The following is a 114,395-nucleotide window of genomic DNA, read 5'->3' as shown; positions in this document are numbered from 1 at the left end:
ACCTACCAAGCTGTGGAGCATCTGGATAGACCGAACGGACAAATTGGTCAAGCTGACAACCGATAATCACGCTCTGCCCAAGAATTGTCCATTTGTCCTCCGGTGTTTCAGGGGCTGGTGAATCTGGTAAGGGTGGCAGATCAGAACCCGACCAGATGAAGGCGTCGATGATACCGAACGACTTCAATTTTTGCACAAGAGCTTTCGCATGATCCATTTCTTGAAAAGCGCCGGCTTGAACACGGTAATAGGTGAGGCCGTCAATATCTAAAGTCGTGATAAATGATGGAAATCCGGCAGCGGTAAGCAGGTTCACCCGTTCCTCGGCATTTTTCCTTTCTCTGAACGATCCGGCAATGACCCGGTACAGATCATCTTCACGCACAGGGGATTCGGATTTGTCGGTTCCGGCAAGGATATACGCGTCTGCAATCCCTATCCGCTTTAATTGTTCTACCTGTGATTTGGCATTTGTTTCCTTAGAGAAGGCTCCTGTTTGAACACGGTAATAGACACTGCCTGAGACGGAGGCAGGCACGATAAAAGCAGCGACACCGTTTTGAGATAGGAATTCGGTTCTTTGTTCTGCGTTTTCTCTGCTTTGGAAAGATCCAGCCATCACTTTGTATAACGTGGAGCTCACTGGCGATGCGGCGCTGGAAAGCTTCGGCAGCTGTAGAGCTTTGGCTGTTCCTTCCGCGATAGCTCTGGATATGTCGTTGATGAATGTGGAGTTTCTCAGCAGGGCCAGGTCGTCGGGGTGATCGACAAATAATAGTTCGAGTAAAAGGGAACTCATATGTGTTTCGCGGGTGACGAACAAGTTGGCTTGTTTCATGCCGCGGTTGTTCACTCTGTATTTTGAAGCCGTTTGATAAATCGTGTTATGGATGATGGACTGGTAAGCTTGAGTATTCGGAGCAAGAGCCCCGTTATAGATATAACTTTCAAAGCCGCTTCCACCGGCGGCATTATTGTGGATCGATAGGAAGAAGTCAGCGTCGATAGCATTAGCGGCTGCTGTCCGCCTGCTCAAGGAAACCGTTATATCGGATGTTCTCGTCATCACAATTTCAGCTTCATAATGCTCCGTAAGATAACGCTGGACGTTGAGGGCAATGGATAGGTTAAAGGTCTTTTCCTGATACCCTCGGTAAACGGCACCTGGATCTGTACCTCCGTGCCCCGGGTCAATGACAATGGTTTTCATATCAATCTTTCTCCTCTCAAGAATCTCTTTTAGTATATGAGTTTTCTTAGATACTTGTATGGATGAAGCGGCAAAATCACCTTGTCAAACACATGCTTTAGCTGAATACGGCTTGTATTGTATAATAATAGAATGACGTGAAAAGGAGGAGACTCATGGATCCACTGGATATTGTAGGGAACTTACATAGAATAAAGCCTGTCTTTCAACCGATTGTCAGTGCAATTAATCACGATGTGATCGGATATGAGGTGCTGGCCCGTTATAAAGAGAATCAAACGTGGGAGAGTCTTGGTCCCTTTTTCCATGATACGGACGTGCCGGAGGAATTCAAAGTGGAGGTCGATCAAGTCGTCCTCACTCAAGCGGTCCAAACGATGATGGATAACAGGAAAGAAGGTCTGCTGTTTATTAACCGCAATGCTAAGCAGCTGATGGTGAACAATGGGGATGATCTCCTGCAGTCGCTCCTTCAATTCAAGGACCAGGGGTTTGACCTGAGTCGTATTGTCATTGAAGTGACTGAACATGATTTTGATGAAGACTTTGAAACCCTGAACCACCTTCTGCTGTATTTTAAAACGTACGGTATTCAGATTGCCGTGGATCATGTTGGAGCAAAGAGCTCGAATATCGACCGGATCAGGCTTTTGGAACCCCATATTTTAAAAATTGATACAGGGATCATTCGCAGACAGGATGGGGATGCTTTTCAGGATATCATGTACTCGTTATCTATGCTCGCCCATCGGATCGGGGCGGCTCTTTTATTTGAGAATATCGAGGATGATTTTCAATTGTATTTTGCCTGGAAGCACGGCAGCAGGTTCTATCAGGGATATTACCTTGCCCTTCCATCCTTCGACCCTGTCGGTAAAGGGGCGCTGTCGGTGGATATCAAAGAACGGATGAGCGGCTTTGTACAGCGGGAAAAACGCCTGTTGGAAAATCGCCAGCAGTATGTGAAACATTGGGAAGCAAAGGTGAGGCAGCTCCTGGCCAGGTGGGAAGGACCAAAGAAATCAGATGCGTTTATTGATGGTGTGACGGAGAAGTTTCACAATGAAAGCTTCCGTATGTTCATTTGCCATATGGATGGTCAGCAGGTATCCTCCAACTTCCGTAAAAAAGAAGACGAGTGGTTTGTGGAAACGGATAAAAAAGGATCCAACTGGGCTTTCCGTCCATATTTTCTGGAAAATGTGATGAAAATGAGGGAGTCGCACGCTGGTCTACTTTCGGACCTTTACTCTGATATAGAAACGAAAGAAATGGTCCGCACATTCAGTTTTCCATTAACCGACCAGCATTTTCTTTTCATTGATTTGAGATACGCCTATTTGTATGATCATGAATGTCTGCTTGCCTGAAGAGCGGCACATTCAACTTCTCGCAGGAAGGCCTGGGGGACCATCGATGACATGGGCCCTCAGGCTTGTTTTGTTTACAGAAAGAGAATGTGATGAAAGGGTCTATGATGGCGGCTATGGAATAAAGTAAGGCAAGGAGGGACAGCTGATGAAAGTGAGAGCACTGGAAGATGTTGTTGGATCCAACAGGGAAGTGGATGGAGGGAACTGGATCAGCCGGCGTTTACTTGTTGCTGAAGACCATATGGGTTATTCTGTCCACGATACTTTGATCAGGGCGGGGACGGAAACGAAAATGTGGTATAAGCATCACCTCGAATCGGTCTACTGCATAGAAGGGGAAGGTGAGGTCGTGACAGCTTCTGATCAAAGGATCTGGCCCATTCGCAAAAACACCTTATACGCATTGGATCAGCATGATGAACACGTGCTGCGTGCCTTCACAGATATGCGGATGGTCTGTGTGTTTAATCCACCTCTACAAGGGCAGGAAAAACACGACGCAGATGGTACGTATCCCGTAGATTCGAAACAAGGAAACCCACCTTTGATGTAAGGGGTTTTTCCCTCTCTGTATTTTTTTGGTAAAATAACAAAAAAGGCAGGAAGGGAGCATGTTATGGAAAAAGCGTTGGATGAAGAAAGTCTGAATCAAATTTCCATTCGAATGAAAAGCCGGAAATCCATGTGGTACAACTTTCTGATTATGGCTTTTCTGGTAGGGGTCTCTCAGCTTTTTTTTGAATCGGTGACTGGAATCATTTATCTTGCGGCCATGCTCTTTTTCGGGCTGTTTTTATATGAAACCTTAATGGCTCGTAAAACGAATGAACAATTATGGCAGATTTGGGAAGAGCGTTGGCTGGAACGGCCGTTTTTATATAGTCTGCGCTCATCATTTTCCCAATCGGCTCAAGTGTGGCTTCCGGCTATTATCACTACGGACTTTTCCTGGGTTATGGCAGCTGTTCTTTCCGTGTTTAGTCTGGGGGTCGGTTTTTATTCCGGGTTTCAAAGGTGGAGGGCCAAAAATTATTATTACCGGATCGCTGCGGGCAAGGGGCAGCCGTCGGTTTCATAGATGTATGAAAACGAGGAAGAATGGGAAGGGCCTTCTTCCTCGTTTTTATTTTTAATCAGATGAATGTGAATCTTTTTTCAAAGAGGTTAACAGTTTGGTATTCTATTATTGAGAAAGGGGAGAGGAAATCTTGGATCCTATACATATCGACGTTCCCTATGTTCTGCATACCAAACGCCTTTGTCTACGGAGGCCGGAGGCTGGAGACGGCCCGGCGATTAATGAAGCTGTCCACCGGTCGGAACAGGAATTGAAGCCGTGGCTACCTTTTGTTCAGGAGATGCCTTCGGTTGAAGATACAGAAAGCAATGTCAGGCAGGCCCATGCAGATTTTATGGAAAGAAAAAAACTCCGGTATCTTGTTTTTCGCAAGGAAAATGGAGAGTTTGTTGGGTCGACTGGACTTCATAATATTGACTGGGATATTCCGAAGTTCGAAATCGGGTACTGGATCGACACCAAATGGAGCGGACATGGGTATATGCAGGAAGCCGTCCGTGAAATAACGCGGCTTGCTCTTTATGATCTCGGTGGAGCGCGTGTAGAAATCAGATGTGAAAGGGAAAATGAAAAAAGCAGGCAGGTTCCAGAAAAACTTGGCTACCATTTTGAAGGAATGTTACGTAATGATGACTGGTCCGTGGATGGGAAACATCTGACAGATACATGTGTCTACGCAAAAATAAAGGAACGGAGGCAGAAACATGTATGATGTGACCATTGTCGGTGCTGGTGTAGCGGGAACATTTATGGCCTACACCCTTGTCCAGAAACACCCCGGTCTTCAAGTGAAAGTCGTAGACGTAGGAAAACCGTTGAAAGAGAGAGCCTGTGCACAGGGGCATGGACAACCTTGCACGTGCTCTGGAGCCTGCGATCAGTACATAGGCTTTGGCGGTCTTGGGAAGTCAGAAGGGAAATTCAATTTTACCAATGCCTTTGGAGGAGAGCTTCCACGAAAAATCGGCGAGCAGGAAACCGACCGCCTTATGAAAGAAGTAGACCGCATTCTAACCGGTTATGGAGGAGACCGAGTGGACACGTATTCAACGGATAACGAGCATGTGAAAAGAAGGGCTGCATGTGGTGACTTGACCGTTTTAACGACGGAGGTACGCCATCTTGGTACTTCCCTGGCGAAGGAGGTATTTCAAAACCTTTATAAACATTTGGTAAATAAGCTGTCCTTTTCTTTTAACAGCCGTGTCAAGTCCATTACACGGCTGGGTCAAGGTTTCCGCCTCGTTACAGATTGTCAGCAGTTTTTAAGTCGGAAAGTTGTGCTTGCGACAGGAAACAGTGGTCGTGAGTGGTTCGCGCGGATAACGGAACCGCTTGGTATCGAACCGAGGGATACGCGACTGGACCTGGGTATACGGGTGGAAATGCGGGGCGGCCAGCTGGATGCTCTCCTAAGGGAAACATTTGAAACGAAACTTTTGAAAAAAACGACACGTTTTACGGCTTACACATACTGTATGAATCCCAATGGCAGGATTATTCAGAAGCATCAGCATGGGCTTGTCATGCCTGATGGCCAGAATTTACGTGAACAGGGTATGCCGGGAGACAATTTGAATTTCACTCTGTTTGTCCCGCGTTACTTTCCGAGTCAAAAGCAGGCGGTGGAAGAAGCTTCACGTGTAATCGGTGGAATCAATCGTTCGAGGGGAAGAATTGTTGTCCAGCGCCTCGAAGATTTGAAAAGGGGAAAGGGGACGACTTCTCTTCATACAAACCCCGTGATCCCTTCCCTTTCCGCTGAAGAAGGGTCGCTGATAGAGGAAGTGCCACATATTTATATAGAGGCTCTCATCGAGTTCCTGACCTCTCTTGAAGCAGCGATAGGTGAACCGGTGGATCCAGACACACTGCTTTATGGTCTTGATGCTAAATTTTACGAACCAGTTATTCCAACCAACAGGAATTTCGAAACAGACGTCCCGGGACTGTTTCTGGTTGGAGACTGCTCATCCGTCACTCATTCCTTGTCCCAGGCAGCGGCTAGTGGGATTTATGTAGGAGAGGTAATAGGAGGATAACGGAAGCGGCCGTTTTTCTCAGGCTGTAGAAAGAACGTGTCTTCTCGGGGAGCTTCCCTTTTATGTGGGAATTCACGTTCCGCTTACTGGTGGATGCCTGATGCGGGAACGGCCTCAACTGACTTGGGCAGGAATCACAAACCGTTGTATTGAGCAGTTTCACTTGGAAATCTTCATCCATACTAGGGAATAAGAAAATTGAAAATGGTTAACCGCATCAGCGGTTAACCATTTTCAATCTTGGTCATCGCTTCCTCGACTTGAGCGGCATCCATGACGTTCATTAATCGGATGGATTCCCCGGGTTTTAAGGCATGTTCCGCTGTTATGGAGATGGCTTCTGCTTTGTTGGTCAAGTTGAAGTCATCGAGGGTTACCGGCAGGTCCATTTCCTGATAATAAGGAGTGAGTGCTTCAATTTCGTCAAAGCGGCCTTCCAGAGCAAGCTGGACGAGAATACCATAAGCCACTTTTTCACCGTGAAGAAAATGGTGGGTTTCAGGTACTTTGGTTAAGCCGTTATGGATCGAATGGGCTCCGGCGATTCTTCCATAACTATCCCCGTACCCACCTACCATACCTCCAGCCATGATAATGGTTTCCGCGACTCTCATAAAGGCAGGTATGACAGCTTGCTGACGAACGGCTTCCACAGCTTCTCTGCCATCTTGTATGAGAACATCCCTGCATAATCTGGCCGCGTGCAGCGCAATGTCTACCGAGATCGGCTTGGAGGCGAGAGACCTCGTAAGAACATCCGCTTCATACCATTTGGCGAGCGTATCGCCGATGCCGGCCCTGAGATAAGGTTCCGGGGCACGAACGAGCAGATCAGGCTCTACAAGCAGCATCCATGTACTACGTGGATAAATAATGTACTCCTCAAAATTTCCTTCATCATCGTAAAACACACTGAGCGGCGTCCAAGGTGCGCAGTTTGAGGCTAGTGTTGGGATGAGCACGGCTGGAATATCCAATTGATCGGCACAGGCTTTTCCGAGATCAAGGACCTTTCCGCCTCCGATGCTGATCAAGACATCACAGCCCCGCAGGGCTTCACTGAGGCGCATGACCTCTTTGTGGGAGCACTCCCCAGCATAGGCTTCCAATTGGACCGGCATCGTCAGCTTTGGAAAATAGGGCTGTGCAGCCTTCCACGACTGCTCACCGTGAATGATTCCTGCTTTTGAAAAGGCCTGGTTTTCCAGCATTTCTGGAAGATCCCTTAGAATTCCAGGCTCAGCTTTATAAATCGCAGGTGCTCCTTGTACAGTTACGTTTTTCATGGTTGATCACCTCTGGAAATGATATAGCCATCATTATCCAGATGACAGAATAATATGTCAATAACAAAACCGGGAGCAGGCCTCCCGGTTTTGTGAGTTAACGGTTTCGGAATTCATGAAGAATGTTCAGACCTGTGGTTACGGCCTGACTCATGGCAGAGCCCCCGCCATAAGCAGCTGATACACCCATCGTTTCAAGAATTTCCCTGTCCGAACAATCTGCTTCCACGCACTGATCCATATGGTAGGCCATACTGGCTTCATCTCCATCTTTCACACTGATAGCAAGAGCCATTAAGTGCTTGGTGCCCTTGCTCAGTTCTCCGTCTTCAAAGAACGAGCCGGTAAAGTGATTGTATTCTTTTGTGGCCTCCGGCAGGTGTTCGGTCAGGGTTTCAATGCCATTTCTATACTCTTTGAGCAGGTCTTCTCCTTGCTTGTTCATTCTTTCACTCTCCCTTTTCTTTGTTATTCCTTTTATTCCTTACTCCTCCAGACCTTTAAACAGCGTAATAGGCTTCCCGGCATATCCGTCTTTATTGATGAAATGTTGAGAAAATTGTTTACAAATGCAGAATGATGCGTTAAAGTTGTAAATCATAAACGAATAGCAACAACTAATTCTTATCAAGAGTGACTGAGGGAAAGGCCCGTAGACGTCACAGCAACCTTCCATGTGGAGTGGTGCTAAATCCGCCGGAATGATGATTTCCGGGAGATAAGAGTTTGGCTGATAGTTATGCGAAACTCTCTTCTTGATAAGGAAGAGAGTTTTTTTATTAGGTAAAGGAGGATTGTTATGATTTCCATCCAGGAGCTCAGTAAAATTTACACATCCAAGAAAAAACAGGTGATCGGGGTGGACAAGGTTTCTCTTGATATTCAGGAAGGGGAAATCTATGGAATCGTCGGATACAGTGGAGCTGGCAAAAGTACACTGCTCCGATGCATGAACATATTGGAACGCCCGACATCAGGAAAGGTTTATATCGATGACATCGATCTTCTTTCTCTGTCCAAAAAGGACCTTAGAAAAGCACGACAGTCCATCGGCATGATCTTCCAGGGGTTCCACCTTGCTATGGGGAAGACGGTTTTGGAAAACGTGGCCTTTGCATTGAAGGCGGCCGGTAAACCAAAACAGGAACGCAATGATCGTGCCAGGCGTCTGCTGGAACTTGTAGGTCTTAGCGATAAAGCCGATCAGTACCCCGCTCAATTGAGTGGAGGGCAGAAGCAGCGGGTCAGTATTGCCCGGGCACTGGCCAACGATCCTAAAGTGCTGCTGTGCGATGAAGCAACTTCCGCACTCGATCCGAACACGACACAGTCAATCCTGAAACTATTAAAAAAAATCAACCGGGAACTTGGACTGACCATTGTATTGATTACACACGAAATGGAAGTGGTGAAAGAAATCTGCGACCGTTGTGCGGTCATGGAAGAAGGAAAAGTGGTAGAACAGGGGGCGGCCTATGAAATTTTTGCCTCCCCTCAAAATGCTTTGACAAAGCGGTTTATTCGAACAGTGATCGACTTCCATGTTCCGGAAGAACTGCTGAAAAAAAGCCGCGGCACCATTGTTCAGATGAAGTTTACCGGCGGACAGGCCGGGGATACGGTTGTGTCGGATCTGCTTCAGAACTATAAAATCAAGGGAAACATCCTGCATGGAAATGTGGATTACATACAGGAAAAAGCCCTCGGCACATTTGTCATGGAATTAACCGGTGACCCGCAGGAAGTCGGGAGAGCCGTGGAAAGTCTGAAAACGATACTGGATGAAGTGGAGGTGCTGAATCATGATCGATCAGCTGATCAACCTGTGGCCCGAGCTGAATAAATCATTTATGGAGACATTGATCATGGTGGGAATCGGACTTGGCGTAGCCGTTATCGCCGGTCTGCCTCTTGGACTGCTACTTTTTGTAACCGACCGTGATTTATTTTTGGAAAACAAGTGGATCAAAGGAGCTGTGGGCATTTTTGTAAACCTTGTCCGTTCCATTCCATTCATTATCCTGCTTGTGTTCTTATTCCCATTTACTAATTTTCTATTAGGTACGACAACAGGACCGATTGCCGCCTCCGTTGCTTTATCGGCAGCTGCGATCCCTTTTTATGCAAGAATTGTCGAATCATCCGCCAGGGATATCGATAAAGGGGTCATTGAAGCAGCTATCGCCTGTGGAGCTTCACCGTGGCTGATTATTAAAGATATTATTTTCCCTGAAATCAAGCCTGGGTTGATCAGCGGCTTAACCATAACAGCGATCAGTTTAATTGGTTATTCCGCCATGGCCGGGGCTATCGGCGGGGGAGGGATCGGTGACCTCGCCATCCGGTACGGCTATTACCGTTATGATAATTTCGTCATGTTTACAACGGTTATTGTGTTGATCGTCCTTGTTCAGGTAGTCCAGTACGCAGGGGATTTCCTGGCAAAAACAGTGAAAAAGAGTTAATCCAAGACGAAACGAAGTTCAGGAGGAAATTAAAATGAAAAAAATCGTAACCTTGTTTGCAGCCTTAACAATCATTACTTTTTTGTCTGCCTGTGGTGGCGGAGAAGAAAATGCAGATGCAGAAGAGAAGAAAACCATCCGCTTTGGAGCTACATCCGGTCCTTACAGTGATATGGTCACCGAAGCGATTGCCCCGCTGCTGGAGGAAAAAGGATATGAAGTTACCAATAAAGAGTTTACAGATTATGTGCAGCCTAACAAAGCGTTAGCCAATGGTGATCTGGATGCCAACCTGTTCCAGCACAAAATCTATTTAGAGTCCTTTGCCGAAGAACACAACCTGGATCTGTCCGAGGTCATTATTGTTCCTACAGCTCCTATGGGGATTTATTCCAGTGAGTATAAGGATATTGAAAGTGTTGAAACAGGCAGTACGATGGGGATTCCCAATGACCCCACAAACCTGGCGCGTGCTCTGATCATTCTCGAAGATGAAGGTCTTGTTACTTTGAAAGAAGATGTGGACCCTCTTCGAGCGTCCCTGAATGATATTGTAGAAAACCCTAAAGAAATCCAATTCGTTGAAGTAGAAGCCGGCCAGCTGCCACGACTGGTGGATAGTGAAGATCTTTCCATGGTCCCTGGTAACTATGCGCTTGCTGCCGAGATGGACTTGTTGAGTGCTCTCGCCCTCGAGGATATGCCGGATGATTACAGAAACCGGGTAGCCGTGAAGACTGAAGATCTGGATGCCCAGTTTGCCAAGGATATTAAGGAAGTTGTGGAATCGGAAGAGTTCGAACAGATCATTGATGAGAAGTTTGAAGGCTTTGGAAAGCCCCAATGGATGAAAGAAGAAGAATAACATTTGAGCCGTCTTCCTTTGGAAGGCGGCTTTTTTGAGTGGAGGTTTATGCAGGTGAAGAAGGAACGATGGTATTTGACCGGGATGATCTGACCTGTCGGACAGAACCGGAGGAATTTTTCAACCATCGGTCTTATGATGAAACTATAGCAGGCGCGTGATTTTTCCTGCTATTCTGAAACTTATCTCTTTATGATACGTAAGAAGGGTCATAAAGGACGAAGAAGGGGTGGAGAGCAAATGGCGGTTGTAATCAAAGTTGACAGATTGACCAAAAGCTTCGGAAAAGTGCAGGCTGTCAAAGGGGTCTCATTCAGCGTCAAAAAGGGAGAAATTTTTGGAATCATTGGACCCAATGGCGCGGGCAAGACAACGACGCTGGAAATGATTGAAGGCATTTTAAAGCCTGACAGTGGAACCATTGATGTATTAGGACTTACGCCGAATAAGGAACTTCAACAATTGAATCAGCGGATCGGTGTTCAGTTTCAGGCGACATCCATCCAAAAGAAAATGAAAGTGAAAGAAGCCCTGGATTTATTTGCTGCCTTTTATCCAGGGAAAGTAATGAAACAACAGCTTGTGGAGATGCTGGGCCTGGAGGAGAAAATGAATGTCCGTTTCGAAGATTTGTCAGGAGGATGGAAGCAGCGGGTGACCCTGGCACTGGCTACCCTCCATCAGCCGGAAATCATTTTTCTTGATGAACCGAGTATGGGGCTGGACCCCCACGCCAGAAGGGAAATGTGGACGTTGATCCGCCGGTTGAGAGAGAAGGGAAGCACTATTGTGTTGACAACTCATTATATGGAAGAGGCTGAACAGCTCTGTGACCGGGTGGCAATGATTTACAGTGGTGAACTGAAAGCAATGGACCGACCCTCCGCTCTACTTGAACAGAGTGGTGCCATGCTGATCACATTCCAAAGCGATGACTTTCCTTATGTAAAGCTTCCAACTATGCCGGGGGTGGTCAAAGTTGAAAAAGAAGAGGATACGTTTAAAGTGTACAGTGACGATCTGCAGCTCACCAGTTATCATCTCTTCACCTATGGTCATCAAGAGAATCTATCCTTAAATCATTTCCAATTTACTAAAGGAACGTTGGAGGATCTGTTTGTCCAGTACTTGGAGAAGGAGGAAGCCAAATGAATGTCGTGTGGAAGCTTGCACAGCTGGAAACGAAAATGTTTTTCCGCGACCGTCTCAGTGTATTCTGGACCTTTTTATTTCCAGTCGTCATGATCTGGCTGTTTGGATCCATGTTTGGAGACAATGCTGAAGGAAACTTTTCATTTGCTGCATTATTTGTACCCTCCTGGATCGGGGTGAATATCGTGACTACTTCCTTTTTTACCTTGGGAACCGTCCTGGCCGGCTACAGGGAGACCGGAGTCCTGCGCAGATATCAATCCACCCCTTTACAACCATGGAAGATTCTGGCTGCTCATACGGTTCAAGGGACGGTGATTTTTCTTTGTTCTGCTCTGCTTCTTCTTGTATTTGGAATGCTGCTGTACGACCTGGAACTTCCTCTTTATATAGGAAGCACACTAGCTGCTCTTTTTCTAAGTATCGCTGCCTTTTTCCCTTTTGCTCTTTTTATCACATCTTTGGCTAAAAATACACAATCTGCGGCTGCGATCAGTTCATTGTTTTTGAATGTGATGATCTTCTTGTCAGGAGCTACTTTTCCCCTGGAAATGATGCCGGAAGTCCTCCAATATACAGCCAGAATCCTTCCACTTTATTATGTGATCGAACTTCTGCGTGGGACGTGGAACGAAGCGCCAATTATGGAATATGGACTGGAGTCAATGGTTTTGATCGGCATCGCCGTAGTATCCACGATACTAGCCGCTAGATTTTTCCGCTGGAGTGGTCAATAAGGATCCTTTTTGTAGAATCTTGCGCAGCATCTTGAATCATCCGTTGAGCATCATCTTGACAATAGAAGGAATACGAAAAACCCCGTTCAGTGGGAAAGGTCTCCCTCACTGGACGGGGTTTTTCATCAGTATCCACTAGAACGGATTGGTGGCCCATTGAAGGGACTGTTTGATGAAGATTCTCGGGTGTAGTTTCAATTGAGCCGTCATATATTCGGCGATATCCTCCGGCTGCATGTATTTTTCCTTATCCTGCTCTTCCAAGTCCTCTCCGAAAGCAAGTTCTGTAGCCACAAGGCTCGGATTTAGTGTGAAGACGCGGATGTTGCTGCGGCGCACTTCCTGCATCAGTGCTTCTGTCATTCCCTGGACAGCAAATTTTGAGGCACTGTAGGAAGTGGATCCAGCTGTTCCTTTAAGTCCATTGCTTGAAGAAACATTGATGATGTCCCCATGATTTTTGCTAATCATATGAGGGAGGACTGCTCTTGTTATATGGTATGTGCCGAACACATTGACTTCAAATGTCCGTTTCCAATCTTCGGGATCGATGTCGAGAAAGTCTCCGTAAAGACCAATACCGGCATTATTAATGAGAATATCGGCGGGGCCGATCTCATCTCTTAATTGCTGCACAGCCTGCTCTACATCCTCCAGTCCGGAAATGTCCACAGAGACCGCAGCCGCTTGTACTCCAAAAGCTCTTGCTTCATCTGCTGTTTTGTTTAACTCGTCTTCTGTGCGGGCCATTAACCCAACGTGAACGCCCTCAGCGGCAAGTTTAAGTGCGGCAGCTTTACCGATGCCGCGTCCAGCTCCTGTGATATAGGCGGTTTTTCCTTTGATTTCTTGTCCCATTCTGCTCATCCTTTCTTACAGTCTCTATTTAAAGTGTAAACGGTAGAACGAAAGGATTCAAAAGATGTTACTCCATATTGAAGTTTTGTGTGCCAAAGTCTTTTATACTTACATCCGCTTGGACATCAATGTCCATCTGAGTGAAAATTTCATCCCACTCCTCTTTATGTTTTTTCCAGTAGTCGGGCTGATGGATGCGGGCCCATTGGGAAAGGTGGGCAAAATCTGTTTTTAGTTCCTTTTGGGCTATTTGAAGAATGACATCAACCTTATCCTCGATATCCTTGTCCGCAGCCTTTTTGATTTCCTTTTCCCACCCGGTTTTAAAAACGTTGCGGTCGACACCCCAGTCTTCTCCAAGGGAAGTGGTCACCTCTACATCGACCCTCATGGAGAGGTTTCCGTCAGAGAGGGAAACATCAAACTTGGAATTGGCTCCCTTAATCTCGAGAACAACCGGTCCGTCTGTTATGTCTTTTTCGCTTAAGTAAAGGTATCCGCCTTCCACATTGTTATGAAGGTACCGGATGCCCTCCATTTTTTCAAGAGGGATCCAGCCGATGTATTGGGAAGTTTCACCTGAAATGACGCCGGCTCCGTAGGATTTGATGTTTCCATTAATCATAGCCATTCCAGGTATAATAAAGCTCTTTCTTTCTGAAATATACTGGGACATATCTCCGATTGTTAAGTTTTTAGGGTTGGTATTATTCTTATGATAGTTCTCGCTTAATTCCTTAATCTGTATGGATGGAAACAGCTCTTTTTCAGGCTGGGCGTTGAATATCTTCTGAACGGGATCCATCGTAATGAATACAGGAACAGTTCTACGGAATTCGTGATCACGGATGTAAAGATCAATCAGTTGATTGAGCGGTTCTTTTTCGAGCAGTTTGGTTGAAAATAAAATCGATTTTAAATGGGTATAGTTGGGCGGACGGTTACTCTCCAAAGAGTTCTCACGTATCATTTCAAACAGCGTTGTTCCGGTCGATTCAAGGTTCTGATAGGGGCTGTCCTGCTGAGAACTATCCTGCTGTGTAGGAATCTGCCCCGGTTTTACATATTGGTTGATCATTAGCAGCTGTTCCTCTTCGGATACGTCCAATGCAAGTCCTGTAACAATACCGACATCTTCAATTTCTTTAATATCCCAACAGCCTGATAAAAGGACGGCGGAACAAACCAGGCAGAAAAAATATTTAAGTGTCATGTGTCTGCCTCCTCATCAAGGATATGAGCAGCATAAGTGCGGGAAATCCAATAACCGCAACAGCACCGATCCATTGGATATGTGAGGAATAATCCAGCACTTCCGTAAGCCCTTCCGGATAAAGAGCCACGATGAAAATCAGAAGACCTGCGCCAGCCATACACCACCAGCCCGGCTTGGTTACCTTTCCGATCCCAAGAATCATGCCATAAGTGTAAGTCGTAAATGAAGTGAACACAGTGATCAGCCAGCCGAAAATAAATATCAATTCAAATCGTTCAAAGAAAAAGCCTTGAAATTCAATGCTCTTTGCCATTTCAATCGTAGGAAATGTGATTTCCTTCAGTTCTGCTATGCCTAGAACTCCAATAGTTAAGACGTGAAAGATCACATAGATCACAGCTGTCACAATGATACTGATCCATACAGATAGTGCCAGATTTCTTGTCTTTTTCTTTTTGATAAGGGGGGAGAAAATCATCAGGAATTCAATGCCGATAAACGAAAAAAACGTAATTTTCGATTGTGTGACCGTTGTCAGCAGATTGCTCTGCAGAACAGGCCTTATGTTCTGGACATCTACATCCTTGATGCTCAGCAGAGCAAGAATCAGAAACATAAACATCATGACAGGAAAGTACAATTGGAAAAACCGAACGACATCTCCCGGCCCGTTACTGATTAAATAAAGACTGACCAGCAGAAATGAGCCGATAATGACGTATAAAGGAGTGGTATCCAGCAGGTAATTTTTAATAATCGCTGTGGTCACTCTTAAAATATAAGAGGCTACAATCAGACAGTAAAAAATGAAAAAGAGGTTGATCAGCGTTCCGATCCATCTGCCTGCGATCTTTTTTGACATATCAAAGAAAGTGAGACCTGGATAACGGGTGACTAGTAAAACATACAAAGTGGCGATCAGGCACATAAGAAAAGCACCGATGATGATACTGATCCATAAGTCCGGGGCATTCACAGCGTTGGCCAGGTCTCGCGGCATCAATATGATTCCTACACCAATCATCGCCGATATAAAGATGACGATCAGCTGGATGGAGGTCAATTGTCTTAAATCACTCATCCGAACCACCTTCTTTATCAAATCGTAACCGGATCAATGTGTCTTTCCATCTGCTTGGGTAATAAGGAGCAAAGGGCTCCAGGTATGGGACTGTAAAACTGTTTAACCGGATTAAATGGATACTCAAAATAAAGACAGCGAGGATTAAGCCGTAAATGCCGAGCATGGCAGCAGCAAACAGCATGACGAAACTCACCGCCCTTAACGCAAGGCTGAGGCTGTAGTCTACAATGGTAAAGGAGCAAATGGCAGCAAAAGCGACAACGATGATCATCAATGGACTGACGATTCCAGCTGTTACAGCTGCCTCACCTATTACTATGGCTCCTACGATGCTGACAGCGGGCCCGATAGGCTTAGGCAGCCGGATACCGGCTTCCCTGAGGATTTCAATGGTCATCTGCATAATAAAAGCTTCCATAAAAGAGGGGATCGGCACGCCTTCCCTCGTTTTGGATATGGAAATAGCCAGATCTGTAGGAATTAATCCATGATGAAAGGAAATCAGCGAAATATAGATAGAGGGAAGCATAACAGCAAGAAATGCGGCAGCAAACCGCATCAGACGAATGAGAGAAGCAGGAATCCATTTGAAGTTATAATCATCTGATGTCTGAAAAAGTGAATTCAATGTTACAGGAGCTAACAGGACGGAAGGAGATCCTTCCACGAAAATGGCTACTTTCCCCTCAGCCAAAGCGTTGGCTACTTTAGCAGGTCGTTCGGTTTCCTGTAGCTCAGGAAATAAAGAGAACGTATTCTTTTCCAGACTTTGTTCGACAACCCCTCCATCAGGGAGGTAATCTTCCTTAACTGCCTTTATGCGCTTTCTGACTTCTTCCAACAATTTTTCGTTGGCTTCATCCTCCACATAAGCAATGGTGACATGTGTGAAGGCTTTTAAACCGAGAGAAAGGTGTTCGAACTTTAAATGCGTAGATCTCAAATGAACCCGGAGGAGCTTGATATTTTCCTCCAGTGATTCAATAAACCCATCCCTGGCACCCCGGAGAGTCATTTCAGATACGGGCTCTGATACAGCGCGGTAATGGAATCCGCACGTTTCAACAGCATATACGGTCTCATTCTCAAGCATTAGTGTATATCCATTGAGAAGATGACTATCCATATCCTTTGTTTTAAATAGAATTGTCAAAGGTTCCGCAGAAAATGCATGGTCTACGGTTTTGTCTTCCGGGTTGTTCCACTCAAGCAGCGGAGCAAGAATGGAATCCTGGATCTTGGTCATATCTGTAATAGAGGGCATATACAAGACATAAATGTTGTGGGAATCAAATGGGATGGTTTTGACCGTAACACAGTCATCGTTTTTCTTCTGGGACAGGAACTCCTTAACATTCAACGGAAAGCCCTCCATAAGATTCTTGGAATTTTTATTAGTATGAGCCAATCATGTGGGATTACCCTGAAAAGCGGAAGAGACTTCTAAATGGAAGAAACTGCTTCATTATCTGCAGAAAAATAACAAAGGATAAGAAGGAAAGGAGGGTGGAACATGGGAAAAAAAGCGAAAAATAAAAGCAAGAAGGATTTAAATGCGCTTCGAAGAGAAAAAGGGGAAACGAACGGTACGGGAAAACAGGATCCATATCGATGAAAAAAGCCTGCTCCTTCTTAAGGAGCAGGCTTTTCATTACTTGTTGTTCTCTTCGATCTGCTCGTTCAATTCTGTGAAACGGTTTTTGATCACAGAAGTATCGGCGAACAAATCATGGATACCCTGGTGGCGTTTTGTGAAGGCCACGACAAGATACGGAATTCCTCCAAGGGCCATGCTGATATAACGTCCGATGCACTCCCGGAAGATAACCTGACTATTACTCATCCTGCTGCGTGTCAGGGACACAACGGATAGACCGAACACCATCTTTCCAAGCGATGCCTGGAAAAACTTTGTCATCAGAATGAAGTACAGGAAGAAAATCAGGGACGTCATGATATTTTCTGCACTGAACAAAGGGATCCACACCTGCGCATCCTCCAGGTTAACGAGGCGCAGCAGCGGTTTTGTTACGATGGAATTCACACTCCAGATGACGAGAAGGTCGATGAGATAGGCAAAAAAGCGGGGGATAAATCCCGCAAAGATGACTCTCTGAATATCATCCTTCTGCTGAAGGACTAAAGTGGATAATGGGTGATTGGGTTGTTCAAATTCTGTCGTTTCCATCTTTACTCCTCCTTATTCTGTGTACATATACATCAATGTCGGTCCTTGACGCTCACTGATCAACTGTTCAATATAACGGATTTCACTGTCAGGCATCAAGCTCTGCGCCATTGGAAAATCAAAGAAAGAGGTAATGTTATTTTTGTATTCGAACACCTGTGGGTTTCCACCTATTTCCTCTTTTAAAGCTGCAAGGGTATCTTCGCGGAAGCCGATCTGGTCAACAAGTCCGTTTTCAGCTGCCTGCTTACCGGAATAAATTCTTCCATCAGCCAGTTCCTTCACACGGCTTTCCGACATATCTCTTCCTTCAGAAATGACGTCAACGAACTGTTGATAGGATTCATCAACCAAGGTCTGGAGGATTTCTCTGTCAGCCTCCGTCATTTCTTTAGTAGGACTCATAATATCCTTGAACTCGCCACTCTTGATCGTGTTGAATTTGACGCCATACTCATTAGCGAGCTCCTGATAATTCACACTCTGCATAATGACACCAAGGGAGCCGGTGAACGTGTCGTTGGAAGCATAAATTTGATCAGCGGGCGCTGAAACGTAATACCCGCCGGAAGCGGCCGTGTTCCCCATGGACACGTAGATCATTTTGTCTTCTTCTTTAATCTCCATCAGTTTATCATGGATTTCTGCACTCTCATAAACACCGCCGCCCGGCGAGTTCACATATAAGTGCACTCCTTTAATGGTTGGATCATTTTTGATCTGTTCGAGTTTTTTCATGAAACGGTCATGCTGGTAGCCTCCACCGCTGAATGGATTGGTGTTGGAGCTTGGGCTGTCCATAATCGCTCCTTCAAGGTTGATTTCTACAATGCGGCTGGATCCAGACCCTTGCTCCACCACTTTTTCTTCCAGCTTTTCACTGGAGGAGAAAAGGGACATGGCCCCGTTTTTTTCTTCGTCTTCCTGTGATAAAAATGCTCCAGCCGCCTGGACGGCAATCGCTACAATCAGCAGGGCACCGGCAATGACTGCCGCGGTAATTCTTTTTGTCATATGTACTCTCCTTTCAATCTCTTCCATAGTATACATGTTCATCGAATTTCTATCGACAATTACTATACGGATGGGGGGAGGAGTTGGTTTCAAAATTTCCTTATGAACCAAAATTTAGGTCATGACATTAAAATTCAATAACATCATGAAAAATTTTGTACGTGAAAGGCAGACTTGTTTTAGAATAAAGGCTGTAACTGAATGTCGCAGTAAAGGAGTCGTCCACGTGAAAATCAACAAGGTATTCGAACTGTTAAACATAGACCCCCAGCCCTTTACAAAGCTTGGGTTGGAAAAAGACATAACAGGAATCACAGATGATTCAAGACAGGTGAGTCCTGGTCAAATATTTACAGCGGTAGAAGGTCATGAAGCAGATGGCCATGATTATATATTGGAAGCCTGCCGTAATGGAGCCGCACTCATTGTAGGAAGCAAAAAGCCGGAAAATATTCCCGTACCATTTCTCTACGTCGAACATCCGAGAAGAGCGCTGGGGATACTGGCAGCTGCTTTTTATCAATATCCAGCACGTGACAAAAGGATTATAGGAGTGACAGGGACCAATGGAAAAACGACCATTACACACCTGCTTCATCATCTTCTGGAATCCAGCGGTTTTTCCTGCGGACGCTTTGGAACAGTAGGAAATTATATGAATGGGAAATCCGTGGAAGGGTTCCAGACGACCCCCGGCGTGGTGGACCTTCATAAATGGTTGTATGAAAGCAGGGACGATGTGATCGTGATGGAAGTCTCCTCTCATGGGCTTGACCAGCATCGCCTGGAGGGGGTGTCTTTTGATATTACGATATTCACCAATCTTCAGCAGGATCACTTGGATTACCATCCATCAATGGAAGAATATTTTAAGGCGAAGTCCAAACTCTTTTTTATGATGAAGGAGAGGGGACAGGCCATCATCCATGTGGATGACCCATGGGGGGACAGACTCTCCAACCTGCTAAGAGACGAAGGACTTGCGGTCACCTCAATAGGTGGAAATGATGCTTGTGATATCAAGATCGATGAGGTCAGTGACGAAGGGATCCGCTTCCTTGAAGGTGGAAAACCTTCTTATTATCCAACCCCGATTGCAGGTGTCTACAACAGCTATAATACGCTGCAGGCTTGTACAGCTGCTGCTTATTTAGGAGTTTCAAAAGGGACCATGGTCGATGCTTTAGAATCGTTCCCAGGTATTCCTGGTCGCTTTGAGCAGTATTCCATGCCGAATGGTGCTCATGTGATTATCGACTATGCTCATACAGCAGACAGTATTCGTCACATCCTCCAAACCGCTGCTCGGCAGTTTGACGGGAATATAACTCATGTGTTCGGATTTAGAGGGAATCGGGATGAGTCCAAGCGGCCGTCTATGCTGCAAGCTTCAGCAGAATGGAGCGACGGCTATATCCTGACCCTTGACGATTTGAACGCGGTTTCTCATGAGGATATGACGGCCGCCCTCTCCAAACTTCATGAAGAAGAAGGCCGGGCTCACGGGCGGATCATTCCTGATAGAACCTCAGCCATAAAAACGGCCGTCGAGGCTGGCAGGGAAGGAGATGTCATTGTAATCACCGGCAAAGGTCATGAAACCTACCAGCAGTCCTATCAACGTCCGTTTTCTTCGGACCGTGAGACAGTCGTAAACTTGCGTAACGAAATGAAGACAGATGTCCATCAGTATCAATAAAAGGGTAATCCTGAAAACGTCCAGCAACCGCTGGACGTTTTCTTATTTATGGTTTCTCTTAGGGCTGGATGTCCCCGGGGAACGGTTAATTTTTTTCCATTTCAGACCATTGGCAATGATTCCGATCACACCCGTAATGATAAAAATCCATGCCACCCATACCGCCATATCTTCCAGCTGGCTTGTTAACATCTGGCTTGCTCCCGCAAAAGTCAGAAAAAAACTTGCGATCAAAGCAATCCCTGTTTTTAATTGTTCATTCATGAGCGGATTCACTCCTTTTTGGAACTTCTCATCCATCCTATCATATTCCGGCGGTCGTCAAAGAACGAGTCTCTGCACAGGGAGGTGCATTGAAAATAGTGGCGCTCCCTATCTTTCCAGACGTTTTTGCTTTAAACTGTCATAAGAAAATGATTAAAATGTAGGTGTATAGGATGAATTATATAATTGTTGGAGCTGGGATACTGGGAGCTTCCACAGCTTATCATTTAGCTTCAAAAGGAGAAAAAGTGGCGATTGTAGACCGTGGGGAAGGTGGACAGGCTACACGGAATGCAGCTGGAATCATCTGTCCGTGGCTGACGAACCGGACGAGTAAGGACTGGTACCAGCTCGCTGTCAACGGCGCCGGATATTACCCTGAACTGGTGGAACAGCTCAAGGAAGCCGGTATTTCTGAACCGGGATATAAAAGAGTGGGCGCCCTCAATATATTCGATACAGAAGAAAAGCTTGACCGGAAAGCCGCTTATGCAGAAATGCGGAAAATGGAAACGCCCGAAATGGGGGAGATTTCGAAGCTGTCTCCAAAAGAAACAAGAGAGATGTTTCCACCTCTTGCGGAACATTACCGCTCTCTTCACCTGTCGGGGGCGGGCAGAGTAAACGGCAGCCGTGTCACCGAATCCCTCTTGAAAGCGGCCGAGCGGAAAGGAGCAGAAGTTATCCATGGGAACGCCTCTTTGCGTACGTATAAAGGGGAAATCCAAGGTGTCGACATTGATGGTGTGCCGCAGCATGCCGATCAAATCATCCTTACGAATGGATCCTGGATGCGGCAATTGTTTGCGCCTTCTGCCCTGAGCCCCCGGGTCACCTTCGAGAAAGCGCAGATCATCCACCTTCATCTGACCGGGCAGGCAACGGAGCACTGGCCGGTCCTCCTGCCGCCTTTCAGCCACTATATGCTTGGTTTTGAAGAAGGGAAACTTGTTGTTGGAGCCACGAAAGAAAAGATTCAGGAGCATGATTCACGAGTTACAGCCGGTGGGATTCATCAATTGCTGGAAAAAGCTCTTCGTACAGCTCCGGGGTTGAAGGAGGCTGCCTACGTAAAAACGAAGGTAGGGTTCAGACCTTTTACCCCTGGATCACTCCCTGTCTTCGGCCGCCTGCCTAATCAGCCGCATATCCTTGCTGCTAACGGTCTTGGGGCGTCCGGCCTGACGAGTGGTCCTTTTGTCGGGGCACAGCTGGCTGCTCTTGCAGCAGGAGAGGATACGTCCATGGACATCAGTCCTTACACAATCGACCGGTTATTTAAGTGATAAACGACTGTTTTGTATATTGTAAGGTCCGTGCATCACTTCTATTTCTGCCATGTCAAAAGTTTGTCTTTAAAGAAAAGTATGTGGTATTCATGAAGTACATCACTGTTCAGTGGTGTGCTTTTCTTTACTTCAAAGACTCTTCAGGAAAACGAATATTCCAATCACAAAAGGCATCAATCTCCCATCACTTCAGCGTTTCATGTATGTAAAAGACCTGCTTTGATTTTTCTTTTTCTGCTGTCAGATCTTTTTAAAAAATGAAAGAGAAAGAGGGAATGTCAGCACAATAACTGTATTATTATATGTTTTTCTTGCGGTTCAGAGAGTTTGTCAGCATATCGTTCTAACAAATGGGGTTGCGTTAGCTTTTGCGAATATAGTCAGCCCCTGCCTCTGTGATTTGTGTGCCTGCCCGGCCGCGTTTAATCGTAACAAATCCACGTTCCTTTAACTCTGTCAACACTCTGCGAACCTGCTGTTCAGATAAGGGGATGGATTCTTCGGCGGAGAGTTTCTCAAGGATTTTTTTACGGCTCGCATTGATCAACGCTTCATTCAATGACAAGACAACCGACAAAACTTTCTTGTTCAAATGATCATCCATCAGACTTGTCGTTTCGTGTTTAGTATTCTTCTTCGGCCTTTGGAAAAAATCTGCATCAGGAAGGTCATCAATCGTAATGGTATCCCCTTCTGACACGGTAAGAAGATAGGAAATTGTATTTTTTAATTCGCGGATGTTTCCGAACCATTCATAGCTCATCAATTCTCCAAGCAATCCTTTGCCCAGCGCTTTATTGGGCGTATAGTTTTCCAATAAGAATTGTTCCACAAGTGCAGGAATATCTGTTTTTCGTTCTCTAAGTGGAGGAACGGATACGTATAGAACTTTAAGTCTATGGTAAAGGTCTTCTCTAAATTTCCCCTGATCGATGAGCTCAAGTAAATCCTTATTCGTAGCGGCGATGACCCTAATGTTAATGGGGATGGTCTTAGATCCTCCAATCTTACGGATCTCCATCTCCTGGATCACGCGTAATAAACGAGCTTGGAGCTTCAAGCTGATATCTCCGATTTCATCAAGGAAAATTGTTCCGCCATCCGCTTGTTCAAACAACCCTTTTTTACCGCCTTTTTTACCGCCTTTTTTAGCTCCTGTAAAAGCTCCTTCTTCATACCCGAACAGTTCACTTTCCAATAAGTCTTCTGGTAATGCGCTGAAGTTTACCGCGAGGAAGGGTTCATTACGGCGGTCGGACTCAGGGTGAATCGCATGGGCGAACAGTTCTTTTCCGGTTCCGCTCTCCCCATGTATTAAAACAGGGAGAGGAGTCTTCGCAAGTTTAATTCCGATGTTTTTCGCTTTTTGTATCGCTCGGCTGTTTCCGATAATATGTTTGAATGTGTATTTTGCGATATATCCCGTTTTCAACAATTGTTTCCGGGCCGCTTTTTCCATTGTGATGGTTTCATCAGAGTTTTTGAAAATGAAGATCACATTGTCGCTTTCTTCCCATTGGATTCGGTAGATCATAAGGTTATAGCCGTTTAAAGGAAAATACAGTCCTTCTTCCTGAGGGGAGGTCATAAATTTAAGGAGCTTAGGTTCCTTGAATAATTGGTGGACCGGTTTTCCCATAGCATGTACTTTCGCTAGACCACTGTATTTTTCAATGAAAGGATTGAACACTGTAACCTTTTGATCGGAGTCAATTGCCATAACTCCATCGTTCACCCCATCGACCACCTGCTGAAGGTGTTGGTTTAAGAGCTCCGTTTGTTTGTTCATTTCTGAAAGTTTTTTGCTTAAATCAATGATTTTTCCTGTGTACCGGTTTGAAATCATTCCCCCGAGCTTTTCCTTTAAGTGGAAGTGATCGAGAATTTCAATCAATGTCGTAATATCGATAAGGCGTACACCGATATCAATGATTTTGTCTACCGAAGGAGGGGCGAGTGTAACCTCGCCTGGGGTAATGGCGGTTGAGATGTCATATGTATTCTTTTGTCCTGGATAATAAGCGGTATAGGAAAGATGGTTCATACCCATCTTTTTTAATGTGTCGATCGTTTCTTCTGCCATTTCAAATGTGTCATTGACACAAAGAACGGAGGTTCCTTCTTCTAGTTCCAATAATCGTTCAATGTGTTGGTAATTAATCGTGCGTATGGCTGTTTTTTGATGTGATCCAGGAGCAATGAAAGGTGAGGCTTCCTTTTCAATTAAATAAGAAGAAAAGATGATTAAATCGTCACGGATTTGATCGAGGACTTGTTCATCCACGGCATAACTCTCAATGTGAATGAATTCTCCTAAAATATCTTCCAATTGCTGGTGGAGTGCCATTTTTGTTTCTTTTGTTCCCGTTAACAAGGTTATTTGATTTTTCATCCTATCATTCCTTTATTGGTCTTTATTGGGTTATATTATAACACCCAATTCAAACCGGTTTTAGATTTGCGGCCTTATGCCAGGTGGAATTTTCAGAATTTACCTTTGGCATGAAACTTGCATGTGTAATGGTAGGTGGATCAAGAAGGGGGAAAACGCATGGATAAGAAGCGGAAAAAGAAGTTCGAGATGCCTCATACGTACATCATCATCTTTTTCGTTGTCCTATTTGCAGCTTTATTAACCTATATAATACCTGCTGGGACATTTGAAACAAAAGAGGTGACGTATGACAATTCAGGCACAGAAGAATCAAGGACAGTTCTCGTACCCGATAGCTTTTCAGTGGCTGAAGAAAGTACTCAGCAGGGGACAAGCTTGTTCGAGCCTTTTGGAGGAGCCGGTCTTTTAAATTATGTATTTGAGGGGTTAGTTTCAGGGGATAAGTGGGGATCTGCTGTGGGAGTCGTCGCGTTTATCCTGATTATCGGCGGTGCCTTTGGGATCATTATGAAAACACGGGCTGTTGAGGAAGGGATTTTGTCGGTCATTGATCGAACGAAGGGGAAAGAAGTATTGATTATTCCGATCATGTTCTTTTTGTTTTCCCTGGGTGGCGCTGTCTTCGGTATGGGAGAAGAAGCCATCGCTTTCGCTATGATTCTGGTGCCGCTCGTGGTGGCGCTTGGCTATGATGCCATTACAGGAATCATGATTACTTATGTAGCCACGCAAATTGGATTTGCGACATCCTGGATGAACCCATTTGGTGTGGCCATTGCTCAAGGAGTGTCAGATGTACCTGTTTTATCAGGGACCCCGTTCCGGTTTACCATGTGGCTGGTCTTTACGGCCATTGGTACTTACTATACATGGAAATATGCCAGTTCTGTGAAAAAAGATCCGACCCGATCACTAGCTTATGAATCCGATCAATACTTCAGGGATGACTTTGAGCAAAAAGACTTGAAGGTCAATTTCAAATTCGGTCACATTCTTGTCATTTTAACGGTTGTATTAGGTATTGCATGGATCATATGGGGAGTGATTCAACACGCTTATTATATTCCGGAAATCGCTAGCCAGTTCTTTACGATTGGTCTTGTGGCAGGAATGATTGGTGTAATCTTCAAGCTCAACAATATGAGAGTCAATGATATTGCCGAAGGGTTTGCTCAAGGAGCGAAAGATCTCCTGCCAGCTGCTTTAGTCGTAGGGATGGCTAAAGGGATCATTATCATTTTAGGAGGTGACGATCCGGCTGCAGCTTCTGTGCTGAATACGGTTCTCCATTCAGCGGGACAGGTTTTCGAAGGTGTGCCTGAGGTGATCTCTGCATGGTTGATGTTTTTATTCCAATCAGTCTTCAACTTCTTTGTCGTATCAGGTTCCGGTCAAGCGGCTCTGACGATGCCGCTGATGGCTCCGTTAGCTGACATTGCAGGGGTGACGAGACAGGTAGCTGTCCTTGCATTCCAATTAGGTGACGGGTTGACGAATATCATCGTACCTACTTCTGCGGCTCTTATGGGTACATTAGGAGCAGCACGGTTGGACTGGGCGAACTGGTTCCGTTTCATCTTCAAATTCCAGCTGCTTCTCTTCGGACTCGCGTCAATTTTTATCATTGTCGCCGTACTTATCAATTTCAATTAAGTGAAACAACACAGGAGGTATGAGAATTGATCACTCTATTCAAACAGGCAACCGTATATGCTCCTGAGTTTTTAGGGGAAAAAGATGTGTTGATTGCCGATGGGCAGATTGCAGATATCCAGGACCGTATAGACTTGTCCGGTGCACAGGTGAATGTCATCGAAGCTGAGGGGGAGGTGTTGACTCCAGGGTTTATTGATGGCCACGTCCATATTACAGGAGGGGGCGGAGAAGGAGGCTTCCGTACCCGCACACCGGAATTAACCCTGACGGATGCCACCTTAAGTGGAGTAACAACCCTTGTAGGTGTCATCGGCACGGATGGGACGACACGGACAATGCCGAATCTGTTGGCTAAGGCGCGTGCATTGAGGGAAGAGGGAATCACCTGTTATTGTCACACAGGTTCCTACCAAGTCCCGGTAAAGACTTTGACAGGAAACATTGAAGACGACATTTTGTTGATTGACTTGATTATAGGAGCGGGAGAAATCGCCATATCCGACCATCGATCTTCTCAGCCGACTGTTGAAGAAATAGCAAAAATCGCTTCGGAGGCGCGTATCGGTGGGATGCTGTCCGGAAAGAAGGGAGTTGTGAATGTGCATGTCGGGGATAGCCCAGATAAATTAAATCTTATAGAGAGAGTTATTGAAACGACTGATATACCCATAACGCAATTTTACCCGACACACATCAATCGTAATGCCGATCTATTTGAAGCAGGCATCCAATATGCTAAAAAGGGAGGATATGTAGATTTAACGACAAGTACCATTCCGAAATTTTTAGAAGACGGCGAAGTAAAAAGTAGTGAAGCCCTGAAACGCATGCTCGATCAGGGGGTGCCGGTTGAACAAATCACCTTTACTTCCGACGCCCAGGGAAGTCTTCCGGATTTTGATGATCAAGGCATTCTGATTGGTTTGAAGGTAGGCAAAGTCGCCTCGCTTTATGAAGCTTTTAAAGAGGCCGTTCTAGATCAGAAGGTGCGCTTGGAAGATGCTCTGCGTGTCATCACGCTTAATCCGGCTGTTATTTTGGGGCTGCCTGCTAAAGGGAAGATAGAAGTTGGTAAAGAGGCTGATCTTATTTTGATGGATCCGGAAACACTGAGAATTTCTCGTGTCATCGCTTTAGGCAGGGAAATGGTGAGAGATGGAGAGCCTCTAGTTAAAGGAACATTTGAATAAAATTAAATATACGCCCCGATTCAGTCTATCCACCGACCCGGAGTGCTCTATTTATATGTAGTGTAATTTCTATCGATGCAAGCTTATAGGATTGAAACAATGAGAAGTTCTGAGACTATATTGTATTGCGGATACGGCGTGGTCAGAGAGCTCGTAAGAAAAAAGCGTGTAGAAAAACATGAAGTTTCTCTACACGCTTTTTTTATTTGGAATGCCCATATGAAGTCTGAAGGGAAGCTTCTTCTTTGTCCGTTTCCGGTGCAGGAGAAGCTGCTTCTGCTTCCTCAGGCGGGTGGGTCTTTTTCACAAAAAATGCAAGCACAATTCCCGCAATAGATAGGGCTGTAATGACCATAAAGGCCGTGTTCACTCCAAAAATCGCAGGATGATCAATGGTGGGATCAGCTCCGGCTGACTGGGTTGTTGATGTCATAATCGTTACAAGAACGGCTGTGCCAACAGATGCAGCCACCATCCGCATGGTATTACTCATCGCAGTCCCGTGCGGAATCAACCGGTTAGGCAGCTGGTTCAATCCTGCCGTTGTCACAGGCATCATAACCATGGAGAGGCCGAACATCCGAATGGCATACAGGACTGTAATGGTCGTGAATGTTGTCTGGATATCCAGGAACGAAAAGGCTGCTGTGGCTCCGGTAAGAATGATCAGTCCACAGACCGCCAGCAGCCGGGCACCGATTTTGTCAAAAATCCTTCCTGTTATCGGAGACATGAATGCTGTAATAACGGCACCCGGAAGCAGGGCCAGTCCGGATTCGAAGGCTGTAAATTCACGCATGTCCTGCATGTAAAGAGGGATCAAGGTTTCCGATCCGATTAAGCCTAAAAAGGCAATCATGGCAATTCCGGTCGTTATTGAAAAAACAGGATAGCGGAACACACGGAATTCCAGCATCGGATGCTCCATTTTCAGCTGCCTTGTTATGAATAAAGCGAGGGCAGCTGAGCTTCCAGCGAGAACGGGTAGTGTAAATGGTGAAGACCATCCGGCGTTTCCTGCCAGTGTAAAGCCATACAAAAGTCCTCCAAATCCTGCTGAAGACAGGATGATTGATAGGGGATCGACCGTTGGATAGGTCAATTTTGTTACATTTTTCAATATGAAATACGCAACAATGATGATAAGAATGGGCAGCGGGAGAATGAGCCAGAATAAAAATCTCCAGCTGAATTCAGAAGTGATCCATCCTGACAAGGCGGGGCCGATGGCCGGTGCAAAAGAAATGACCAGTCCAATGTATCCCATGGCCGTGCCGCGGCGCTCGACAGGGAAAATCATTAAGAAAACGGTCTGCATCAATGGCAGCATTACACCTGCGCCCATGGACTGGACCACCCGGCCGAATAAGAGCATAGGAAAGTTTGGGGCAATCCCTCCGAGGATGGTCCCCACTGTGAAAATCCCCATGGCACTTAAAAATAGCTGCCGGGTGGAAAAACGCTCAATTAAAAAGGCGGTCACTGGTATCATGACGCCGTTGACAAGCATGAACACGGTTGTCAGCCACTGGGCCGAGTTGGCCGACACGTTCATTTCATCCATAATCGGTGGGATGGCTGTGATCATCAGCGTCTGATTTAATATGGTTATAAACGATCCTGCAAGCAGTAAAGCTGCCATCAGGATTCGATTGGGGGTCTGTTCGGACACATTCCTTCCTCCTTTTTCAACCTACTAAACGTCCATTATACGCCGTGTTCTTCAGCGGGAAAACCATTCTGCTCTAATAGATGACAAGTATATTATTATGTAAACTAAGGGTATAAAAAAAGCCCTCAGTTCATTCTTCGCTGAAGGCTTCCTTGTTATAATCCATTATACACAGGCCGGCCGACAGAGGAGTAATAAATAGGCAGATGTAAAGCTTGTTTGATTGCGTAACAATTTCTTCCATCAAAAATATTGGCTTCCTTCATAAGTGAAGGATAGCGGTCTGGAGGGAAGTCAACGATTTCTTTCCATTCTGTACATATGACGGCCAAATCAGCACCTGTCAACGCTTCTTCCATCGTTTCCGCCAGAGGGATCTGCCATATCCGCTTCCTGCTTTTACTAATAAGAGGATCATATCCAATGACCATTGCTCCTTCCGAGGTGAGGAGATTGATAACGTCCCGGGAGGGGGATTGACGCAGGTCATCTGTATTGGGCTTGAACGTTAAACCAAGCACAGCGGCTTTTTTTCCTTCTATAGACCCAAATCGATCGAGGATCTTTTGAATGAAAGCCCCCGGCTGTTTTCGATTGACTTCATGAATGGAGGAAAGCAGGGGGACGGGCAGTTTTTTCTGCTGGGCTGAATAAAGCAGAGCGGCTGTATCTTTAGGGAAACAAGAGCCACCGTAACCGATGCCGGCCCTTAGGAAACTTTCACCGATCCGTTTATCCATCCCCATTCCTGCAGCCACTATCGTGATATCGGCGCCTTCAGCTTCACATAAGGACGCCATCTCATTGATAAAGCTGATTTTAGCGGCCAGAAAGGCGTTGGATGAATATTTGATCATTTCTGCTGTCTGTGGATCTGTATGAAGGACCGGGCCAGGGAGGCTCTCATAAATATGCTCAACGAAGGCAGCTGCGCGAGAATCGGTTGAACCGATGACAATACGGTCACCGTAAAAGAAATCGTTGACAGCTGATCCCTCTCTTAAAAATTCAGGGTTGGAAACCACTTGGACGGACTGCCCGGTCGTTCGGTCCAGCTGATCTTTAATATCTGCATGAGTACCAGCAGGAACTGTACTTTTGATGATGAGGACTGTATTTCTTTGAATGAATGGAGCTATATCGTGGACGGCGGCATAAAGGTAAGATAAATCAGCACTCCCGTCTTTGCGTGGAGGTGTCCCGACAGCAATGAAAACCGCTTCTGCATCCTGGACAGCTTCTTCCGGACTCGTCGTATAGGAAAGGCTGCCGGCGGCTGTGCATGTTTCGTGGAGCTCCTGTAACCCCGGCTCGAAAAGAGGGAGGTCCCCCCGGCTGATCTGGTCAATCTTAGATTCATCAACATCCATACAAGTGACATGATGCCCGCAGGAAGCCAGGCAGATTCCTGTAACTAGTCCCACGTACCCTGTTCCAATGACAGCCAGCTTATTCACATCATCATCTCCTTTTTACGCATGGGACAGCATCGGAACTTCTTCCAGGATGGTTTGATACTCCTGCAGCAAGCCATAGAATACTGCATCCCAAGAACGGGTTAAGGCATACGCTCTGGCTTTTTCGCTCATGGCCTTCAGTAAAAGCGGATTCTGCAGCAGGTGTGTGACTGCTGAAACGAAGCTGGAAGGATCATCTGGTGTACAGGCCCAGCCTGTTTTCCCGTGCTGGACAATTTCCTTGACGCCCCCGGAATCTGCTACAACGGCCGGTGTTCCGGATGCCAGAGCCTCCAGCACGACATTTCCGAATGTCTCTGTCGCAGAGGGGAAAACGAGCAGAGCGGATTCTGAATAGATCCGGCTCAGATCCATCCCACCTTTGTAACCGGTAAAGGTCATGTTGGACGGTGCTTCCTGTTGAAGCGTTTGATATAAAGGCCCTTCTCCGACTATCATCCAATGAATATATGGCTGCCATTCTGAAGGGAGAGCGGCAGCTGTTTTCATGAGAATGTCCAATCCCTTCTCAGGAGCCAGCCGGCCGACATACGTTAAGATGAAGGGCTCAGTGACCCCGAATGTGTCTCGCAGGTAAGTAGAGTGTGGCCATGGGTGGAAATGGTCACTGTCCACTCCTCTTGACCAGAGGCGCACATTGGTTAATCCTTTCTTAAGCAGCTCGTCCCTCGTCTCCATGGACGGGACGAAAATCCGTTTGAAAGGCTTGTGGAACCACCGCATATACTTCCAGATCAAGGGGGTTAAGCAGGACATTTTGTAAAAGTCCAGGTACTTGTGAAAATGTGTATGGTACGACGCGACCAAAGGGATGTTCAGTTTCCGGGCATAATGATGACCTGTCCACCCCATATTGAACGGTGTCGCAACGTGAATGATGTCTGGTTTGAACTGTTCCAGTTCCGTTCGGATATGGGACAGACGGGGAAGGGCCAGACGGCATTCCGGATATAGCCAGAAAGGAAGACTTTTAAAGCGGTGGATATTCTCGTTATAATCACAGGTTTCAAGGGGATTCGGTGCGAATAGGCGGTAGGATATCTGCTTTGTTTCCAGGAAATCTGTCCATTTCTTCAGCGTTTTGGCAACACCATTGATTTGAGGTGCGTAGGTATCGGTGAAGATGGCGACTTTCATGATTTTCCCCCTCCATGTTTTTCACGCATGTCTACTGGTATTTATTTATTCGCCTGAAAAAATGATTATGCGGGGGAGGCGGATATCGAGGTGAACTTTACACAGCGTTCATAATGTACATTTGAAAACAGCAAAAAACCTGCCTGGGCAGGTTTGACCATACGTATAGGAGGATGGTTGTCGGTTTCCGCTGCTTTTCCGGGGCATGGGTAAAGTAGAAAGATTTATGCGGATTTTTTAGAGATAGACTGCTGGCTTACCGCTTTTAAGAGAATCATTTTGTCCTTGTTTGTCAAACGCGTCCAAATACCAACTTTGATTTTCATTGGTTTTCCTCCTCAGGGGTTTGAATGGATTTGGGGACAAGTGCCGAACGGAGAGAACCGATTTGTTAGTACTTAGCATATACCGTCATTTCACCGGTTTTAAACCACAAAAATATCTACATAATTCGATGGATGTTTCTGTTACAGAAAGGTAAACAGGTGGTTTTGTCGAATAGACAGGCAGAGGGAAGGAAAAATTCTGTTATTCTATCTGATTCATGAACATTTTGTAAAAAATAAATGAGGTGTTTTTTTGATTTTTTATGAAATACAAGCTGAAAAGGGTTTCCCACCAAAACCGGAGAGCTGGTCTGGAGGATGAATTACGTCTGGTCTGTCACGATGAAAGAGGTCCGTGATCTGACTGTGAAAGAATTGGATCAAAGGGAGGAAGGGGGGGATTCCATCGGAGCTCTTCACCTCCATACGGCGGCCGGAGAATATGTCCATCAGGTGATCAGTTTTGAACATCGAGACGTGAATGAAGAGGAGGGGCAGCGGTGGGGAGATGCCCTGGTGCTCGGAAGAAGAGCTGTGAAGTCCATCCATTCAGCCCTGTTTCATTATATATTAAACAATTGAAAGGCGTCCGCAGAAGGACATTGGAAAGGTTTGAAGAGAGGGGATGAGTGGCTTTATGAACAGAGGTTAAATCCGCGCGCTGGTAAGAAAAAACAAATCCATTAATGAGGAAAGGAACATACATATGCTTCGATTTATCGACGGACATCACGACACGCTGCTGGAATTGAATGATGGATCTGACGCTTTCTTTACGGGACTCCCGTCTGCTCATCTGGACTTTACCCGTGGGAAAAAAGCAGGTTTTGCGGCCGGTTTCTTTGCGGTTTTTGCTCCCAATCCAATATCAGACCCTGATCCCAGCATTGTACATACAGAGGCAGGTTATATGAAATCTCTGCCTCCAATACTTTCACGGGAATATGCGCTTGCTGCTACTACCAGGTCTATGGCCCGTTTTTTCCAATTGGAAGAATTGTCAAAGGGAACCTTCAAAACCATACGGACGATTGCAGATTTGAAGAAAGCCGTTGATGGGGACTGGATGGGAGGGATTCTCCACATGGAAGGCGCAGAGGCATTGGATGACGATCTTGATTTGCTATATGTGTTTTACAAGGCAGGGCTGCGGTCCATCGGGCCCGTCTGGAGCAGGTCGAACCAGTTTGGGGAAGGCGTTCCTTACGGATACCCCTCTTCTCCTGATACCGGCCCGGGACTGACACCTGAAGGGAAAGAACTTGTCCGAAAGTGCAGTGAACTGGGAATCATGGTTGACCTTTCTCATATAAATGAGCGGGGATTCTGGGATGTGGCAGCGATTTCCGATAAACCCTTGGTGGCTACACATGCCAACGTTCACAGGATCTGCCCGGTATCGAGAAACTTAACAGATCCTCAAATCGATAAGATAGGGCAGTCCGCTGGTCTGATAGGGATTACGTACAGCATTGATCCGAATATGGTAACGCCAAGTGCCGAAGGGTACCCTGGGGCATCCCTGGAGGATATTGCTGATCATATCGATTATGTCAGAAATCGGATTGGTGTAGAACATGTTGCTCTGGGATCAGATTTTGACGGTACGATGGTGCCGGATGCTATGAAGGATGTCACAGGGGTTCCTATGCTTTTAAGGGTTCTTGAGCAAAGAGGGTGGAAGAAGAGCGAACTGGAGAAGCTCACTTATAAAAACTGGATCAGGGTGTTGGAGCAGACATGGAAAGAATAATAAAAGCCTCCGGGTTGATCCCGGAGGCTTTTATTTAAGAACGATGTTTTTGATAAGTAAGAGGTTTTGTCAACGATTGTATCTTCCTGTACGTTTCATTTGTTAGAGCAGGAGCAGTCCTGTATGTCAGGCTGTCAGCCAATTGGCCAGTCGTCCGGGCGCCAAAAACGGCGGAGGCCACTGCAGGGTGGTGGAGGACATACTGAAGGGCGAGCGCTTCAGCGTTTTTATCTGAATCTGTAAAGGAAGGCCACTCTTCAGCGATGGCGAGCACTTCATCCCTGCTGTATTCCAAATACCCGTCTTCTGCTTTCGAGGCGGCTTTCTCACGCTCTTGGCTTGAGAGCATGCCTTTGGCTAATGGACCGCGGGCTAATACGCTGATGTCATGTTCAGCAAGATAATCGAGAAGCTCCTCCGGGCGCCTGTCCAAGGCGTTGTACTGCATCATTATGCTTACGATATTCGACTTTTCCACGTATTGTTTGATGACATTCGGGCGGATGGATGATATTCCGTAGGCGCGTACCAATCCTTCGTCGACGAGTTCATCAAAAGCCTGAATACTTTCATCTACAGGGTCTTCAATCGTCCCCCCGTGAAGCTGATATAAATCGATATAATCCACACCAAGCCGTTTCAGACTGCTCTTCACCCCTTCTTTGATGTGTTTTTTAGAAGGGTCCCATGTCCAGCCTTCTTCACCGGGGGTGAATTTATTACCGACCTTTGAACCAATGATCACGTCATCCCGGCGGCCTTTAACCGCCTGACCTACGATTTCTTCATTTTGTCCGTAGTCGTACAAGTCAGCGGTGTCCAGATAATTAATGCCGGAGTCCAGAGCCTCGTGGACGATGTTTTCTGCTTTAGCGTAGTCGGTTCCGAGGGACATGCATCCCAGCCCGATTTCTGATACGTATAAATCTGAATTTCCAAGGCGTCGTTTCTTCATATAATCATCCTTTCCTGTATAGTTTATCGTAATATTCATTGTAGACGCTACTCCTGTGATAGAATGGCGGTAGATAATCAGAGAGGATGAAAACGATGAAAAAATTCGAAGAGAAAACCTACCAGACCGAAACTATCTATACAGGTAAAATTGTCCAGCTTGATGTAGACAGTGTTACTTTACCCGATGGTCATACATCTAAACGGGAGCTCATCAGACATCCGGGAGCAGTAGCTGTTATCGCGACGACCCAAGAAGGGAAACTCGTCCTTGTGGAACAGTATCGAAAAGCGATGGAGAAAAGCATCGTTGAAATTCCTGCCGGCAAACTGGAACCGGGAGAGGAACCGAAAGCATGCGCCATGAGAGAGCTTGAGGAGGAAACCGGTTATACAACCGAAGATTTGGAACTGGTCACCTCCTTCTACACATCCCCGGGTTTTGCAGATGAGCTCGTCTATGTTTATTTCACAGATCATATCAAGCCGATGGATATCCAGCCGGACGGGGATGAAGACGAATTTGTAGAAGTGATGGAATTGACTTTGGACGAAGCCGTCCAGCTGGAGAAGGACCACCGAATTCATGATGCGAAAACAGCCTACGCCCTCCTATATCTGCAGCTGAAGCAGAAATGAAGGATTACTTCGCAGATTTACATATCCATATCGGGCGCGACTGGAACGGCGGTCCTGTGAAAATTACCGGATCCAAGAAGCTTACCCTGACGAGCGTGGTTGAAGAAGCTTCCCATTCCAAAGGACTGGATATAGTAGGAGTTATTGATGCCCAGTCTCCTGCTGTCCAGGATGAAATTCAATCCCATTTAATGAACGGTCAAGCAGTTGAGCTTCAGGATGGGGGCATTCAATACAAGCATACGGTTTTGATTCTTGGAGCAGAAATTGAAGTATATGATGCTTCTTGTTCAGGTCCTGTGCATCTGCTCTGTTATTTTCCGTATTTGAGGGACATGGTTCGTTTTTCAAGCTGGCTTTCCAACAAAATGAAAAATATCTCCCTGAGCTCCCAGCGTTTCTACGGTACAGCCCGTGAGCTCCAGTCGTATGTCAGGGAGCATGGAGGGCTGTTTATCCCAGCCCATATCTTCACCCCATTTAAAAGTCTCTATGGCAGGGGAGTGCGTACGTCATTAATAGAAGTATTGGACAGTACCGCCATTGATGCTGTAGAACTTGGGTTGAGTGCGGATACGGAGATGGCTTCGCATATCTATGAACTTCAGCCTTATACGTATGTAACCAATTCAGACGCCCATTCTACGGCCAATATGGCAAGGGAATACCAAACCATCCAGATGGAAACCCCTTCATTTGAAGAACTGCGTCTGGCTCTGCACAACATTAGAGGGAGGAAAGTGAAGGCCAATTATGGTATGGATCCGAGAATGGGCAAATACTTTCAGACGGTGTGTGCCGCCTGTCTGCAGCAACAGTCTGCCAGTCAGGAAAGCCGCTGCCCTTCCTGCGGGAAAGGGAAATGGGTCAAAGGGGTGTCCGATCGAATCCATGAGTTGTCAGACAAGCGTCAGGAGCGGGAAAGGCCGCCATATGTTCCACAGGTGCCGCTCCATACCCTTCCAGGAATCGGCCCGAAAACCTATCAAAAGCTGATAGAAGCGTTCCAAAATGAGATGAATATCATTCATCATACAGCAGAACAGGACCTGGGCGGTATTCTGCCCGAATCAACCATTCAAAAAATTATGGACATGAGGCAGGGACGGCTTTCTATCACCAAAGGAGGGGGAGGGAAGTACGGGAGGATCCGCTAGCTTTTTCAGGTCTACTTTTTCACCTTTTCTCATAGATTGGTCATAGACCAGGTAGGAGAAAGGATGAGGGATAATGCACCAGGGCATGCGGATGGTTAAAAATGATGTACAGTCGCATATGAATATTTTCGTATTCATTTTTGTGTTGTTTCTTATGGGGATCATTTTCGGGGCTGTCATCGTAAATAGTATGAACTTTGTACAAAAACAAGATCTCTTTTTCTATTTGAAGCAGTTTTTTGAGCAGCAGGCTTCTTCTCCTGGAACGGGGAAAGCTGTTTTATGGAAGGACAGTGTCCTTTACCATGTGAAGTATATGCTGCTGTTGTTTTTGCTGGGCATTTCCGTCATCGGTATGCCTGTCATTACTGTGCTGCTATTTATTAAAGGACTGGTGCTCGGCTTTTCCGTCGGCTTTCTTGTCAACCAGATGGGATGGTACGGTCTGCTGATTTCCACCGTTTCCATAGCACCTCAGAATTTGATTATCATTCCCGTTTACCTGATTGCCGGCTCTCTTGCCTTGATATTCTCACTTACCCTCTGTAAGCAGCTTTTTATAAGAAGGGTGCACCAGCCTCTGATGAAGGGATTCGTCCGGTACAGTGGATTGTTCGGCGCATTGATGGCTGTGTTGATGGTATCTTCCGTCGTTGAGGTTTTTATTTCGAATTCCATTTTGGAACTGGTTTTAAAGTGGCTTTACGAATGAATGAATCCATTGCTAGATAATAACGATTATCATTAACAGATTAAAATGATTATAATTTGACACTCGTTCTGTCTCTGATTATAATGAGAATGGTAAGACGAGGGAGGGACGAACGATATGGAACATCGTATTGAAAAGATAAAGAAGCAGCTGCATTCCCAAAGTTATAAGCTTACACCACAGCGGGAAGCAACTGTACGGGTTTTACTGGAAAACGAAGAAGATCATTTAAGTGCGGAAGATGTTTACCTCCTCGTAAAAGAGAAAGCACCTGAAATTGGTCTTGCTACCGTATATCGTACACTTGAACTTTTATCAGAATTGAAAGTTGTCGACAAAATCAATTTTGGAGACGGCGTTTCCCGTTATGATCTTAGGAAAGAAGGGGCCGAACATTTCCACCACCATCTCGTCTGCATCGAATGTGGATCCGTGGAGGAAATTGAGGAAGACCTTCTACTTGATGTTGAAAAAATAGTTGAAAGTCAGTGGGGATTTGAAGTGAAGGATCATCGTTTGACCTTTCACGGCATCTGCCGGGTCTGTCAAAAGCAGGCGGTCGCTGCTTCATCTGCGGAAGAAAATAAAAAGTGAACGCCGGAGGCCGCTATGCAGAATCATAGTGGCTTTTTTTATAGAGGGACCGGGCAGATGTTAAGCATCTGCTCGTTTTTATTTACAAATGAAGAAAAATCGTGTACGTTAATGCTAGATGGACTTGTGTTCTAGATACGGATTCTTTCACCTCCGCCGCGTATATTTTGAGCCGTTTCCGGCATATCCTTGAATAAAGGACAGCGGTGGGGGTGATGGAGTGGGCCGGCTTCGGCATAGTTTAAGAGATTTAGTCAAAGTCCTCTTAGTTTTTACTGTCTGCACGTTCGTATTTTATATGGCATTGAGAATGGTTCATGGAGAATACGAAAGGCAGCATCGATATGATCCTCCAGGAGGATCAGCCGTGAAGGTGTCCAGTTCTCAAGATTCTGATTGGGCCGATCGTCTATCGATATTTTTTCGATTAGGAGAGTAGGTGGAAGATGCAGTATGCTCTTGAAGATTTTTATCACTATTTAACGGTGGAGCGTGGACTTTCACCTAACACAATACAATCCTATAAAAGGGATCTTACGCAGTACACGGCGTTTATGCAGGAAAAAGAACAGATCAAATCGTGGGATGTGGTGACGAGGGCACATATTATGCAATACCTCCACCACTTGAATGATCAGGGGAGATCTCCGGCTACAACGGCACGTTTCCTGTCTTCCATCCGTCTTTTTCATCAGTTTTTGATCAGGGAGAAAAAGACAGAGCATGACCCGAGCCTACATATAGAAACACCGAAAAAGGAACGCCGGCTTCCTAAAGTTCTATCCTCGGATGACGTGGATAAACTTTTGAACATCCATGCCAGGGATCCACTTTCCTCCAGGAATAAAGCCATGTTTGAAATGCTTTATGCCACAGGCCTCCGTGTAACGGAACTGGTGTCTCTGAAGGTCAGTGACCTCCATTTGACGATGGGATTTGTCCGCTGCCTTGGCAAAGGGTCCAAAGAACGGATCATCCCACTTGGGGATATGGCGAAGGAAGCCGTGGAAAATTATTTGGATACAGGCCGCGGGGCGCTGGTCAAACAGAAAAACACGGAAGAATTATTTGTGAATCATCATGGAAATAAGCTGTCCAGACAAGGTTTTTGGAAGATTCTGAAAGCGGTTGCTCGGGAGATGGGGGTGGAGAAAGAACTGACTCCACACACGCTCCGCCATTCGTTTGCCACTCATCTGCTTGAGAATGGAGCGGATTTAAGAGCGGTACAGGAGATGCTGGGACATGCGGATATTTCCACCACACAGATTTACACGCACGTCTCAAAAACAAGGTTGAAAGATGTTTACCGCTCGTATCATCCGCGAGCGTAAACTTTTTTTGCTTTACAGATGTCTGACATCCTACATCTCTGGAAAAAGGGTAGTTTCAGACGAATTTGGGAAATTAAAAAACAGGAGGGATCGTTGATGAATTCATTTAAACGCGTATTTTTGATTGTAATGGACTCTGTAGGGATCGGGGAAGCCCCGGATGCAGAAAAGTTTGGTGATAAGGGAGCAGATACGCTCGGCCATATCGCCGACCACATGAACGGCTTGAACATGCCGCATATGGGAGAGCTCGGATTGAGCAACATCAGAAGGATTCAGGGAATTGAACAAGCTTCTGCACCTAAAGCGCATTATACGACTATGGTGGAGGCCTCCAATGGGAAGGATACGATGACCGGTCACTGGGAGATTATGGGGCTGTACATCGACCAGCCGTTCCGCACCTTCCCCGATGGTTTTCCTGACGAACTGCTGGATCAAATCAAGGAAAAGACAGGTAGAGGCATCGTGGGAAATAAGCCGGCCTCAGGAACAGAAATCATTAAAGAGCTTGGCGAACACCATATGGAAACCGGGGATTTAATTATTTATACTTCGGCTGATTCTGTTCTTCAAATTGCTGCCCATGAAGATGTTGTTCCACCCGAAGAACTGTTTGAAATCTGTGAATTCTGCAGGGAGATTACCAAGGATGAAAAGTATATGGTCGGCCGCGTGATTGCCCGGCCGTTTGTTGGTGAGCCCGGCGCTTTTGAACGGACGTCCAACCGTCACGATTATGCTTTGAAACCATTCGGTCGCACAGTCATGAACGAAATGGCAGATGCAGGTCTTGACGTTGTAGCCCTTGGTAAAATTTCCGACATCTATGATGGAGAAGGTGTGACAGAAGCGGTTCGAACGAAGGACAACATGGACGGAATGGACCAGTTAGTGAAATCCATGGATAAAGATTTCCGAGGCATGAGCTTTTTGAACCTCGTTGATTTTGATGCCAAGTACGGCCACCGTCGTGATCCTCAAGGATATGGGGAAGCTTTGGAAGCTTATGATGAGCGCCTTCCAGAAGTATTGGAAAAGATGGAAGACGATGATTTGTTAATCATTACTGCTGATCACGGCAATGACCCGGTCCACCATGGTACAGATCACACGCGTGAACTCGTTCCCCTTGTCGTTTACCATAAAGGAATCGATCAAGGGAAAGAACTGGAGCAGCGCCGGACGTTCGCAGATATCGGGGCCACAATTTCCGATAACTTCGACATTCAAATGCCTGAGCATGGACAGAGTTTCTTAAAGGATATCCAATAGGAGGGGTATGATTATGAATCAATCGCAAGTGAAAGAAGCATCTCAATTTATTAAACAGCAGCTCACCGGACAGCCTGGGGTAGGTCTGATTTTAGGATCCGGCCTGGGGGTTTTAGCGGAAGAAATCCAAAACCCTACAGCCATCCCTTATTCCGAAATTCCTCATTTTCCAGAATCAACGGTTTCGGGTCATAAAGGGCAGCTCGTCATCGGAGAGCTTGAAGGACAGCAGGTCATTGCCATGCAGGGCCGCTTCCACTATTACGAAGGCTATACAATGAAGCAGGTTACCTTCCCTGTACGCGTGATGAAGGAGCTTGGTGTTGACACTCTATTCGTCACAAATGCTGCCGGCGGCATCAATACTTCCTTTGAGCCTGGAAACTTGATGGTGATTACCGATCATATCAATAACATGGGTGACAGCCCGTTGATTGGACCGAATGATGATGAACTGGGAGCTCGTTTCCCGGACATGTCTGAAGCTTATGACCGGGAGCTGGTTGCTCATGCAGAAAAAGCTGCAGAGAAGTTAAACCTTGGCATCCAAAAAGGTGTGTACGTCGGTAACACGGGTCCTGCCTATGAAACGGGAGCGGAGATCCGTATGCTTCGTACACTTGGCGGAGATGCTGTAGGAATGTCCACGGTTCCGGAGGTCATGGTTGCCAACCACGCAGGTATGAAAGTTCTCGGCATTTCCTGCATTTCAAACATGGCTGCTGGTATTCTTGACCAGCCGCTTACCCATGATGAAGTGATTGAAACGACAGCACAGGTTCGTGAAGATTTTCTCGGTTTCGTTAAGGAACTGCTCCGTACACTTTCTGTTTGACGCGTTTGGAATGAAGCAGCCTAAGGTGGTGGCTGTTCAGTCACCGCCTGAAATTCTTAGTAAAAGCAAAGGGTGATAGGATATGAGAATGTATGATGTAATTGTTAAAAAGCGTGACGGCGGGGAACTTACAAAGGAAGAAATACAGTTTTTCGTGGAAGGGTATACAAAAGGAGACATTCCTGATTACCAGGCATCCGCCCTTACGATGGCCATCTATTTCCAGGGGATGACACAGGAAGAAACGGCAACGTTGACGAAAGCGATGGTGGACTCTGGTGAAACGATCGACCTTTCGGAAATTGATGGGAAAAAAGTGGATAAGCACTCGACAGGCGGTGTTGGTGACAAAGTCACCTTTATTGTAGGGCCTCTCGTTGCATCCATTGGTATTCCAGTTGCGAAAATGTCCGGGCGCGGCCTTGGTCATACAGGCGGGACACTGGACAAGCTGGAATCTGTTAAAGGCCTTGAAATTGAGATGAGCAAAGAGAAGTTCATCGAGAATGTCAACAAATTCAAGCTCGCGGTTGCAGGACAGACGGGCAATCTGGCACCAGCTGATAAGAAGCTTTATGCACTGAGGGACGTAACTGGAACGGTCAACTCCCTGCCTCTCATCGCCGGTTCGATTATGAGTAAGAAGATTGCATCCGGGGCAGACAGCATCGTTTTGGATGTAAAAACAGGAACGGGTGCCTTCATGAAGACACTGGAGGATTCCGAAGCTCTTGCGCGTGAAATGGTGAATATCGGTAATAACCTGGGAAGAAAAACCGTAGCAGTGATCAGTGACATGAATCAGCCGCTCGGTTATGAAGTTGGAAATGCGAACGAGATTAAGGAAGCGGCGGAAATTTTACAGGGAAGCCCTGTGGAAGACCTTCGTACACTATCCTTGGAAATCGCTTCCCATATGGCTGTCCTGGCTGAAAAATTCCCTAGTTACGAGGATGCATATGAAGCGTTGGAAGCCAATATTGAAAACGGCAAGGCGTTCCAATCCCTGCGCAACCTTATTGAAGCACAGGGGGGAGATGTATCTATGATCGACGACCTCTCCAAACTTCCGCAGGCGAAGTATCAAGTAGAAGTGAAAGCAGACAAAGATGGATTCGTCTCAGCTATTGACGCCGAATCCATTGGCGTCGCCGCTATGTACCTCGGTGCAGGTCGTGCGACAAAGGATGATGAAATCAACCATGGCGTCGGGATTACGATGAAGAAAAAGATCGGAGATTCGGTAAAAGCCGGAGAACCTCTCGTCGTTCTTCTAAGTGATGATGAACAGCCGGAAGATTCGATCCAGAAGGTGCAGCAGGCGTATACAATTTCAAACGAAAAGGTGGAAAAACCTACGTTGATCCACAACATCATTAAATAAACCGGAAGACGGAGTCCTTAGGGCTCCGTCTTTTTTTATGGTGATGATTATAAAAACATGCGGCAAAGAGATTTGTATAGAAGATCATGGAAAGGGAAAGCTAGGGACACTTACAGCTATATGGGAGGTTTAGGGAATGAGAAAATTAATAGGTGTCATCCTGGCTATGTGTTTATCCGCCGCTGTCCTTCCAGCGGGCATATCAGCGGAGGAAAAGGCGTCATTGGATATTGTGAACTCAGCAAAATCAGCTGTGCTGATGGAAAAAAACAGCGGGCGGACACTTTTTGATAAGGATGCAGATAAAAAGCTGCCTCCAGCAAGCATGACAAAGGTCATGACGCTTTTATTGATCATGGAGGAACTGGAAAAGGGCGGAATCACGTTGGACGAAATGGTCCGCGTCAGTGAACATGCTGCTTCCATGGGAGGGTCGCAGATTTTCCTTGAAGCGGGTGAGGAGATGACAGTGGAAGACCTTCTTAAAGGGATCGCCGTAGCTTCAGGTAATGATGCCAGCGTAGCAATGGCTGAACGAATTGCGGGTAGTGAAAAAGAATTTGTAGCGATGATGAACGAAAAAGCAGAGGCGCTCGGTTTAAAAAACACCCATTTTGAAAATCCGACGGGACTCCCGGCTGAAAACCACCTGAGTACCGCCCGTGATATGGCTATTATGGCCCGTGAATTACTTCTGCATGATGAAGTAACCACCTATACAAAAATTTATGATGATTATTTGCGTAAAGGACAGGATAATGAATTTTGGCTGGTGAATACGAACAAGCTCATCAAAACCTATCCCGGGATGGATGGTTTGAAAACAGGCTACACGTCCGAAGCAAAATACTGCCTGACCGCATCCGCCCAGCGGAATGATATGCATATGATTGCGGTCGTGATGGGGGCGGCCACTCCGAAAGAACGCAATGCGGATGTCTCCAGTCTGCTGGACTATGGCTTTTCCCAGTTTGAAGGTGTCAAACTTTATTCCAAGGACGATCCCATGACAACGTTGAACCTGACAAGGGGAGAGCCTCGTCAAGCGGTATTGAAACCGGAAAAAGATGTTGTTGTCCTGAAGAAGAAAAATGATAAAAAGACGGATTATGAAACAGAGTTGAAGATCGACGACAGTCGAAGTCTTCCCTATGAAAAAGGGGCGCACATGGGATGGATCGTTGTAAAAAATGATGGTGAGGAAGTCGCTAAAGTACGTCTGGAGACTTCAGAGCCAGTGGAAGAAGCAGGGTTTTTCCAGTTGTGGGAACGGTCCTGGAGGAATTTGACGAGCTTTCAGAGGTTTTAGCACTTTCCCACTAGTATTGTTCCAGGGCAGGAAATGACTCAGAAAAGGACGAAAAGACTTAGGGACTCTTAAATGTCAGAGGAGGAATTCACTTGAGTCTTCAAAGTCAATTCGCTGTCAGGGAAAATGTTTTAATCGTACGTTTAAATGGGGAACTCGATCATCATGAGACAGGATACTTGAGGGAAGCCTGGCAGAAACATCTGGAAAATGAAGCGGTAGAACATGTGATCGTCAATTTAGAAAAACTTTCCTTTATGGACAGTTCCGGCCTTGGTGTCATGCTTGGTCGTTATAAAGAAGTACAGGCTAAAGGGAATGTTATGGTCGTTTGTTCCGTATCCCCTGAAGTTACACGCTTGTTTGACATGTCCGGTCTATTCAAAATAATACAGCTGATGGAAAACGAAGCCGTTGCACTGGAAAGTCTGGGGGTGGCATCATGCGGAATGAAATGACCCTTGAGTTTCTAAGTATCAGCGCCAACGAATCTCTGGCCAGGGTTTCCGTCGCTTCCTTCATCAGTCAGCTCAACCCGACGATGGAGGAACTGACGGATATTAAAACCGTTGTATCCGAAGCGGTTACCAATGCAATTATTCATGGCTATGAAGAAAAGAATGACGAAAAAATTGTTCTTACCTGTGCCATTGATGGTGAAGAAATCGAATTGATTATTAAGGACCATGGAAGCGGTATTGATAATATCGATCTTGCCAAGGAGCCCTTATATACCTCCAAGCCGGAATGGGAGCGTTCCGGTATGGGATTTACAATTATGGAGAACTTTATGGATCAAGTGGATATCACATCTGAGCCCGGGGTCGGGACGACCATCCGTATGACCAAGCAGCTGACGTCCACCCGTGCGCTCTGTAATTGAGGCTGCGCCTATGGGAGATGCCACTAAAGAACGTCTGTCGGATAAAGATGTAAAGGCATTGATTAAGAAAAGTCAGGCAGGAGATCAAAAGGCCAGGGATTTTCTTGTTGAAAAGAATACCAGGCTTGTTTGGTCGGTTGTACAACGCTATCTGCGCCGGGGGTATGACCAGGATGATCTTTATCAAATCGGCTGCATCGGTCTTTTGAAGTCCATTGACAAATTTGATCTTAGTTATGATGTGCGTTTTTCTACGTACGCCGTTCCTATGATTATTGGTGAAATTCAACGGTTTATCAGGGATGACGGCAGTGTCAAGGTGAGCCGCAGCCTGAAGGAACTGAATCATAAAGTCCGGGCAAAAAAAGAAGAGCTTTTAAAGGAATATGGCCGGTCGCCAACCGTCAATGAACTGGCTGAGGCCCTCGGCATGTCCAAGGAGGAAATTGTCCAGGCAGAAGATGTCGGGCGGGCACCTCAGTCCATTTATGAAACCGTTTATGAAAATGAAGGAGATCCCATTACCCTTGTCGATCAGATCGCTGAGGAGGATGACAGCTGGTTTGATCAGCTTACACTGCAGGATGTGATGAGCCGGCTGGATAAACGAGAGCGTCTCATCATTTATCTCAGGTATTACAAAGACCAAACACAAACAGAAGTTGCTGAAAGGCTTGGAATATCACAGGTCCAGGTATCCCGGCTGGAGAAAAAGATTCTGGCGGATATGAAAGCTACCATGAATGATACGAGTTAAACGACTGCGCCTGCTGAAGGTGCAGTTTTTTTATTGGTCACATGCTGCAGGGAGAAGTGGATGGCGTATGTTTTTTGCTGCACCACGCATAATAAACGTATCTAACCATTACAGGGGGCGCAAAAGATGGCAGCACCTGTCTATATTCGTCTGAAGCAGTCCATTTACGTTCAACCTCAGGCTGAAATTCGTCTTAAGGATACGGCTGGAATCACAGGGGCTGAACAGCAGATCGCCCCTTTGAAGGAACTCGTTCTGCATGCCGTGACACCCGAGGACCAGAACATTGTCGTCATTGACGCGTTCATGATTGTGGAGCAGATCCTTCACCAACAGCCTGGTACAGAAGTCCAATTGATCGGACCATCCTGCTGTGTTGTCCATGTAGAGAAACACGGGAAGGAACCGAATCCCATACTGATCAGTGCTATTTGGATTTTATTATTTATCGGAGCAGCCATGGCCATTATGAATTTCCATTTCGATGTCAGCATGCAGTCTGTGCAGCAGAAGCTGCACCTGATGCTGACAGGCCGGGAAGCCGAATATCCATTATGGATACAAATTCCTTATTCGATCGGACTGGGAATCGGTATGATCTTATTTTTTAACCATTGGTTCCAGAAAAGGTTCAATGAAGAACCAAGTCCCATGGAAGTGGAGATCTTTAACTACCAGGAGGATCTGGATCATTATGTAGCCATTAAAGAAAATAAGGTGGAAAAAAAGGATGTGGATCGTTGAAATCTTAATCGGATTGGCTTCAGGGATTGCCGTCGGAACAGGATTTGTAGCATTCCTGACTGTTCTTGGCATTGTACCACGGCTCATGCAGTTAAGTCATTCGGAATCAAAATTGAGGCATTACGAATGGGCGGTCATCACCGGTGTGTTTTTCGGGATATATTTGTCATTTGGCAGCTTTCCTCTTCAGATGACATGGTGGGGTCTCGGCGTGTGGGGACTGTTTCATGGCATCTTCATTGGCATGCTTGCAGCGGCTCTCACAGAAGTATTGAACGTTTTTCCGCTGCTTTTTAAAAGGATAGGAGTCGATGGTTATCTCTTTACGCTATTAATGGCGCTGGTACTTGGGAAAATCGCAGGTTCGCTGTTTCAATGGATCATTTTTGTCAGATAATCCGCAAATTGGAGGGATATGAATGGATAAGCAGCCTTTGAATGAGCAGAATTTTGAAAATGCCGTTAAATCCTATCAACCGAAGCCGTCTTATGTAATGAACTGCATAAAAGCATTCATCGTAGGCGGCCTCATCTGTGTGTTTGGAGAATTGTTATCACAAATGTATATACATTGGTTTGACTACAATGAGGAAAATGCAATGAACCCTACCGTGGCCACCCTTATTCTCTTGGCGGCGCTCGCGACAGGTTTTGGTGTTTACGACAAGCTGGGGCAGTTTGCCGGGGCTGGATCGGCAGTGCCGGTGACTGGTTTTGCCAACTCGATTACGAGTGCGGCTCTTGAACATAAATCGGAAGGCCTTGTTCTCGGGGTGGCGACCAACCTGTTTAAACTTGCCGGGTCGGTCATTGTCTTCGGTGTAGTGGCTGCTTATGTTCTGGGGATTTTTCGATATCTTTGGTCACTTATATTCTAGGAGGAAACAGGAATGGGTAAAGCTGGAAAGCATACATGGACATTTTCTAATCAAGTTTATATACAGGCTTCAGGTACAGCTGTCGGACCGATGGAAGGGGAAGGACCTCTCGGGTCAACGTACGATGTGATTCATGAGGAACTCCATTGTGGAGAATCCAACTGGGAACTGGCGGAAAGGAAGTTGATGTTTGATGCGGTATACGCGTGTCTGCAAAAAGCAGGAGTCGATCAGTCCGCCATCGATCTGTTTCTTGCGGGTGATCTTCTCAATCAAAACGTGACCGGAAATTACGTGGCCCGCCAGCTTGGAATTCCCGTTCTCGGAATGTTCGGTGCCTGCTCGACGAGCATGGAGACCCTGGCCTCAGGCGCCGCTCTCGTCGACAGTGGGTTTGCAGATCAGGCTTTAGTAGCTGTCAGTTCTCATAATTGTACAGCCGAACGCCAATTCCGTTATCCGACGGAATATGGGGGGCAGAAGCCGAAAACAGCGACGTATACGGTAACCGGAAGCGGTGCCGCACTTCTTTCCAGGACCCCTTCTCCTGTTCAAGTTGAAGCGGCAACAATCGGAAGGGTGATGGATTATAACATCAAGGATCCTTTCGATATGGGATCCGCTATGGCTCCAGCGGCTTGGGATACGATTAAAACCCACCTGGAGGATATGGGGAGAATGCCTTCGGATTATGATGTGATAGCCACGGGGGATTTGTCATCTGTAGGTTCACCGATTTTCAGAGATATGATGAAACAGGATGGGTACGACCTTAGTGAAGTCCATAAAGACTGTGGCATGCTTGTCTATCACAGCGATCAGCCTGTATTTGCCGGGGGGAGCGGCTGTGCCTGTTCCGCTGTGGTTACGTATGGAAAACTGATACAGGATCTGATGGAAGGAAAATATAACAAGGTGCTCGTCGCAGCCACCGGAGCTTTGATGAGTCCGATGATGATTCAACAGAAGGAATCGATTCCAGGTATAGCGCATGCTGTCGTATTAAAGCGCGGGGAGGGAGCCTCATGACCTTTTTATGGGCTTTTATCGTAGGGGGAGGGATCTGTGTCATCGGTCAGATCCTGCTGGATGTATTCAAACTGACACCTGCGCACGTGATGTCCTCATTTGTTGTGGCGGGGGCGGTTCTCGACGCTTTCGACATTTATGATAAACTCATTGAGTTTGCAGGGGCTGGGGCTACGGTGCCGATTACAAGCTTTGGACATTCCCTTCTGCACGGAGCGATGGAACAGTCGGAAAAGCATGGGTTCATCGGGATAGCCGTCGGTATTTTCGAACTAACGTCTGCAGGAATTGCCTCTGCCATTTTGTTTGGCTTTATCGTTGCTGTGTTTTTTAAACCGAAAGGATAATGATGCCTCAAGGAGTGAAAGGAATGCCGGATCAAAAAGAAGCACCCATCGTTATGAAACTGGAACAAAATAGAAAAGCAATGAACGAGAGGATAGGGGTTGAACAATCCTTTGATCTTGGATTCCGCACCGTTCATATTCTTGGATCAGAAGTCAATGTGTATTATGTGACAGGTCTTGTAGAAACGCCCATCATAGTAGAAATTATGAGGCAGTTGTTTGAATTGAATGAAGGATCGGAAAAGGAGGATTCCGTCCGGTCGCGGATCAAGAACGATATTCCGCACCAGCAGGTGGAATCCTCTTCAGACATGAACCAGTGTATTACCCAATTGTTATCCGGGCTGATTATCATTTTTGTAGAAGGGGAGACGGAAGCGTTTATCGTGGATGTCCGTACCTACCCGGGCCGTACACCAGAAGAGCCGGATACAGAAAAAGTAATCCGTGGATCCAGGGATGGATTTACTGAAAATATTATTGAAAATACTGCTTTAACAAGGCGCAGAATCCGTGATGAACGTCTTCGTCATGAAATTCTCCAAGTAGGAGAAAGGTCAAAAACGGATATCTGTATTTCTTATATAAAGGATGTCGCAGATCCCGGGCTTGTGGACCTGATTAAGAGTGAAATTAAAAACATCGATATCGACGGACTGTCCATGGCAGATAAGACGGTTGAAGAATTCCTCGTCAAGCAGGGGAGGAACCCTTTTCCGCTTGTCCGCTATACAGAGAGACCGGATGTCGCATCGTCCCACTTGTTTGAAGGGCACGTCGTTATTATGGTGGACACCTCTCCGAGTGTGATCATTACGCCGACGACCTACTTTCATCATGTTCAACATGCGGAGGAATTCAGGCAGGCCCCGGCCGTAGGTACATTTGTCCGCTGGGTGCGGTTTTTTGGAATATTTTCATCCATATTTGTCCTGCCGCTCTGGATGCTTTTCGTGATGCAGCCGGATCTGCTTCCTCAGGCGCTGGCATTTATCGGTCCGAATGAAGAGACGGCCATACCGATCATTATTCAAATTCTACTTGCGGATCTCGGTCTTGAAATGCTTAGGATTGCCGCCATTCATACCCCGACACCGTTATCAACGGCAATGGGTCTGATTGCGGCCGTGTTGATTGGACAGATTGCTATTGACGTGGGGATGTTTGTCCCGGAGGTTATCCTTTATGTAGCCGTCGCGGCGATCGGGTCCTATTCCACACCCAGTTATGAATTGTCCGTCGCTAATAAGATGGCCCGTGTACTGTTTGTCATTTTAGTAGCCGCTTTTGGTATCAAAGGTTTAATGATCGGTTTCCTGGGTTTTGTTCTCCTGCTGGCTCATACGAAATCGCTGAACACGCCTTATCTCTGGCCTTTCCTGCCTTTCAATGCCAAAGCCGCGCTGCAGATTATACTGCGTCTCAGTATGCCGTCGCTCAAGGTACGGCCGAGTGTGGTCCATCCTCAAAATAATCAGCGGCAGAAATAATCATATTGCCGCTCATTCAGCAATGTGATAAATTATAGACAATTAAAAAAATGTCCTTTTCCAATAAAGGGCATTTTCTTTTTATTCCAAGTACATACGTTTGAACAAAAAAGGCGGGATGGTATGAATCACGAAGTAAATGAACAAGGGCAGCTTATGATTGCCGGAGTGCCGGCAAAAGAGCTCGCCCACCACTACGGCACGCCGTTATTTGTCTATGATGTCGACCGAATCCGTGCGAATGCGCAGGCATTTGTGCGCACATTCGAAGAATATAACGTTCCTGCCCAGGTCGCTTATGCCAGTAAAGCTTTTTCTTCCACAGCGATCCTTCAAGTCGCCCATCAGGAAGGGCTGAGCCTGGACGTCGTTTCACAGGGAGAGCTTCATACTGCTCTCGAAGCGGGTTTTCCAGTAGAAAAAATTCATATGCATGGAAACAATAAGAACATCCAGGAAATTGAGATGGCTGTGCGCTGCAGCATCGGATGCATTGTCGTCGATAACTTCTTTGAAATTGAACTGCTGAGCGCTGTATTGAAAGAACAAAATAAAACGATGGATGTGCTTCTTCGTGTTACACCAGGGATTGAAGCGCATACCCATGACTATATTCTGACAGGTCAGGAAGATTCCAAGTTCGGGTTTGACTTGAGCAGCGGCCAGGCCGAGGAGGCTTTTCTGAAAGTCAAGGAAGACCCGAATATACAGATGAAGGGGCTCCACTGCCACATCGGTTCCCAGATATTTGAAACGGATGGTTTTCAAATGGCTGCCCAGCGCCTATTCCGCACCCTTCATGAGTGGAAAGAGACCTATTACTATGAAGCTTCTGTCGTCAATCTTGGTGGAGGATTCGGAATTCAGTATACAGAAGAGGATCAGCCGCTTGAACTGGATCAGTACGCACACGCTCTTATTAAAGAGGTGAAAGCCTTATCCCGTCAGTTCGACTACCCGATGCCTGAGATCTGGATTGAACCCGGCCGGGCGATTGTGGGAGAAGCGGGTACGACCCTTTACACAGTAGGTTCTGTGAAAAACATTCCGGACGTGCGGACGTACATATCTGTTGATGGGGGGATGACGGATAATATCCGGCCTGCTCTGTATAATGCAAAATATGAAGCCGCCCTTACGGAAAAAATGAAGGAGCCGGCAGAAAATAAATATTCAATTGCCGGGAAGTGCTGTGAATCCGGAGATATGCTAATATGGGATGTGGCGCTTCCTGCTGTAGAGCATGGAGATACACTTGCAGTTTTCAGTACGGGAGCGTATGGTTATGCTATGGCAAGTAATTATAACCGCTTTCAGAAACCGGCAGTCGTGTTTGTGGAAAACGGGGAACATCAGCTGGTCGTCCAAAGAGAAAGTTATCAGGATATGACCAGACTTGATTTGTCATACGAGAAAGGAAAGGGGAAAGAGAAATGAAACAAGCAACGATTCAATTTGAAAACGGTGAAAAAATGGTGGCTGAGCTTTATGAGGAAGCTGCGCCGAATACGGTAGCCAATTTCGAGAAACTGGCCAACGATGAGTTTTATGACGGCCTGACTTTCCACCGTGTCATTCCTGACTTTGTCATTCAGGGAGGCTGCCCGAACGGAACAGGTACTGGTGGTCCTGGATATACAATTAAATGTGAAACAGAAGGAAACCCGCATAAGCATGAGCGCGGATCCTTGTCTATGGCCCATGCGGGCAAGGACACAGGAGGAAGTCAGTTCTTTGTCTGTCATTCTCCGCAGCCTCACCTTGATGGCCGTCATACGGTATTTGGAAAAGTCATTGAAGGTGTGGATATCGTTGACCGTGTACGTGTCGGTGACGTCATGCAGAAGGTAAGAGTAGAAGATAAATAAGGTATTGGATGAGCCGGCTTGAAAAGACAATGACCCATTGTTGGATCAGCGGCTCCTCTTTTTCTGTCCGGCCGGGAGGAAAAGAGCGGTTGCATCCGCTTATGAAATGAACGATGAGTCATTCATTGAAAGAGGGCGCGTTGAGGTGGACGGGCGTCCGCCTGTTTTCCAGCATAGGCGCGGTGTGGTATCATCTCTCGTCAAACCGTAGTATGTTGCGCTTGTGGAGACAGGGTTGAATATTTTCTCCTGTTGCTATATTCTTATTGAACGGGGATAAGAAATTCGTTCGACCGGGGGAAACAAGATGAAATGGAAAAACTGGACACTGTTTACCATTCTCGCTTTATTCAGCATTGGCTGGGGCCTGTTTTACTGGTTTGGCATTGTTATGTAAAAACGTTGAGTACGGCCTGACAGACAAGTGGACAATTACTTGAATAGAATGATATGACTTAAATGTATGAGGGTAACCAATACGATTAGTTATTTCATAATTGAGGGGTTAATATGCTGATTCGATATAAAAAATCTTTTGAAAAGATAGCTATGGGTCTGCTTTCTTTTATGCCGGAAGTTACAGATATCCGCAATCTGCAGGATGTCATCCGGCAGTACGATGCAGATCCTGACTGGCATCTGTTTTTATGGAAAGAAGAAGATATTCTGGGGGCGGTCGGCGTCCGTCTGGAGGGCGGCAGAGCCGTCGTACAGCACGTCTCCGTTAATCCATCCCACCGTAATCAGGGGATCGGACGCAGAATGATTCAAAGCATCCGTCTTCACTTTAAAGATCAATGTGAAATCTGTGCTGATACAGCTACAGAAACGTTCATGGAAAAATGTGATGAGGAAAGTGCTTCTTCCCAGTTGTAAGATGAAAGAGGTGCCGCTGCGGCACCTCTTTTCTCATGGGGAATTTTATCTTCTGCGCTTATGCTTATGAATCAGCCTTTCATCTTCCATCCTGCTGGGTGACCCGAAGTCCACTCCCCATCTTTTACAGATCTCACCAACATCCTGTGAAAGCTGTGGGTCCGTAATAGAAAAGTTCCAGCTTACATAAGGTTCACCGCTCCGTACACGAGAGAGTTCTGAGGAAAGCTTCTCTTCCATGTGCACTGGATCAAGCCCCAGATGAACAAGAGATTCCCGCTGTGACGGCATATGATGGACACACCTTTTTAAAAGAGTGGCAGCCCCGTTTTGGTTGCCCCGGCGGTCATGGTACATAGCCACAGCTGTTTGTATAAGCAGAACCCATACAGACTGCCGGTTGCCCGGGTCTGTATTTTTCCAGTGCTCCTCGAGCACTTCATGGCATTCAAAGTAATCCCTTGTCCCATGAAAATGGGCCAGGTATTCTAAGTAATGAGAAGGGTACATCGCAATCACTCCATTTCAAGCGGGAGCCTGTTGGTCCGGGTCATTTTCCGCAACCGGAGCGCCCGCTCTCTATAGTTTATAGGACACACCATTCCACCTACAAGGGGCACCGTTTACACCACCTGTTGGCAGAAGAACATTTCTGATATGATAAAAGAGAAGAATCAGTGGTAAAGGAAGAATAACATGACAAAAAGCTACCAAGTGAAAGTGGAAGGCTTCGAAGGGCCTCTGGATCTTCTTTTACATCTTATCAATCGATACGAAATTGATATCTATGATATTCCTGTTTCGCAGATAACAGATCAATACATGCATTACATTCACACGATGCAGGAATTAGAACTTGATCTTGCCAGTGAATATTTGGTAATGGCTGCAACACTGTTGGCTATAAAGTCACAGATGCTGCTTCCTCAGCCTCAAATGGAAGAAGATATGGAAGATATGGAACTCGAAGAAGACCCACGGGAAGAATTGATGCGGCGCTTGATCGAATACCGTAAATACAAGCAGGCCGCGGATGAATTGAAGCAGAAAGAGCTGGATGCTAACCGGATCTATACGCGTCCACCTTTGAGTATGGAGGACCAGCAAGAGGAAAAGGTGGAAGTCCGTCCGGGAGAAGCGTCGATTTATGACATGATCCAGGCCATGGGCAGGCTGATGAAACGTAGTAAAGAAAAGCAGCCTGATGAAGCCAGAGTCCGGCGTGATGAAATCCCTATCCAGATGCGTATGGACGAAATATTACATCAAATGGAGCGTTCACCAGAAGGGACTCCGTTTTACCAGTTGTTCGAAAAACGGACGAGGCCCCATATTGTCGTTACGTTCATTGCACTTCTTGAGTTAATGAAAAGCAATGAAATTACCTGCGTGCAGCAGAAGCATTTTGAAGAGTTAATTGTGTTTAAGATGGAGGATGCCCCATGGAATTAGAGGAATACAGAGCAATCATTGAAGGGGTGCTGTTTGCCTCCGGTGAAGAAGGAGTGCCAAAAAAGAAGTTGATGGATTTGCTGGGGATGGACAAATCTTCTGTAAATGATTTGATTGAGAGTATGCAGGAGGCTTATATGCATCCATCACGGGGGCTGATGATTATGGAGTCCCAGGGAACCCTGCACCTCACAACGAAACCCGAGCATGCGTCCTACTACAAACGTCTGCTGGATTCCCCGAGCGCAACCAGACTTTCGCAGGCGTCCCTTGAAGCGCTGGCGATCATCGCTTATCAGCAGCCGATAACGAGAATTGAAGTGGACGATCTGCGCGGGGTGAAAAGTGACCGCTCTATACAAACCCTTGTTAATAGAGGTTTGATTGAGGAAAAAGGACGCAAAGATGCCATTGGTCGTCCGATTCTTTATGGAACGACGAAGGACTTTTTAATTTACTTTGGTTTGACATCGATCGACGAGCTCCCTCCTCTTGAGGACCTGCAACACCCTGAGGATATGGCAGGAGATGCCGATCTTTTCTTTGAAAAATTTGAGAAAGATCCGTTAAATGATGAAGACTGACACATGCTGCTCCTGATCCAGGGGCAGCATTTTTTTACGGCCGGGGAAGGGCTTCTGGATTCATATGCCTGTACATTCAGGCATAAGGTGTAGCAAACGACTAGAATGGGAGGAGCTCCTCTTGAAAAGGTGTTTATATATGATTTTAACCGCCCTGCTCGCTTTCCAATGGTTTAGTTTACACCCGGTTCAAGCTGAAGGAGCGCTGTCTGTATCAGCCGAGCATGCGGTTTTGATGGATGCAGCATCCGGACGGGTCCTGTATGAGAAAGATGCGTACGAGCCAGCTTTGATTGCCAGTACAACAAAAATCATGACGGCGCTGATTGCCGTTGAATCAGGTAAAATGGATGAGAAGGTTACCGTAAGTAAGAGGGCGGTGTATACAGAGGGATCTTCCATTTATTTAACAGAAAAAGAAAGCATTCGCTTAAAGGACCTTGTTTATGGTCTCATGCTCAGGAGTGGGAATGATGCGGCGGTCGCTATAGCTGAACATGTGGGAGGAAGTGTAGAAGGCTTTGTCCAGATGATGAATGATAAAGCCGCATGGCTCGGAATGAATGACAGCCGGTTTGAAAACCCTCATGGACTGGACGGGGAATTCCACCTTTCCAGCGCCTACGACTTAGGGCTGCTGATGGCTTATGCAATGAAAGACGAAACGTTTCGTGAAATTACGGGTAGTGAGTCCTACCTTTCAGAAAACAGGGATTATGCCTGGATGAACAAAAACAAAATGCTGACTCAGTATTATGATCCGACAAATGGTGGAAAGACAGGTTTCACCAAGGCAGCAGGACGGACGCTGGTCACTTCTGCTGCTAAAGAGGGAATGGAATTGATTGCGGTTACTTTGAATGCCCCGGATGATTGGAATGATCATAGAAACATGTTCGAATGGGGATTCGCCCATTTTGAAACCGTCCTTCTGCAGAAGAAAGGCACGGTGAAAGTGGGGGGAGAAGCCTATTATGTACCGAGAGATTTAGCTTATCCCTTAACCTCATCCGAAAAAGAGCAGCTGGAAGCGGTGTTTTACCCTGTGGAAGAAGGGACCGGACTCATGGCGGGGGTTACCTATTATAAGTCTGGTAATAATCCTATTGTTGAAGCTGCTGTATGGAAGGAACGTCCACCGCAGTCTTTTTTACGGGAAGTCGGTGATTTTCTCCACCGGATGATGGGGGTGGCGCCATGGTCAACCTGATCTGGGCGCTTCTTGCGATCATCGGTATTGTTTATGCGGCGTTCAACGGCACGATGAAAGAGGTCAACCAGGCGATATTTCAGACGTTGGATGAGGCAGTTATGATTACGATCAGCCTTGCAGGTGTGCTGGTGTTCTGGCTCGGGTTGATGAAGATTGCGGAAGAAGCTGGATTGTTAAGAGGACTTGCTGTTTTATTTAAACCTGTAGTCCGCCGGATCTTTCCAGATATCCCGGACAACCATCCTGCGCTTGGATACATTTTATCGAACATGACGGCCAATATGTTTGGACTGGGGAACGCAGCGACGCCGATGGGGCTGAAAGCGATGAAGGAATTGAAGGATCTATCCGGATCGGATCATGCCAGTCGTTCCATGATTACCCTGCTTGCCCTCAATACATCCTCGTTAACGTTGATTCCTACAACCGTTATAGCGGTCAGGATGAAATATGGATCCTCTGACCCTACATCAATCATCGGGGCTACTATACTCGCCACAATCATTTCCACCTGCGCCGCCCTCTGCATCGACCGCTATTTTTATTACAGGAGAAAGCGGAGGCTTGGATTATGATCAGTATATGGCTGATTCCGGGAATCATCTGTCTCGTACTGGTCACGGCTACCATAAAAAAGATTCCCTCTTATGAGGTTTTCGTAGAAGGAAGTAAGGAAGGGCTACAGATTGCTGTGTCCCTGCTGCCCTTCCTTCTAGGCATGATGGTATCCATTGCCGTTTTTCAGGCCTCAGGAGCTATGGAAGCGGTGCTCGTATTGTTTGAGCCCGTTATGAATGCTTTCGGCGCACCGGAGGAAATTCTGCCACTGGCTTTTATCCGACCCATCTCTGGAACGGCCGCATTGAGTATGACGACAGAGCTGATCCGCACGTTCGGACCTGATTCTTTCATCGGCTATCTGGCATCCGTCATGCAGGGAAGCACGGATACAACGCTCTACATCATTACCGTCTATTTCGGTGCTGTTGGAATCAAGCGGATGGGTGATGCATTGAAGGTTGGACTGCTTGCAGATTTAGTTGGTATACTGGCATCAATCATAATTGTTATCATCCTATTCCAATGATAGGATGATTTTTTTGTTCAAACCTTTATAGAATGTGTATAATGTAAATGGTATGTTCACTTGCTGTAGGAAAGCTGCAGGGAACATGTGAGATTTTAGAAGCAGAAGAAAGTTGGTGACGGTCGTATGGCAGAGAAAGAACGACTACAAAAGGTGATCGCCCATGCTGGTGTTGCATCACGAAGAAAAGCAGAACAGATGATTTTGGATGGAAAAGTGAAAGTGAATGGTGAAATTGTCACGGAACTTGGAACAAAGGTTGGAAGAAACGACGATGTTGAAGTGGAGGGTGTCCCGATTGATAAAGAGGAACCTGTCTATTTCATGCTTTATAAACCAAGAGGTGTGATTTCCAGTGTAAGCGATGACAAAGGCCGGAAAGTCGTAACAGACTTTCTTCCTGAAGTGAAAGAGAGGATTTTCCCGATCGGACGCCTGGATTATGATACATCCGGCTTGATCCTGCTCACCAATGACGGAGACTTCGCCAATATGCTTATGCATCCCAGCCATGAAGTCAACAAAGTATATATCGCGAAAACGAAAGGGATTCCGACACCGGAACAATTGAAGCAGTTGAAAAAAGGGATCACGGTGGACGGGGAGTATTTGAAAGCTGTCCATGCAAAAATCAATTCTACGGATTCCAGGAAAAATACAGCAATCGTTCAGGTTATTCTGCACGAAGGGAAAAACCGTCAGGTGCGCCGTATGTTTGATACCCTCGGATTTCCAGTAGATAAACTGAAGCGTGAACGGTACGGAACGCTGGACCTTAAAGGGCTGAATGCCGGGGATTACCGTCCTCTGAAGCCTTTTGAAGTGAAACAGCTGCGCCAGCTCGCTGAAGAAAATGTTGAATAACGTTCATATTCTGACTTTCCAATCGATGATATAATGATCTGGGAGTGACTGCTATGAAAGAGAAAACCATCCGGAAAAAGAAAAAAAGGCTGATCTTCCGGGCTGCCATGCTGACGGTTATGATTGGTCTTGTCGTTTTTGCTCTTGTGGCAAATGGAAAAGATGATCAGGTGGCTGTTGCCAAAGGGGAAGAGGCGCCTGATTTTCAATTGAAGAAATTCGGTACGGAAGAAACGGTTCGATTGAGTGATTTGAAAGGGCAGGGAGTCATGCTGAACTTCTGGGCCACCTATTGTGGTCCGTGCAAGGATGAGATGCCTTATATGGAAGAGTTATACGACGAGTATAAGGAAAAAGGTGTGGAGATCCTTGCCGTCAACCTGGATTCAACAGAATTGGTTGTAGAAAACTTTGTGAATGAATATAACCTCTCCTTCCCGATTCTTCAGGATAAGAAAGGACAGGTGATGGATCTGTATAACATCGGCCCGATCCCTTCGACCTTATTCATCAATCCGGAAGGTGATATTGAAGAGCAGGTGATCGGCCCGCTTACGCTGGAAAAACTGGAGGGGTACCTGCAGGAGATTTCACCAGAGGAATAGAGTCTACTTATATATTGTGAGGTTTTATTATGAATGAGATTACCTGTGAGTGCGGACACGTAAACCCCGAAGGTACCGTTTTGTGTGAGTCCTGTGGAAAGCCGGTCGAGGGGAATCAGCATATCGACGGCAATGACCAGAAGGAACTGCTGAACATGCGCTATGATGGGAGTGCCCGCAGATCCCAGACGTATAATCGGACGTGGGTTGATAAAATATGGAATTTCTTTTCCTCTGTTAAAGTGGGCGTGTGGCTCATTTTTATTACTGTCATAGCTTCAGCGGTAGGAACGATTTTTCCGCAGGAAGTGTTTATACCTGGTAATGCTGATCCGGCCACCCACTACCGGGATCAATACGGAATCGCCGGCCAGATTTATTATCAGCTTGGTTTTCATGATTTATTCAGTTCCTGGTGGTATATGCTGCTGATTGCCATGATTGGTATTTCCATCGTTATCGCCAGCATTGACCGGTTTTTTCCGCTTTACAAAACCTTGAAAAACCAGAAGCCGAAACGGCATGAGCTGTTTATGAAGAAACAGCGGGTGTTCGGAACGACAGAAACTCAGAACGTGGATGTGGAGCGTTTTAAAGCCAACCTGAAGAAGCGGCGCTTTCGTGTGTATGAACAGGATGGTCATCTGCTGGCTGAGAAAAACCGCTTTGCCCGGTGGGGGCCGTATGTCAATCACATCGGCCTGATCATTTTTCTGCTCGGGGCACTTCTCCGATTCGTCCCGGCTTTTTATGTCGATGAATTCATCTGGGTCCGGGAAGGGGAAACCATTTTAATTTCCGGAACGGATGGACAGTATTATATTGAAAATAAAGCTTTTACACTGGAAACGTATGACAAGGATAATCCTGATGATGCCCGATTTAAAGAAGCGATTGAAAATCAGAACGGAGCCATTCCTAAAACTTTCCGGACGGATGCTGTGATCTATGAGCGCACCAACTCGGATGTCACAGGAGCTGAAGCGGAGCTGGAGCAGGTGAAGGAAGGTGCATCCACGATGAACAATCCTTTGAAATTCGGTGATTATGCCCTTTATCAAGCCAGTTATCAATTGAATGAATTCAAGGAAATGTCCTTTAAGATTCATGACAAGGATGACGAATCGACCAACTATGGAGAATTCACCGTCGATCTGACAAATCCTCAATCTACATATGAACTGGACGAAGGCTACAGAGTGGAAATCGCCAACTATTTTCCTGATTATGAACTGGAAGATGGGGAACCGGTTTCCGTGTCGAAGTATCCAAGGAACCCGGCCTTTGTTTTTCAATTATTTCCTCCAGGGGAGTCAGAACCTGAAACCAGTTTTCTCGGTATAGGAGCCAATGTTGATGCTGGTGGTGAAAATGAGTACAAGCTTGGTCTGACTGAATTTGATGTCAGGGATGTGACCGGTCTGACAGTGAAAAAGGATGAAACGCTCTGGTTGATTGCTTTTGGAGGCGCTGTCTTTATGATCGGGGTTGCCCAGGGCATGTACTGGAACCACCGCAGAATCTGGCTTCAGCCTCGAAGTGATGGCGTCTGGATTGCAGGTCATACGAATAAAAACTGGTATGCATTAAGGATGGAGATTGATAAAGCGATTGAGGGAACAGGGATAGAGGCTCCCGTCGATCAGCACGAAATGAAATCATAGAGTCAGGAGGATGAACATGGGAGATTTAACGACCATAAGCAGTAACCTGCTTTATGCGGCATTTTTCATCTACTTGACGGCTACCTTCTTCTTCGGCGGAACAATAAGAGACAAGAAGAAAGGCAGCAGCAGAGTGGCTGGAAATATCGGTATTACGATCACCATCATAGGATTTCTTACGCAGCTTGGATACTTCTTTACAAGGTGGGGAGCAAGTGGTCATGCCCCTGTCAGTAATTTGTTTGAATATACGACATTCTTTGGGATGATGCTCGTCTTTGCCTTTATTGTCCTTTACTTTATTTACCGTGTGGATCTGCTGGGTCTGTTTGCACTGCCGATTGCTTTGCTTCTCATTGCATTTGCGAGCATGTTTCCGACAGAGATTTCACCTCTCGTCCCGTCCCTGCAGTCGCACTGGCTATATATTCACGTAACGACAGCTTCTCTCGGTCAAGGAATCCTGTCCGTAAGCTTTGTCGCCGGTTTAATATTTCTTATCCGGCAGGTGGATCAGACGAAACGATCCAAGCATACGATGTGGCTCGAGTTTGTCATTTATATCATTGCCGCTACAGTAGCGTTTATCGTGCTTTCCTCAACCTTCAGCGCTCTTAATTATCAGGCGGAGTTTGAAGCACCAGTCGAAGGACAGCCGGTGACCATCACCTATGAGATGCCCGCCATTACGGGTCCTGCTGGAGGGGAATTACTGACTGAAGATGCTGCATCTCCTTTGTTTGATGCTCCTGAATGGATGCGTGGCGAAGATGCAGCGAAGAAATTCAATACATTCCTCTGGGCAGTCGCAGGCGGACTTGTTCTTTACTGGGGCTTACGCCTCATTTTCCGCAGACGTATTGCGGCAGTCATTCAGCCACTATTGAAAAAGGTTAATCCTGAGCTTGTTGATGAAGTGTCTTACCGGGCGGTGGCCATCGGATTTCCGGTCTTTACGCTTGGGGCACTGATCTTCGCTATGATTTGGGCCCAGCAGGCATGGGACAGGTTCTGGGGCTGGGACCCGAAAGAAGTCTGGGCTTTGATCACCTTCTTCTTTTATGCCGCATACCTGCACCTCCGCCTTTCCCGCGGATGGCAGGGGATGAAGTCTGCCTGGCTGGCTGTCGGTGGTTTCGGCATCATTATGTTTAACTTGATCGCCGTTAACTTAATCATTTCAGGTTTGCATTCTTATGCATAAGGTCAAGGGCAGACGGTTTTGAATCGTACTGCCCTTGATGTACATTCAATCGATTTAAATGGTAATGGAGGAAGATATTATGGAACGAGAAGCTAAAGTACTGGTCGTGGACGATGAAGAACGTATCCGCCGGCTGATACGTATGTATCTTGAGAGAGAAGATTACGTGATTGAAGAGGCGGAGGATGGCGAAGAAGCCTTCCAAAAAGCGCTCCAGGAAGACTATGATGTGATCCTTTTGGATTTGATGCTTCCGGGGAAAGACGGCATTGACGTATGCCGTGAACTGCGTGAGAAGAAGGCGACACCGGTGATTATGCTGACGGCCAAAGGAGAGGAAGCCAACCGTGTCCAAGGCTTTGAAGCAGGGGCTGACGATTATATTGTGAAGCCTTTCAGTCCCAGGGAAGTGGTTCTGCGGGTGAAGGCCCTGCTGCGCAGGTCTTCCTCGACGAAGTTTTTGGAAACGGAAACCTCTGCCCGCAACGTCCTTGTTTTCCCGCACATGACAATTGATAATGATGCCCACCGTGTAACCGCTGACGGGAATGAAGTATCATTGACACCGAAAGAGTATGAACTGCTGCATTTTATGGCACAGGCCCCGGATAAGGTTTTTGATCGGGAAAGGCTTTTGAAAGAGGTATGGCAGTACGAATTCTTCGGGGATTTAAGGACGGTCGACACCCATGTGAAACGACTGCGTGAAAAACTCAGTAAAGTGTCCGCAGAAGCTGCCGGCATGATTGTAACGGTATGGGGGATCGGCTATAAATTTGAGGTCTCCGGCGATTGATGTTCTGGCGTAGTGTTGTAGGTAAACTTTGGTTTACCATCCTCTTTCTTGTGTGTTTTGTTCTATTTATTTTAACCATCCTTCTATTGGAATTTTTTCAGAACTACCACATTCTTGAGGCGGAACGGCATCTTCTACAGACCGCTGATAAAATTTCGGAAGTGGTGGAGAGGTATGAGGAGGATGAGGATCTTCTTTTGTCTACGACAGACCTCGTCAAAGATCCAGCGAGCCGTGCTGTCATTACCTGGGGACCGGGCCGTCAGATTGCGGCGGAAAGCTCCTCTGAGAATCTTCCCGTCATCAATTATGAATGGTTTAGTAACGACCCTGATTTATCCACGGTTATGGAAGAAGGCATGGATGTGAAAAAAGTAGCTGACCTGAGTGCCGGAGAAACCGGCATTATGGTTGTAGGTACACCTCTGAACGAGGGGCAGGGTGCTGTGTTTGTCTATCAGTCGCTGGATACAATTGAAGAGACTTCTGAACAAACGACTAAAATCATCTTCCTTGGTGCAGGGATTGCAATTGTTTTAACTACCATCTTTGCTTTCTTCTTGTCGACGAGAATCACTTCGCCCTTGATAAAAATGAGGGAAAGCGCCCTCGAACTTGCTAAAGGCCGCTTCAATACGAAAATCCCGATCCGTACTCATGATGAAATCGGCGAGCTTGCCATGGCTTTTAATCGGATGGGGCGGGAGCTGAAATTTCATATTAATGCACTGAATCATGAGAAAGAACAGTTATCCGGGATTCTTCGATCCATGGCGGACGGGGTCATTACCGTGAACCGTCAAGGGGATGTTCTTGTATCTAATCCACCTGCTGAACAGTACTTGGAAGCGTATGAGTTTGAAAATCAAGGGACAGATGGACACGTAGATCTTCCTGAACCATTACAGGAACTGCTGCAGCGTGTCATTATCGAAGAACAGGAGTTGATGACAGAGGCAACTCTGCAGGGGCGTTCATGGGTTATTTTAATGACGCCTTTATACGATCGTCAGAAAATCCGTGGTGCGGTGGCTGTTCTAAGGGATATGACAGATGAGAGGCGTCTGGACAAACTAAGGAAAGATTTTATTGCCAATGTATCCCATGAGCTTAGAACGCCTATTTCAATGCTCCAGGGCTATAGCGAGGCTATTGTGGACGACATCGCGGAAAGCAAAGAGGAAAAGAATGAACTGGCTCAGATTATCCATGATGAATCGCTTCGGATCGGCAGGCTCGTCAATGAACTGCTCGACCTGGCCCGTATGGAGGCGGGCCATATCCAGTTGTCCATGGAAGCGCTGGATATGGAATCCTACATGCATAAGATTATCAGGAAGTTCCAGGGGGTTGCGAATGATAAGGGCGTGATCCTTCATTCGGCTATAGATCCTGAAGTGGAAACGGCCTCCTTTGATCCCGACCGGATTGAGCAGGTGTTTACCAATCTGATTGATAATGCCATCCGTCATACAGAAACAGGCGGCGAAGTCATGATCCGTGTGGAAGCCGGAACCGGGGCATGGGTGGGATCAGTCAGCGACTCCGGCCTCGGTATTCCTGAAGAGGATCTGCCGTTTGTATTCGAGCGTTTTTATAAAGCAGATAAATCAAGAAAGCGCGAAAATATGAATTACAAGAAAGGGACCGGCCTTGGGCTTGCCATCACGAAGAACATTGTGGAGGCACATGAAGGTTCGATCAGTGTCCACAGCCGACTGAAGGAAGGGACAACCTTCACCTTCAAGATCCCTTACCACCAGTAACGTAGAAGCTGCCTGCTGCAGGCAGCTTCTACGTTTTTTTATGGACGGTTGAAAGATCTGGTTTTCTTTTCTAAACGAAGACTTTAAGATGAAAGTGTAACGTTTGATACATAGGAGCGTCTAAATAAGTATCGCAGGAGGTACAGCCATTGAGAGCGTTCTTTGATGAACTTTATGATCATTACCACCAGGACCTGTTTCAGTTCATTTATTATATGGTAAAAGACCGGAACCTGGCGGAGGATCTTGTCCAGGATGTTTACGTGAAAGTGTTGAAATCCTATCATTCTTTTCATGGGAAAAGCTCGGAAAAAACGTGGCTGTTTTCCATTGCTCGTCACGTAACCATCGATCATTTCCGCCGTCAGAAAAGAAAGCGGGATCGAGTGGCTGAATTTTTTGACTGGGGTGAAAAGGGCCCCCAGCTTCCTGACCGCGATCCGCTCCCTGAAGAAATCATTATCCAGAGTGAGGACGTAAAGCATGTCTACCGGGCGATGAACCAGTGCTCTGTCGATCAGCGGACCGTTTTAATCCTGCGTTATATCCAAGGGCTTTCAATTAAGGAATCTTCCGAGGTTACGGGCTGGACAGAAAGCAAAGTGAAAACGACGCAGCATCGAGCGTTGAAAACCGTGAAGGAATACACAGATTCAGTGGAAGGAGGGGGAGGAGAATATGAAAAAATCTAATAGGCAGGATGTGGAAGAGCAGTTGTCCAGGCTCCCTTCCATAAAAGATCATCAATCCAGAGAAATCCTCTATCAGGCAGTAAACGAAAAGTTACACCGGAAGAAAAAACGTGTCCCTTCGTGGCTGGGGCCTGGATTTGCCGTCTGCGCTGTACTCATACTGCTCGCGGTCTTCATCCCTGTCTTTATGTCACAGCATCAGCAATTGAATACCCAGCCTTCCACACAAACCAGTGATAAAGCTTCTCCGTCTCTGGAGAGCCCTGAAAATGAAAGTTCTACAGGGTCCGCTGTAAAGGAAGGGGAGGAGTCTTCGGAGGCTCCCGATGCCTCCTTGTCTATCATGGAGGATGAGTGGTTTACATTTGTTTATCCAGGAAGGAATGCGGAAGTTGTCATACCGGTTTCCACTCATGATGCTCTTCCTTTTACAAAGGAAAAAGCGGAGGAGAAAGGCTTGTCAGACAGACTGCTGCAGAACGTCGAAATTGATATTGATGAAGCGGCGGAAAAGGCGGAGGTTACTTTTCCGGATGAATTTGATCCAGCAGGAACAGCATATGTGCAAATGCTTATGGAAAGTATCCGCTGGGAGCTGGAAGGTAAAGGAGTGCAGACCATTGCGCTGAATCGTCCTTCCTATGATTCGGTCCCGATGGGGAATTATGGGGAACTGGACAGCCTGGACCCGATTTCGGAAGGGGAATATATGTTTAAGCTGTACCAGTATAACGCGCAGTCTCCCACCTATCTGGCCCCGGTTCCTACGGAAGGAAAACCATCTCTTGAAGAAGTGTTGAACTTGATGAAGGAGAAAGGTGGTGGAACGTATATCAAACCCTCTGTTCCAGACCATGTTGAATTTGCCGTCGATAAGGCTGAAGAGGGGCATGTACAGCTGGATATTTCTCATCAGGAATGGAGGAGCGAACAGGAGCTCATTCTGATGATTGAGGCTGTTTCAGCTACGGCCCGCCATTTCGGGATGTCCCGGGTAACCTTTGGTGGAATGGGAGTGGAGGAAGCCGGAGGGTATGATTTAACAAAACCTGTTGATCTGCCCGCCCCGTTCAACGTAGAACCATGATCCTTTGCAAACTCCCCTTTTTCAGGGGAGTTTTTTTGGGACGTTCCGGCTGATGCGTGTTAAAATAGAACCGTCTGAAAAAGGAGACATGCAGATGGATCAAATGCAGATACAGGAATTAATTTCTCAAAAAATGAAGCTCATCCGAGTGGAATATGGATACACGCAGAATCGGATGGCTGAAATCATCGGGCTGTCCAAAAAGACCCTAGTTCAAATTGAAAAGCAGAGAACGACGGCCGGGTGGACAACGGTCACAGCGGTCTGTGCGCTCTTCAGAGAAAGTGAGATCATCAGGAGAGTCTTGGGGGATGCGCCTCTTGAAATATTGGAAACGGCTGCTCATCTTCATATATACGCCGGGGAAAAAGCTACGTCCAGCCTGCCGGTGACGTGGACGGTCATCACTGAAAAAGGCAGTCTTAAGCTTGAACGAAATGAAAGAAGCGGTCATTTCCGCATCAGTAGAGCGGGAACGAGGCTTTTTTCGACATGGAATCGTGTGGAGGCAGAACTCCATTTGGAGAAGATAGCACGTGAAACATAAGAACGGCCCCTGTTTAGAAGGGGCCGGTGTATATCATTCGAATTTTAACGGATCTCCATGAAAAGGAGCTTCCGCAATTTTAATAGAATCGGTTGGACAGCCGTCAAAGGCATCTTCCATATCTTCCTCATATAAATCGGGTACAGCTTCCGTCCCCTCATTATCATCCATCACTGCAAAGGCAAGTCCTTCGTCATCATAATCATAGATGTCCGGAGCAGCCGCCCCGCAGGCCCCGCAGGCAATACAGGTTTCTTTATCGACCATCGTGTATTTCGCCAAAGGGATTTCCCCTCCTTTTTCTAACCATTCTATATTGACAGTCATTGTCTATGAAAGTGGTCCACGTCCTATTGTAAATCTCCCCCCTGTATTTTTCAAATGGTTGACATGGAGCTGTTTTTCAGGGCGGTTTTGTAGGAACGGTGAACAAATCAAACTAGAAAGGTGGTGGGTGGATGTTTGAATCTATTGTCCTTCTCTGCATCCAGCGGTTTAAGGGGGAACGGACGGTATCTGGTATTTTTAATATGCTGACAGGGAAAAGATCCTCCCAGACCATGCAGGATGCCAAAGCGTATCAGCTTGATCATCTGTTCGGTATTTTTCCAGAGCTGGATCGCCGACGATTGGATACCCTGATCGACGAGATGTCTCATAGTGGAGAAATCGTTTTGAATGAGCAGAGTTTTCCGCAAATAACAGAAACCAGCCGGGAGCCGTCTACGCAGACGTTCCCGTATTTTAAGGGAATGACATGGCATGAAGTGGTCCCGGCCTTCATTGCCCGTTTAAACCTTCTCGTCCAGGCGTCTTCGAATAAAGAAGCAGGGATTCAGTCCTATGTAGCCATTGTTGACAATCCGGAAGCCCAGCTATGGGTGAAAAAGGTGTTTGCTACTTTCCAGAATAAGCTGGCCCGCCTCAACCAATCCCTGTATGAGGAACTGGAAAAGCTGCTTTCTGCTCATGATCCGGTCCAGGCTGAGCTGTTTACTCACCGCCTTACTGGTGGTGGATGGATAGGACTGACTCTGGATCAGCTTAAAGAGAAATTCAGGATGTCCAAGGAGGATGTCCTGCTGGGGCTTAGACATACGTACTATTATCTATTTCAGCGGGCAAAAATGGACCAGGATGCCTATCCTGTCCTCCATTTATGCACGCGCGGTCTTCAAGCCTCCCATCTCGTTACAGCGTCTGCAGGGAAAACCTATCAGCTTATTGCCCATGGCCTCTCCCTTGAGGAAATTGTAACTATCCGGCGGTTGAAGAAAAGCACCATACAGGATCATATTGTGGAAGCCGCCCTTGTAACTCCTGACTTTGATGTCTCCCCGTTTTTGACGGCGGATCAGGTCGTGGAGATCAATCAGAAAGCGATTGATTTGAATACCCAGCGGCTGAAGCACATACATCAGGATCTTGGAGGCGTCTATGATTATTTTGAAATCCGCCTGGCTCTGGCTCATGGGCGGAGCACGCATATAGAAAGGAAACCATTACCGTGAGTACACAGTTAGCATCAGCATTAAAAAAATATTTCGGCTTCGACCAGTTCCGGGAAGGGCAGGAGGATGTCATCCGGGATGTGATGGACGGAAACGATGTTCTGGGGATTCTTCCAACAGGCACGGGTAAATCCTTATGCTATCAACTGCCCGCAAGGCTTCTCCAAGGAACAACCATCGTTGTCTCCCCGCTTATATCCTTGATGGTCGATCAGGTGAAGCAGTTGAAGGCATCCGGATATAAATCGGTCACAGCATTGAACAGCTTTATGGATATAAAGGAAAAAAAACAAGTGATACAGAATCTTGATCGGTATGATCTTGTCTATGTTTCACCGGAAATGCTTCAAAATGAACGGCTCCAGGAGGACTTTAGACGAATGACCGTCCCTCTTTTTGTCATTGACGAAGCTCACTGCATCTCCCAGTGGGGGCACGAATTTCGTACGGATTATTTAAAACTGCACCGTATCATTGACTCTATAGGAAGCCCTCCTGTACTTGCTCTGAGTGCAACCGCTACACCTGAAGTCCAGGGAGATATCATGGAAAAATTAAACCGCCCGGGGATGATCCGCCATATCCACCCTATGGATAAACAGAACATCAGTCTGTCAGTGGAGGAAGTCCAAAGCCCCGAGGAGAAAACAGATAGAATCGTAAACATTCTCTCCCATATACACGCGCCGACGATGATCTATTTCTCCAGCCGTCAGTGGGCTGAGAAGGTAAGCTTTGTGCTGAGAGAGAAGCTCAGCCACCGAACTGCCTTCTATCACGGAGGCATGGAACAGACGGACCGTATGCTCGTTCAGCAGCAGTTTATGAGTGGACAGCTGGATGTGATCTGCTGTACAAGTGCCTTTGGCATGGGCGTGGATAAAAAAGACATCCGCCTGGTTATTCATTTTCACCTCCCGGCCCAGACCGAGTCGTTTATTCAGGAAATCGGTCGTGCGGGAAGAGACGGAAAACCTTCTGCCAGTCTCGTTTTGTTTACAAAAAAAGATCACTATCTTCCTCAAATGCTTATCCAGAGTGAGCTGCCTGAACGGGAGCAGCTGGATCTGGTCCTTGGTTATTTGAAACGGCAGGAAGGACAGGAGCTTCTGGAGGATGCGTCAATCATGGAGCAGCTTCAGCTTTCTGAATCGCAGTGGAATTTCATCAAATACCAGGCAGAAGAGCGGGGCGTGCTGAATCATGGAAAGGTTCAGCCGTTTCCCATGGATTTTGAAAGCCGTCTGCACGCGCTGCTGCGGGAGCGTTGGACCTATAAGCAGGGGAAACTTACGGAAATGCTGACATGGATTCATCATACAGGATGCCGCAGGGAAGCTTTATACCAATCTTTTCAGGACCATATCCGGCCACCTTATGTTCCATGCTGTGATGCCTGTGGTTTTTCTGTAAATCATCTAACCTTTCAGGAGTCACAGGAAACTCCGGCAGCAGAATCATGGAAGGAGCGCCTGCAGATGATTTTTCATCAGGGGCCGCCCCATGCGTAAGGCCCAGCAGGAAATGATCCAGGAAATGTCAGACAAACAGATCACCTTTCACCTTCTTTTGACGCAGATGATCATTCTGTCTGCCGCTGTCGTGGCAAGTGCATTTCTTTTTGACCCGTTTCTTTCCGAGTGGCAGGAACAATTTCATATAAATTGGCGGGACTGGTGGCTTTACGGTGTCATTCCGGGACTTATTGTCCTTCTCATTGATTTGTTTCTCATGTATGTTTTACCTGAGAGTGCTTATGATGATGGAGGAGTCAATAAAAGGGTTTTTGCGAGCCGGTCTTTTCCTGGGATTATCTTCATCACTCTGCTTGTTGCCGTAAGTGAGGAAATGCTGTTCAGGGGCGTCCTCCATCATGAGTTCGGTTATATAACAGCAAGTGTGCTGTTTGCCATTCTGCATATCCGTTACTTAAAACGGGTGGTGCTGCTGTTGTCGGTTTTATTTGTCAGTTTCTTTATCGGGTACATGTATGAAGCAACAGGAAGTCTCGCTGTTACCATTACAGCTCATTTCATCATTGATGTTGTTCTCGGTGTCTGGATCAGGCTCGGGAAATGGGGGGAGAAGCATGCATCAGACGGATAAACATGAAAACCATGAAGAAAAAGAACAGAAAGACCTCGATGTGCTGGGACTGCCGCCGCGGCAGGAGGTCCATACAAGCAGAACCGGAAGAGTCAGGTGGAAAGTCAGCACCGCCTGGATCCGTTTTTGGTTTATCGTATTCATAGTTCTCATTTGCTTTGTCTTCTCTTATCCTTTATGGGGCGAATGGCTCAAGGGGATATCTTTTCAGCCGCTGAATTTGAATGAAAAAGCGCCCTACCATGAAGAAATCACGGTGGAGCGCTGAACGGTTAAAAGAATTGTTTACGGTCCTTTTCGAATTTTAAAATCTCCACAGCTTCCCGGAAGCGCTGGGAGTGGATGACTTCGCGCTCCCTGAGAAATTTGAGACTGTCATTGAGGCACGGGTCATCGGACATATTAATGATCCATTGATAGGTGGCCCGTGCTTTTTCCTCGGCAGCTATATCCTCATACAAATCAGCGATGGGATCTCCTTTGGCTGCTATATATGTAGCTGTCCAAGGGCTCCCTGCTGCATTTTGATAATACAGAGCGTGATCGTGGTTGGCGTAATGCGCGCCAAGCCCTGCCTCTTTCATTTGTTCTGGTGTAGCATCCTTCGTCAATTTATAAATCATGGTCGCAATCATTTCAAGATGGGCAAACTCCTCTGTTCCTATATCTGTTAGTAATCCGATGACTTTATCAGGGATGGTATATCTCTGGTTCAAATAGCGGAGGGCGGCCGACAATTCCCCGTCCGCCCCGCCGTATTGTTCGATGAGATATTTGGCCAGTCTGGGGTTGCATTCCGTTACTTTAACCGGATACTGCAGTTTCTTTTCATAAAACCACATGAGATTCCTCCTAAAAGTTCAAAGATTTACAGCTGCCATGGCCAAGGGGCATCGGACCAGTTCCAAGGGTATCCGGAAAAACTGCCCCCATACTGACGGAGGGGACCGTATTTCTGCTCAAAGACGGTTTTCAAATCCCGGCTTTCCACTGCAAGCTGATTAAACTGCTGAACCGCCTGCGTATCTTCGGGATGTGTGTCCAAATAAAGCGTTAAATCAACCAGAGCGAAATCGACCATTTGAATTTTTTCCATCAAGGAATAGCGCTCCTGATCGTGGGATTGACCCTGCTTCATCCTTTTCCTCCTTTAGGTACGGGCGTCGGGTAGGGGTCATAAAGACAGGGCCATAAGGTTCCTTTGTATAAAGCTTCCTGCAGAGGATACTGCTGCAGGTTCATTGGCTGGAATCCGAGGTATAAATTAGGTGGTGTCTGGTAACACTTGGTCCTGATGGGGGGACACGGATCAAAAGGCCCGTAATAAGGGTGGTAGCACTTCACTGGTGTATACATATTTCAACACTCCCTTTGTCTCCAAAAATATATGTGTCCAAATGTTGTCCTATTCTGATTAAGGCAGGAGAACCGCCGGCTTCAGGCGAATAAGATACTGACGATAAAAGAAAGAGGTGACAGGTATGTTTGTAAAAGGGATCATGAAACCAGTTCATCAGTCATTTACAGCAGATGTAAACACCAGCTTGAAAGACGTGCTGGAACTGTTGGAGCAGAAAGACATCGAGGCTGTGCCTGTACTGGAAGGGAACCTATTCAAAGGTATGATTTCGAAGGAAATGATTTATGAATCCTGCTATAAAAAGGCCGGTGGACAGGACACGGGAACTTTCCTGGAAGAAACACCTGCAGGGGAAGCGGCCGGATATGAAGATTTCTGTATCACCAATGAAGAAGTGTTTGAACGGACACTACCTATGTTCAAGGGCTTTGCCGTACTCGCGGTGGTGGATGACCACCGAGTTTTTCAAGGGCTTGTGACACGGTATGATGTGATTGAACAATTTGAGAGTGCCTTTGGTGTAAAGAAACAAGGCATTCGGATCGCCTTTACATCAGAAGAGTCTGAGGGCCGGATTGAACGACTGGGGGATATCATCAAAAACTATCACGAAAACGTAATTTCCCTTGCTACCTTTGACGAGACGGATAAGCTGGCGAGGAGAATCGTTTTGAAAATTGAGGAAAATGATAATATAGAAGCCTTTACAAAGAAACTTGAAAAATCAGGCTTTCGAATCTTAAGTGTCAAACATGTATAATCACTGCCGCTGTGCCTATCCGGGCATAGCGGTGTTTTTTTGGATATGCTATGATGATATTTTCGTTGCGAGAATCAAGGAGGTGGGATGGAGTTGTTGATATGGATACTTGTATTGGCTGTGGCAGGACTGAGTATGCTTTTGTATATGAGGTATCTGGCTGGTAGAGATCATGTCAGGGAGGAAGTGGTGCAGACCGCCTTTGGAAATGACGAAGACCGCCTGCGTATTTTCTTTATCTCTGATATACATAACCGCCTCATTAAAGAACAAACATTAAAAAACGCCGGGAAAGTGGATGCCGTCATTATCGGTGGAGATCTGGTGGATAAGCGGACATCCATTTCTAAACTAGAGACGAACCTGAGACGTTTGAACCATTGGGAAGTACCGGTTTACTTTATACCAGGCAACAATGATCATGAACTGATCGAAGAACCGCTTACAGCCGTATTAGACAGACATCGGGTTGTAACGTTGTCCAATGAGGATGTGGAGGGAGAAGGAAAAGGAGGAACACCGTTCATAGTCACGGGTCTTGATCCTTATTTCCTGAAGCCGAGGCGGTCGGTGGAACTGGCTGATTCTTCTTGTTTCCGAATCTTATGCGTACACGATCCTTATGTATACAGTCAGATGAATGCCCAGGAAAAAAAGAAGTATGATCTCATATTGAGTGGTCATACTCATGGGGGACAGATCAGGCTGTTCGGCATGGGTCCCTATCAGCGTGGAGGATGGAGCAGGAGGGATTCTATTCCTCACCTGGTGAGTGAAGGGTACGGAACATCCCTGCTGCCGTTAAGGCTCGGGACAAGAGCAGAGTGTCACGTCATTGACATCGGTGGATATGTAAAGAATTCATCTAAAAACCTTGCATAAAGAATATACAAATTTTACACAATACGTTTGATTCCTATATAATTAAAGCAAAAGACTTACTTGGAGGCAGGCTTATGGCTACGACTAAAGCAAAATATAATATTAAAGCGGTGTCACAGATGCTGGGCATCCAGCCTGGAACACTCCGAGCCTGGGAACGTCGATACAGAATGATCCGTCCTTCGCGCAATGAAGCGGGTCATCGGCTTTATACAGATGAGCATATCAGAATATTAAAATGGTTGATGGAAAAAGTGGATAAAGGCTTTACGATATCACAGGCGGTTTCACTCCTGGAAAGCAATGAGGAAGCCGTCACCCATAATGAGCACTCGGAAAACCGCACACAGCTTGATAAAATTGGTGATCAGCTGCTGGACAGCCTTCTTTCATTTAATGAAAATGACGCCCAGCGGCATCTTGATCATGCATTCAGTCTGTTCACGCCTGAAACGGTCGCGATTGATATTATCGGCCCGATTCTCGTGAAAATCGGGGATTTGTGGGAGGAAAACAAAATCACAAGTGCTCACGAGCACTTTGCCAGCCAGTTCATCCGCTCCCGTATAGGCATGATGCTTCTTTCCATTCCATCGGACAGTATGCTTCCTAGAGCTCTGCTCGTATGCGGCCCGAATGAACGGCACGAACTGGGCCTGCTTATTTTTGCCCTCTTTTTGAAGCGGAAAGGCTATGATGTCATCTATCTCGGCCAGAGCATTGCCGGAGGGGATATCGATATCGTAATCAATGAAATTGAGCCCGCTTATATGTTCATGTCCTGTACACTAAAGAAAAACATACCGATCACGATTCGTCTGGCCGAAGCGCTTCAGCGTGAATTTCCCTCTCTTAAGATAGGTCTCGGAGGGTATGCCTATGACCGGCTGTCTGAATTGGACAAAAAACGGATTCAGCCGTTTATCGTTGGAAATTCCAAGCGTGCATGGGAACAGTGGCTGCAAACGAACTGATGGACTGGGAAATTATATTTGCCCCCGGCTTGAAATGTCGGATATAATTTGAAAAAAGGTGCCATAATGGCGCTGGTCATCATACTATATAGATAACACATCGTGACTAGGGGGGCGATCATATGCGAGTAGAGAGAATGACGAGTGAAAAGTTCAAGATTTTCCTTACTTTTGACGATTTAATGGACCGGGGCCTCTCCCGCGAGGAACTTTGGAATGATCTACCTCGCGTACACCGGATATTCAGCGATATGATGTATGACGCAGGCATAGAGCTCGGAGTAGAGCTTACAGGAGTTCTGCTCGTGCAGGTTTATCTGCTTCAGGCACAAGGCATGCTTGTCGTTGTGACAAGAACAGAGCCTGCTGATATTGAGGAAGATGACGAAGACTACCTTGAAATGAAGGTAACCCTTGATGAGAGCAAGGAAATGATGTTTTCCTTTTCTGATTTCGAACACGTCATCCAGGCCGGGATCCACCTGCATCAGCTTGGTGTGACAGGTGGAAGTATTTATCATTATGAGGATTCCTATTATATGCTCCTGGAAGATAAAGAAATAGATCACCTGGACCAGGATCAGGTCATTGCCCTGCTTTCTGAATACGCTTCAGCTACAGCCGTAACATCATATCGGCTGATTGAATATGGGAAGTTGATTATGGACAAAGATGCCTGTGGATTAATAACTAAACATTTCTCTTAATGATGAAGGAACGAGTCTTGAAGAAAAGCTCGTTCTTTTTATTTATGGATAGAAGGGCTGTTGTCAAACGTGTTACTATAAAGGTTGGCAAATCTATATCGTGGTAGGAAATGGAGTGTAGGAAATGAAGATTGCGGTTTTATATGGAGGAACCTCAGGGGAACGGGAAGTTTCCTTGTCTACTGGAAAGGGAATTATACAAGCATTGGAGAATAAAGGCCATGAGGTTACGGCCGTCGATTTTTCACCGGATCGTCTGGACCAGGTCACAGCGCTTGATGTCGACCTTGTATTCATTGGTCTGCACGGTCGCTTTGGCGAAGACGGAAGGATTCAAGGTCTTCTTGATATGAAGGGTCTTCCTTATGTTGGTTCGGGGGTGCTGGCTTCTGCTCTCGCCATGGATAAGGCTAAATCCAAGCAGATCTTTTCCCTGAACGGCTTGAACACAGCGGAGAGCGCGGCCTTCGATGTCACAGATGAGAGTCAATGGTCTTCGATTGAACATGATATCAAACAGCAGTTTCAGGTTCCATTTGTCATTAAACCGAATCAGGAAGGGTCCACACTGGGTCTGACTATCGTAAAGGATGAGGCAGATGCCGGCCGGGCTGTCAAAACAGCAGCACAGTCGGATTCTATGATTCTCGTAGAAGATTATGTAAAAGGAAGAGAAGTAACTGTACCCGTCATGGGGCGCAGAGGGGAAGAGAAGGCTCTACCGGTCATTGAAATTATTCCGAAGAATGATTATTACGATTTTGATTCAAAATATCAACCAGGTGGAAGTGAACATATCGTACCAGCTGAACTCCCGGCTGATATTACGGCGAAGCTTCAGGAAGATGCCGTACGTGCTCATCAGCTGCTGGGATGTGATGTTTATTCACGCGTGGATTTCATTATTAATGATAAAAATGAACCGGTTATTCTTGAAGTCAATACTCTGCCGGGAATGACTCCGACGAGTCTGTTTCCTGATGCTGCTCAAGAGATCGGCTTAAGTTATGATGATTTAATCCAATCGTTCGTGGATCTGTCCCAGCCTGCGTATGAGAAAAAAGTGTAATCGCTTACAACTTCTTTGTGAAAACGGATGAAAAAGCTGGTTTCGACCTTTCCAACAGGCAGCGGAACGTGTATACTATTCACTGAAAGAAGAGCCCTAATCGAATGGATGATATAGGAGGTAAATGGATGGTAGCCGATAAGCCTGCAGACAATGCAAACGAAAAAAATGACAAACTTGACGTGTTGAAATCCACGCAGACCGTGGTTAAAAAAGCACTTGATAAATTAGGATACCCCAATGAAGTATATGAATTAATGAAAGAGCCTGTCCGCATGATGACCGTAAGAATTCCTGTAAGAATGGACAACGATCAGATCAAAATCTTTACAGGGTACAGGTCCCAGCATAATGATGCTGTAGGTCCAACCAAAGGCGGCGTCCGTTTTCATCCGAATGTGTCTGAAAAAGAAGTCAAAGCGCTCTCCATCTGGATGAGTTTGAAAGCCGGTATCGTCGATCTTCCGTACGGCGGAGGAAAAGGCGGTATCGTATGTGATCCGAGGGAAATGTCCTTCCGTGAACTGGAAGGAGTCAGCCGCGGATACGTCCGGGCAATCAGCCAGATCGTAGGCCCGACGAAAGATATTCCCGCTCCCGATGTATTTACCAATTCACAGATTATGGCGTGGATGATGGATGAATACAGCCGCATTGATGAATTTAACAACCCGGGTTTCATTACAGGTAAACCGCTTGTACTCGGTGGTTCCCACGGAAGGGAAACTGCGACAGCGAAGGGCGTAACCATCTGCATTGAAGAAGCAGCCAAGAAAAAAGGCATCAATGTCGAAGGCGCAAGAGTCGTCGTTCAAGGCTTTGGTAATGCCGGAAGCTTCCTTGCGAAATTCATGCATGATAAAGGGGCTAAAGTGGTCGGTATATCGGATGCCTACGGAGGGCTTCACGATCCGGATGGTCTTGATATTGACTATCTTCTGGACCGTCGTGACAGCTTCGGCACAGTGACCAACCTGTTCAACAATACGATTACGAATGAAGAACTGCTGGAGCTTGACTGTGATATTCTTGTTCCCGCAGCTATTGAAAACCAGATTACAGAAGATAACGCCTATAACGTGAAAGCGAACATTGTCGTAGAGGCAGCCAACGGGCCAACGACACTGGAAGCAACGAGAATTCTTTCTGAGCGCGGCATCCTTCTTGTGCCGGATGTGCTGGCTTCTTCCGGGGGCGTAACTGTTTCCTACTTTGAGTGGGTACAGAACAACCAGGGATATTACTGGACAGAAGAAGAAGTGGAAGAGAAGCTTCATAAAGTCATCGTCAAAGGTTTTGACAACGTCTACCGTACATCAGAAACAAGACGTGTGGATATGAGACTGGCCGCCTATATGGTCGGAGTCCGAAAAATGGCAGAAGCATCCCGTTTCCGTGGATGGATATAACTTGATTCTATAAATGGAATCTCCTATCATGATGATGGTAGGAGATTCATTTTTTTGAAATGAACGGAAGAACGTTGTTGGAAAGAGGAGTGTTATACGTGCATCAACAAGAAAAAGCCATCATCATCGGCGGCGGTCCCTGTGGGATGAGTGCAGCTATTGAACTTCAGAAGGCTGGTATTGAACCGTTAATCATTGAAAAAGGAAATATTGTGAATTCTATTTATCATTACCCGACCCATCAAACTTTCTTCAGTTCCAGTGAAAAACTGGAAATTGGTGAAATTCCTTTTATTTCGGAAAGGCAGAAACCGGTGCGTAATGAGGCGCTTGCTTATTACCGTGCGGTTGCGGAGAGAGAGGACCTGCGGGTGCATACGTACGAAAAGGTTCAACAGGTTGAAAGAGTAACAAACGGGTTTATCATCCATACAGAAAAATCATCGGGTGAACAATCATCGTATGCAGCGGACCAGGTAATCGTTGCGACAGGCTATTATGATCAGCCGAACTTCATGGGCGTCCAGGGAGAGGAGCTTCCTAAAGTGATGCACTACTTCAAAGAGGGGCATCCCTATTACAACAAGAATGTTGTCATCATCGGTGGGAAAAACTCTGCAGCGGATGCCGCTCTGGAACTGGAAAAATCAGGTGCGCAGGTAACCGTTCTTTACCGTGGTGAAGATTATTCGAAAAGTATCAAGCCATGGATTCTCCCACAGTTTGAAGCCCTTGTGAGAAAAGGGATCGTTACCATGGAATTTTGTGCCAACGTAAAAGAAATTACTCAGGATGCCGTCCTATATGAATGCAATGGGGAAGAAAAAAGCGTGGCGAACGACTTTGTCTTTGCAATGACCGGCTATCAGCCTGACCACAGCTTCCTGACGAAAATGGGCGTGGAGATAAACGAAGAAACCGGTCGTCCATCCTTTAATGAGGACACAATGGAAACGAATGTTCCAGGCATATACATTGCCGGTGTAATCGCTGCCGGATATAACAACAATGAAATCTTTATTGAGAACGGCCGCCACCACGGCGGGAAAATCGCTGCTTCCATCGCAGCGGAATCGAAAGCGTAAAAAAACGTTCAGGCGGCTGCCTGAACGTTTTTTTCAGCTGAACATATGCTCGAGCTCTGTCATATTCGCCGTCATCTCCAGAGCCACCATTAACTTGATGCGGGCTTTTGGACCAGTCAGTCCGTTTGCGAAGATGATGCCCATATTTCTAAGCTGCCGTCCGCCTCCGGGATAGCCGTAAGTGTCCTGGACAATTCCCTGATAGCAGCGGGAAACTAGGACAACGGGAATGCCTTCCTTAATCGTTCTCTCCAGTGCTTCCATCGTTTCGGGAGGGAGGTTGCCCTGTCCGAGTGCTTCAATGATCAGGCCGTCCACACGGCTTTCGCGTACCGCATCGATTAAATCGCCGTCCATCCCTGCGTATGCTTTAATCAAAGACACACGCTTGCCTATGTTTTGGATCGGATAGGAGTCATGCCGGGTCATCTTATGGTGGAAAAAGACATCCGATTTTGTTGTAATTCCGATAGGGCCGTATTGAGGGCTCTGGAAAGTCGCAACATTACTTGTGCTCGTCTTCGTTACATTTTTGGCTGTGTGGATTTCGTCATTCATAACGACGAGGACACCTTTGTCCTGGGCTTCATCACAGCTCGCCACCTTTATGGCACTTAGCAGGTTGTAGAGCCCGTCCGCTCCTATTTCATTACTTGAACGCATCGCTCCAGTTACGACGACTGGTTTTCTTGTTTGTAAAAACAAATCCAGGAAGTAGGCTGTCTCCTCCAATGTGTCTGTTCCGTGAGTGATCACGACGCCATCATAATTTCGTTTGGCCATTTTCTCATGTACATAGCGGCCGAGTTTCAGCATATGATCGGGACGGATGTGGGGGGAAGGCAGGTAGAATAGAATGTCATCCTCAATTTCCACGCGTCCTTGAAGAACTGTCGAAATTTCCTCCAGCGGATGGCGGGAGGAGGTGTTCACTTCACCGGTTTCCTTATCTTCTTTCATCGAGATGGTTCCACCTGTATGTATAATTAAAATGCGCTTCATGAATCATCCACCAACTTTCTATATCGATAGTTCCTTTTCTTTATTCTTCATGATACGATGAATCTTAGCTGAAAGAAAGAGAGAGGGTTGATTACCTTGGCCATATTGACCGCTGCCATATCACCTGCTGTGGCCATCATGACATTCATATATTTAAGCAAGCGTATAGAACTTGAGCCTCTCCCTCTTATTATACGGATGTTTGTTATCGGCGTCATTATGGTTTTTCCCATCATGTTTATCCAGTATGCCTTTGAGACGGAACAGGTCATTACAAACCAGTTATTTGTATCCTTCTTCCTGGCAGGTCTCCTTGAGGAATTTTTCAAATGGTTCTTTCTATTGTTTGTCGCCTACAGACATTCTCATTTCGACCACCACTATGACGGCATCATTTATGGTGGAGCGGTCAGTCTCGGATTCGCGACTATCGAAAATGTTCTTTTCCTTTTTAATAAAGGCATTGAAATTGCGATGCTCCGGGCCGTCTTTCCCGTTTCTTCCCATGCCCTGTTCGGCATCATTATGGGGTATTATATGGGTAAAGCGAAGTTTACAACGGTCCATATCCGAAAGTCACTTGCTTGTGCGCTTATCATCCCTGTTGTATTACATACGATTTATGATTACATCATCACGATTCAGACGGATACATGGGCGTATTGGATCACCCCGTTTATGATCGGTTTATGGATGGTTGGGATTCGAAAAATCAGGCTCGCCAATGATCATCATGAATCCATCTATTATAGAAATCAAGAGACACCCCGTTGAGGGTGTTTTTTTACTGCCATTCACCCGCTTTCTAATCAAAGGCGACCCACAGGCATTTTTTTGGAGAAATCCATTCCAACGAGTATAGAGAACAGGCAATGTATAAAGTTGCGCGAAAGTAAAAAACTACTTCCATAACTAAATTATTGCGTCAGGGGTGTTTGGTGGATGTTATGGAAGAAAACAATGGTCGTTACTGCAGGTCTGGTTCTGCTGATATTCCCAATAGCAGATGGAACATGGAGCAAACCAGTTCATGGATTTTCCAGTCAGGTCATCCAGCAGGGGGCAACAGGCGATGATGTCATTGAACTGCAGGCAAGGCTTCAGTACCTCGGCTTTTATAATGGCGATATTGATGGTGTGTTCGGCTGGGGGACTTATTGGGGACTTCGGAATTTCCAGTATGAATTCGGATTGGAAATCGATGGCCTGGCCGGTCAGGAAGTGAAGGATAAGCTTGTCAAAGCAAGTAATTACGATGAAGGATATGTAAAAAAACAGATCCGGGAAGGTAAAGACTTCACCCATTACGGTGGCGTTCCGAAAAGCAAGCAGACGAAACAGCCTGCCGGTCAATCACCTCCATCCTCGAAACAGCCGGAAGGACAAGAGGGGGGCCAGGGCGGGGGACAGCCGGATGAGCCGACAGCCGTCAACGTTCCAAGCGGGTATTCACAAAATGATATTCAGCTTATGGCGAATGCCGTCTATGGCGAGGCCAGGGGTGAACCTTATGTAGGTCAGGTTGCTGTAGCGGCTGTCATATTGAACAGAGTTCAGAGTGCTTCGTTCCCGAATACAGCATCGGGGGTCATATTTGAACCTCGGGCGTTCACAGCTGTGGCAGACGGTCAGATCTGGCTTGAGCCGAATGATCAGGCCAAGGAAGCGGTCATGGATGCCATCAATGGATGGGATCCATCCGGACAGGCGTTGTACTACTTTAATCCGAATACCGCCACTTCAGACTGGATTTGGACAAGACCTCAAATTAAGCAGATTGGAAAACATATCTTTTGTAAATAGGAGGTGCGCGTATGATCAGGTGGTCTTTCATTGTTGTCTTAAGTATTGCCGCTGTCGGTCTTGGCGTATGGGGGTATCAGGAGAACCAAGATAAAAATGCGGTTCTTATTCAAGCGGAAAACAGTTATCAACGCGCTTTTCATGATCTTACGTTTAACATTGATCTCCTTCATGATAAGATCGGATCCAGCCTGGCTATGAATTCCAAGCAGAGTCTTTCTCCGCAGCTTGCGGACATATGGAAAATTTCTTCTGAAGCTAATTCGGATGTCGGGCAGCTGCCCTTGACGCTTCTTCCGTTTAGCAAGACAGAAGAATTTCTTTACGACGTTGGTGATTTTGCCTACCGCACAGCGGTGAGGGACTTGGAGAAAAAGCCGCTGAGTGATGAAGAGGTTAAACTCTTGGAGGAACTGCACGAAAAGTCAGGTGAGATTGAAAGCGAATTGAGGAAAGTGCAGAATGTAGTGTTGAGTGACAACCTTCGCTGGATGGATGTGGAGCTGGCGCTGGCTACGAATGATGAAGCCGGCGATAATACGATTGTCAATGGATTTAAAACGGTTGAAAAGTCGATGGACAGCTTTGAAAGCTCTGTTACAGAGGTCGGGTTTGGAAGTTCCGGGCCTGAGAAAAATTACCGGAATCTTCAAGGAGAAAACCTGACCAAGGAAGAAGCGAAGAAAACAGCTTCCAAATGGCTGGAAAAAGTGGATACCGAGAAGCTTACGCTGACGAAATCAGGAAAAGGAGCAGATGTTCCTACGTATACAGCCTCCTTTCAGGAAGGAGATAAAAACGGCTATATCGATCTTACTGAAAAAGGCGGACACCCGTTGACTATGATGATCAGCCGGGACGTCAATGACCCTGAAATAAGCCTGTATGAGGCTTCTGAGAAGGCCAAGGAGTTTGTCAGCGGATTGGATATTGACAATCTTGAACTTGTCGAGAGCAACCAGTATGACAAAATGGGTGTGTTCCGTTTCCTTTACACGAAAAACGATGTCCGCTTTTTCCCGGATGCCGTCGTTGTTAAAGTCGCCTTGGATAATGGCGAGGTCCTCGGGCTGTCGGCCAGAGATTATTACGACTATCACAAGGATCAGGATTTGAATGAGCCTGAGATTTCTCTGGAAGAAGCACGCTCCAAAGTGAATCCGAACGTGGATATCCAGGAGCATCATTTGTCTGTAATTGAAAATGATTTGAAAGAACAGGTGCTGTGTTATGAATTCCTAACTACGATGGAAAGTACGACCTATCGTATTTTCATAAATGCTTCCACAGGAGAAGAAGAAAAGGTGGAAACGTTGAAGAAAGCAGAAATGAAATTCAATCAGGAAATTTAATAGGAAAAAGACACTTTCCAACAGGAGGGTGTCTTTTTTCTTAAAACTTTATGCCTATATTCTTCCTTTTTCTTCTTGCTCATGAGATAATTTCTTTAACGTATTCATGTTGAGGGAGGGTTTTTAAATGGAGGTTTTTCCTATAGGGACATCTGTCATCTTGGAAGTGCAGGGCGGACATTCAAAAGATGTACCCGATAAGTACAGGTGCAGGCTCGTGGATATTGATCAGGACCAGGTATATATTGATTATCCCATCCATACAGAAACAGGAAAGACGGGTTTCTTTTATGAAGGGACTTCGTTTCATGCGAGTTTTGTGGGAGAAGATGATTGTGTGTACTGGTTTAAAACAGAAGTGTTGACGCGGAAAATCAAAAACATTCCGGTCATTGTCCTTTCTTTTCCGGGTATGAATGATCTTGTTCGTATTCAACGGCGTCGTTACGTGCGGGTAGATGCAGCTGTAGATGTAGCTGCGCTCTCCTCTGACTATTCCTTCACGACCGTAACCAGTGACATCAGTGGTGGCGGGATGATGTTTACGAGGCCTCCGCATCATGACATTCAACAAGGGGATGAGATGGACTTCATCATTGTGCTTCCTATGAATGCCGGAGATTATTTTTACATCCCTACAACAGGTTTGGTTGTCCGTGTAGTCCCGGCTACTTCCAGTCAAACGGCCCGTATATCCGTAGAGTTTACGGATATAGAGGAGAAAGACCGCCAGCAGATCATCCGCTACTGCTTTGAACAACAGATGAAGTGGCGGGCTAAAGCGCTGAATTAGCTTTTTAAATAGATTTTCTCCCGGGGATTGTGTTATTCTGAACAATGGTAAAAGGAGTCATTACAAGGGTAGAATCGGTTTCTACCCTGTAGTCAGGACAGATGGAGGAAATCGAACGTATGATGAACACAATGACGATTGCAATTGACGGTCCAGCGGCTGCCGGAAAGAGTACAGTAGCAAAAAAAGTCGCAGAAAAACTTTCATTCATTTATGTGGATACAGGAGCTATGTACCGTGCTCTGACATGGAAAGCTATCGAGGAGAATGTTTCGCTCGAGGATGAGGATGCTCTTTTCTCCCTTTTAAACAGAACGGATTTGAACCTTGTCCAGTCGGATGAAGGCCAGCGTATCCTCGTGGATAAGAATGATGTATCTGAACTGATCCGTACGGCAGAAGTGACCAACCAGGTATCTATTACAGCGAAGCACAGGAAAGTGCGGGAGGAAATGGTGCACCGCCAGCAGGAATTGGTTAAAGACAAAGGTGTTGTGATGGACGGGCGTGATATCGGAACCCATGTGCTTCCGGATGCGGAAGTGAAAATCTTTATGATCGCATCTGTCGACGAAAGAGCGGAGCGCCGCCATAAGGAAAATGTGGAAAAAGGATTTCCCTCAAACCTTGAGGAATTAAAAGAGGAAATCCGCCGCCGTGATGAGCTGGATTCCAACCGTGCTGTATCCCCGCTTCTCAAAGCGGATGACGCCGTTGAAGTGGATACAACTTCGATGAACATTGAAGAAGTTGTTGCCCGTATCCTGGAAATCGTGAAACAGAAAAGTCCAAAGGGGGAATAACGATGAGCCTCTATAAAATTGGTAAACTGCTCTGCGCTGTCATTTTTTATCCCCTGTACCGGATTAAGGTTGTAGGGAAGGAAAATATTCCTGCAGAAGGACCGGTTATTATCTGTTCCAATCATATTTCGAATGTAGACCCGCCTGTGGTTGGAATTACAAGCAGCCGGAATATTTACTTTCTCGCCAAAGAAGAGTTGTTTAAAAACCCTTTGATTGGGGGAATATTGAAAAAAGTCCACGCGTTCCCAATTAAGCGCGGGATGAGAGACAGGAATGCTCTCCGCAAGGGTCTGGATATTCTTAAAGAAGGTCACGCTCTCGGGTTGTTCCCTGAAGGAACGAGGCAGAAGAGCGGGGAAATCGGCGAGGGACTTGCCGGTGCCGGGTTTTTCGCCCTTCGGTCTGAAGCTGCCATCGTTCCATGTGCCATCATCGGACCTTATCAAAAGTTTAAGCGTCTGAAGGTCGTTTATGGAGAACCGATAGACATGTCGGAATATCGTGAACAGAAAGCGTCGGCCCAGGTCGTAACGGACCGGATCATGGAAGAAATCAGACAATTGCATAAAATTCATCAATGATATGGCGTAATCACTTGACAAAATGCTCTAAATATTAGAAGTTAGACAAAAGGGCATTTCTGTATTATTAGGTTGTGTCGGAAATTGAAGGAGGTAGCTTGGTATGGATGAAATGAATCAGGAAGTATCAGGAATGAAAGAATTCTCTGCAGGGGACATCGTGACTGGTAAGGTCGTGAAAATTGAAGAAAAACAAGTCCTTGTAGATGTTGGATATAAAGTCGAGGGGATTGTACCCATCAGTGAATTATCCAGCCTTCATGTTGAAAAAGCATCAGACGCAGTTAATGAAGGGGACGAACTGACCCTGCAGGTAAAGAAAGTGGAAGACGATGAAATCGTACTTTCCAAGCGTGCAGTAGACGCCGATAAGGCGTGGCAGGATCTTGAGGCTAAATTCGAAAGTGGAGAAATCTTCGAAGCAGAAGTCAAGGACGTGGTAAAAGGCGGTCTTGTTGTTGATATCGGTCTTCGTGGATTTATTCCAGCTTCTCTTGTTGAAACGTATTATGTGGAAGATTTTGAAGACTACAAAGGGAAAACACTTTCTCTTAAAGTGGTTGAGCTTGATCGTGAGCAGAACCGTGTCATTCTTTCTCACCGTGCGGTCGTGGAAGAAGAGGAATCAGCCAAGAAGCAGGAAGTTCTTCAATCTCTTGAGGAAGGACAGGTCATCGAAGGTACAGTACAGCGCCTGACTGACTTTGGCGCGTTTGTAAACCTTGGAGGTATTGACGGTCTTGTACATATCTCCCAGCTTTCCCACCAGCATGTGGAGAAAGCGGCAGATGTGGTTGAAGAAGGCCAGTCCGTGAAGGTTAAAGTGCTTTCTGTTGACCGCGACAATGAAAGAATTTCTCTTTCCCTTAAAGCTACTCAGCCGGGACCTTGGCACGATATCCAGAATAAGGTGAACTCTGGAGAAACTCTTGAAGGTACGGTACGCCGCCTTGTAAGCTTCGGCGCTTTTGTCGAAGTTTTCCCTGGAGTAGAAGGTCTTGTGCATATCTCTCAAATTTCCAACCGCCATATCGGTACGCCGGATGAGGTGCTCGAAGAAGGACAAACCGTTCAAGTGAAAGTTCTGGATGTGGATGAAGGGGCTAAACGCCTTTCCCTAAGCATGAAAGAACTGGAGCGTGATGAAACGCGCGCGGATATTGAACAATATGAAAGAGAAGAAGACAATTCCGGCTTTTCTCTAAGCGATATGATTGGTGACAAGCTGGATAAATACAAAAAATAAATCGTACGTGGTGATGGATATGAGTAGATCGAAAAGAAAAATTGATCATATCCGCCATGCTTTAGGTCATGAACGGGCTCCTTATAACCATTTTGATGATATGAATATCGTTCATCAAAGTCTGGCCCGTTTGGATTTCAATCAAATCACGTTAACGGCAGAAGCAGGGGAACTTAAATTAAGTTCCCCTCTTTTTGTTAATGCCATGACCGGTGGAGGCGGAGAAAAGACAAGAGAAATCAATCGCGATCTTGCTATTGCAGCAAGGGAAACCGGTATAGGAATGGCTGTCGGTTCCCAGATGTCTGCAATCAAAAGGCCGGAAGAACGATCAACCTATGAAGTCGTAAGAGAAATGAACCCGGAAGGGGTGGTATTCGCCAATGTGGGCAGTGAGGCATCATTGCAGCAGGCGGAAGAAGTTGCCAACATGATTGAGGCGAATGCGCTGCAGATCCACATCAACACCCTGCAGGAATTAATCATGCCGGAAGGTGACAGGGACTTTACTTCCCGGATGTCCAATATTCAGAAAATCGTAAACGGGTTGGATCTTCCTGTGGTCGTCAAGGAAGTCGGCTACGGCATGTCGATGGAAACGGCACAAACGCTCTATGATATCGGGGTGCGTTACATAGATGTCGGCGGCCGGGGGGGTACCAACTTCTCACGAGTGGAAAACCTGAGGAGGGAAAAACCTTTCTCTTCCTTTAATAATTGGGGGATACCTACACCAGCCTCTATTCTCGAGGCGCGGAGCAGCCAGGACCTGCATGTATTCGCTTCAGGCGGCATCAGGCATGGACTGGATGGGGCGAAAGCTTTGGTTCTTGGAGCCTGCGGATTCGGGATGGCAGGCTCTCTATTAAAAGTTCTTATGGAGGAAGGCAGAGAAGCGTTGATAGAGGAAATTCATCATATCCACGAGGAATTGAAAATGGCTATGATGCTTTTAAACGCCTCCAGCCCGGAAGAACTTTCTGGTAAGCCTTATGTTCTGACAGGAGAAACAAAAGCATGGCAGGAGCAGAGGATTACGAATGGCCGCTGGTAATCTCCGGGGCTGCCTCGAATAGGACGGCAGCCTTATTTTTATGGAGGCTCTTTCAATAAGGCCGTTGAGCGTGATGGAACGAATGACTTTATCATGGAAAAAGTTTTTCAGCCCGGTATACATCCTGTTTCAGAAGTCTGTGGGTATGGCTCTGCCCTGTTCTATCTTTAAAATAATAGCAGATGACCCCGGGGTTACCCGCAGGAAAGACCTATGACAGTTAAGTCATAGGTCTTTTTTTGTGCTCCACGTTTAAAGCCGTCCAAAACCCTCCATAATGACTGTGAAGGAGTTGGAAAATATGGCGGTTTACTGGTATGCCTGGGTGCTGGTCATCTGTGTCTATTTTTTTATGAAAAATACTCGAACAAGGACAGCCTTACTGTTCTTTCTTTACTTCCTTATGTGCTCCTTCAGCTGGAAGTTCATTTCCCCATCTGTCTACCTTTATGCCCATCTGATCCTTCTTATCCTGTTTGGTCTATATTTCATTTCTTTTCAAAAAAGGCCGCTGGTGGTTTATTTATGGTTGTTTTTCTTAAGCATCGGTCATGCGTCCGGCAGTCTTTTTATTCTCATTCATCCGGTTTGGATGCACCTGCCTGGATTTTCGACAGGGTTTGTTTTGGTCCTGCTTTTAAGGATGATTTTGACTGATTTTAGAGGAATAGCTGGTCTCTGGTTGTTTATCAACGGCGCAGGTATGACCCTCACCTATGTTGTTCTCCGTTTCTATGGGAAGGAAGGGGTGGTAACGGCTCAGCCGCTGCTTGTTTTTGTTCTGAAAGGGTTGTTAATTCTCCTTTTTGTGCATGGTTTACGTGTATTGAAGAAAAATAATGCAGGAGCAGGAAAAAGTAAACAAAAGGGAGACGCATATGCATGAATGAATATACATATCCCATAATGTTCGGGATTATCGCAGGAACAGTTTTGAGGGTGTTTATGATGCGGACGGATTACCGTCAGTATCCGACCTATCTGCATGGTAAGATCATCCATTTATCGCTCGGGTTTATTGCCGCTGCCCTTGGGACCATTGCCATTCCATCTATCATGGAAAAGGAATTCACGGCCGTTACTTTTCTGACTCTGGCTGCCTCCCAGTTCAGAGAGGTGCGGAACATGGAGAGGAATACACTGGCTGAAATGGACAGCTATGAACTCGTACCTCGTGGGAACACTTATATCGAGGGGATTGCTGTAGCCTTTGAGAGCCGGAATTATCTGGTGATCTTTACATCTTTCATCGTAACGCTTTGCTACCTTGCTGTGAATATGTGGGCCGCTCTCGGGGCAGCGGCGGCCTGTTTTGTGTTGTCTTCCATCTTAATGAGTGGCTCTAAACTTGGCGACATCGTAACGATTGAACAAAGGGAGCTCACGTTCGACGGGGCTGGTCTTTACGTGGATAACATTTATATTATGAATATCGGTCTCCCTGAACGGCAGGATGAAATCTTAAGGTATGGGATGGGGTTTATCCTGACGCCTAAATCTTTTAACATCCGTTCTACGATTGCCAATCTCGGCCAGCGGCAGGCGATTCTACATGATGTGTCTGTGACGCTCGGGGTCTTCCGTGATTCCGGAACACCGGCTCTTGTGCCGCTCATCAAGCGTGACTTGAATGATGGGAGGATCGGTGTATTCATCCTCCCTCAGGAGAAGGATCCCGCCCGTGCCAGAGAAGTCATAGCCAATGTACCGGTACTGGAAAATGCGATACAAAAACCAGGGAAAAGGAGTGGGTGATGACAAATGAAAATGGAAAAAGCGATCCTCGCCTCCATTACGACACTGGATAATAAAGTCCAGGGAAGTGCGGCTGTTTTCAAGTGTGAGACAAAAGAGGAGATGGAGGCGGTGGCCGCTAATTTGGAAGCCATTTTAGATGGGATCGCCCACCGGTTGAGTGACCAGCTCTATATTATTGTCAAGCACTGAACGTTGAAGAAAGAATTGTTTCTTTTCCTAAAGTCTGCTAAAATAAAAAAGTTAATGGCTTGCTGCTGTTCTTCGGGTGATGGGCGGAAACCATCAAGCCGTAGGGGAGCAGTCTTTTTTTGCTTTTCACTGCTGTTGAAACATGAAATAATGAAAATAGAATGAAGAAAGGATGATCCTTTCATGAGAAAATCAGTAATTGCAATCGTAGGACGACCGAATGTCGGTAAATCAACGATTTTTAACCGGCTGGTTGGAGAAAGAATATCTATTGTAGAAGACACGCCGGGGGTAACCAGAGACCGGATTTATGCAGAAGCCGAATGGCTCACCTCCACCTTTAATGTCATTGATACAGGCGGCATTGAAATCGGAGACGAGCCTCTTCTTGTGCAGATGCGTGCTCAGGCACAGGTGGCTATAGATGAAGCGGATGTCATCGTATTCATGGTCAATGGCCGTGACGGCATTACCGGAGCCGACGAAGAGGTGGCAAAACTGCTCTTCAAATCCAATAAGCCTGTCGTACTGGCTGTAAATAAAGTAGATAACCCGCAGATGAGGGAGAATATCTACGAGTTTTATTCCCTTGGATTCGGGGAGCCTTTCCCGATTTCCGGGACACACGGTCTCGGCCTTGGGGATCTGCTTGATGAAGTGGTTAAGCACTTCCCTGAACGGATCGAGGAGGAAGTCGATGATGACACCATCCGGTTCAGCTTGATAGGACGGCCGAATGTCGGAAAATCCTCGCTTGTAAACAGTCTGCTCGGACAAGAGCGCGTAATTGTCAGTGATATAGCCGGAACAACAAGGGATGCGGTTGATTCACCATTCACGAAAGACGGCCGTGACTATGTCATCATTGACACCGCGGGGATGCGTAAGCGTGGGAAAGTGTATGAATCTACAGAGAAATACAGTATACTCCGTGCATTGAAAGCGATTGAGCGTTCCGACGTTGTTTTAACGTTAATTGATGCAGACACCGGGATCCAGGAACAGGACAAGAAAATTGCCGGTTATGCCCATGAAGCCGGTAAGGCGGTCGTCATTGTCGTGAATAAATGGGACACGCTGGAAACTGATGAGAAAACGATGAAGGAATTCGAGGATAAAGTCCGGGATAACTTCCGATACCTTGATTATGCACCCATCGTCTATCTGTCTGCCAAGACGAAGAAACGTATTCACACACTGCTTCCAAGAGTGCTGGAAGTCAGCGAAAACCATGCCAAACGAGTGCAGACCAACGTGTTGAATGAAGTCATCATGGATGCTCTGGCTATGAATCCTTCTCCTTCCATTAAAGGACAGAAGCTGAAAATCTTCTATGCTGCCCAGGTATCCGTGAAACCACCGAGCTTTGTGGTTTTTGTAAATGAACCTGAACTTATGCACTTCACGTACGAACGATTCCTGGAAAATCGGATCCGGGAAGCTTTTGGATTTGAAGGAACTCCAATTAAAATCTTTGCAAGAAAACGGAGTTAAGCTGTAGGAAGGGAGTCGATACTGTGGAAAAGATAGCGGTTTTAGGCGCGGGAAGCTGGGGGACGGCCCTGGCTCTCGTTCTCGCTGATAATGGTCATGATGTCCATTTATGGGCACATCGGAAAAGTCTGGCTGAGGAGATCAGCCGCACACATACAAACGAAAAATACCTGGAAGGTGTGGCGCTTCCTGAACAGCTCCAGGCCACACATGAAATGGCTGAAGCCGTTCGAGGCGCCGGCCATATTCTATTGGCTGTTCCGACGAAAGCTATGCGGGAGGTCTGTGCCCAGTTAAAGGATCTTCTACAGGATAAAGTCATCCTCACTCACGCAGCCAAAGGGATTGAACCCGGAACTTACAAACGGGTATCTGAAATCATAGCTGAAGAAATTCCGAAAGAAAGTTATGAGGATATTGTTGTATTGTCAGGTCCGAGTCATGCGGAGGAAGTCAGCCGCCGGCAGCCGACGACTGTAACGGTATCGGCTTCCGATCTAACCGTGGCAGAAAAAGTACAGGATATCTTTATCAACCAGAATTTCCGTGTATACACCTCCCCGGATCTTGTCGGTGTGGAGCTTGGTGGAGCCTTGAAGAACATCATTGCTTTAGGAGCGGGTATTTCCGATGGTCTCGGGTATGGAGATAATGCTAAAGCGGCGCTTATCACAAGAGGCCTTGCTGAAATCGCCCGTCTTGGTACATCCATGGGAGCGAATCCCCTGACGTTTTCAGGCTTGACTGGAATCGGTGACCTGATCGTTACATGTACAAGTTCCCATAGTAGAAATTGGCGTGCCGGATACAAGCTTGGTCAGGGGAACGGGCTTGAACAGGTGCTTGAGGATATGGGGATGGTTGTTGAAGGGGTTCGTACAGCTAAAGCAGCCTATCAACTCGCCTCCGATCAGAATGTCGACATGCCGATCACCACAGGAATCTACCAAATTTTGTTTGAGGACAAAAGTCCGCGTGATGTCGTTGATCAATTGATGACACGGATCCGCAGGCATGAAATGGAGGATTTGACAAATATCCTTGACCAGCAGTTGAATGACTGACACATGATGACCTCTGTGCATATACTACACAGAACCTAATGCACGAGGAGGTCAATTGTTCATGAGTGATTTTCAAAAGAGTATTTTTGATCACCTGAAGAAAAAAGCAAACATCGATGCTCAGGATGTATTTAAGGTCGCTGATAAGGTCCAGCACGCAGATTTTTCGGACGAAAAAACGGTGCGGGGGCTGGTCCGGCAGTTGTCAGCGGTCGCAGGCAAAAACATATCCAAGCAGAAGGAAGACAAAATCGTCGAAGCAGTTATTAGTCAGAATATGCCTCTGGATATGAATACGTTAGGTAAATTTTTGAAATAATTGCGAACTGGTGGGCGCCTGAGGAGGCGGTCTTTCCATCGTATGCATAAGATATCACGCAGCAATCATTACACATGAGCTGGTCAGGGAATTGTTTAGTCACCCGGGGTGGGAACACCCCGGTTTTTTTATGTATCCGTTTACGAAGGGGATATGGTATAATGTCAAAAGTCGAATGTACATCAAAGGAGGGCCATTTATGTCTGAATCCATGCTGAATATGTACATATCCTTTGCTGGAATCATCTCCTTATTCCTTGCTATTGGTCTCATCTATTTAAGCAGATTTAAATTAAAGGGCATTTTTTCAGCCGTTACCGCCGTGTTTGCCTACTTGTTTATGATTGTGGGCGGCTTGATTATTTTTTACATTGTACTCAGCGGCCCAACCGCTTAACGAAGGAGGAAACAGCATGAAGATTTTTCACTACTCAGGGCTGCTCATTCTTCTTTTCCTGTTAACCGGGTGCTTATATCCTCAAGAAAGACTTCAGAAAAATCAGGTTCCCAACGATCAGCAGCTGAATATGGTACAGGACGCTGTCGATACTTATCAGGAAAGAACAAACGGGCTTCTTCCTATTAAGACGAAAGATCAGGATACACCGCTTTTTCAAAAATATCCTATTGAGTTCAGCAAGCTGAAGGAAATGAACATTCTTGGAGAGCTTCCGGGGACATCTTTTGAAAACGGGGGCCATTACCAGTACGTCATTATTCATCCGGAAACGGACCCTACGGTGAAAGTGCTGGACCTGCGGACAACAGAAGAAGTCAGGTCACTCCAGGTGAAGGTCAAATTCTATACGGATAACAACCGCTATCCTCCTTTAGGAGATTTCGTGTCCCAAGGGGTGTACGAGCTGGATTATGAGAAGATCGGTATGGATGAACCACCAATGATTGACAGTCCATATTCTGATCAGCGTCTTCCGGTTTACCTGGATGAACAGGGGCAGGTCTATATCGATTACCGGAAAGATCTCTACGCATATCTTCGATCAGAGGACCATGCGTATGAGGCTGGAGAGGACATTCGTTTTCTTCTGACGGATTATACCCCGATCGTGCCTGCCTATTCAACGGCCTATACGGTGGAAGAGGGAGAGCCGGTATTTTTTACCGCCCCGTCCTCTTCCTGATTGAACCGTTCCCCCTGTGGGAGCGGTTTTTTCGTATGTCCACCTCTTTCATGTTCCTTTCCCTGGCTGATGTGCTTGTGCCGCTTGATTATAGATTTCTGGCATATTCACCTGGGACAACGTCATAGAATCAGAGTGTCTAGGCTTGTATGGTGGTGAAATTACATTTGGGAGGGGATCCTTTGGAAAAGGTTGATATCTTCAGTGATATTTCCAAACGGACAAATGGAGATATTTATTTAGGTGTTGTCGGTGCTGTACGCACGGGTAAGTCAACATTTATAAAGAAATTTATGGAGCTTGTTGTACTGCCCAACATGGATGAGGAATCTGACAGGGAACGTGCTTTGGATGAACTGCCACAGAGTGCAGCAGGAAAAACGATTATGACCACCGAGCCTAAATTCGTCCCTAACCAAGCGGCTAATATTACAATAGATGACCATCTGGATATCAGGGTCCGAATGGTGGACTGTGTGGGTTACGCTGTTAACGGGGCTGTCGGCTATGAAGATGAACACGGGCCGAGGATGATTCACACTCCATGGTATGAGGAGGCCATCCCGTTTCATGAAGCAGCTGAAATAGGGACGCAGAAAGTGATCCAGGAGCATTCCACGATTGGAATTGTTGTTACGACAGACGGGACGATAGGCGAAATACCGAGGCAGGACTATGTGGAGGCCGAGGAGAAAATTGTTGAGGAACTGAGGGAGGTTGGAAAACCTTTTATTATGATCATCAATTCCGCCCAGCCTCATCATCCGAACACCGAACACCTCCGGGAGTCCCTTGCGGAGAAATATGATATCCCGTGCCTGGCTCTTTCTGTGGAGAGTATGAGAGAACAAGATGTTCAGAGTGTCCTTCGGGAAGCGCTGTTTGAATTTCCGGTTCTTGAGGTGAATGTGAACCTGCCGAGCTGGGTTATGGTGCTTGATTCCAGGCACTGGTTGAGATCGAACCTGCAGGCGGCGATCGAGGATACTGTAAAAGACATCAAACGTCTCCGTGATGTCGACCATGTTGTAGGCAGCTTCGATCAGTATGAGTATATAACAGGGGCTCATATTTCAGGCATGGATCTTGGTGAAGGAATCGCTGAAATTGACCTGCAGGCGCCGGAGCACTTATATGATCATGTCCTGAAGGAAATTGTTGGTGAAGAAATCCGGGGCAGGGATCACTTGTTGGAAATCATGCAGGATTTCTCCTATGCAAAACGTGAATATGATCAAGTGGCTGATGCCCTGCAAATGGTAAAGCAGACCGGTTATGGGATTGCAGCTCCTTCTCTTGAGGATATGAAGCTCGATGAGCCGGAAATCATCAGACAGGGATCCAGGTTTGGCGTGCGTCTCAAGGCGGTAGCCCCTTCCATTCATATGGTTAAAGTAGATGTGCAGTCTGAATTTTCACCGATTATCGGAACAGAGAAACAGAGTGAAGAGCTCGTCCGATATTTAATGCAGGACTTTGAAGATGATCCGCTTTCCATTTGGAATTCCGATATTTTCGGACGTTCCCTGAGTTCTATTGTAAGAGAAGGCATTCAGGCCAAGCTGGCATTAATGCCTGAAAATGCCCGCTACAAGCTTCAGGAGACACTGGAACGGATTATCAATGAAGGTTCAGGCGGCATGATCGCAATCATTCTGTAACGGCTCTTATTAAGAGCCGTTTTTATTTTTTATCATGGCCTTTGGTCTTCATCCTGTTGGTTTTGTTAAAAAAGCAGCAGGAAGAACGGCGGCACCTGTTCAAAAGAGATACATAAGAATAGCATTCCGGATGGCTGCTCAAGGAACCTGGAGGCGCTTTCAAATGGGGGCGTAATGTGAAAACCGCGTCTTTTCAGGCTTTCTGGACGAAGGATTTGAAAATTTTTTTACTGAAAAACTTTGAAATAAAGGATTTTTTCACAACAACGTCGTATTAACCTATGAGAAGATGTTCATACTGGTAGAAACGTTGTCATGGCAGGCTTTGCGGGTTTTTTTGCAATTGTTGGACATTTCCGCGTCTGAATGGAAAGTGAACCACAATTCAGCTTTGAAATCGCATTGTAACGCGATTTTTAAAGGATTGTCTATTGAATTTCATGAAAAACTCGTTTATTATAAGGCTTGTCATCAAATGATGACCGTTAAATAAACATTTATAGCGGTGTGAACACCGCTTGAATGAGTTTAACCTTCTCGGGAGGAGGTGAATGTCATGAACAAAACAGATCTAATCAATGCGGTATCTGAAAAAGCAGATCTTTCTAAAAAAGATGCGACTCAAGCTGTAGATTCTGTATTCGAATCTATCATGGATTCACTTAAAGATGGTGACAAAGTCCAGCTGATCGGATTCGGTAACTTTGAAGTTCGTGAGCGTGCGGCACGTAAAGGCCGTAACCCACAAACTGGTGAAGAGATTGAAATCTCTGCAAGCAAAGTACCAGCGTTCAAACCTGGTAAAGCCCTTAAAGATGCGGTTAAATAATCAGCTACATAGGGCTTGGGAAAAGGGTGCACACTGCACCCTTTTCCTTTTTTTCATAGTAAAAAGCCGGATATGCGTCCATACTGTACTTGAATCGCGCTCTGAAGCCCATTCAACAGGGTGGATATTTTGACAAAGGCGGCTCATTAAGACATAGTTAAGATAAAGAAGGAGGGCTCCTGCGATGTCTGCATCCAACAACGATTTTTTTGTAATTAAAGCATTGGAAGATGGTGTGAATGTCATTGGTCTTACAAGAGGAACGGACACGAGATTCCACCATTCCGAAAAGCTGGACCGTAATGAAGTGATGATTGCTCAGTTTACAGAGCATACATCTGCTGTGAAGGTACGCGGAAAAGCGGTTATTCAGACGAGCCACGGGGAAATGACCAACGACACAGAGTGATGGTTATCCTCTGTTGTCCGATACATACAGGGACTGGCGAAATATGCTATAATAGGAATGTTTATTAGTGTTCGGGAAGGGACCGGGTGATCATGTTGAATTCTTCAGATAACGATATTAAGCAGCTCAAAAGTAAAATCGCAGCCAAGGTCCGCCATCCTTATTTGGTTCGTTTTATACCTGAGCCGCACATCGATGACGACAAACTTGTTATCTTATCTTCCATTATGAACCATACAACACTGCCGGTGGAGAAGAAAGAGCAGTATATTATTACGACCATGCTCGTACAAATTGCTCTGGACACCCATGATCTGGTTACCTTGACTGATGACGAGGATGACAAAGAAACAGTAAGGCACCGCCAGCTCACGGTTCTGGCTGGTGATTATTTCAGCGGGCTCTACTATTATTTATTATCCCAGTTGAATGATATTCCAATGATTCATACCCTTGCGGGAGCCATCAAGGAAATCAATGAGCTCAAGATGGAACTCTACTATAAGGATGTGGAGTCTTTTCAGGAATTTCTGGATGGTGTGAAGAAAATTGAATCGCTGCTCATACAAAGAGTAGGTGCGTATGTTCAAAAAACAGCCATCAATGACATGGCAGGGGAATGGCTGCTGGCTAAGAAATTGATGGAGGAAAAACGCAGTTATCAGGAAGGGAACGTATCGCCGTTGATCGAAGCCCTTGTGAAAAGGCCCGGCCTTTTCGGGAATCACGGACAGGTGATCGGAAGCCTCGAACAGATGGTGCAGAGTCATGTAAACCATCTTGAGGCCGCGGTAGCTCAGCTGCCCATTCATTTCAACTGGCTGAAATCCTACGTCCATGCAGCTATTCACCATCAATTTAATCATAGACAGATCGCGGAAGAAGGGTAAGTAATTATGGATCCACAAACGAAAGAAGAACGGGTACACCATGTGTTTGAGAAAATATACGAACGTTATGATAGTATGAATTCCATTATTTCTTTCCAACAGCACAGGCTTTGGCGCAGGGACGTCATGAAGCGCATGAATGTCCAGCCGGGCGATACGGCCCTTGACGTCTGTTGCGGGACAGGAGACTGGACAATGGCTTTGGCAGAATCTGTCAGCAGCAATGGGAAAGTCACCGGCCTGGATTTCAGTGAGAACATGCTCTCTGTCGGTATAAAGAAAAAGCTGGCCGGTCGAGTGCGCCAGGTTGAGTTTCAGCATGGAAATGCGATGGCTCTTCCGTTTGAGGATGATCAATTCGATTTTGTAACCATTGGATTTGGTTTAAGGAACGTACCTGACTACCAGCAGGTGCTGCGGGAAATGTACCGGGTGGTCAAGCCCGGCGGTAAAGTCGTCTGTTTGGAAACCTCCCAGCCGACAAATCCTTTTTTTAAACGGATGTATTACTTCTATTTCGGAAATATCATGCCGCTTTTCGGCAGGGTGTTCGCAAAGAGTTATCAGGAGTACAGCTGGCTTCATGAATCAGCCAAGGACTTTCCCGGCAAGAAAGAATTAAAAATGATGTTTGAGGAAGCCGGCCTTTCCAACGTCATTGTCAAATCCTATACAGGCGGCGTAGCAGCTATGCATATGGGTGAAAAGCTTTAACCGAGGATGAACTAGAATGAAATTAGCCATGATCTACTCTTTTCTAAAAAATGACCTGGCTGTGATTGAAGATGCAGTCAATGATACCATTCAGTCCAACAATACGGTTTTAAGAGATGCGTCCAGTCAGCTTCTCCAGGCAGGCGGCAAGAGAATCCGCCCTGTCTTCGTTCTTCTCGGGGGCAAATTCGGCGATTATGATATTGAACGAATGAAAGCCGTTGCTGTTTCTTTAGAGCTGATACATACAGCCTCTCTCGTCCATGATGATGTCATAGATGAAGCGGAGCTGAGAAGAGGGGAACCAACCATTAAAGCAAGGTGGGATAACCGCATTGCGATGTATACAGGGGATTACATATTTGCGCGCTCTCTGGAAACGCTGTCGGTACTTGAAAACCCGAAGGCCCATCAGATTCTCGCTGGAACGATGGTGGAATTGTGCCTTGGTGAAATTGAACAGATTAAGGACAAATACAATGTCCACCAAAATTTCCGCACTTACTTACGACGGATCAAAAGGAAAACGGCTCTGCTTATTGCGGCCAGCTGCCGTCTCGGAGCCATTGCAGCGAATGTTGATGAAGAGAGAGAAAAAGCTCTTTACCGATATGGCTACAATGTAGGAATGTCTTATCAGATCATCGATGATGTGCTGGACTTTACAGCTTCTGAAGAGGAGCTGGGTAAGCCGGCAGGCAGTGACCTTCTGCAGGGAAATGTGACATTGCCCGTGCTTCTTTCTATGGAAGACCCACTCTTCAAGAAGCAGCTTCAGGAAGCTTTCACAGGGACAGAAGAGGAAACGACAGAAAAACTGAAACCTCTAATCCGGACCATCCAGACAAATGGTTCGATTGAACGATCCCTTGAAATCAGCGACCTGTATCTTCAGAAAGCCTATCAGTCATTACATGAGCTTCCAGCAGGACGTGCCAAACAGACTTTGAAAGGGATTGCCAAGTATATTGGAAAAAGAAGGGCATGATTCTATTGCCTTTCCTTTCATTGTTTGATAGACTTTTTTATGGCACTTATTAAAAGCGCTTTCAGACTATACATAAGATGAGGTGTTTGTCATGGAAAAGACTTTTTTAATGGTAAAACCCGACGGTGTACAGCGTAATTTGATTGGAGAAATCACAGGCAGATTCGAGCGGAAAGGTTTCAAGCTGGCCGGCGCCAAGCTGATGTCTATTCCTGAGGAATTGGCACAAGAGCATTATGGCGAGCATAAAGAGAAGCCTTTCTTTGGCGAATTGGTCGAATTCATCACTTCCGGTCCTGTATTTGCAATGGTATGGGAAGGTGAGGATGTCATAGCGGCCGCACGACAGATGATGGGGGCTACAAAGCCTTCAGACGCTGCTCCTGGGACGATCCGCGGGGACTTTGGTATGATCGTTGGGAAGAATGTCATCCATGGCTCCGATTCAAAAGAAAGTGCAGAAAGAGAAATTTCCTTGTTCTTCAACGAAGGAGAACTGGTCGATTATCAAAAAGACAGCCTTGCCTGGGTCTATGAATGAACGATAAAACCGCCTGCGGGCGGTTTTTTTGTTTCTACCTCTCTATATTTACAATAAGCAGGCGGTAGCGTAATCTTAAAGGTAGATTATAGAAGCAGGGGGCACGGGGATGACAGATGATTACATAAGCTTTATGGAAAATATTTTTGCAAAGACAGGCATTGATCTTTCTCTCTATAAAGAGACGCAGATGAAACGGAGACTTACCTCACTGCGTGACAAAAGAGGGTACCGCAGTTTTTTCAGCTATTTTCAAGCTATGGAGGGAGACCGGGAGCTTTTGGAAGAGTTGATGAACAAGGTCACCATCAACGTCTCTGAATTTTACCGGAATCGGCAGCGTTTTGATGTTCTGGAAAAGAAAGTGATCCCTCATTTATTGAAAAAGAATAAACGTCTACGCGTATGGAGTGCCGCTTGTTCTACGGGGGAGGAGCCTTATACGCTGGCGATGATCCTATCGCGTTTTTTTCCTCGGGAACAGTTGGAAATTATCGCTACAGACATAGACCCTCAAGCTCTGGCACGTGCGAAAGAAGGCGTGTATCACGAGCGGTCACTCAAAGAAGTTCCTGATGAAATTAAGCAGGCGCACTTTACTAAAGAGGGTTCATTTTACCGTGTTCATGAAGATATCAGGAGCCGTGTTGTGTTTAAGGAACACAATCTGCTGGCCGATGCTTTCCCTTCCAGGTGCGACCTGATCGTCTGCCGCAATGTCATGATTTATTTTACGGAAGAGGCCAAAAAAGAATTATACTTTAAATTCAACCAGGCTTTGGAGACGGATGGAATTTTCTTTGTAGGCAGTACGGAGCAGATTTTTTCGCCGGAACACTATCATTTCAAGGTTTTCGACACCTTTTTTTACCAGAAAGTAAATAGAACATCTGCAGCCCTGGATGTAAAAGCGTTTTCATGAAAGATTAATAAAAAAATTGAATTTTTCGATGTTACAAACGGGATTCCTTATGATATAGTAGTATCTAAAATTTATCCCCCGTTATATCCGGGGGTACCTATACAGGAGGTACAATATTCATGCGCTACTTAACCGCTGGTGAATCACACGGAAAACAACTGACAACAATACTGGAAGGCATCCCCTCTCATCTTCCACTGTTGAGGGAACAGATCAATGAATCACTCATACGCCGCCAGGGTGGCTACGGTCGTGGAAAACGGATGCAGATTGAAAAAGATCTCGTAGAAATTACAAGTGGTGTAAGACATGGATATACGTTAGGGTCACCCATTACGCTTGTTGTACATAATGATGACTTTAAGCATTGGACAGATATTATGGGAGAAGATCCACTTCCAGAAGGCACAGATAAAATCCGACGGACTGTAACGAAGCCCCGTCCGGGTCACGCCGATCTTAATGGCGGAATGAAATATGGTCACCGTGATATGCGGAATGTGCTGGAGCGTTCTTCAGCAAGAGAAACAGCTGCAAGGGTAGGAGCAGGAGCGGTCGCGAAAGTCCTCCTGAAAGAACTTGGTATTGAAGTTGCCGGCTATGTAAGAGAAATTGCAGGCATCGTCAGTGATGTAGATGAAAATCTTACTCTGAGTGAACGCCGTGAAATTTCCGAAGCGTCTCCTGTCCGTACATTTGACGAACAGGCGGCTGAAAAAATGATGAAAGCCATTGATGATGCGAAGAAGGATGGAGATTCCATCGGAGGCGTCACTGAGGTATACGTAGAAGGGATGCCTGCAGGGCTTGGCTCTTATGTTCAGTACGACCGGAAGCTTGATGCTAAAATTGCCCAGGCCGTAATGAGTATCAATGCCTACAAAGGGGTGGAATTTGGAATTGGTTTTGAAGCAGCAAGAAAACCAGGAAGCCAGGTCCATGATGAGATCCTTTGGAGTGAAGAGGAAGGTTACACACGCAGGACGAACCGTCTTGGCGGGTTTGAAGGCGGGATGACTACTGGGATGCCGATTGTGGTCAAAGGCGTTATGAAGCCAATTCCGACGTTATACAAGCCTCTGCAGAGTGTTGATATCGAATCGAAAGAGCCATTTAATGCAAGTATCGAGCGTTCAGATTCGTGTGCAGTACCGGCAGCGTCTGTTGTAATGGAACATATCGTTGCTTTTGAACTGGCCAAAGCGATTACAGAAGAATTTCCATCCGATTATTTCCCACGTCTTAAGCGGGCGGTTGATGATTACAGAAAAGAAATCAGGGATTTTTGATGAAGACATTACAGATCAAGGCAACTACACATGAATATGAGGTTGTCCTCGGGGAAGGGATCCGTCATAGAATTCCTGACATGCTGGAAAAAGATTATCAGTCCATCCTGATCATCACCGATGATCAGGTATCGGATTATTACCTCGAAGATGTGAGGCAGTCGTTTACCGGTGGACAACACGTCCATACGGCTGTGGTCCCAAGTGGGGAAGCATCGAAAAGTATGGAAAGTTATGAGCAGCTCCTGGATGCCTGCACGACTCATCAGCTGGACCGCCGCTCATTGATCATCGCCCTTGGCGGCGGTATGATTGGTGACCTCGCGGGCTTTACCGCTTCAACGTACTTAAGAGGTATCGATTATATCCAAGTTCCGACTACGATTCTGGCTCATGACAGCAGTGTCGGCGGGAAAGTAGCCATCAATCATCCGAGAGGTAAAAATCTTATCGGGAGCTTTTTCAACCCTCAGAAAGTTGTTTATGACCTTGAAACCATCGCTACACTTTCCCGGAAGGAAATCCGCTCAGGTTATGGAGAAGTCATTAAACACGCTTTCCTAAGTGATGTAAACTGGCTTGAAAGCCTTCTTGATGTGTCGCTGGATACCTTGACAAGCAGGCAGCTGGAGGAAGATTTATATAGAGGCATTCAAGTGAAGGCCTCTATCGTGGAAAAAGACGAAAAGGAAGCGGATATCCGCCAGTACTTGAATCTCGGACACACACTCGCCCACGCCATTGAATCAGAGCTCGGTTATGGCAGAGTGACACATGGAGAAGCTGTAGCCCTCGGGCTTTTGTATGCTTTGAAATTAAGCAGCAGGAAAAGCGACGAAGATTTACGAGTAAATGATTATGTAAACTGGTTGAGAAAAAATGAATATCCCCTTGATCTACTGAGAGGCCTTGATGCTGAAAAGCTGGTGGATCGTATGAAGTGGGATAAGAAAACGATCGGCAGGCAGATTAACTTTGTTCTGCTGGATGGCGTAGGACATCCCTATGTCCAGGCCATGGATGACAGTCTCCTGTTAAATGAATTAAAATGTGTCATAGAAGAGGTGGGGAACGGATGATGATCAGAGGAATCAGAGGAGCTACGACCGTCGAAAACAATGAACAGGATGAAATCGTCAACCGTTCATTAGAAATGATGCAGGCGATCATTACGGCTAATCAGCTGGATGCGGATGATGTCGTGTCCGTTTACTTTACCGTTACCGAAGATTTAACAGATACCTTTCCAGCGAAAAGCTTGAGGCAGATGGATGGTTGGACGTATGTGCCCGTCATGTGCATGAGGGAAATCCCCGTACCTGGCAGCCTGAAAAAATGCATCCGGGTGATGGTGACGGCCCGGACCGAGATTGAGCAGGCACAGATCCAGCATGTATATCATCATCAGGCCGTTCAACTTCGCCCTGATTTAAAGAGTTGAGAGGAGTTTTTTCATGAAAGCAAAAGATATTCTTAAGACGATGAAACCTTATAAACCCGGTAAAGGCATTGAAGAGGTGAAAAAAGAGTATGGGCTTGACCGTATTGTCAAATTGGCTTCCAACGAAAACCCATACGGCTTTTCTCCTGTGGTAAAGGAGGAGCTTCCGAAGCTCGTTTCCAAACTGGAAATTTATCCGGACGGCTATGCAGCGGGTGTCAGGACTAAGGTTTCCAGTTTTCTTGGCGTGGACGAGAATCAGATCATTTTTGGAAATGGATCGGATGAAGTTGTCCAAATCATCTGCCGCACATTCCTTGAGCCTGGTGCCAATACGGTTATGGCTTCTCCAACGTTCCCTCAGTACCGTCACAATGCCTTGATAGAAGGTGCAGAAGTAAGGGAAGTTCCGTTGAAGGGCGGCCATCATGATCTCGAGGAAATGATTCGTCAAATTGATGAAGACACGCGTGTTTTCTGGATCTGTACTCCGAATAACCCAACAGGGGTTCATATCAATGAAGAAACGATAAAAGACGTGCTGGCCAGAGTGCCCGAACATGTGCTGGTCGTGCTTGATGAAGCCTACTACGAATACCTGGAAGCGGAAGATTCTTTTGATGCGGTCTCCGCATTAAATCAATACCCGAACTTAATGGTTCTCCGTACCTTTTCAAAAGCTTATGGTCTTGCCGGCCTGCGTATCGGTTTTGGGTTGGCCGCTGCGGATGTCATCCAGGTACTGGAACCAGCAAGAGAACCGTTCAATACCTCCACAGTCGCCCAGGCTGCTGCTATACTTGCTCTGGACGATCAGGAATTTATAACGACAACGGTGGAAGCTACCCATAAAAATAAACAAGCCTTGATGCGTTTCTGTGATGAAAACGATCTGGGCTATTACGATACACAAGCGAACTTCCTTTTGATCCAGCTTCCTATCAGCGGGGATGAGATGTTTGAATACCTCCTTACTCAAGGGTTTATCGTTCGCTCCGGTGAAGCGCTTGGACTGCCGAATTCCATACGATTGACCATCGGCAGAGAAGATGACATGCTCCAGATTCAACAGGCAATGAAAAAGAAGCTGGAAATGGTTAAGCAGTCATGAAACAGACAGTCCTGATCGTCGGTTTAGGGTTAATCGGCGGATCGATTGCTATGAATGTATCAAAAAAAGAAGATGTTTTTGTCATCGGTATGGACGGAGACGAAGCAGCTTTGAATATGGCGCTGAAACAGGGCGTCATTGACCAGGCATCTTTTAACTTTTCTAAAGCAGTTGTGGAGGCGGATGTATGTATCCTGGCTACGCCTATTTCAGTCACCATTGATTTTCTCCATCAGCTGGAGAACGTGGAGCTGACTAAACCGCTGCTTGTTACGGATGTGTCATCTGTCAAAAATCAGGTTTTAAAAGCAGCGGACCGCCTGACACATCCTCTGCTTTCCTTTGTGGGCGGCCATCCAATGGCCGGCTCACACAAGCAGGGCTATACAGCGGCGAAACCTCATCTGTTTGAAAATGCGATATACGTTCTCACGCCCGCCCTTAATAGCACAAAGGCAGAAGCGGACAGGCTTAAGGATTTACTATCCGAAACAAACGCCCGTTTCCTGACGTTTTCGACAAGTGAACATGATGAAATGACTGCGGTCATTTCCCACTTCCCACATTTGATTGCTTCCTCTCTCGTCCATCAGGCGAAGGTTTGGCAGGAAACCCACCCATACATTGAACACCTGGCTGCCGGCGGTTTTAAGGATATCACCCGGATTGCTTCCAGCAACCCGAAGCTCTGGCAGGATATTTTCTTTCAAAACAGGGACCTCCTTATTGCGATGCTGGAAGATTGGATCAATGAAATGGATAAAGTCCGCACCTTTCTTAAGGAGGAGGCGGAAGAGGAAACATATGAATATTTAAAAGAAGCCAAGCTTTACCGTGACGGCCTTCCTGTGAAGGAAAAGGGAGCTATTCCAGCTTTTTATGACATTTATGTAGATATTCATGACCAGCCGGGAGCTATCCATGATGTAATCGGTCTTTTGGCTGCGGAAGGAATCAGCATAAAAAACATTCAAATCCTCGAAATCCGTGAAGGGATTACAGGGGTTCTCCGTGTAAGCTTTGCTACAAGCGAAGAGCAGAAGCTGAGTCATAAAGTCCTGCAGGAGAAAAAATATGAAGTAATGGTGCAGCAGTAAACAAGGGAGGCAGAAGAATGACGGATATACAATTGCAGCCGACACAGAAGCAGCTGCAGGGGACCATGTCTGTCCCTGGCGATAAATCAATATCCCACCGGTCTGTTATATTTTCAGGATTAGCGGAGGGAACCTCTCATATTACCAATTTTCTAACGGGAGAGGACTGCCTTCGGACTGTCGAAGCTTTTCGAGAAATGGGTGTCAGAATTGATCAGCAGGATGACCGTCTGACGGTATATGGAAGAGGAATTCAAGGCCTCAAGGAGCCATCTTCGCCATTGAATTTCGGTAACTCCGGCACAACCGCAAGATTGATGAGCGGGATTTTAGCAGGGCTACCTTTATTCACGACAGCGTTTGGGGATGCGTCCTTATCCAAGCGGCCGATGGACCGTGTCGTCGTCCCATTAAAGCAGATGGGAGCGGACATCACCGGCAGGGATGAGAATCGTCTGCTTCCCCTAGCGTTCAGAGGCCGTAAATTGGAAGGGACCGTGCATGAGCTCACCGTAAGAAGCGCGCAGGTGAAGTCAGCGCTCCTTCTTGCAGGCATGCTGGCGGACGGGGAGACCAAAGTGGTCGAACTCGGACAGACAAGAAATCATACAGAAATGCTCCTTCCTGAATTCGGCGTGAACCTTAACGTAGAGGGCGCTGCCATTACCATCGAGGGCGGTCAGCAGCCACAGGCATCAGATATAAAAATTCCCGGGGACATTTCATCAGCCGCATTTTTCATTGTCGCTGCTTCCATCGTTCCCGGCAGTGATCTCATTATTAAAGATGTAGGGTTGAACGCTACACGGGACGGTATTATTCAGGCGATGAAAAAAATGGGGGCGGATATTGAAACGGATATCCATACCTATATTGGGCGCGAGCCGGTCGGGGACGTCCGGGTTAGAAGCTCCCGTCTCAAGGCTCTACAGCTCGATGGTGAGCTGATTCCGAATCTTATTGACGAAATCCCGATTATTGCGCTTGCTGCGACACAAGCTGAAGGAACAACTGTCATTAAGGATGCGGAAGAACTGAAATTCAAGGAAACCGATCGTATTGAAGCGGTCGTGACCACTCTTGCAAAGCTCGGCGCAGAAGTAGAGGCCACAGAGGACGGAATGGTCATTCATGGAGGGGCTTCTTTAACAGGAGGAAGTGTCCACTCTTATGGTGATCACAGAATAGGTATGATGGGTGCTGTCGCTTCTCTTATCAGTGCAGAGCCGGTCACGATTCAGGACAAGGACTGCATCAATATTTCCTATCCTTCCTTTTTCGAACATTTAAATGAAGTACTCCGTTAAAATAACTTCATAGTTTCATTGAAGCTCTCATACGATATAAAAAGCCTGCCTGGTGGATGTAATCGTAGAGAGCTTCTTTGTATGAAACGAAAGAGAAGATGATCCAGGGATGTGGTCTCAGGCAGGATCACCACGAGGAAAGGGATGGGGCGTACAGGATTTGATGGTTATGGAAGCGCATTCGGCCTGGTGGGATTATATTACGGCGGTTTATGACTGAAAAGAGGGACCTGCTTTTTCGGTTTGAACACCTAGTGAATAGCTTACGCAGCAGATATCTGGAATATGACCCCATCATGAAGCTGTCTGTTGTACATAAACAGACATCCGCACCCTGACATCTATTCTTCTTTTCATCTTATCCGTTCCTGAATGGTAACCTTGGACAAAATTCGTCAGCGGAATGGAATATCGTCGAACGACTAATCAGAAATGTGGTCTTCACTGGATGGACATTATGGTATGATTAATCTGAAAGACGTGGTTTTCCGATGGAGAGCCGGAACGTTTGAATAGAAGGATATTTTCAGATATCATAGTGCTGTTCCAATATACAAAAATACGAGCGGACGGATGGAAAACCCCATCCGATCTAAATAAAGTGAAGAATCACATGTATGTGCTTTACGTGGAAAGGATGTCATCATGGAGGAAATACAAAAAGCCATTCGTCAAATGGAAGCCCATAAGACGGAAGATGCAATACACACACTGACAACATATCTGCCAGAGGCGGATGAAGAGGAGCGTTTTACCATTGCAGAACTGTACATGCAGTGGGGAATGCTGGAAGAAGCGAAAATGGTGCTTCACGAACTGATTCAACGCTATCCGAAAGAGCAGGAATTGAAAGTGATGATGGCAGAAATTCACATCGATCTAGATGAAGATGATGAAGCAATCGAACTGCTGAACCAATTCGGACCTGAAGACGAAGACTATCTTCAGGCGCTGGTACAGCTTGCTGACCTGTATCAGGCCCAGGGGCTGTATGAAGTAGCCGAACAAAAACTTCTGGCTGCTAAAAACGTGGAGCCGAACTCAGCCATTATTGATTTTGCTCTTGGTGAACTCGCGTTTTCAAATGGAGAGTACTCCAAGTGTATCCCGTATTATGAAAATGCTATGTACCATCAGCCTGTGATTGGTGATATAGAAGTGGCCACACGACTGGCTGAAGCCTATGCAGCCAATGGGGAATTTGAGCAGGCGCTGGAATTCTTCCAAAAGGTGGAAGAGGACAATCCGGATGTTCTCTTCCGTTATGGATTTGTGGCTTTCCAGGCAAACCGTAATGATATCGCGATTCACGTCTGGGAGGAGCTGATTGAGAAGGATCCTTACTTCCAATCGGTTTATCCGCACCTGGCTCAGGCTTATGAGTCCGAAGGGATGCCTCAGGAAGCCCTTGATATGGCTCAAAAAGGCCTTGCTAAAGACGAATTCAACAAGGAACTTTACCACCTGGCCGGCAGTCTTTCCCACCGTCAGGGAAAAAAGGAAGAAGGTTACCGTCTCATGCGGGAAGCGGTCGCCCTTGATCCCGGTTATAAAGAAGCTGTTCTGTTTCTGATCGAAAACTATAAATCCGATGAGGACTATGATCAGATCATCGATTTAATTCAAGAACTGATCTCCTTAGGTGAGGAAGATCCGCATTATCTATGGGAGCTGGCCCTGGCCCTGGAAGAGGAAGAGCGATTCAAGGAAGCCTATGAACAATACAGCCAGGCTTATCTTTCCCTTAAGGAAGACACCGACTTTCTCAAATCCTACGGATACTTCCTCATTGAGGACGGCCGTAGGGAAGAAGGGGTCCGTGTATTCAAGGAATACCTTGCCATCGACCCTGCTGATACAGAGATCGAGGATTTCGTTAAGCGTCTGAATGAGGAATAAATGGAAAACTAAAGCGCAGGAGGGGCGCATATGCAGACACCAATTTCTGTGGATGAGAAAAAAGATTTTGTCCGCTGGTTTTTGAATCACTTTCAGTTGAAAAAGAGGGAAAGTGTCTGGATTCTTAACTATTTAATGAATCATGAATCTCTTTTATCCAGTGTTCATTTCGTCCAGGAAGTGAAGTTTTGTCCCCGTGGTATGGAAATTAGTGCGCAGGGAGTTTCTGATCCCCCTTTCCGGTTTTATAAAGGTCAGGTGATGACCAACGATGCGGAAAAATCCTTTCATGATCTTCGTATGAATCAGGGGGAGCCGGTTTATATTCAGATGAACTTCGAGAATGCCCAGCAATGTTCCAAATATGCGCTTGTTCTTGAGGAAAATCCATACCTTCCCAAAGATTATTATTTGAACGACCGTGATAAGAATGAAGCAGACCGGCTGTTGAAAATCAGCCTTCTCCAGCACCGGAGAAAGCAGATTGAAGAACAGATTGATGAATCCCTGATCAATGGGGAACGGACGGTTTTTACCGAGTTGTGCGGCCGGCTTGAAAAAGTGAAAGAGGAACTGAGTGCGTTTTATTAAAAATAAAGTCAGGAGCATCCTATGATGTTCGCTGACTTTATTTTTTATTTTTATGTAGTAAAATATAGAAAAACGTACATAACAAAGGCAGGGGATACTTATGAAATGGACGAAAGCAGATATGACCCAGTACTTACCGGAAAAACAATATGTGGACACGTTAATGATTCCACTGATACCATTTGACCCCGCCGGGGATCAGCAGATGGCCGGGCAGGCTTTTCAACGGGAGCTGAATCAGGTGTTTACGAACCTGATTGAAAAAGAATACAGAGGCAGAATCTTTCTTTCCCCTGACTATGCCTATTTAAAGGGTGGATACGAAAAGGAGAAAGAAAGATTAAATGAGTGGATTCAGCGTTTCAGGGAACAGCCGTTTGAACACGTTTTCCTATTTACGTTCGACAGCGGCTGGAAGAGACATGAGGATGATCTGGCCGGTCGTTTAATCTGGGTGCCCGGGATGTCCAGCGGCAGCATGAAATCGACAGAAACACAGGCATTTGTGAAGGAACAGGCCCGCGGCATCAGTGAACTTATCCAGGCCTATTGGTGACTGGATAAAACTTCCGACAAGGTTTGATATTTTATTGACCAGGCTATAAGATTGCGCTATCATGGTAATGTCCTAGTTAAACCATGTGTGATCGATCCATGCTGCATGGATTACAGCATAGAGGGGGGAAAAGTATGAGCGATAAAAAGAGGGTGTCCCGACGTCAGTTTCTGAACTACACGCTCACTGGTGTAGGCGGTTTCATGGCTGCCGGTATGCTTGCTCCGATGGTTCGGTTCGCAATCGATCCCGTTTTGAAATCCAAAGAAGGCGGAGATTTGAAATCGGTTGCTTCCGTCGATGAGATCACAAAAGAGCCGCAGCGCTTCGAGTGGACCATCGATCAGGTGGACGGCTGGTACGAATCTGAAGTACAGAAAACAGCCTGGGTATACAAGGATGACAATGATGAAATCGTTGCCCTGTCACCGATCTGCACCCATTTAGGCTGCACAGTAGACTGGGGCTCCAATGATGAGTACCCGAATGAGTTCTACTGTCCGTGTCACGGGGGCCGTTATACAAAAGACGGCGATAACGTTCCGGGCACACCGCCGACCGCACCATTACCTGTTTTTGAGCACGAAACCAAAGAAGGTATGCTTTATTTAGGTGAAGCAAAAGACAGAGGGGGGGCATAACACATGCTTCAGAGAATTTACGACTGGGTGGACGAGCGTGTCGATGTAACCCCGTTATGGCGTGATATAGCGGATCACGAAGTTCCTGAGCACGTCAACCCGGCGCATCACTTTTCAGCATTTGTTTACTGTTTTGGTGGTCTTACATTCTTCGTAACAGTCATTCAGATTCTGTCCGGAATGTTCCTGACCATGTACTATGTACCAGATATTGAGAACGCATGGAAATCCGTTTATTACTTACAACGAGAGGTTGCTTACGGGCAAATCGTACGTGGGATGCACCACTGGGGCGCCAGTCTCGTCATTGTGATGTTATTCTTACATACACTGCGGGTATTCTTCCAAGGCGCTTATAAAAAACCGCGTGAATTGAACTGGGTGATTGGGGTCCTATTGTTCTTTGTCATGCTTGGTCTTGGTTTTACAGGATATCTGCTTCCATGGGATAACAAAGCTTATTTCGCTACTCAGGTAGGTCTTGAGATTGCAGCGGCAACACCGTTTATCGGAGATCAAATCCGTACACTGCTTGCCGGTGACCCATCGATTGTTGGTGCTCAAACGCTTACACGTTTCTTTGCTATCCACGTATTTTTCCTTCCGGCTGCATTGTTCGGATTAATGGCCTTCCACTTTGTCCTAATCCGTAAACAAGGTATTTCCGGACCACTATAAAATAGCAAAAGAAGGAGGGAAAGCTGTGCATAGGGGAAAAGGGATGAAGTTCGTCGGTGATTCAAGGGTCACTGCCGAACAAAAAGCCAATTTACCAAAAGACTATTCAGAATATCCAGGCCGCACGGAAGCGTTCTGGCCCAACTTCCTGTTGAAAGAGTGGCTGGTAGGATCGGTCTTTCTGATCGGGTTTTTAATACTTACCGCTGCCCACCCGTCACCGTTGGAGCAGCAGGCGGATCCAAACAACGCGAGTTACATTCCGCTGCCGGACTGGTACTTCCTGTTCTTGTATCAATTCCTTAAATATCAATTTGCCGGCGGAGATTATATTGTTCTCGGAGCAATTGTTATGCCGGGTCTTGCCTTCGGTGCACTTCTGCTTGCACCGTTCCTGGACCGGGGACCGGAACGACGTCCTCACAAGCGTCCAATTGCTGTAGGTCTGATGCTTCTTGGCTTCGCAGCCACCTTTTGGCTTACGTATGAGTCCGTCACACATGCAGATTACGAAATGCGTGCGGAGAAATATGGCGTGAACGTGGAAGCGGTTGAATCAACCATTGATAAATCAGCTCCAGGTTATGCCGTTTATGAAGCCAACTGTCTAAGCTGTCACGGCGACGCCCTTCAAGGTCAGGGGAGTTATCCAGCATTAATTGATGCAGAGCTGACTGTTGACCAAGTGAAAGATATTGCCGTGAATGGTAAAGGCGCCATGCCGGCTGGAATCTTTAACGGAACAGATGAGGAACTTCAGCAGCTTGCTGAGTTTGTTGTCGGCGCCGGCAGTGGAGAAGGAGGCTCATCAGAAGGGGAAGGATCTGCAGAGGGAGAAGGCTCCTCCGAAGGAGAGGGCTCTTCGGAAGAAGAAAGCTCCTCCGAAGGAGAAGGCTCGTCTGATGAAGAGGGATCTTCCGGGGAAGAAGGTTCATCTGAAGGAGAAGAATCTTCCGATGAAGAAAGTTCTTCTGAAGGAGAGAATGGTGAAGATTCAGAAGAAGAGAACGGGTCTTCTGAAGAATGAACAAAATAGATTGATGAATGCCGCGCTGAAATATGCGCGGTTTCTTTTGTTACAGGAGGAAGGTTCGCATGAAACAGATGTTGACATATATTTTGACGCACCGGCTTTTTTTAATCGTATTATTTTTTGTTAATCTCGGAGGAACCATTTACGGGTACCTGTGGTATGAACCGCAGTTGGAGGTGACAGAACCGATCTTCCTCCTGTTTGTTCCTGACAGCCCCACAGCCAGCTTGTTTTTTACAATCTTTCTTGGTTTTTATCTATTTGGAAGGAATGTCCCATATATAGAAGCCCTCGCGCTCATTACACTGCTTAAATACGGTGTATGGGCGGTGGTGATGAATGGTCTTACCTTTATGGAATATGGCGCTCTGCCATGGACCGGTTATATGCTTATTTTTTCTCATAGTGCCATGGCTGTTCAGGGGATTCTGTATGCACCCTTTTATGCGATGCGGACCAGGCATATTCTTTTTGCTGCTGTATGGACGCTTCATAATGATGTCATTGACTATGTCTTTGAACAGATGCCTGTCTACCCGGCTATTATGGAGCATATGAAGGAAATCGGCTATTTCACCTTCTGGCTGAGTCTGTTCTGTATAGGCGCAGCCTATTACCTTATGAAAAAGATACAGAACGTCTAAATGTGGATCCCTTTTCATAACATGTAACTAACCGGGATAATGAGAGGGGAGAAGTGAAATGGGACAGGTGTGTAAAGTTGTGTTCATATCCCTGATATTCACGCTCATGCCACTGAGCCTGCATGGTGGGTGGGGTGAGGGAGCCCAGGAGCAGTGGGAACGATTTTACAGCCAGTACAGGTCACTTCTACATGACGGAAAAACTGAGGCAGCAGAGAGGCTCCTGCATAGCAGGTGGCCGGATATGGAAACATATATGAGCGGGGTGTCGGAAGAGGACCGGGCCGTCTGGGAGGATTTGAACATGTACCAAGACGGAGACCGGCCGACGGAAGCGGCTCTCCTTTTCTTTGAAGTGATCACAGCACCAGACAGAGAGACAGCAGTGGAACAAAAATTAGCAGCTTTTCGTGAGGGGTTGTCTAGTACTCCGGCGGAGCAGGTTCTTCTGGACTGGGAAGACCTTGAGCCCGTCGTGATGCACGTGTATGACTCTGTTGACACCAAGCAGCTCCGGGAGGCACTTGAACAGCATCATCTTCAACCGACGACCGACACGGCTGCCTCTGCATCCGCAATGGTCGATGCGTTTGTCCAAGGCACCGATGAAGGAGTGTCCTTGACGGGTATGGCTGCAGGGGTGGGAGGATTTATCCTTGCTGTTCTTTTTTATGTAGGGGTGAGGAAGCATCCTTCCCGTTCAAAAATTAGACACACAATAAAAGAACATAATAGTTGATTTTCCACAGGGATTTGACTAAAATTGACCTAAGAACCATTCTTATGGAGGAATGACAAATGAGTTTTATCATTTACTTTGCTTTGATTTTAATTATCCCTTTGTGGGCTCAGTCTAAAGTGAAGTCTACGTACAAAAAATATTCACAAGTCCCTACTTCATCGTCCATGTCAGGTGCTGAAGTAGCACGAAAAATTCTTAATGACAACGGCCTCTTTAATGTAGCTGTGGAAGAAGTCCGCGGCCATTTGACAGACCATTACGATCCGCGCTCCAAAGTGATTCGTCTTTCTTCAGACATTTATCACGGACGCTCCACAGCTGGTGCAGCAGTGGCAGCACACGAAGTGGGGCACGCCATACAGGATGCTCAGGATTATGCTTTCCTTCGTTTCCGAAGCGCCCTCGTCCCGGTAGCAAGCTTTGGTTCCAATATCTCCATTTTCCTATTGATTGGTGGTATGCTGCTTCAGATGACAGGCCTTGTCTTAGTCGGGATTGTCTTCTTCGCAGCGGCCGTGCTGTTCCAGCTGGTTACACTGCCTGTAGAATTCGATGCTTCCAACCGTGCCATGGCACAGCTGGTGTCGACCGGCGTTATCCGGAACGATGAAGAACGGAAAACGAAAAAGGTCCTCAATGCTGCGGCAATGACATATGTGGCAGGTGCACTCGTTGCCCTTGCCGAACTTCTCCGCTTCGTATTCATGTTCATTGGGATGAACGAAGAGTAAAAGACAGGAAAAAGACCTCCGGCAGCGGAGGTCTTTTTTTGTTTTCCAGGATGGTCTTAGTCAATGGGGTTTTTGTTTTCATCCAATGTAAACCCCTCACCCATCACATCATGGACGTGACTGACGGCTACAAACGCATGAGGGTCAATTTGTTCGATAATGGTCTTCAGCCGTACAATTTCGTTTTTTGCAATTACACAATAGAGAACATCCCGTTTGGAACCGGAAAACGACCCACGGCCGTCAAGTACGGTCACACCACGATCCATCTCCTGCATAACTTTTTGTGAGATTTCTTCGCTCTTTTCCGATATGATTGTCGTCCCACGGGCAGCGTAGGCACCTTCCTGGATGAAATCAATCACCTTCGCACCGACAAAAACAGCGACAAGCGTGTACATTCCCCGGACATGTTCCAGATAAGTAATGGCAGAAATGAAAATCACGAGAGCATCAAAAACGAACATCGCCCGGCCCATGCTCCAGCCGAGGTATTTGTTGATGAGCCTGGCGATGATGTCCACACCGCCGGTTGTTCCGCCGTAGCGGAATATGATTCCTAAACCGACGCCGATAAATACCCCGGCAAACAGCGAAGCCAGTGTAAGGTCATCCGAAAGGTCGATGGTAATCATAAATCGCTGGGACAAGGCGATGAATACAGAAACCGCGACAATTCCAATCAAGGAGTACAAAAATGTGGTGCGTCCTAAAATACGCCATCCGATAAAAAGGACGGGAATGTTCAAAACAATGTTCATCACAGCAGGATCCCAGTTGAATAAATACAGCAGTAAAAGGGTGATCCCTGTAAAGCCGCCTTCACCGAGTTCATTCTGGATATTAAAATGAACGATCCCGAACGAAAACACAGCGGACCCCAAAATGATCAGGGTTATATTTTTTAAACGCAGTCCGAAAATTTTCATATGTCCACCTCCAAGGTCATCTGCACGATTATCATTATAGTTGTTTGTCGAATGAGCGGCAATATGAACAGGCAGGAGAAGGTGGAATAAACGGAAAATTTGTCAAATGAGCTCCTTTTGGCTAACATTTAGAGAGAATCCGTGAAGGAAAAGAGGGATCTATAATGGAATATACAACACAGGACATACAAAAACGTGTCGATAACTACATATCACAATTTAAAGAGGGGTAT

Annotated in this window: 125 protein-coding genes, 1 pseudogene and 1 riboswitch (2 of these 127 running past the window's edge); of the genes and pseudogenes, 104 read left to right on the top strand and 22 right to left on the bottom strand. The window is 46.3% G+C overall.

Annotated elements, in window-relative coordinates:
- On the bottom strand, positions 1–1,210 hold the 5' portion of the coding sequence (locus H615_RS22620) for an N-acetylmuramoyl-L-alanine amidase (protein ID WP_084163037.1). It extends 446 nt beyond the left edge of the window; the window shows 1,210 of its 1,656 coding nt (coding positions 1–1,210); its start codon is at positions 1,208–1,210; its stop codon lies off the left edge, out of view.
- Positions 1,211–1,365: 155 nt separating this feature from the next.
- Here H615_RS22620 and H615_RS0107235 point away from each other — a divergent pair, with 155 nt between their 5' ends.
- The 5 genes from H615_RS0107235 (at position 1,366) to H615_RS0107210 (ending at position 5,703) form a co-directional block, all read left to right on the top strand.
- Positions 1,366–2,580: an EAL domain-containing protein gene (locus tag H615_RS0107235; RefSeq protein ID WP_027954519.1), complete on the top strand. Its 1,215-nt coding sequence runs from the start codon at positions 1,366–1,368 to the stop codon at positions 2,578–2,580.
- Positions 2,581–2,728: 148 nt separating this feature from the next.
- A complete protein-coding gene (locus H615_RS0107225) occupies positions 2,729–3,136 on the top strand; it encodes an ectoine synthase (protein ID WP_027954518.1) in 408 nt (135 codons plus the stop codon).
- Between the two features lie 63 nt (positions 3,137–3,199).
- Positions 3,200–3,661: a hypothetical protein gene (locus H615_RS0107220; protein WP_027954517.1), complete on the top strand. Its 462-nt coding sequence runs from the start codon at positions 3,200–3,202 to the stop codon at positions 3,659–3,661.
- Between the two features lie 130 nt (positions 3,662–3,791).
- Positions 3,792–4,373 (top strand): GNAT family N-acetyltransferase, encoded by a 582-nt coding sequence (locus tag H615_RS0107215; protein WP_027954516.1) that lies wholly within the window; start codon positions 3,792–3,794, stop codon positions 4,371–4,373.
- Positions 4,366–5,703 carry an FAD-binding oxidoreductase/lyase gene (locus H615_RS0107210; protein ID WP_027954515.1) on the top strand — a complete coding sequence of 446 codons (1,338 nt, stop codon included), beginning with the start codon at positions 4,366–4,368 and terminating at the stop codon, positions 5,701–5,703. Before H615_RS0107215 ends, H615_RS0107210 begins: the two co-directional genes overlap by 8 nt.
- 224 nt (positions 5,704–5,927) lie before the next feature.
- Here H615_RS0107210 and H615_RS0107205 read toward each other — a convergent pair whose 3' ends face one another.
- On the bottom strand, positions 5,928–6,989 hold the full coding sequence (locus H615_RS0107205; protein ID WP_027954514.1) for an iron-containing alcohol dehydrogenase family protein: 1,062 nt from the start codon (positions 6,987–6,989) through the stop codon (positions 5,928–5,930).
- A 97-nt stretch (positions 6,990–7,086) separates the two neighbouring features.
- Positions 7,087–7,434 carry a carboxymuconolactone decarboxylase family protein gene (locus H615_RS0107200; RefSeq protein WP_027954513.1) on the bottom strand — a complete coding sequence of 116 codons (348 nt, stop codon included), beginning with the start codon at positions 7,432–7,434 and terminating at the stop codon, positions 7,087–7,089.
- Positions 7,435–7,610: 176 nt separating this feature from the next.
- A riboswitch (SAM riboswitch) is annotated at positions 7,611–7,714 on the top strand.
- 74 nt (positions 7,715–7,788) lie between these two features.
- Between H615_RS0107200 and H615_RS0107195 the strand changes: the two genes are divergently transcribed.
- The 6 genes from H615_RS0107195 (at position 7,789) to H615_RS0107170 (ending at position 12,208) form a co-directional block, all read left to right on the top strand.
- Complete coding sequence (locus H615_RS0107195; protein ID WP_027954512.1) at positions 7,789–8,832, top strand: methionine ABC transporter ATP-binding protein; 1,044 nt, start codon at positions 7,789–7,791, stop codon at positions 8,830–8,832.
- Complete coding sequence (locus H615_RS0107190; protein ID WP_027954511.1) at positions 8,789–9,454, top strand: methionine ABC transporter permease; 666 nt, start codon at positions 8,789–8,791, stop codon at positions 9,452–9,454. Before H615_RS0107195 ends, H615_RS0107190 begins: the two co-directional genes overlap by 44 nt.
- A 34-nt stretch (positions 9,455–9,488) precedes the next feature.
- Positions 9,489–10,319: a MetQ/NlpA family ABC transporter substrate-binding protein gene (locus H615_RS0107185; protein WP_027954510.1), complete on the top strand. Its 831-nt coding sequence runs from the start codon at positions 9,489–9,491 to the stop codon at positions 10,317–10,319.
- 38 nt (positions 10,320–10,357) lie between these two features.
- Positions 10,358–10,480, top strand: coding sequence for a hypothetical protein (locus H615_RS22800; RefSeq protein WP_280513297.1), 123 nt, complete (start codon positions 10,358–10,360; stop codon positions 10,478–10,480).
- Positions 10,481–10,559: 79 nt separating this feature from the next.
- The gene (locus H615_RS0107175; RefSeq protein WP_027954509.1) at positions 10,560–11,471 is read left to right on the top strand and encodes an ABC transporter ATP-binding protein; all 912 of its coding nucleotides are present in this window, start codon (positions 10,560–10,562) and stop codon (positions 11,469–11,471) included.
- Entirely contained in the window at positions 11,468–12,208 is a 741-nt protein-coding gene (locus H615_RS0107170) for an ABC transporter permease (protein ID WP_027954508.1), read from the top strand. Before H615_RS0107175 ends, H615_RS0107170 begins: the two co-directional genes overlap by 4 nt.
- Positions 12,209–12,343: 135 nt before the next feature.
- Here H615_RS0107170 and H615_RS0107165 read toward each other — a convergent pair whose 3' ends face one another.
- The 6 genes from H615_RS0107165 to sppA all read right to left on the bottom strand — a co-directional run bounded on the left by H615_RS0107165 (position 12,344) and on the right by sppA (position 18,568).
- Complete coding sequence (locus H615_RS0107165) at positions 12,344–13,066, bottom strand: 3-ketoacyl-ACP reductase (protein WP_027954507.1); 723 nt, start codon at positions 13,064–13,066, stop codon at positions 12,344–12,346.
- Positions 13,067–13,133: 67 nt separating this feature from the next.
- On the bottom strand, positions 13,134–14,279 hold the full coding sequence (locus H615_RS0107160) for a Ger(x)C family spore germination protein (protein WP_027954506.1): 1,146 nt from the start codon (positions 14,277–14,279) through the stop codon (positions 13,134–13,136).
- Complete coding sequence (locus tag H615_RS0107155) at positions 14,269–15,363, bottom strand: GerAB/ArcD/ProY family transporter (RefSeq protein WP_027954505.1); 1,095 nt, start codon at positions 15,361–15,363, stop codon at positions 14,269–14,271. The genes H615_RS0107160 and H615_RS0107155 overlap by 11 nt, the downstream gene beginning before the upstream one ends.
- The gene (locus tag H615_RS20990) at positions 15,356–16,726 is read right to left on the bottom strand and encodes a spore germination protein (RefSeq protein WP_051254612.1); all 1,371 of its coding nucleotides are present in this window, start codon (positions 16,724–16,726) and stop codon (positions 15,356–15,358) included. The genes H615_RS0107155 and H615_RS20990 overlap by 8 nt, the downstream gene beginning before the upstream one ends.
- Positions 16,727–17,017: 291 nt before the next feature.
- A complete protein-coding gene (locus H615_RS0107140) occupies positions 17,018–17,554 on the bottom strand; it encodes an RDD family protein (RefSeq protein ID WP_027954504.1) in 537 nt (178 codons plus the stop codon).
- A 12-nt stretch (positions 17,555–17,566) separates the two neighbouring features.
- On the bottom strand, positions 17,567–18,568 hold the full coding sequence (gene sppA, locus H615_RS0107135) for a signal peptide peptidase SppA (RefSeq protein WP_027954503.1): 1,002 nt from the start codon (positions 18,566–18,568) through the stop codon (positions 17,567–17,569).
- A gap of 226 nt (positions 18,569–18,794) precedes the next feature.
- Here sppA and H615_RS0107130 point away from each other — a divergent pair, with 226 nt between their 5' ends.
- Positions 18,795–20,267: a UDP-N-acetylmuramoyl-L-alanyl-D-glutamate--2,6-diaminopimelate ligase gene (locus H615_RS0107130; RefSeq protein WP_035531359.1), complete on the top strand. Its 1,473-nt coding sequence runs from the start codon at positions 18,795–18,797 to the stop codon at positions 20,265–20,267.
- 42 nt (positions 20,268–20,309) lie between these two features.
- Here the strand turns inward: H615_RS0107130 and H615_RS0107125 are convergent, their stop codons facing one another.
- Entirely contained in the window at positions 20,310–20,531 is a 222-nt protein-coding gene (locus H615_RS0107125) for a hypothetical protein (protein ID WP_027954501.1), read from the bottom strand.
- A gap of 173 nt (positions 20,532–20,704) precedes the next feature.
- Here H615_RS0107125 and H615_RS0107120 point away from each other — a divergent pair, with 173 nt between their 5' ends.
- Complete coding sequence (locus H615_RS0107120; protein ID WP_027954500.1) at positions 20,705–21,817, top strand: NAD(P)/FAD-dependent oxidoreductase; 1,113 nt, start codon at positions 20,705–20,707, stop codon at positions 21,815–21,817.
- A 364-nt stretch (positions 21,818–22,181) separates the two neighbouring features.
- Here H615_RS0107120 and H615_RS0107115 read toward each other — a convergent pair whose 3' ends face one another.
- Positions 22,182–24,212, bottom strand: a complete 2,031-nt coding sequence (locus tag H615_RS0107115) for a sigma-54 interaction domain-containing protein (RefSeq protein WP_027954499.1) — start codon at positions 24,210–24,212, stop codon at positions 22,182–22,184.
- Positions 24,213–24,371: 159 nt separating this feature from the next.
- Here H615_RS0107115 and yfcC point away from each other — a divergent pair, with 159 nt between their 5' ends.
- Positions 24,372–25,868, top strand: a complete 1,497-nt coding sequence (gene yfcC / locus H615_RS0107110) for a putative basic amino acid antiporter YfcC (RefSeq protein WP_035531353.1) — start codon at positions 24,372–24,374, stop codon at positions 25,866–25,868.
- A gap of 26 nt (positions 25,869–25,894) precedes the next feature.
- A complete protein-coding gene (iadA, locus tag H615_RS0107105; RefSeq protein ID WP_027954497.1) occupies positions 25,895–27,061 on the top strand; it encodes a beta-aspartyl-peptidase in 1,167 nt (388 codons plus the stop codon).
- A gap of 202 nt (positions 27,062–27,263) precedes the next feature.
- On the opposite strand, the gene H615_RS20985 is transcribed toward iadA, so the two are convergent.
- The 3 genes from H615_RS20985 to H615_RS0107090 form a co-directional block, all read right to left on the bottom strand.
- A complete protein-coding gene (locus H615_RS20985; RefSeq protein ID WP_425306997.1) occupies positions 27,264–28,733 on the bottom strand; it encodes an MDR family MFS transporter in 1,470 nt (489 codons plus the stop codon).
- 155 nt (positions 28,734–28,888) lie between these two features.
- Entirely contained in the window at positions 28,889–30,190 is a 1,302-nt protein-coding gene (locus H615_RS0107095) for a UDP-glucose dehydrogenase family protein (protein WP_027954496.1), read from the bottom strand.
- Positions 30,191–30,205: 15 nt separating this feature from the next.
- Positions 30,206–31,348: a glycosyltransferase family 4 protein gene (locus H615_RS0107090; protein ID WP_027954495.1), complete on the bottom strand. Its 1,143-nt coding sequence runs from the start codon at positions 31,346–31,348 to the stop codon at positions 30,206–30,208.
- Positions 31,349–31,992: 644 nt separating this feature from the next.
- Here H615_RS0107090 and H615_RS20980 point away from each other — a divergent pair.
- Positions 31,993–32,256 (top strand): hypothetical protein, encoded by a 264-nt coding sequence (locus H615_RS20980; protein WP_084163031.1) that lies wholly within the window; start codon positions 31,993–31,995, stop codon positions 32,254–32,256.
- A gap of 124 nt (positions 32,257–32,380) precedes the next feature.
- Entirely contained in the window at positions 32,381–33,427 is a 1,047-nt protein-coding gene (locus H615_RS0107075) for a dipeptidase (protein WP_027954494.1), read from the top strand.
- A gap of 34 nt (positions 33,428–33,461) precedes the next feature.
- On the opposite strand, the gene H615_RS0107070 is transcribed toward H615_RS0107075, so the two are convergent.
- Positions 33,462–34,382: an aldo/keto reductase gene (locus H615_RS0107070; RefSeq protein WP_027954493.1), complete on the bottom strand. Its 921-nt coding sequence runs from the start codon at positions 34,380–34,382 to the stop codon at positions 33,462–33,464.
- 95 nt (positions 34,383–34,477) lie between these two features.
- On the opposite strand from H615_RS0107070, the gene H615_RS0107065 reads away from it, so the two are divergent.
- The 22 genes from H615_RS0107065 (at position 34,478) to H615_RS0106960 (ending at position 52,492) form a co-directional block, all read left to right on the top strand.
- On the top strand, positions 34,478–35,020 hold the full coding sequence (locus H615_RS0107065) for an NUDIX hydrolase (protein ID WP_027954492.1): 543 nt from the start codon (positions 34,478–34,480) through the stop codon (positions 35,018–35,020).
- Positions 35,017–36,177 carry an endonuclease Q family protein gene (locus H615_RS0107060; RefSeq protein WP_027954491.1) on the top strand — a complete coding sequence of 387 codons (1,161 nt, stop codon included), beginning with the start codon at positions 35,017–35,019 and terminating at the stop codon, positions 36,175–36,177. Before H615_RS0107065 ends, H615_RS0107060 begins: the two co-directional genes overlap by 4 nt.
- Before the next feature lie 73 nt (positions 36,178–36,250).
- Entirely contained in the window at positions 36,251–36,889 is a 639-nt protein-coding gene (gene spoIIM, locus H615_RS0107055) for a stage II sporulation protein M (RefSeq protein ID WP_027954490.1), read from the top strand.
- Positions 36,890–37,006: 117 nt separating this feature from the next.
- Positions 37,007–37,483 carry a ferric iron uptake transcriptional regulator gene (gene fur, locus H615_RS0107050; protein WP_027954489.1) on the top strand — a complete coding sequence of 159 codons (477 nt, stop codon included), beginning with the start codon at positions 37,007–37,009 and terminating at the stop codon, positions 37,481–37,483.
- A 220-nt stretch (positions 37,484–37,703) separates the two neighbouring features.
- On the top strand, positions 37,704–37,922 hold the full coding sequence (locus tag H615_RS22020; RefSeq protein WP_084163029.1) for a DUF4227 family protein: 219 nt from the start codon (positions 37,704–37,706) through the stop codon (positions 37,920–37,922).
- 7 nt (positions 37,923–37,929) lie between these two features.
- Positions 37,930–38,817, top strand: a complete 888-nt coding sequence (gene xerD, locus H615_RS0107045; RefSeq protein WP_027954488.1) for a site-specific tyrosine recombinase XerD — start codon at positions 37,930–37,932, stop codon at positions 38,815–38,817.
- A 96-nt stretch (positions 38,818–38,913) separates the two neighbouring features.
- Positions 38,914–40,092 carry a phosphopentomutase gene (gene deoB, locus H615_RS0107040; RefSeq protein WP_027954487.1) on the top strand — a complete coding sequence of 393 codons (1,179 nt, stop codon included), beginning with the start codon at positions 38,914–38,916 and terminating at the stop codon, positions 40,090–40,092.
- A 13-nt stretch (positions 40,093–40,105) separates the two neighbouring features.
- Positions 40,106–40,927, top strand: coding sequence for a purine-nucleoside phosphorylase (locus H615_RS0107035; RefSeq protein ID WP_027954486.1), 822 nt, complete (start codon positions 40,106–40,108; stop codon positions 40,925–40,927).
- Positions 40,928–41,009: 82 nt separating this feature from the next.
- Positions 41,010–42,311, top strand: a complete 1,302-nt coding sequence (locus tag H615_RS0107030) for a pyrimidine-nucleoside phosphorylase (RefSeq protein WP_027954485.1) — start codon at positions 41,010–41,012, stop codon at positions 42,309–42,311.
- A gap of 136 nt (positions 42,312–42,447) precedes the next feature.
- Positions 42,448–43,620: a D-alanyl-D-alanine carboxypeptidase family protein gene (locus tag H615_RS0107025; RefSeq protein WP_027954484.1), complete on the top strand. Its 1,173-nt coding sequence runs from the start codon at positions 42,448–42,450 to the stop codon at positions 43,618–43,620.
- A 92-nt stretch (positions 43,621–43,712) separates the two neighbouring features.
- Entirely contained in the window at positions 43,713–44,078 is a 366-nt protein-coding gene (spoIIAA, locus tag H615_RS0107020) for an anti-sigma F factor antagonist (protein ID WP_027954483.1), read from the top strand.
- On the top strand, positions 44,063–44,503 hold the full coding sequence (gene spoIIAB / locus H615_RS0107015) for an anti-sigma F factor (protein WP_027954482.1): 441 nt from the start codon (positions 44,063–44,065) through the stop codon (positions 44,501–44,503). The genes spoIIAA and spoIIAB overlap by 16 nt, the downstream gene beginning before the upstream one ends.
- Before the next feature lie 10 nt (positions 44,504–44,513).
- Entirely contained in the window at positions 44,514–45,260 is a 747-nt protein-coding gene (gene sigF, locus H615_RS0107010; protein ID WP_027954481.1) for an RNA polymerase sporulation sigma factor SigF, read from the top strand.
- A 126-nt stretch (positions 45,261–45,386) separates the two neighbouring features.
- Entirely contained in the window at positions 45,387–46,004 is a 618-nt protein-coding gene (locus H615_RS0107005; RefSeq protein ID WP_027954480.1) for a stage V sporulation protein AA, read from the top strand.
- Complete coding sequence (locus H615_RS0107000; protein WP_027954479.1) at positions 45,991–46,401, top strand: stage V sporulation protein AB; 411 nt, start codon at positions 45,991–45,993, stop codon at positions 46,399–46,401. Before H615_RS0107005 ends, H615_RS0107000 begins: the two co-directional genes overlap by 14 nt.
- A gap of 22 nt (positions 46,402–46,423) precedes the next feature.
- Positions 46,424–46,882, top strand: coding sequence for a stage V sporulation protein AC (spoVAC, locus tag H615_RS0106995; RefSeq protein WP_027954478.1), 459 nt, complete (start codon positions 46,424–46,426; stop codon positions 46,880–46,882).
- Positions 46,883–46,894: 12 nt separating this feature from the next.
- Complete coding sequence (gene spoVAD / locus H615_RS0106990) at positions 46,895–47,911, top strand: stage V sporulation protein AD (RefSeq protein WP_027954477.1); 1,017 nt, start codon at positions 46,895–46,897, stop codon at positions 47,909–47,911.
- Entirely contained in the window at positions 47,908–48,258 is a 351-nt protein-coding gene (gene spoVAE / locus H615_RS0106985; RefSeq protein ID WP_027954476.1) for a stage V sporulation protein AE, read from the top strand. The genes spoVAD and spoVAE overlap by 4 nt, the downstream gene beginning before the upstream one ends.
- 23 nt (positions 48,259–48,281) lie before the next feature.
- Positions 48,282–49,748: a spore germination protein gene (locus tag H615_RS0106980; RefSeq protein ID WP_027954475.1), complete on the top strand. Its 1,467-nt coding sequence runs from the start codon at positions 48,282–48,284 to the stop codon at positions 49,746–49,748.
- Positions 49,749–49,871: 123 nt separating this feature from the next.
- Positions 49,872–51,185, top strand: a complete 1,314-nt coding sequence (gene lysA / locus H615_RS0106975) for a diaminopimelate decarboxylase (protein WP_027954474.1) — start codon at positions 49,872–49,874, stop codon at positions 51,183–51,185.
- Complete coding sequence (locus tag H615_RS0106970) at positions 51,182–51,616, top strand: peptidylprolyl isomerase (protein ID WP_027954473.1); 435 nt, start codon at positions 51,182–51,184, stop codon at positions 51,614–51,616. The genes lysA and H615_RS0106970 overlap by 4 nt, the downstream gene beginning before the upstream one ends.
- Positions 51,617–52,126: 510 nt before the next feature.
- A complete protein-coding gene (locus H615_RS0106960; protein WP_027954472.1) occupies positions 52,127–52,492 on the top strand; it encodes a GNAT family N-acetyltransferase in 366 nt (121 codons plus the stop codon).
- A gap of 45 nt (positions 52,493–52,537) precedes the next feature.
- On the opposite strand, the gene H615_RS0106955 is transcribed toward H615_RS0106960, so the two are convergent.
- Positions 52,538–53,002: a DUF309 domain-containing protein gene (locus tag H615_RS0106955; RefSeq protein WP_027954471.1), complete on the bottom strand. Its 465-nt coding sequence runs from the start codon at positions 53,000–53,002 to the stop codon at positions 52,538–52,540.
- Positions 53,003–53,188: 186 nt separating this feature from the next.
- Between H615_RS0106955 and H615_RS0106950 the strand changes: the two genes are divergently transcribed.
- From H615_RS0106950 to H615_RS0106880, 14 genes are all read left to right on the top strand, one after another.
- Entirely contained in the window at positions 53,189–53,944 is a 756-nt protein-coding gene (locus H615_RS0106950; protein WP_027954470.1) for a segregation/condensation protein A, read from the top strand.
- Positions 53,935–54,528, top strand: a complete 594-nt coding sequence (gene scpB, locus H615_RS0106945) for an SMC-Scp complex subunit ScpB (protein WP_027954469.1) — start codon at positions 53,935–53,937, stop codon at positions 54,526–54,528. The genes H615_RS0106950 and scpB overlap by 10 nt, the downstream gene beginning before the upstream one ends.
- A gap of 139 nt (positions 54,529–54,667) precedes the next feature.
- The gene (locus H615_RS0106935) at positions 54,668–55,738 is read left to right on the top strand and encodes a D-alanyl-D-alanine carboxypeptidase family protein (protein ID WP_051254611.1); all 1,071 of its coding nucleotides are present in this window, start codon (positions 54,668–54,670) and stop codon (positions 55,736–55,738) included.
- Entirely contained in the window at positions 55,726–56,316 is a 591-nt protein-coding gene (locus H615_RS0106930; protein ID WP_027954467.1) for a nucleoside recognition domain-containing protein, read from the top strand. Before H615_RS0106935 ends, H615_RS0106930 begins: the two co-directional genes overlap by 13 nt.
- Positions 56,313–56,828, top strand: a complete 516-nt coding sequence (locus H615_RS0106925) for a spore maturation protein (protein ID WP_035531347.1) — start codon at positions 56,313–56,315, stop codon at positions 56,826–56,828. The genes H615_RS0106930 and H615_RS0106925 overlap by 4 nt, the downstream gene beginning before the upstream one ends.
- 126 nt (positions 56,829–56,954) lie before the next feature.
- Complete coding sequence (locus tag H615_RS0106920) at positions 56,955–57,692, top strand: pseudouridine synthase (RefSeq protein ID WP_027954465.1); 738 nt, start codon at positions 56,955–56,957, stop codon at positions 57,690–57,692.
- A 53-nt stretch (positions 57,693–57,745) separates the two neighbouring features.
- A complete protein-coding gene (resA, locus tag H615_RS0106915; RefSeq protein WP_027954464.1) occupies positions 57,746–58,297 on the top strand; it encodes a thiol-disulfide oxidoreductase ResA in 552 nt (183 codons plus the stop codon).
- Between the two features lie 29 nt (positions 58,298–58,326).
- Positions 58,327–59,961 carry a cytochrome c biogenesis protein ResB gene (resB, locus tag H615_RS0106910; RefSeq protein ID WP_027954463.1) on the top strand — a complete coding sequence of 545 codons (1,635 nt, stop codon included), beginning with the start codon at positions 58,327–58,329 and terminating at the stop codon, positions 59,959–59,961.
- A gap of 16 nt (positions 59,962–59,977) precedes the next feature.
- Positions 59,978–61,165 (top strand): c-type cytochrome biogenesis protein CcsB, encoded by a 1,188-nt coding sequence (gene ccsB, locus H615_RS0106905; RefSeq protein ID WP_027954462.1) that lies wholly within the window; start codon positions 59,978–59,980, stop codon positions 61,163–61,165.
- Positions 61,166–61,244: 79 nt separating this feature from the next.
- A complete protein-coding gene (locus H615_RS0106900) occupies positions 61,245–61,961 on the top strand; it encodes a response regulator transcription factor (protein ID WP_027954461.1) in 717 nt (238 codons plus the stop codon).
- Positions 61,961–63,727 carry an ATP-binding protein gene (locus H615_RS0106895; protein ID WP_027954460.1) on the top strand — a complete coding sequence of 589 codons (1,767 nt, stop codon included), beginning with the start codon at positions 61,961–61,963 and terminating at the stop codon, positions 63,725–63,727. The genes H615_RS0106900 and H615_RS0106895 overlap by 1 nt, the downstream gene beginning before the upstream one ends.
- 149 nt (positions 63,728–63,876) lie before the next feature.
- On the top strand, positions 63,877–64,419 hold the full coding sequence (sigX, locus tag H615_RS0106890) for an RNA polymerase sigma factor SigX (RefSeq protein WP_027954459.1): 543 nt from the start codon (positions 63,877–63,879) through the stop codon (positions 64,417–64,419).
- Positions 64,406–65,506, top strand: a complete 1,101-nt coding sequence (locus H615_RS0106885) for a hypothetical protein (protein WP_027954458.1) — start codon at positions 64,406–64,408, stop codon at positions 65,504–65,506. Before sigX ends, H615_RS0106885 begins: the two co-directional genes overlap by 14 nt.
- A 94-nt stretch (positions 65,507–65,600) precedes the next feature.
- The gene (locus tag H615_RS0106880; protein WP_027954457.1) at positions 65,601–66,053 is read left to right on the top strand and encodes a helix-turn-helix transcriptional regulator; all 453 of its coding nucleotides are present in this window, start codon (positions 65,601–65,603) and stop codon (positions 66,051–66,053) included.
- A gap of 33 nt (positions 66,054–66,086) precedes the next feature.
- On the opposite strand, the gene H615_RS0106875 is transcribed toward H615_RS0106880, so the two are convergent.
- Positions 66,087–66,335 (bottom strand): ferredoxin, encoded by a 249-nt coding sequence (locus tag H615_RS0106875; protein WP_027954456.1) that lies wholly within the window; start codon positions 66,333–66,335, stop codon positions 66,087–66,089.
- Between the two features lie 176 nt (positions 66,336–66,511).
- On the opposite strand from H615_RS0106875, the gene H615_RS0106870 reads away from it, so the two are divergent.
- The 4 genes from H615_RS0106870 to H615_RS0106855 are packed head-to-tail and all read left to right on the top strand — an operon-like array spanning position 66,512 to position 69,938.
- Positions 66,512–67,564 carry a YpbB family protein gene (locus H615_RS0106870; RefSeq protein WP_027954455.1) on the top strand — a complete coding sequence of 351 codons (1,053 nt, stop codon included), beginning with the start codon at positions 66,512–66,514 and terminating at the stop codon, positions 67,562–67,564.
- Complete coding sequence (locus H615_RS0106865; protein WP_156896450.1) at positions 67,561–69,075, top strand: RecQ family ATP-dependent DNA helicase; 1,515 nt, start codon at positions 67,561–67,563, stop codon at positions 69,073–69,075. Before H615_RS0106870 ends, H615_RS0106865 begins: the two co-directional genes overlap by 4 nt.
- Positions 69,068–69,670, top strand: coding sequence for a CPBP family intramembrane glutamic endopeptidase (locus H615_RS0106860; RefSeq protein WP_027954453.1), 603 nt, complete (start codon positions 69,068–69,070; stop codon positions 69,668–69,670). The genes H615_RS0106865 and H615_RS0106860 overlap by 8 nt, the downstream gene beginning before the upstream one ends.
- Positions 69,654–69,938 carry a hypothetical protein gene (locus H615_RS0106855; protein ID WP_027954452.1) on the top strand — a complete coding sequence of 95 codons (285 nt, stop codon included), beginning with the start codon at positions 69,654–69,656 and terminating at the stop codon, positions 69,936–69,938. Before H615_RS0106860 ends, H615_RS0106855 begins: the two co-directional genes overlap by 17 nt.
- A gap of 4 nt (positions 69,939–69,942) precedes the next feature.
- Here H615_RS0106855 and H615_RS0106850 read toward each other — a convergent pair whose 3' ends face one another.
- Genes H615_RS0106850 through H615_RS0106840 form a run of 3 tightly spaced genes read right to left on the bottom strand, consistent with a single transcriptional unit; the run spans position 69,943 to position 71,026 of the window.
- Positions 69,943–70,512, bottom strand: coding sequence for a manganese catalase family protein (locus H615_RS0106850; protein ID WP_027954451.1), 570 nt, complete (start codon positions 70,510–70,512; stop codon positions 69,943–69,945).
- A 26-nt stretch (positions 70,513–70,538) separates the two neighbouring features.
- Positions 70,539–70,808, bottom strand: a complete 270-nt coding sequence (locus H615_RS0106845; protein ID WP_027954450.1) for a spore coat protein CotJB — start codon at positions 70,806–70,808, stop codon at positions 70,539–70,541.
- Positions 70,805–71,026, bottom strand: a complete 222-nt coding sequence (locus H615_RS0106840; RefSeq protein WP_027954449.1) for a spore coat associated protein CotJA — start codon at positions 71,024–71,026, stop codon at positions 70,805–70,807. The genes H615_RS0106845 and H615_RS0106840 overlap by 4 nt, the downstream gene beginning before the upstream one ends.
- A 125-nt stretch (positions 71,027–71,151) precedes the next feature.
- On the opposite strand from H615_RS0106840, the gene H615_RS0106835 reads away from it, so the two are divergent.
- From H615_RS0106835 to H615_RS0106805, 7 genes are all read left to right on the top strand, one after another.
- A complete protein-coding gene (locus H615_RS0106835; RefSeq protein ID WP_027954448.1) occupies positions 71,152–71,790 on the top strand; it encodes a CBS domain-containing protein in 639 nt (212 codons plus the stop codon).
- Positions 71,791–71,883: 93 nt separating this feature from the next.
- Positions 71,884–72,672: a metallophosphoesterase gene (locus H615_RS0106830; RefSeq protein ID WP_169516184.1), complete on the top strand. Its 789-nt coding sequence runs from the start codon at positions 71,884–71,886 to the stop codon at positions 72,670–72,672.
- Positions 72,673–72,746: 74 nt separating this feature from the next.
- Positions 72,747–73,646 (top strand): MerR family transcriptional regulator, encoded by a 900-nt coding sequence (locus H615_RS0106825; RefSeq protein WP_027954446.1) that lies wholly within the window; start codon positions 72,747–72,749, stop codon positions 73,644–73,646.
- A 122-nt stretch (positions 73,647–73,768) separates the two neighbouring features.
- The gene (locus H615_RS0106820; RefSeq protein WP_027954445.1) at positions 73,769–74,353 is read left to right on the top strand and encodes a genetic competence negative regulator; all 585 of its coding nucleotides are present in this window, start codon (positions 73,769–73,771) and stop codon (positions 74,351–74,353) included.
- A 124-nt stretch (positions 74,354–74,477) separates the two neighbouring features.
- Positions 74,478–75,422, top strand: a complete 945-nt coding sequence (locus tag H615_RS0106815; RefSeq protein ID WP_027954444.1) for a D-alanine--D-alanine ligase — start codon at positions 74,478–74,480, stop codon at positions 75,420–75,422.
- A 128-nt stretch (positions 75,423–75,550) separates the two neighbouring features.
- Complete coding sequence (locus tag H615_RS0106810; protein ID WP_027954443.1) at positions 75,551–76,831, top strand: Glu/Leu/Phe/Val family dehydrogenase; 1,281 nt, start codon at positions 75,551–75,553, stop codon at positions 76,829–76,831.
- A gap of 146 nt (positions 76,832–76,977) precedes the next feature.
- Positions 76,978–77,916 carry a YpdA family putative bacillithiol disulfide reductase gene (locus H615_RS0106805; protein WP_244877731.1) on the top strand — a complete coding sequence of 313 codons (939 nt, stop codon included), beginning with the start codon at positions 76,978–76,980 and terminating at the stop codon, positions 77,914–77,916.
- Between the two features lie 33 nt (positions 77,917–77,949).
- Here the strand turns inward: H615_RS0106805 and H615_RS0106800 are convergent, their stop codons facing one another.
- Positions 77,950–78,918 (bottom strand): asparaginase, encoded by a 969-nt coding sequence (locus H615_RS0106800; RefSeq protein ID WP_084163027.1) that lies wholly within the window; start codon positions 78,916–78,918, stop codon positions 77,950–77,952.
- Between the two features lie 96 nt (positions 78,919–79,014).
- On the opposite strand from H615_RS0106800, the gene prsW reads away from it, so the two are divergent.
- From prsW to H615_RS0106600, 39 genes and pseudogenes are all read left to right on the top strand, one after another.
- Entirely contained in the window at positions 79,015–79,692 is a 678-nt protein-coding gene (gene prsW / locus H615_RS0106795) for a glutamic-type intramembrane protease PrsW (RefSeq protein ID WP_027954440.1), read from the top strand.
- A 168-nt stretch (positions 79,693–79,860) separates the two neighbouring features.
- On the top strand, positions 79,861–80,721 hold the full coding sequence (sleB, locus tag H615_RS0106790) for a spore cortex-lytic enzyme (protein ID WP_027954439.1): 861 nt from the start codon (positions 79,861–79,863) through the stop codon (positions 80,719–80,721).
- A gap of 11 nt (positions 80,722–80,732) precedes the next feature.
- Positions 80,733–82,073: a germination protein YpeB gene (gene ypeB / locus H615_RS0106785; protein ID WP_027954438.1), complete on the top strand. Its 1,341-nt coding sequence runs from the start codon at positions 80,733–80,735 to the stop codon at positions 82,071–82,073.
- Between the two features lie 127 nt (positions 82,074–82,200).
- Entirely contained in the window at positions 82,201–82,866 is a 666-nt protein-coding gene (locus H615_RS0106780; RefSeq protein WP_027954437.1) for a flagellar brake protein, read from the top strand.
- 119 nt (positions 82,867–82,985) lie between these two features.
- Positions 82,986–83,669, top strand: coding sequence for a (d)CMP kinase (gene cmk / locus H615_RS0106775; protein WP_027954436.1), 684 nt, complete (start codon positions 82,986–82,988; stop codon positions 83,667–83,669).
- A 2-nt stretch (positions 83,670–83,671) separates the two neighbouring features.
- The gene (locus H615_RS0106770) at positions 83,672–84,253 is read left to right on the top strand and encodes a lysophospholipid acyltransferase family protein (RefSeq protein ID WP_027954435.1); all 582 of its coding nucleotides are present in this window, start codon (positions 83,672–83,674) and stop codon (positions 84,251–84,253) included.
- A 103-nt stretch (positions 84,254–84,356) separates the two neighbouring features.
- Positions 84,357–85,499: a 30S ribosomal protein S1 gene (gene rpsA, locus H615_RS0106765; RefSeq protein ID WP_027954434.1), complete on the top strand. Its 1,143-nt coding sequence runs from the start codon at positions 84,357–84,359 to the stop codon at positions 85,497–85,499.
- 19 nt (positions 85,500–85,518) lie between these two features.
- A complete protein-coding gene (fni, locus tag H615_RS0106760; RefSeq protein ID WP_027954433.1) occupies positions 85,519–86,553 on the top strand; it encodes a type 2 isopentenyl-diphosphate Delta-isomerase in 1,035 nt (344 codons plus the stop codon).
- Positions 86,554–86,854: 301 nt separating this feature from the next.
- Positions 86,855–87,439, top strand: a complete 585-nt coding sequence (locus tag H615_RS0106755) for a YphA family membrane protein (RefSeq protein WP_027954432.1) — start codon at positions 86,855–86,857, stop codon at positions 87,437–87,439.
- On the top strand, positions 87,436–88,308 hold the full coding sequence (locus tag H615_RS0106750) for a YIEGIA family protein (RefSeq protein ID WP_027954431.1): 873 nt from the start codon (positions 87,436–87,438) through the stop codon (positions 88,306–88,308). The genes H615_RS0106755 and H615_RS0106750 overlap by 4 nt, the downstream gene beginning before the upstream one ends.
- Positions 88,309–88,314: 6 nt before the next feature.
- Positions 88,315–88,500 carry a capping complex subunit for YIEGIA gene (locus H615_RS0106745; protein ID WP_027954430.1) on the top strand — a complete coding sequence of 62 codons (186 nt, stop codon included), beginning with the start codon at positions 88,315–88,317 and terminating at the stop codon, positions 88,498–88,500.
- A gap of 183 nt (positions 88,501–88,683) precedes the next feature.
- Positions 88,684–89,994, top strand: coding sequence for a ribosome biogenesis GTPase Der (gene der, locus H615_RS0106740; RefSeq protein ID WP_027954429.1), 1,311 nt, complete (start codon positions 88,684–88,686; stop codon positions 89,992–89,994).
- Positions 89,995–90,017: 23 nt separating this feature from the next.
- Positions 90,018–91,058, top strand: coding sequence for an NAD(P)H-dependent glycerol-3-phosphate dehydrogenase (locus H615_RS0106735; RefSeq protein WP_027954428.1), 1,041 nt, complete (start codon positions 90,018–90,020; stop codon positions 91,056–91,058).
- A gap of 61 nt (positions 91,059–91,119) precedes the next feature.
- Positions 91,120–91,377, top strand: coding sequence for a stage VI sporulation protein F (locus H615_RS0106730; protein ID WP_027954427.1), 258 nt, complete (start codon positions 91,120–91,122; stop codon positions 91,375–91,377).
- A gap of 199 nt (positions 91,378–91,576) precedes the next feature.
- The gene (locus H615_RS0106725) at positions 91,577–91,774 is read left to right on the top strand and encodes a DUF2768 domain-containing protein (RefSeq protein ID WP_027954426.1); all 198 of its coding nucleotides are present in this window, start codon (positions 91,577–91,579) and stop codon (positions 91,772–91,774) included.
- A gap of 16 nt (positions 91,775–91,790) precedes the next feature.
- A complete protein-coding gene (locus H615_RS0106720; RefSeq protein WP_027954425.1) occupies positions 91,791–92,519 on the top strand; it encodes a hypothetical protein in 729 nt (242 codons plus the stop codon).
- A gap of 182 nt (positions 92,520–92,701) precedes the next feature.
- Positions 92,702–94,180, top strand: a complete 1,479-nt coding sequence (gene spoIVA / locus H615_RS0106715) for a stage IV sporulation protein A (RefSeq protein ID WP_027954424.1) — start codon at positions 92,702–92,704, stop codon at positions 94,178–94,180.
- Positions 94,181–94,736: 556 nt separating this feature from the next.
- Positions 94,737–95,009: an HU family DNA-binding protein gene (locus H615_RS0106705; RefSeq protein WP_008638574.1), complete on the top strand. Its 273-nt coding sequence runs from the start codon at positions 94,737–94,739 to the stop codon at positions 95,007–95,009.
- Positions 95,010–95,193: 184 nt separating this feature from the next.
- On the top strand, positions 95,194–95,418 hold the full coding sequence (mtrB, locus tag H615_RS0106700) for a trp RNA-binding attenuation protein MtrB (RefSeq protein WP_027954422.1): 225 nt from the start codon (positions 95,194–95,196) through the stop codon (positions 95,416–95,418).
- A gap of 92 nt (positions 95,419–95,510) precedes the next feature.
- Complete coding sequence (locus tag H615_RS20975; RefSeq protein ID WP_242520198.1) at positions 95,511–96,308, top strand: heptaprenyl diphosphate synthase component 1; 798 nt, start codon at positions 95,511–95,513, stop codon at positions 96,306–96,308.
- A gap of 6 nt (positions 96,309–96,314) precedes the next feature.
- Positions 96,315–97,022 (top strand): demethylmenaquinone methyltransferase, encoded by a 708-nt coding sequence (locus H615_RS0106690; RefSeq protein WP_027954420.1) that lies wholly within the window; start codon positions 96,315–96,317, stop codon positions 97,020–97,022.
- A 16-nt stretch (positions 97,023–97,038) separates the two neighbouring features.
- Positions 97,039–98,010 (top strand): heptaprenyl diphosphate synthase component II, encoded by a 972-nt coding sequence (gene hepT, locus H615_RS0106685; RefSeq protein WP_027954419.1) that lies wholly within the window; start codon positions 97,039–97,041, stop codon positions 98,008–98,010.
- A gap of 91 nt (positions 98,011–98,101) precedes the next feature.
- Positions 98,102–98,551 carry a nucleoside-diphosphate kinase gene (ndk, locus tag H615_RS0106680; protein WP_027954418.1) on the top strand — a complete coding sequence of 150 codons (450 nt, stop codon included), beginning with the start codon at positions 98,102–98,104 and terminating at the stop codon, positions 98,549–98,551.
- A 109-nt stretch (positions 98,552–98,660) separates the two neighbouring features.
- Entirely contained in the window at positions 98,661–99,473 is an 813-nt protein-coding gene (locus H615_RS0106675) for a CheR family methyltransferase (RefSeq protein ID WP_027954417.1), read from the top strand.
- Between the two features lie 119 nt (positions 99,474–99,592).
- Complete coding sequence (gene aroC / locus H615_RS0106670; RefSeq protein WP_027954416.1) at positions 99,593–100,762, top strand: chorismate synthase; 1,170 nt, start codon at positions 99,593–99,595, stop codon at positions 100,760–100,762.
- Complete coding sequence (gene aroB, locus H615_RS0106665; protein WP_027954415.1) at positions 100,762–101,841, top strand: 3-dehydroquinate synthase; 1,080 nt, start codon at positions 100,762–100,764, stop codon at positions 101,839–101,841. Before aroC ends, aroB begins: the two co-directional genes overlap by 1 nt.
- Positions 101,841–102,203, top strand: coding sequence for a chorismate mutase (gene aroH / locus H615_RS0106660; RefSeq protein ID WP_027954414.1), 363 nt, complete (start codon positions 101,841–101,843; stop codon positions 102,201–102,203). The genes aroB and aroH overlap by 1 nt, the downstream gene beginning before the upstream one ends.
- Positions 102,204–102,216: 13 nt before the next feature.
- Positions 102,217–103,314 carry a histidinol-phosphate transaminase gene (gene hisC, locus H615_RS0106655; RefSeq protein ID WP_027954413.1) on the top strand — a complete coding sequence of 366 codons (1,098 nt, stop codon included), beginning with the start codon at positions 102,217–102,219 and terminating at the stop codon, positions 103,312–103,314.
- On the top strand, positions 103,311–104,411 hold the full coding sequence (locus tag H615_RS0106650; RefSeq protein ID WP_027954412.1) for a prephenate dehydrogenase: 1,101 nt from the start codon (positions 103,311–103,313) through the stop codon (positions 104,409–104,411). The genes hisC and H615_RS0106650 overlap by 4 nt, the downstream gene beginning before the upstream one ends.
- 17 nt (positions 104,412–104,428) lie before the next feature.
- Complete coding sequence (gene aroA, locus H615_RS0106645) at positions 104,429–105,718, top strand: 3-phosphoshikimate 1-carboxyvinyltransferase (protein ID WP_027954411.1); 1,290 nt, start codon at positions 104,429–104,431, stop codon at positions 105,716–105,718.
- Between the two features lie 645 nt (positions 105,719–106,363).
- Positions 106,364–107,617 (top strand): tetratricopeptide repeat protein, encoded by a 1,254-nt coding sequence (locus H615_RS0106640; protein ID WP_027954410.1) that lies wholly within the window; start codon positions 106,364–106,366, stop codon positions 107,615–107,617.
- Between the two features lie 30 nt (positions 107,618–107,647).
- Positions 107,648–108,208, top strand: coding sequence for a ReoY family proteolytic degradation factor (locus H615_RS0106635; RefSeq protein ID WP_027954409.1), 561 nt, complete (start codon positions 107,648–107,650; stop codon positions 108,206–108,208).
- Between the two features lie 100 nt (positions 108,209–108,308).
- Positions 108,309–108,764: a YpiF family protein gene (locus H615_RS0106630; protein WP_027954408.1), complete on the top strand. Its 456-nt coding sequence runs from the start codon at positions 108,309–108,311 to the stop codon at positions 108,762–108,764.
- A gap of 134 nt (positions 108,765–108,898) precedes the next feature.
- Positions 108,899–109,405 carry a QcrA and Rieske domain-containing protein gene (locus H615_RS0106625; protein ID WP_027954407.1) on the top strand — a complete coding sequence of 169 codons (507 nt, stop codon included), beginning with the start codon at positions 108,899–108,901 and terminating at the stop codon, positions 109,403–109,405.
- Positions 109,406–109,408: 3 nt separating this feature from the next.
- The gene (gene qcrB, locus H615_RS0106620) at positions 109,409–110,083 is read left to right on the top strand and encodes a menaquinol-cytochrome c reductase cytochrome b subunit (RefSeq protein ID WP_027954406.1); all 675 of its coding nucleotides are present in this window, start codon (positions 109,409–109,411) and stop codon (positions 110,081–110,083) included.
- Positions 110,084–110,108: 25 nt separating this feature from the next.
- Positions 110,109–110,867 (top strand): annotated as a pseudogene (locus tag H615_RS20970) (c-type cytochrome); the annotation flags it as partial.
- A 320-nt stretch (positions 110,868–111,187) separates the two neighbouring features.
- Positions 111,188–111,760 (top strand): lipoprotein heptaprenylglyceryl N-acetyltransferase LhaT, encoded by a 573-nt coding sequence (gene lhaT / locus H615_RS0106610; protein ID WP_027954405.1) that lies wholly within the window; start codon positions 111,188–111,190, stop codon positions 111,758–111,760.
- A 244-nt stretch (positions 111,761–112,004) separates the two neighbouring features.
- Entirely contained in the window at positions 112,005–112,499 is a 495-nt protein-coding gene (locus H615_RS0106605; RefSeq protein ID WP_156896449.1) for a hypothetical protein, read from the top strand.
- A 59-nt stretch (positions 112,500–112,558) separates the two neighbouring features.
- The gene (locus tag H615_RS0106600) at positions 112,559–113,233 is read left to right on the top strand and encodes a zinc metallopeptidase (RefSeq protein WP_027954403.1); all 675 of its coding nucleotides are present in this window, start codon (positions 112,559–112,561) and stop codon (positions 113,231–113,233) included.
- A gap of 56 nt (positions 113,234–113,289) precedes the next feature.
- On the opposite strand, the gene H615_RS0106595 is transcribed toward H615_RS0106600, so the two are convergent.
- Positions 113,290–114,162, bottom strand: coding sequence for a YitT family protein (locus tag H615_RS0106595; protein ID WP_035531335.1), 873 nt, complete (start codon positions 114,160–114,162; stop codon positions 113,290–113,292).
- A 164-nt stretch (positions 114,163–114,326) separates the two neighbouring features.
- Between H615_RS0106595 and H615_RS0106590 the strand changes: the two genes are divergently transcribed.
- Positions 114,327–114,395: the 5' portion of a nucleotide pyrophosphohydrolase gene (locus tag H615_RS0106590; RefSeq protein ID WP_035531332.1), read on the top strand. 261 nt of this gene lie beyond the right edge of the window; only the first 69 of its 330 coding nucleotides appear in the window; its start codon is at positions 114,327–114,329; its stop codon lies off the right edge, out of view.

Origin of the sequence: Halobacillus kuroshimensis DSM 18393 (assembly GCF_000425705.1) — a bacterium.
Classification (GTDB): Bacteria; Bacillota; Bacilli; order Bacillales; family Halobacillaceae; genus Halobacillus; species Halobacillus kuroshimensis.
Note: the sequence above shows the minus strand (reverse complement) of the source record. Positions and strands in the feature narration are given on the sequence as shown.

Bases quoted from the DNA above. Each gene is read 5' to 3' on its own strand.
- H615_RS0107235 (WP_027954519.1), top strand. From the start codon at position 1,366: ATGGATCCACTGGATATTGTAGGGAACTTACATAGAATAAAGCCTGTC.
- H615_RS0107225 (WP_027954518.1), top strand. From the start codon at position 2,729: ATGAAAGTGAGAGCACTGGAAGATGTTGTTGGATCCAACAGGGAAGTG.
- H615_RS0107220 (WP_027954517.1), top strand. From the start codon at position 3,200: ATGGAAAAAGCGTTGGATGAAGAAAGTCTGAATCAAATTTCCATTCGA.
- H615_RS0107210 (WP_027954515.1), top strand. From the start codon at position 4,366: ATGTATGATGTGACCATTGTCGGTGCTGGTGTAGCGGGAACATTTATG.
- H615_RS0107205 (WP_027954514.1), bottom strand. From the start codon at position 6,989: ATGAAAAACGTAACTGTACAAGGAGCACCTGCGATTTATAAAGCTGAG.
- H615_RS0107200 (WP_027954513.1), bottom strand. From the start codon at position 7,434: ATGAACAAGCAAGGAGAAGACCTGCTCAAAGAGTATAGAAATGGCATT.
- H615_RS0107195 (WP_027954512.1), top strand. From the start codon at position 7,789: ATGATTTCCATCCAGGAGCTCAGTAAAATTTACACATCCAAGAAAAAA.
- H615_RS0107185 (WP_027954510.1), top strand. From the start codon at position 9,489: ATGAAAAAAATCGTAACCTTGTTTGCAGCCTTAACAATCATTACTTTT.
- H615_RS0107175 (WP_027954509.1), top strand. From the start codon at position 10,560: ATGGCGGTTGTAATCAAAGTTGACAGATTGACCAAAAGCTTCGGAAAA.
- H615_RS0107170 (WP_027954508.1), top strand. From the start codon at position 11,468: ATGAATGTCGTGTGGAAGCTTGCACAGCTGGAAACGAAAATGTTTTTC.
- H615_RS0107165 (WP_027954507.1), bottom strand. From the start codon at position 13,066: ATGGGACAAGAAATCAAAGGAAAAACCGCCTATATCACAGGAGCTGGA.
- H615_RS0107160 (WP_027954506.1), bottom strand. From the start codon at position 14,279: ATGACACTTAAATATTTTTTCTGCCTGGTTTGTTCCGCCGTCCTTTTA.
- H615_RS0107155 (WP_027954505.1), bottom strand. From the start codon at position 15,363: ATGAGTGATTTAAGACAATTGACCTCCATCCAGCTGATCGTCATCTTT.
- H615_RS0107140 (WP_027954504.1), bottom strand. From the start codon at position 17,554: ATGGAAACGACAGAATTTGAACAACCCAATCACCCATTATCCACTTTA.
- sppA (WP_027954503.1), bottom strand. From the start codon at position 18,568: ATGACAAAAAGAATTACCGCGGCAGTCATTGCCGGTGCCCTGCTGATT.
- H615_RS0107125 (WP_027954501.1), bottom strand. From the start codon at position 20,531: ATGAATGAACAATTAAAAACAGGGATTGCTTTGATCGCAAGTTTTTTT.
- H615_RS0107120 (WP_027954500.1), top strand. From the start codon at position 20,705: ATGAATTATATAATTGTTGGAGCTGGGATACTGGGAGCTTCCACAGCT.
- H615_RS0107115 (WP_027954499.1), bottom strand. From the start codon at position 24,212: ATGAAAAATCAAATAACCTTGTTAACGGGAACAAAAGAAACAAAAATG.
- yfcC (WP_035531353.1), top strand. From the start codon at position 24,372: ATGGATAAGAAGCGGAAAAAGAAGTTCGAGATGCCTCATACGTACATC.
- H615_RS0107090 (WP_027954495.1), bottom strand. From the start codon at position 31,348: ATGAAAGTCGCCATCTTCACCGATACCTACGCACCTCAAATCAATGGT.
- H615_RS20980 (WP_084163031.1), top strand. From the start codon at position 31,993: ATGAATTACGTCTGGTCTGTCACGATGAAAGAGGTCCGTGATCTGACT.
- H615_RS0107075 (WP_027954494.1), top strand. From the start codon at position 32,381: ATGCTTCGATTTATCGACGGACATCACGACACGCTGCTGGAATTGAAT.
- H615_RS0107070 (WP_027954493.1), bottom strand. From the start codon at position 34,382: ATGAAGAAACGACGCCTTGGAAATTCAGATTTATACGTATCAGAAATC.
- H615_RS0107065 (WP_027954492.1), top strand. From the start codon at position 34,478: ATGAAAAAATTCGAAGAGAAAACCTACCAGACCGAAACTATCTATACA.
- H615_RS0107060 (WP_027954491.1), top strand. From the start codon at position 35,017: ATGAAGGATTACTTCGCAGATTTACATATCCATATCGGGCGCGACTGG.
- spoIIM (WP_027954490.1), top strand. From the start codon at position 36,251: ATGCACCAGGGCATGCGGATGGTTAAAAATGATGTACAGTCGCATATG.
- fur (WP_027954489.1), top strand. From the start codon at position 37,007: ATGGAACATCGTATTGAAAAGATAAAGAAGCAGCTGCATTCCCAAAGT.
- xerD (WP_027954488.1), top strand. From the start codon at position 37,930: ATGCAGTATGCTCTTGAAGATTTTTATCACTATTTAACGGTGGAGCGT.
- deoB (WP_027954487.1), top strand. From the start codon at position 38,914: ATGAATTCATTTAAACGCGTATTTTTGATTGTAATGGACTCTGTAGGG.
- H615_RS0107035 (WP_027954486.1), top strand. From the start codon at position 40,106: ATGAATCAATCGCAAGTGAAAGAAGCATCTCAATTTATTAAACAGCAG.
- H615_RS0107030 (WP_027954485.1), top strand. From the start codon at position 41,010: ATGAGAATGTATGATGTAATTGTTAAAAAGCGTGACGGCGGGGAACTT.
- H615_RS0107025 (WP_027954484.1), top strand. From the start codon at position 42,448: ATGAGAAAATTAATAGGTGTCATCCTGGCTATGTGTTTATCCGCCGCT.
- spoIIAB (WP_027954482.1), top strand. From the start codon at position 44,063: ATGCGGAATGAAATGACCCTTGAGTTTCTAAGTATCAGCGCCAACGAA.
- sigF (WP_027954481.1), top strand. From the start codon at position 44,514: ATGGGAGATGCCACTAAAGAACGTCTGTCGGATAAAGATGTAAAGGCA.
- H615_RS0107005 (WP_027954480.1), top strand. From the start codon at position 45,387: ATGGCAGCACCTGTCTATATTCGTCTGAAGCAGTCCATTTACGTTCAA.
- H615_RS0107000 (WP_027954479.1), top strand. From the start codon at position 45,991: ATGTGGATCGTTGAAATCTTAATCGGATTGGCTTCAGGGATTGCCGTC.
- spoVAC (WP_027954478.1), top strand. From the start codon at position 46,424: ATGGATAAGCAGCCTTTGAATGAGCAGAATTTTGAAAATGCCGTTAAA.
- spoVAD (WP_027954477.1), top strand. From the start codon at position 46,895: ATGGGTAAAGCTGGAAAGCATACATGGACATTTTCTAATCAAGTTTAT.
- spoVAE (WP_027954476.1), top strand. From the start codon at position 47,908: ATGACCTTTTTATGGGCTTTTATCGTAGGGGGAGGGATCTGTGTCATC.
- H615_RS0106980 (WP_027954475.1), top strand. From the start codon at position 48,282: ATGCCGGATCAAAAAGAAGCACCCATCGTTATGAAACTGGAACAAAAT.
- lysA (WP_027954474.1), top strand. From the start codon at position 49,872: ATGAATCACGAAGTAAATGAACAAGGGCAGCTTATGATTGCCGGAGTG.
- H615_RS0106970 (WP_027954473.1), top strand. From the start codon at position 51,182: ATGAAACAAGCAACGATTCAATTTGAAAACGGTGAAAAAATGGTGGCT.
- H615_RS0106960 (WP_027954472.1), top strand. From the start codon at position 52,127: ATGCTGATTCGATATAAAAAATCTTTTGAAAAGATAGCTATGGGTCTG.
- H615_RS0106955 (WP_027954471.1), bottom strand. From the start codon at position 53,002: ATGTACCCTTCTCATTACTTAGAATACCTGGCCCATTTTCATGGGACA.
- H615_RS0106950 (WP_027954470.1), top strand. From the start codon at position 53,189: ATGACAAAAAGCTACCAAGTGAAAGTGGAAGGCTTCGAAGGGCCTCTG.
- scpB (WP_027954469.1), top strand. From the start codon at position 53,935: ATGGAATTAGAGGAATACAGAGCAATCATTGAAGGGGTGCTGTTTGCC.
- H615_RS0106935 (WP_051254611.1), top strand. From the start codon at position 54,668: ATGATTTTAACCGCCCTGCTCGCTTTCCAATGGTTTAGTTTACACCCG.
- H615_RS0106930 (WP_027954467.1), top strand. From the start codon at position 55,726: ATGGTCAACCTGATCTGGGCGCTTCTTGCGATCATCGGTATTGTTTAT.
- H615_RS0106925 (WP_035531347.1), top strand. From the start codon at position 56,313: ATGATCAGTATATGGCTGATTCCGGGAATCATCTGTCTCGTACTGGTC.
- H615_RS0106920 (WP_027954465.1), top strand. From the start codon at position 56,955: ATGGCAGAGAAAGAACGACTACAAAAGGTGATCGCCCATGCTGGTGTT.
- resA (WP_027954464.1), top strand. From the start codon at position 57,746: ATGAAAGAGAAAACCATCCGGAAAAAGAAAAAAAGGCTGATCTTCCGG.
- resB (WP_027954463.1), top strand. From the start codon at position 58,327: ATGAATGAGATTACCTGTGAGTGCGGACACGTAAACCCCGAAGGTACC.
- ccsB (WP_027954462.1), top strand. From the start codon at position 59,978: ATGGGAGATTTAACGACCATAAGCAGTAACCTGCTTTATGCGGCATTT.
- H615_RS0106900 (WP_027954461.1), top strand. From the start codon at position 61,245: ATGGAACGAGAAGCTAAAGTACTGGTCGTGGACGATGAAGAACGTATC.
- H615_RS0106895 (WP_027954460.1), top strand. From the start codon at position 61,961: ATGTTCTGGCGTAGTGTTGTAGGTAAACTTTGGTTTACCATCCTCTTT.
- H615_RS0106885 (WP_027954458.1), top strand. From the start codon at position 64,406: ATGAAAAAATCTAATAGGCAGGATGTGGAAGAGCAGTTGTCCAGGCTC.
- H615_RS0106880 (WP_027954457.1), top strand. From the start codon at position 65,601: ATGGATCAAATGCAGATACAGGAATTAATTTCTCAAAAAATGAAGCTC.
- H615_RS0106870 (WP_027954455.1), top strand. From the start codon at position 66,512: ATGTTTGAATCTATTGTCCTTCTCTGCATCCAGCGGTTTAAGGGGGAA.
- H615_RS0106860 (WP_027954453.1), top strand. From the start codon at position 69,068: ATGCGTAAGGCCCAGCAGGAAATGATCCAGGAAATGTCAGACAAACAG.
- H615_RS0106855 (WP_027954452.1), top strand. From the start codon at position 69,654: ATGCATCAGACGGATAAACATGAAAACCATGAAGAAAAAGAACAGAAA.
- H615_RS0106850 (WP_027954451.1), bottom strand. From the start codon at position 70,512: ATGTGGTTTTATGAAAAGAAACTGCAGTATCCGGTTAAAGTAACGGAA.
- H615_RS0106845 (WP_027954450.1), bottom strand. From the start codon at position 70,808: ATGAAGCAGGGTCAATCCCACGATCAGGAGCGCTATTCCTTGATGGAA.
- H615_RS0106840 (WP_027954449.1), bottom strand. From the start codon at position 71,026: ATGTATACACCAGTGAAGTGCTACCACCCTTATTACGGGCCTTTTGAT.
- H615_RS0106835 (WP_027954448.1), top strand. From the start codon at position 71,152: ATGTTTGTAAAAGGGATCATGAAACCAGTTCATCAGTCATTTACAGCA.
- H615_RS0106825 (WP_027954446.1), top strand. From the start codon at position 72,747: ATGGCTACGACTAAAGCAAAATATAATATTAAAGCGGTGTCACAGATG.
- H615_RS0106820 (WP_027954445.1), top strand. From the start codon at position 73,769: ATGCGAGTAGAGAGAATGACGAGTGAAAAGTTCAAGATTTTCCTTACT.
- H615_RS0106815 (WP_027954444.1), top strand. From the start codon at position 74,478: ATGAAGATTGCGGTTTTATATGGAGGAACCTCAGGGGAACGGGAAGTT.
- H615_RS0106810 (WP_027954443.1), top strand. From the start codon at position 75,551: ATGGTAGCCGATAAGCCTGCAGACAATGCAAACGAAAAAAATGACAAA.
- H615_RS0106805 (WP_244877731.1), top strand. From the start codon at position 76,978: ATGAGTGCAGCTATTGAACTTCAGAAGGCTGGTATTGAACCGTTAATC.
- H615_RS0106800 (WP_084163027.1), bottom strand. From the start codon at position 78,918: ATGAAGCGCATTTTAATTATACATACAGGTGGAACCATCTCGATGAAA.
- sleB (WP_027954439.1), top strand. From the start codon at position 79,861: ATGTTATGGAAGAAAACAATGGTCGTTACTGCAGGTCTGGTTCTGCTG.
- ypeB (WP_027954438.1), top strand. From the start codon at position 80,733: ATGATCAGGTGGTCTTTCATTGTTGTCTTAAGTATTGCCGCTGTCGGT.
- H615_RS0106780 (WP_027954437.1), top strand. From the start codon at position 82,201: ATGGAGGTTTTTCCTATAGGGACATCTGTCATCTTGGAAGTGCAGGGC.
- cmk (WP_027954436.1), top strand. From the start codon at position 82,986: ATGATGAACACAATGACGATTGCAATTGACGGTCCAGCGGCTGCCGGA.
- H615_RS0106770 (WP_027954435.1), top strand. From the start codon at position 83,672: ATGAGCCTCTATAAAATTGGTAAACTGCTCTGCGCTGTCATTTTTTAT.
- rpsA (WP_027954434.1), top strand. From the start codon at position 84,357: ATGGATGAAATGAATCAGGAAGTATCAGGAATGAAAGAATTCTCTGCA.
- fni (WP_027954433.1), top strand. From the start codon at position 85,519: ATGAGTAGATCGAAAAGAAAAATTGATCATATCCGCCATGCTTTAGGT.
- H615_RS0106755 (WP_027954432.1), top strand. From the start codon at position 86,855: ATGGCGGTTTACTGGTATGCCTGGGTGCTGGTCATCTGTGTCTATTTT.
- H615_RS0106750 (WP_027954431.1), top strand. From the start codon at position 87,436: ATGAATGAATATACATATCCCATAATGTTCGGGATTATCGCAGGAACA.
- H615_RS0106745 (WP_027954430.1), top strand. From the start codon at position 88,315: ATGAAAATGGAAAAAGCGATCCTCGCCTCCATTACGACACTGGATAAT.
- der (WP_027954429.1), top strand. From the start codon at position 88,684: ATGAGAAAATCAGTAATTGCAATCGTAGGACGACCGAATGTCGGTAAA.
- H615_RS0106730 (WP_027954427.1), top strand. From the start codon at position 91,120: ATGAGTGATTTTCAAAAGAGTATTTTTGATCACCTGAAGAAAAAAGCA.
- H615_RS0106725 (WP_027954426.1), top strand. From the start codon at position 91,577: ATGTCTGAATCCATGCTGAATATGTACATATCCTTTGCTGGAATCATC.
- H615_RS0106720 (WP_027954425.1), top strand. From the start codon at position 91,791: ATGAAGATTTTTCACTACTCAGGGCTGCTCATTCTTCTTTTCCTGTTA.
- H615_RS0106705 (WP_008638574.1), top strand. From the start codon at position 94,737: ATGAACAAAACAGATCTAATCAATGCGGTATCTGAAAAAGCAGATCTT.
- mtrB (WP_027954422.1), top strand. From the start codon at position 95,194: ATGTCTGCATCCAACAACGATTTTTTTGTAATTAAAGCATTGGAAGAT.
- H615_RS20975 (WP_242520198.1), top strand. From the start codon at position 95,511: ATGTTGAATTCTTCAGATAACGATATTAAGCAGCTCAAAAGTAAAATC.
- H615_RS0106690 (WP_027954420.1), top strand. From the start codon at position 96,315: ATGGATCCACAAACGAAAGAAGAACGGGTACACCATGTGTTTGAGAAA.
- hepT (WP_027954419.1), top strand. From the start codon at position 97,039: ATGAAATTAGCCATGATCTACTCTTTTCTAAAAAATGACCTGGCTGTG.
- ndk (WP_027954418.1), top strand. From the start codon at position 98,102: ATGGAAAAGACTTTTTTAATGGTAAAACCCGACGGTGTACAGCGTAAT.
- H615_RS0106675 (WP_027954417.1), top strand. From the start codon at position 98,661: ATGACAGATGATTACATAAGCTTTATGGAAAATATTTTTGCAAAGACA.
- aroC (WP_027954416.1), top strand. From the start codon at position 99,593: ATGCGCTACTTAACCGCTGGTGAATCACACGGAAAACAACTGACAACA.
- aroB (WP_027954415.1), top strand. From the start codon at position 100,762: ATGAAGACATTACAGATCAAGGCAACTACACATGAATATGAGGTTGTC.
- aroH (WP_027954414.1), top strand. From the start codon at position 101,841: ATGATCAGAGGAATCAGAGGAGCTACGACCGTCGAAAACAATGAACAG.
- hisC (WP_027954413.1), top strand. From the start codon at position 102,217: ATGAAAGCAAAAGATATTCTTAAGACGATGAAACCTTATAAACCCGGT.
- H615_RS0106650 (WP_027954412.1), top strand. From the start codon at position 103,311: ATGAAACAGACAGTCCTGATCGTCGGTTTAGGGTTAATCGGCGGATCG.
- aroA (WP_027954411.1), top strand. From the start codon at position 104,429: ATGACGGATATACAATTGCAGCCGACACAGAAGCAGCTGCAGGGGACC.
- H615_RS0106640 (WP_027954410.1), top strand. From the start codon at position 106,364: ATGGAGGAAATACAAAAAGCCATTCGTCAAATGGAAGCCCATAAGACG.
- H615_RS0106635 (WP_027954409.1), top strand. From the start codon at position 107,648: ATGCAGACACCAATTTCTGTGGATGAGAAAAAAGATTTTGTCCGCTGG.
- H615_RS0106630 (WP_027954408.1), top strand. From the start codon at position 108,309: ATGAAATGGACGAAAGCAGATATGACCCAGTACTTACCGGAAAAACAA.
- H615_RS0106625 (WP_027954407.1), top strand. From the start codon at position 108,899: ATGAGCGATAAAAAGAGGGTGTCCCGACGTCAGTTTCTGAACTACACG.
- qcrB (WP_027954406.1), top strand. From the start codon at position 109,409: ATGCTTCAGAGAATTTACGACTGGGTGGACGAGCGTGTCGATGTAACC.
- lhaT (WP_027954405.1), top strand. From the start codon at position 111,188: ATGTTGACATATATTTTGACGCACCGGCTTTTTTTAATCGTATTATTT.
- H615_RS0106605 (WP_156896449.1), top strand. From the start codon at position 112,005: ATGGAAACATATATGAGCGGGGTGTCGGAAGAGGACCGGGCCGTCTGG.
- H615_RS0106600 (WP_027954403.1), top strand. From the start codon at position 112,559: ATGAGTTTTATCATTTACTTTGCTTTGATTTTAATTATCCCTTTGTGG.
- H615_RS0106595 (WP_035531335.1), bottom strand. From the start codon at position 114,162: ATGAAAATTTTCGGACTGCGTTTAAAAAATATAACCCTGATCATTTTG.